General features: G+C 34.7%; 129 protein-coding genes and 2 tRNA genes (1 of these 131 running past the window's edge). 72 read left to right on the top strand and 59 right to left on the bottom strand.

Translation table 11 applies throughout. The features are described 5' to 3' along the window. The first annotated feature begins 10 nt into the window (after positions 1-10). From SIB75_RS10685 to SIB75_RS10665, 5 genes are all read left to right on the top strand, one after another. On the top strand, positions 11-136 hold the full coding sequence (locus SIB75_RS10685) for a hypothetical protein (RefSeq protein ID WP_413683307.1): 126 nt from the start codon (positions 11-13) through the stop codon (positions 134-136). A 152-nt stretch (positions 137-288) separates the two neighbouring features. After that, positions 289-447, top strand: a complete 159-nt coding sequence (locus tag SIB75_RS10680; protein WP_413389551.1) for a hypothetical protein — start codon at positions 289-291, stop codon at positions 445-447. Between the two features lie 176 nt (positions 448-623). Then, entirely contained in the window at positions 624-1136 is a 513-nt protein-coding gene (locus SIB75_RS10675; RefSeq protein WP_413683306.1) for a DUF4912 domain-containing protein, read from the top strand. Positions 1137-1256: 120 nt separating this feature from the next. Further along, entirely contained in the window at positions 1257-1673 is a 417-nt protein-coding gene (locus tag SIB75_RS10670) for a hypothetical protein (RefSeq protein ID WP_413683305.1), read from the top strand. A 118-nt stretch (positions 1674-1791) separates the two neighbouring features. Next, positions 1792-2457, top strand: coding sequence for an SDR family oxidoreductase (locus tag SIB75_RS10665; RefSeq protein WP_413683304.1), 666 nt, complete (start codon positions 1792-1794; stop codon positions 2455-2457). 74 nt (positions 2458-2531) lie between these two features. Here SIB75_RS10665 and SIB75_RS10660 read toward each other — a convergent pair whose 3' ends face one another. Beyond that, positions 2532-2801, bottom strand: coding sequence for a helix-hairpin-helix domain-containing protein (locus tag SIB75_RS10660; RefSeq protein WP_413683303.1), 270 nt, complete (start codon positions 2799-2801; stop codon positions 2532-2534). Between the two features lie 251 nt (positions 2802-3052). On the opposite strand from SIB75_RS10660, the gene SIB75_RS10655 reads away from it, so the two are divergent. Further along, positions 3053-3724: an AAA family ATPase gene (locus SIB75_RS10655; protein ID WP_413683302.1), complete on the top strand. Its 672-nt coding sequence runs from the start codon at positions 3053-3055 to the stop codon at positions 3722-3724. Further along, entirely contained in the window at positions 3658-3894 is a 237-nt protein-coding gene (locus tag SIB75_RS10650; protein WP_413683301.1) for a hypothetical protein, read from the top strand. Before SIB75_RS10655 ends, SIB75_RS10650 begins: the two co-directional genes overlap by 67 nt. 48 nt (positions 3895-3942) lie before the next feature. On the opposite strand, the gene SIB75_RS10645 is transcribed toward SIB75_RS10650, so the two are convergent. After that, the gene (locus SIB75_RS10645; RefSeq protein ID WP_413683300.1) at positions 3943-5778 is read right to left on the bottom strand and encodes an ABC transporter ATP-binding protein; all 1836 of its coding nucleotides are present in this window, start codon (positions 5776-5778) and stop codon (positions 3943-3945) included. Between the two features lie 748 nt (positions 5779-6526). On the opposite strand from SIB75_RS10645, the gene SIB75_RS10640 reads away from it, so the two are divergent. The 3 genes from SIB75_RS10640 (at position 6527) to SIB75_RS10630 (ending at position 8437) form a co-directional block, all read left to right on the top strand. After that, positions 6527-7591 (top strand): glycosyltransferase family 4 protein, encoded by a 1065-nt coding sequence (locus tag SIB75_RS10640; protein WP_413683299.1) that lies wholly within the window; start codon positions 6527-6529, stop codon positions 7589-7591. A gap of 187 nt (positions 7592-7778) precedes the next feature. Beyond that, complete coding sequence (locus tag SIB75_RS10635) at positions 7779-7949, top strand: hypothetical protein (protein ID WP_413683298.1); 171 nt, start codon at positions 7779-7781, stop codon at positions 7947-7949. Between the two features lie 170 nt (positions 7950-8119). After that, positions 8120-8437: a DUF3303 domain-containing protein gene (locus tag SIB75_RS10630; protein ID WP_413683297.1), complete on the top strand. Its 318-nt coding sequence runs from the start codon at positions 8120-8122 to the stop codon at positions 8435-8437. A 78-nt stretch (positions 8438-8515) separates the two neighbouring features. On the opposite strand, the gene SIB75_RS10625 is transcribed toward SIB75_RS10630, so the two are convergent. Further along, entirely contained in the window at positions 8516-8692 is a 177-nt protein-coding gene (locus SIB75_RS10625) for a hypothetical protein (protein ID WP_413683296.1), read from the bottom strand. Between the two features lie 395 nt (positions 8693-9087). On the opposite strand from SIB75_RS10625, the gene SIB75_RS10620 reads away from it, so the two are divergent. From SIB75_RS10620 to SIB75_RS10610, 3 genes are all read left to right on the top strand, one after another. After that, a complete protein-coding gene (locus SIB75_RS10620) occupies positions 9088-9336 on the top strand; it encodes a hypothetical protein (RefSeq protein ID WP_413683295.1) in 249 nt (82 codons plus the stop codon). A gap of 120 nt (positions 9337-9456) precedes the next feature. Next, positions 9457-9687 (top strand): hypothetical protein, encoded by a 231-nt coding sequence (locus tag SIB75_RS10615; RefSeq protein ID WP_413683294.1) that lies wholly within the window; start codon positions 9457-9459, stop codon positions 9685-9687. A gap of 587 nt (positions 9688-10274) precedes the next feature. Next, complete coding sequence (locus SIB75_RS10610; protein ID WP_413683293.1) at positions 10275-11399, top strand: THUMP domain-containing class I SAM-dependent RNA methyltransferase; 1125 nt, start codon at positions 10275-10277, stop codon at positions 11397-11399. Position 11400: 1 nt separating this feature from the next. On the opposite strand, the gene SIB75_RS10605 is transcribed toward SIB75_RS10610, so the two are convergent. Together SIB75_RS10605 and SIB75_RS10600 are read right to left on the bottom strand one after the other, a co-directional pair. Beyond that, a complete protein-coding gene (locus tag SIB75_RS10605) occupies positions 11401-11787 on the bottom strand; it encodes a phage holin family protein (RefSeq protein WP_413683292.1) in 387 nt (128 codons plus the stop codon). Next, positions 11787-12251 (bottom strand): DUF883 family protein, encoded by a 465-nt coding sequence (locus SIB75_RS10600; RefSeq protein ID WP_413683291.1) that lies wholly within the window; start codon positions 12249-12251, stop codon positions 11787-11789. The genes SIB75_RS10605 and SIB75_RS10600 overlap by 1 nt, the downstream gene beginning before the upstream one ends. A gap of 216 nt (positions 12252-12467) precedes the next feature. Between SIB75_RS10600 and SIB75_RS10595 the strand changes: the two genes are divergently transcribed. The 4 genes from SIB75_RS10595 to SIB75_RS10580 all read left to right on the top strand — a co-directional run bounded on the left by SIB75_RS10595 (position 12468) and on the right by SIB75_RS10580 (position 17868). After that, positions 12468-12605 (top strand): hypothetical protein, encoded by a 138-nt coding sequence (locus tag SIB75_RS10595; protein WP_413389568.1) that lies wholly within the window; start codon positions 12468-12470, stop codon positions 12603-12605. Positions 12606-12791: 186 nt separating this feature from the next. After that, positions 12792-13097: a hypothetical protein gene (locus SIB75_RS10590; protein WP_413683290.1), complete on the top strand. Its 306-nt coding sequence runs from the start codon at positions 12792-12794 to the stop codon at positions 13095-13097. Positions 13098-13214: 117 nt separating this feature from the next. Beyond that, positions 13215-16766, top strand: a complete 3552-nt coding sequence (gene smc, locus SIB75_RS10585) for a chromosome segregation protein SMC (RefSeq protein ID WP_413683289.1) — start codon at positions 13215-13217, stop codon at positions 16764-16766. A 58-nt stretch (positions 16767-16824) separates the two neighbouring features. Further along, positions 16825-17868 (top strand): PRC-barrel domain-containing protein, encoded by a 1044-nt coding sequence (locus SIB75_RS10580; protein WP_413683288.1) that lies wholly within the window; start codon positions 16825-16827, stop codon positions 17866-17868. Here SIB75_RS10580 and SIB75_RS10575 read toward each other — a convergent pair whose 3' ends face one another. Continuing rightward, positions 17869-19146 carry a glycosyl transferase gene (locus tag SIB75_RS10575; protein WP_413683287.1) on the bottom strand — a complete coding sequence of 426 codons (1278 nt, stop codon included), beginning with the start codon at positions 19144-19146 and terminating at the stop codon, positions 17869-17871. Between the two features lie 27 nt (positions 19147-19173). Continuing rightward, a tRNA-Leu gene (locus SIB75_RS10570) sits at positions 19174-19255 on the bottom strand. A 126-nt stretch (positions 19256-19381) separates the two neighbouring features. On the opposite strand from SIB75_RS10570, the gene accC reads away from it, so the two are divergent. Next, positions 19382-20725 (top strand): acetyl-CoA carboxylase biotin carboxylase subunit, encoded by a 1344-nt coding sequence (gene accC / locus SIB75_RS10565; protein ID WP_413683286.1) that lies wholly within the window; start codon positions 19382-19384, stop codon positions 20723-20725. Positions 20726-20738: 13 nt separating this feature from the next. On the opposite strand, the gene SIB75_RS10560 is transcribed toward accC, so the two are convergent. Then, on the bottom strand, positions 20739-21038 hold the full coding sequence (locus tag SIB75_RS10560; protein ID WP_413683285.1) for a YggT family protein: 300 nt from the start codon (positions 21036-21038) through the stop codon (positions 20739-20741). Between the two features lie 87 nt (positions 21039-21125). Between SIB75_RS10560 and psbX the strand changes: the two genes are divergently transcribed. After that, complete coding sequence (gene psbX, locus SIB75_RS10555) at positions 21126-21296, top strand: photosystem II reaction center protein PsbX (RefSeq protein WP_413389575.1); 171 nt, start codon at positions 21126-21128, stop codon at positions 21294-21296. Between the two features lie 83 nt (positions 21297-21379). Next, a complete protein-coding gene (locus SIB75_RS10550) occupies positions 21380-22354 on the top strand; it encodes a Ycf66 family protein (RefSeq protein ID WP_413683284.1) in 975 nt (324 codons plus the stop codon). 11 nt (positions 22355-22365) lie between these two features. Here SIB75_RS10550 and SIB75_RS10545 read toward each other — a convergent pair whose 3' ends face one another. The 5 genes from SIB75_RS10545 to def form a co-directional block, all read right to left on the bottom strand. After that, a complete protein-coding gene (locus SIB75_RS10545; RefSeq protein ID WP_413683283.1) occupies positions 22366-22605 on the bottom strand; it encodes a chlorophyll a/b-binding protein in 240 nt (79 codons plus the stop codon). 9 nt (positions 22606-22614) lie between these two features. Then, complete coding sequence (locus SIB75_RS10540) at positions 22615-24603, bottom strand: ABC transporter ATP-binding protein/permease (RefSeq protein WP_413683282.1); 1989 nt, start codon at positions 24601-24603, stop codon at positions 22615-22617. A 125-nt stretch (positions 24604-24728) separates the two neighbouring features. Next, positions 24729-25010: a hypothetical protein gene (locus SIB75_RS10535; protein ID WP_413683281.1), complete on the bottom strand. Its 282-nt coding sequence runs from the start codon at positions 25008-25010 to the stop codon at positions 24729-24731. 115 nt (positions 25011-25125) lie between these two features. Further along, positions 25126-25461, bottom strand: coding sequence for a histidine triad nucleotide-binding protein (locus tag SIB75_RS10530; protein WP_413683280.1), 336 nt, complete (start codon positions 25459-25461; stop codon positions 25126-25128). A 68-nt stretch (positions 25462-25529) separates the two neighbouring features. Further along, positions 25530-26138 (bottom strand): peptide deformylase, encoded by a 609-nt coding sequence (def, locus tag SIB75_RS10525; protein ID WP_413683279.1) that lies wholly within the window; start codon positions 26136-26138, stop codon positions 25530-25532. Positions 26139-26235: 97 nt separating this feature from the next. On the opposite strand from def, the gene SIB75_RS10520 reads away from it, so the two are divergent. After that, positions 26236-28155, top strand: coding sequence for a prolyl oligopeptidase family serine peptidase (locus SIB75_RS10520; RefSeq protein WP_413683278.1), 1920 nt, complete (start codon positions 26236-26238; stop codon positions 28153-28155). Here SIB75_RS10520 and SIB75_RS10515 read toward each other — a convergent pair. Genes SIB75_RS10515 through sufB form a run of 4 tightly spaced genes read right to left on the bottom strand, consistent with a single transcriptional unit; the run spans position 28152 to position 32927 of the window. Next, positions 28152-29399: an aminotransferase class V-fold PLP-dependent enzyme gene (locus SIB75_RS10515; RefSeq protein ID WP_413683277.1), complete on the bottom strand. Its 1248-nt coding sequence runs from the start codon at positions 29397-29399 to the stop codon at positions 28152-28154. The two genes, SIB75_RS10520 and SIB75_RS10515, sit on opposite strands and share 4 nt — an antisense overlap. Then, entirely contained in the window at positions 29396-30646 is a 1251-nt protein-coding gene (sufD, locus tag SIB75_RS10510) for a Fe-S cluster assembly protein SufD (RefSeq protein WP_413683276.1), read from the bottom strand. Before sufD ends, SIB75_RS10515 begins: the two co-directional genes overlap by 4 nt. Next, positions 30643-31434 carry a Fe-S cluster assembly ATPase SufC gene (gene sufC, locus SIB75_RS10505; RefSeq protein ID WP_413683275.1) on the bottom strand — a complete coding sequence of 264 codons (792 nt, stop codon included), beginning with the start codon at positions 31432-31434 and terminating at the stop codon, positions 30643-30645. Before sufC ends, sufD begins: the two co-directional genes overlap by 4 nt. Before the next feature lie 50 nt (positions 31435-31484). Next, positions 31485-32927, bottom strand: coding sequence for a Fe-S cluster assembly protein SufB (gene sufB / locus SIB75_RS10500; protein ID WP_413683274.1), 1443 nt, complete (start codon positions 32925-32927; stop codon positions 31485-31487). Between the two features lie 474 nt (positions 32928-33401). Here sufB and SIB75_RS10495 point away from each other — a divergent pair, with 474 nt between their 5' ends. From SIB75_RS10495 to SIB75_RS10475, 5 genes are all read left to right on the top strand, one after another. Continuing rightward, positions 33402-33764 carry a hypothetical protein gene (locus SIB75_RS10495; protein ID WP_413683273.1) on the top strand — a complete coding sequence of 121 codons (363 nt, stop codon included), beginning with the start codon at positions 33402-33404 and terminating at the stop codon, positions 33762-33764. A 306-nt stretch (positions 33765-34070) separates the two neighbouring features. Next, a complete protein-coding gene (locus SIB75_RS10490; protein ID WP_413684867.1) occupies positions 34071-35153 on the top strand; it encodes a DUF4912 domain-containing protein in 1083 nt (360 codons plus the stop codon). Positions 35154-35172: 19 nt separating this feature from the next. Next, positions 35173-35343, top strand: coding sequence for a hypothetical protein (locus tag SIB75_RS10485; RefSeq protein ID WP_413683272.1), 171 nt, complete (start codon positions 35173-35175; stop codon positions 35341-35343). A gap of 64 nt (positions 35344-35407) precedes the next feature. After that, positions 35408-37057, top strand: coding sequence for an alpha-D-glucose phosphate-specific phosphoglucomutase (locus SIB75_RS10480; protein WP_413683271.1), 1650 nt, complete (start codon positions 35408-35410; stop codon positions 37055-37057). An 88-nt stretch (positions 37058-37145) separates the two neighbouring features. Then, positions 37146-39353 carry an AAA family ATPase gene (locus SIB75_RS10475; protein ID WP_413683270.1) on the top strand — a complete coding sequence of 736 codons (2208 nt, stop codon included), beginning with the start codon at positions 37146-37148 and terminating at the stop codon, positions 39351-39353. Here SIB75_RS10475 and SIB75_RS10470 read toward each other — a convergent pair. After that, on the bottom strand, positions 39346-40002 hold the full coding sequence (locus SIB75_RS10470; RefSeq protein WP_413683269.1) for a 4'-phosphopantetheinyl transferase family protein: 657 nt from the start codon (positions 40000-40002) through the stop codon (positions 39346-39348). The two genes, SIB75_RS10475 and SIB75_RS10470, sit on opposite strands and share 8 nt — an antisense overlap. On the opposite strand from SIB75_RS10470, the gene bcp reads away from it, so the two are divergent. Continuing rightward, complete coding sequence (gene bcp / locus SIB75_RS10465; RefSeq protein WP_413683268.1) at positions 40001-40468, top strand: thioredoxin-dependent thiol peroxidase; 468 nt, start codon at positions 40001-40003, stop codon at positions 40466-40468. The two genes, SIB75_RS10470 and bcp, sit on opposite strands and share 2 nt — an antisense overlap. Here the strand turns inward: bcp and SIB75_RS10460 are convergent. Then, complete coding sequence (locus SIB75_RS10460; protein WP_413683267.1) at positions 40455-41156, bottom strand: type III pantothenate kinase; 702 nt, start codon at positions 41154-41156, stop codon at positions 40455-40457. The genes bcp and SIB75_RS10460 overlap by 14 nt on opposite strands. Before the next feature lie 3 nt (positions 41157-41159). Further along, positions 41160-41951 (bottom strand): phosphoadenylyl-sulfate reductase, encoded by a 792-nt coding sequence (locus SIB75_RS10455; RefSeq protein WP_413683266.1) that lies wholly within the window; start codon positions 41949-41951, stop codon positions 41160-41162. 71 nt (positions 41952-42022) lie between these two features. Here SIB75_RS10455 and SIB75_RS10450 point away from each other — a divergent pair, with 71 nt between their 5' ends. The 5 genes from SIB75_RS10450 to SIB75_RS10430 all read left to right on the top strand — a co-directional run bounded on the left by SIB75_RS10450 (position 42023) and on the right by SIB75_RS10430 (position 48462). After that, positions 42023-43228: an NAD(P)/FAD-dependent oxidoreductase gene (locus SIB75_RS10450; RefSeq protein ID WP_413683265.1), complete on the top strand. Its 1206-nt coding sequence runs from the start codon at positions 42023-42025 to the stop codon at positions 43226-43228. A 70-nt stretch (positions 43229-43298) separates the two neighbouring features. Further along, positions 43299-45116 carry an SLC13 family permease gene (locus tag SIB75_RS10445; RefSeq protein ID WP_413683264.1) on the top strand — a complete coding sequence of 606 codons (1818 nt, stop codon included), beginning with the start codon at positions 43299-43301 and terminating at the stop codon, positions 45114-45116. A 103-nt stretch (positions 45117-45219) separates the two neighbouring features. Further along, complete coding sequence (locus SIB75_RS10440; protein WP_413683263.1) at positions 45220-46605, top strand: TrkH family potassium uptake protein; 1386 nt, start codon at positions 45220-45222, stop codon at positions 46603-46605. A gap of 12 nt (positions 46606-46617) precedes the next feature. Next, positions 46618-47322 carry a potassium channel family protein gene (locus tag SIB75_RS10435; protein WP_413683262.1) on the top strand — a complete coding sequence of 235 codons (705 nt, stop codon included), beginning with the start codon at positions 46618-46620 and terminating at the stop codon, positions 47320-47322. Positions 47323-47325: 3 nt separating this feature from the next. Next, complete coding sequence (locus SIB75_RS10430; RefSeq protein WP_413683261.1) at positions 47326-48462, top strand: anhydro-N-acetylmuramic acid kinase; 1137 nt, start codon at positions 47326-47328, stop codon at positions 48460-48462. A gap of 17 nt (positions 48463-48479) precedes the next feature. Here the strand turns inward: SIB75_RS10430 and SIB75_RS10425 are convergent, their stop codons facing one another. Beyond that, the gene (locus SIB75_RS10425; protein WP_413683260.1) at positions 48480-48782 is read right to left on the bottom strand and encodes a ribbon-helix-helix domain-containing protein; all 303 of its coding nucleotides are present in this window, start codon (positions 48780-48782) and stop codon (positions 48480-48482) included. 138 nt (positions 48783-48920) lie between these two features. On the opposite strand from SIB75_RS10425, the gene SIB75_RS10420 reads away from it, so the two are divergent. Then, positions 48921-49277, top strand: coding sequence for a hypothetical protein (locus tag SIB75_RS10420; protein ID WP_413683259.1), 357 nt, complete (start codon positions 48921-48923; stop codon positions 49275-49277). A gap of 34 nt (positions 49278-49311) precedes the next feature. Further along, positions 49312-49542 carry a hypothetical protein gene (locus SIB75_RS10415; RefSeq protein WP_413683258.1) on the top strand — a complete coding sequence of 77 codons (231 nt, stop codon included), beginning with the start codon at positions 49312-49314 and terminating at the stop codon, positions 49540-49542. On the opposite strand, the gene SIB75_RS10410 is transcribed toward SIB75_RS10415, so the two are convergent. Further along, positions 49543-49707 carry a hypothetical protein gene (locus SIB75_RS10410; protein WP_413683257.1) on the bottom strand — a complete coding sequence of 55 codons (165 nt, stop codon included), beginning with the start codon at positions 49705-49707 and terminating at the stop codon, positions 49543-49545. 86 nt (positions 49708-49793) lie between these two features. On the opposite strand from SIB75_RS10410, the gene SIB75_RS10405 reads away from it, so the two are divergent. Next, entirely contained in the window at positions 49794-51509 is a 1716-nt protein-coding gene (locus tag SIB75_RS10405; RefSeq protein ID WP_413683256.1) for an ABC-F family ATP-binding cassette domain-containing protein, read from the top strand. A gap of 33 nt (positions 51510-51542) precedes the next feature. Here SIB75_RS10405 and SIB75_RS10400 read toward each other — a convergent pair whose 3' ends face one another. Next, positions 51543-52715, bottom strand: coding sequence for a trypsin-like peptidase domain-containing protein (locus SIB75_RS10400; protein ID WP_413684865.1), 1173 nt, complete (start codon positions 52713-52715; stop codon positions 51543-51545). 228 nt (positions 52716-52943) lie between these two features. Here SIB75_RS10400 and SIB75_RS10395 point away from each other — a divergent pair, with 228 nt between their 5' ends. The 5 genes from SIB75_RS10395 (at position 52944) to xseB (ending at position 55417) form a co-directional block, all read left to right on the top strand. After that, positions 52944-53219, top strand: a complete 276-nt coding sequence (locus tag SIB75_RS10395; RefSeq protein WP_413683255.1) for a DUF2973 domain-containing protein — start codon at positions 52944-52946, stop codon at positions 53217-53219. 54 nt (positions 53220-53273) lie between these two features. After that, the gene (locus SIB75_RS10390) at positions 53274-53657 is read left to right on the top strand and encodes a hypothetical protein (protein ID WP_011822953.1); all 384 of its coding nucleotides are present in this window, start codon (positions 53274-53276) and stop codon (positions 53655-53657) included. 101 nt (positions 53658-53758) lie between these two features. Then, on the top strand, positions 53759-53905 hold the full coding sequence (locus SIB75_RS10385) for a high light inducible protein (protein WP_413683254.1): 147 nt from the start codon (positions 53759-53761) through the stop codon (positions 53903-53905). 34 nt (positions 53906-53939) lie between these two features. Next, positions 53940-55100, top strand: a complete 1161-nt coding sequence (gene xseA, locus SIB75_RS10380) for an exodeoxyribonuclease VII large subunit (protein WP_413683253.1) — start codon at positions 53940-53942, stop codon at positions 55098-55100. A 26-nt stretch (positions 55101-55126) separates the two neighbouring features. After that, positions 55127-55417 (top strand): exodeoxyribonuclease VII small subunit, encoded by a 291-nt coding sequence (gene xseB / locus SIB75_RS10375; RefSeq protein ID WP_413683252.1) that lies wholly within the window; start codon positions 55127-55129, stop codon positions 55415-55417. A 2-nt stretch (positions 55418-55419) separates the two neighbouring features. Here the strand turns inward: xseB and SIB75_RS10370 are convergent, their stop codons facing one another. The 5 genes from SIB75_RS10370 to SIB75_RS10350 all read right to left on the bottom strand — a co-directional run bounded on the left by SIB75_RS10370 (position 55420) and on the right by SIB75_RS10350 (position 60668). Continuing rightward, positions 55420-55749 carry a hypothetical protein gene (locus tag SIB75_RS10370; RefSeq protein WP_413683251.1) on the bottom strand — a complete coding sequence of 110 codons (330 nt, stop codon included), beginning with the start codon at positions 55747-55749 and terminating at the stop codon, positions 55420-55422. Between the two features lie 62 nt (positions 55750-55811). Then, the gene (locus SIB75_RS10365) at positions 55812-56726 is read right to left on the bottom strand and encodes a YihY/virulence factor BrkB family protein (protein ID WP_413683250.1); all 915 of its coding nucleotides are present in this window, start codon (positions 56724-56726) and stop codon (positions 55812-55814) included. A 142-nt stretch (positions 56727-56868) separates the two neighbouring features. After that, entirely contained in the window at positions 56869-57687 is an 819-nt protein-coding gene (locus SIB75_RS10360) for an inositol monophosphatase family protein (protein WP_413683249.1), read from the bottom strand. Between the two features lie 16 nt (positions 57688-57703). After that, positions 57704-59281 carry a TolC family protein gene (locus SIB75_RS10355; RefSeq protein WP_413683248.1) on the bottom strand — a complete coding sequence of 526 codons (1578 nt, stop codon included), beginning with the start codon at positions 59279-59281 and terminating at the stop codon, positions 57704-57706. Positions 59282-59318: 37 nt separating this feature from the next. Next, positions 59319-60668, bottom strand: coding sequence for a TIGR03279 family radical SAM protein (locus tag SIB75_RS10350; RefSeq protein ID WP_413683247.1), 1350 nt, complete (start codon positions 60666-60668; stop codon positions 59319-59321). Between the two features lie 414 nt (positions 60669-61082). Here SIB75_RS10350 and SIB75_RS10345 point away from each other — a divergent pair, with 414 nt between their 5' ends. Then, positions 61083-61721 (top strand): DUF3120 domain-containing protein, encoded by a 639-nt coding sequence (locus SIB75_RS10345; protein ID WP_413683246.1) that lies wholly within the window; start codon positions 61083-61085, stop codon positions 61719-61721. 13 nt (positions 61722-61734) lie between these two features. Continuing rightward, positions 61735-63435, top strand: coding sequence for an L-aspartate oxidase (gene nadB / locus SIB75_RS10340; protein ID WP_413683245.1), 1701 nt, complete (start codon positions 61735-61737; stop codon positions 63433-63435). On the opposite strand, the gene SIB75_RS10335 is transcribed toward nadB, so the two are convergent. From SIB75_RS10335 to SIB75_RS10305, 7 genes are all read right to left on the bottom strand, one after another. Then, positions 63422-64363 carry a vitamin K epoxide reductase family protein gene (locus SIB75_RS10335; RefSeq protein WP_413683244.1) on the bottom strand — a complete coding sequence of 314 codons (942 nt, stop codon included), beginning with the start codon at positions 64361-64363 and terminating at the stop codon, positions 63422-63424. The two genes, nadB and SIB75_RS10335, sit on opposite strands and share 14 nt — an antisense overlap. 179 nt (positions 64364-64542) lie before the next feature. Further along, positions 64543-64635 carry a cytochrome b6-f complex subunit PetL gene (petL, locus tag SIB75_RS10330; protein ID WP_011294102.1) on the bottom strand — a complete coding sequence of 31 codons (93 nt, stop codon included), beginning with the start codon at positions 64633-64635 and terminating at the stop codon, positions 64543-64545. 62 nt (positions 64636-64697) lie between these two features. After that, positions 64698-65099 carry a DUF4346 domain-containing protein gene (locus tag SIB75_RS10325; protein WP_413683243.1) on the bottom strand — a complete coding sequence of 134 codons (402 nt, stop codon included), beginning with the start codon at positions 65097-65099 and terminating at the stop codon, positions 64698-64700. 83 nt (positions 65100-65182) lie between these two features. Then, the gene (locus tag SIB75_RS10320) at positions 65183-65449 is read right to left on the bottom strand and encodes a hypothetical protein (RefSeq protein ID WP_413683242.1); all 267 of its coding nucleotides are present in this window, start codon (positions 65447-65449) and stop codon (positions 65183-65185) included. 31 nt (positions 65450-65480) lie between these two features. Continuing rightward, a complete protein-coding gene (locus SIB75_RS10315) occupies positions 65481-66662 on the bottom strand; it encodes a GNAT family N-acetyltransferase (RefSeq protein WP_413684863.1) in 1182 nt (393 codons plus the stop codon). 22 nt (positions 66663-66684) lie between these two features. Continuing rightward, positions 66685-67362: a RibD family protein gene (locus SIB75_RS10310; RefSeq protein WP_413683241.1), complete on the bottom strand. Its 678-nt coding sequence runs from the start codon at positions 67360-67362 to the stop codon at positions 66685-66687. Further along, a complete protein-coding gene (locus SIB75_RS10305; protein ID WP_413683240.1) occupies positions 67363-68289 on the bottom strand; it encodes a 6-pyruvoyl trahydropterin synthase family protein in 927 nt (308 codons plus the stop codon). 52 nt (positions 68290-68341) lie between these two features. On the opposite strand from SIB75_RS10305, the gene SIB75_RS10300 reads away from it, so the two are divergent. Then, the gene (locus SIB75_RS10300) at positions 68342-68935 is read left to right on the top strand and encodes a shikimate kinase (RefSeq protein ID WP_413683239.1); all 594 of its coding nucleotides are present in this window, start codon (positions 68342-68344) and stop codon (positions 68933-68935) included. On the opposite strand, the gene SIB75_RS10295 is transcribed toward SIB75_RS10300, so the two are convergent. After that, entirely contained in the window at positions 68892-69155 is a 264-nt protein-coding gene (locus tag SIB75_RS10295) for a chlororespiratory reduction protein 7 (protein WP_413683238.1), read from the bottom strand. The two genes, SIB75_RS10300 and SIB75_RS10295, sit on opposite strands and share 44 nt — an antisense overlap. On the opposite strand from SIB75_RS10295, the gene SIB75_RS10290 reads away from it, so the two are divergent. Then, complete coding sequence (locus tag SIB75_RS10290; protein WP_413683237.1) at positions 69154-69885, top strand: DUF6816 family protein; 732 nt, start codon at positions 69154-69156, stop codon at positions 69883-69885. The two genes, SIB75_RS10295 and SIB75_RS10290, sit on opposite strands and share 2 nt — an antisense overlap. Here the strand turns inward: SIB75_RS10290 and SIB75_RS10285 are convergent. Further along, the gene (locus SIB75_RS10285) at positions 69872-70591 is read right to left on the bottom strand and encodes a glutathione S-transferase family protein (RefSeq protein ID WP_413683236.1); all 720 of its coding nucleotides are present in this window, start codon (positions 70589-70591) and stop codon (positions 69872-69874) included. The two genes, SIB75_RS10290 and SIB75_RS10285, sit on opposite strands and share 14 nt — an antisense overlap. A 60-nt stretch (positions 70592-70651) precedes the next feature. On the opposite strand from SIB75_RS10285, the gene SIB75_RS10280 reads away from it, so the two are divergent. From SIB75_RS10280 to SIB75_RS10265, 4 genes are all read left to right on the top strand, one after another. Beyond that, the gene (locus SIB75_RS10280) at positions 70652-70858 is read left to right on the top strand and encodes a DUF751 family protein (protein WP_413679027.1); all 207 of its coding nucleotides are present in this window, start codon (positions 70652-70654) and stop codon (positions 70856-70858) included. 2 nt (positions 70859-70860) lie between these two features. After that, complete coding sequence (rbfA, locus tag SIB75_RS10275; protein ID WP_413683235.1) at positions 70861-71232, top strand: 30S ribosome-binding factor RbfA; 372 nt, start codon at positions 70861-70863, stop codon at positions 71230-71232. Positions 71233-71249: 17 nt separating this feature from the next. Continuing rightward, complete coding sequence (locus tag SIB75_RS10270) at positions 71250-72884, top strand: glycoside hydrolase family 3 N-terminal domain-containing protein (protein ID WP_413683234.1); 1635 nt, start codon at positions 71250-71252, stop codon at positions 72882-72884. 100 nt (positions 72885-72984) lie between these two features. Then, on the top strand, positions 72985-73770 hold the full coding sequence (locus tag SIB75_RS10265; protein WP_413683233.1) for a uroporphyrinogen-III synthase: 786 nt from the start codon (positions 72985-72987) through the stop codon (positions 73768-73770). Positions 73771-73772: 2 nt separating this feature from the next. Here SIB75_RS10265 and SIB75_RS10260 read toward each other — a convergent pair whose 3' ends face one another. Then, positions 73773-74225 carry an SRPBCC family protein gene (locus SIB75_RS10260; protein WP_413683232.1) on the bottom strand — a complete coding sequence of 151 codons (453 nt, stop codon included), beginning with the start codon at positions 74223-74225 and terminating at the stop codon, positions 73773-73775. A 3-nt stretch (positions 74226-74228) separates the two neighbouring features. Continuing rightward, positions 74229-75689, bottom strand: coding sequence for a 9,9'-di-cis-zeta-carotene desaturase (gene zds / locus SIB75_RS10255; RefSeq protein WP_413683231.1), 1461 nt, complete (start codon positions 75687-75689; stop codon positions 74229-74231). 104 nt (positions 75690-75793) lie between these two features. On the opposite strand from zds, the gene SIB75_RS10250 reads away from it, so the two are divergent. Together SIB75_RS10250 and SIB75_RS10245 are read left to right on the top strand one after the other, a co-directional pair. After that, positions 75794-76183: a HesB/IscA family protein gene (locus SIB75_RS10250; protein ID WP_413683230.1), complete on the top strand. Its 390-nt coding sequence runs from the start codon at positions 75794-75796 to the stop codon at positions 76181-76183. 29 nt (positions 76184-76212) lie between these two features. After that, positions 76213-76632: a tetratricopeptide repeat protein gene (locus SIB75_RS10245; RefSeq protein ID WP_413683229.1), complete on the top strand. Its 420-nt coding sequence runs from the start codon at positions 76213-76215 to the stop codon at positions 76630-76632. A 26-nt stretch (positions 76633-76658) separates the two neighbouring features. Here the strand turns inward: SIB75_RS10245 and SIB75_RS10240 are convergent, their stop codons facing one another. Continuing rightward, positions 76659-77588 (bottom strand): TIGR01777 family oxidoreductase, encoded by a 930-nt coding sequence (locus SIB75_RS10240; protein WP_413683228.1) that lies wholly within the window; start codon positions 77586-77588, stop codon positions 76659-76661. A gap of 189 nt (positions 77589-77777) precedes the next feature. On the opposite strand from SIB75_RS10240, the gene SIB75_RS10235 reads away from it, so the two are divergent. Further along, the gene (locus tag SIB75_RS10235; RefSeq protein WP_413683227.1) at positions 77778-78041 is read left to right on the top strand and encodes an NAD(P)H-quinone oxidoreductase subunit O; all 264 of its coding nucleotides are present in this window, start codon (positions 77778-77780) and stop codon (positions 78039-78041) included. Between the two features lie 19 nt (positions 78042-78060). On the opposite strand, the gene SIB75_RS10230 is transcribed toward SIB75_RS10235, so the two are convergent. Beyond that, positions 78061-78714, bottom strand: coding sequence for a J domain-containing protein (locus tag SIB75_RS10230; RefSeq protein ID WP_413683226.1), 654 nt, complete (start codon positions 78712-78714; stop codon positions 78061-78063). 21 nt (positions 78715-78735) lie between these two features. Next, a complete protein-coding gene (gene cysK, locus SIB75_RS10225; RefSeq protein ID WP_413683225.1) occupies positions 78736-79704 on the bottom strand; it encodes a cysteine synthase A in 969 nt (322 codons plus the stop codon). A gap of 143 nt (positions 79705-79847) precedes the next feature. Between cysK and SIB75_RS10220 the strand changes: the two genes are divergently transcribed. The 5 genes from SIB75_RS10220 (at position 79848) to SIB75_RS10200 (ending at position 83722) form a co-directional block, all read left to right on the top strand. Continuing rightward, entirely contained in the window at positions 79848-81413 is a 1566-nt protein-coding gene (locus tag SIB75_RS10220; RefSeq protein ID WP_413683224.1) for an ArnT family glycosyltransferase, read from the top strand. 84 nt (positions 81414-81497) lie between these two features. Continuing rightward, positions 81498-81758 (top strand): hypothetical protein, encoded by a 261-nt coding sequence (locus tag SIB75_RS10215; protein WP_413683223.1) that lies wholly within the window; start codon positions 81498-81500, stop codon positions 81756-81758. 21 nt (positions 81759-81779) lie between these two features. Further along, positions 81780-82463 carry an ABC transporter ATP-binding protein gene (locus SIB75_RS10210; protein WP_413683222.1) on the top strand — a complete coding sequence of 228 codons (684 nt, stop codon included), beginning with the start codon at positions 81780-81782 and terminating at the stop codon, positions 82461-82463. Positions 82464-82492: 29 nt separating this feature from the next. Next, positions 82493-82564, top strand: a tRNA-Asn gene (locus SIB75_RS10205). 360 nt (positions 82565-82924) lie between these two features. Further along, a complete protein-coding gene (locus tag SIB75_RS10200; RefSeq protein ID WP_413683221.1) occupies positions 82925-83722 on the top strand; it encodes a response regulator transcription factor in 798 nt (265 codons plus the stop codon). Here SIB75_RS10200 and SIB75_RS10195 read toward each other — a convergent pair. Genes SIB75_RS10195 through SIB75_RS10185 form a run of 3 tightly spaced genes read right to left on the bottom strand, consistent with a single transcriptional unit; the run spans position 83719 to position 87642 of the window. Further along, complete coding sequence (locus tag SIB75_RS10195; RefSeq protein WP_413683220.1) at positions 83719-84627, bottom strand: DNA polymerase III subunit delta'; 909 nt, start codon at positions 84625-84627, stop codon at positions 83719-83721. The two genes, SIB75_RS10200 and SIB75_RS10195, sit on opposite strands and share 4 nt — an antisense overlap. Before the next feature lie 52 nt (positions 84628-84679). Further along, the gene (gene tmk / locus SIB75_RS10190; protein WP_413683219.1) at positions 84680-85315 is read right to left on the bottom strand and encodes a dTMP kinase; all 636 of its coding nucleotides are present in this window, start codon (positions 85313-85315) and stop codon (positions 84680-84682) included. Next, on the bottom strand, positions 85312-87642 hold the full coding sequence (locus SIB75_RS10185; protein ID WP_413683218.1) for a heavy metal translocating P-type ATPase: 2331 nt from the start codon (positions 87640-87642) through the stop codon (positions 85312-85314). The genes tmk and SIB75_RS10185 overlap by 4 nt, the downstream gene beginning before the upstream one ends. Positions 87643-87802: 160 nt before the next feature. On the opposite strand from SIB75_RS10185, the gene SIB75_RS10180 reads away from it, so the two are divergent. Further along, complete coding sequence (locus tag SIB75_RS10180; RefSeq protein WP_158465957.1) at positions 87803-88324, top strand: photosystem I assembly protein Ycf3; 522 nt, start codon at positions 87803-87805, stop codon at positions 88322-88324. A gap of 16 nt (positions 88325-88340) precedes the next feature. Here SIB75_RS10180 and radA read toward each other — a convergent pair whose 3' ends face one another. Further along, positions 88341-89720, bottom strand: coding sequence for a DNA repair protein RadA (gene radA / locus SIB75_RS10175; protein ID WP_413683217.1), 1380 nt, complete (start codon positions 89718-89720; stop codon positions 88341-88343). 107 nt (positions 89721-89827) lie between these two features. Between radA and rpaB the strand changes: the two genes are divergently transcribed. The 5 genes from rpaB to SIB75_RS10150 are packed head-to-tail and all read left to right on the top strand — an operon-like array spanning position 89828 to position 94578. Beyond that, positions 89828-90574, top strand: a complete 747-nt coding sequence (gene rpaB, locus SIB75_RS10170) for a response regulator transcription factor RpaB (RefSeq protein WP_413684861.1) — start codon at positions 89828-89830, stop codon at positions 90572-90574. Between the two features lie 4 nt (positions 90575-90578). After that, complete coding sequence (plsX, locus tag SIB75_RS10165; RefSeq protein ID WP_413683216.1) at positions 90579-91901, top strand: phosphate acyltransferase PlsX; 1323 nt, start codon at positions 90579-90581, stop codon at positions 91899-91901. A gap of 53 nt (positions 91902-91954) precedes the next feature. Then, on the top strand, positions 91955-92971 hold the full coding sequence (locus SIB75_RS10160) for a beta-ketoacyl-ACP synthase III (protein ID WP_413683215.1): 1017 nt from the start codon (positions 91955-91957) through the stop codon (positions 92969-92971). A 27-nt stretch (positions 92972-92998) separates the two neighbouring features. Further along, complete coding sequence (gene fabD / locus SIB75_RS10155; RefSeq protein WP_413683214.1) at positions 92999-93895, top strand: ACP S-malonyltransferase; 897 nt, start codon at positions 92999-93001, stop codon at positions 93893-93895. 2 nt (positions 93896-93897) lie between these two features. Continuing rightward, positions 93898-94578, top strand: coding sequence for a lysophospholipid acyltransferase family protein (locus SIB75_RS10150; protein ID WP_413683213.1), 681 nt, complete (start codon positions 93898-93900; stop codon positions 94576-94578). Between the two features lie 32 nt (positions 94579-94610). On the opposite strand, the gene tsaB is transcribed toward SIB75_RS10150, so the two are convergent. Continuing rightward, positions 94611-95339, bottom strand: coding sequence for a tRNA (adenosine(37)-N6)-threonylcarbamoyltransferase complex dimerization subunit type 1 TsaB (gene tsaB / locus SIB75_RS10145; RefSeq protein ID WP_413683212.1), 729 nt, complete (start codon positions 95337-95339; stop codon positions 94611-94613). After that, positions 95300-95551 (bottom strand): Ycf34 family protein, encoded by a 252-nt coding sequence (locus tag SIB75_RS10140; protein WP_413683211.1) that lies wholly within the window; start codon positions 95549-95551, stop codon positions 95300-95302. Before SIB75_RS10140 ends, tsaB begins: the two co-directional genes overlap by 40 nt. A 29-nt stretch (positions 95552-95580) precedes the next feature. Here SIB75_RS10140 and SIB75_RS10135 point away from each other — a divergent pair, with 29 nt between their 5' ends. Together SIB75_RS10135 and SIB75_RS10130 are read left to right on the top strand one after the other, a co-directional pair. Beyond that, positions 95581-96774 (top strand): CCA tRNA nucleotidyltransferase, encoded by a 1194-nt coding sequence (locus SIB75_RS10135; RefSeq protein ID WP_413683210.1) that lies wholly within the window; start codon positions 95581-95583, stop codon positions 96772-96774. Between the two features lie 66 nt (positions 96775-96840). Then, positions 96841-97272, top strand: a complete 432-nt coding sequence (locus SIB75_RS10130; protein ID WP_413683208.1) for an RNA recognition motif domain-containing protein — start codon at positions 96841-96843, stop codon at positions 97270-97272. 8 nt (positions 97273-97280) lie between these two features. Here the strand turns inward: SIB75_RS10130 and SIB75_RS10125 are convergent, their stop codons facing one another. Next, on the bottom strand, positions 97281-98216 hold the full coding sequence (locus SIB75_RS10125) for a phytoene synthase (protein ID WP_413683207.1): 936 nt from the start codon (positions 98214-98216) through the stop codon (positions 97281-97283). Positions 98217-98309: 93 nt separating this feature from the next. Further along, the gene (gene pds / locus SIB75_RS10120) at positions 98310-99686 is read right to left on the bottom strand and encodes a 15-cis-phytoene desaturase (protein ID WP_413683205.1); all 1377 of its coding nucleotides are present in this window, start codon (positions 99684-99686) and stop codon (positions 98310-98312) included. Positions 99687-99790: 104 nt separating this feature from the next. On the opposite strand from pds, the gene ndhM reads away from it, so the two are divergent. Together ndhM and SIB75_RS10110 are read left to right on the top strand one after the other, a co-directional pair. Further along, complete coding sequence (gene ndhM / locus SIB75_RS10115; RefSeq protein ID WP_413683203.1) at positions 99791-100138, top strand: NAD(P)H-quinone oxidoreductase subunit M; 348 nt, start codon at positions 99791-99793, stop codon at positions 100136-100138. Beyond that, positions 100135-100791, top strand: coding sequence for a DUF3172 domain-containing protein (locus tag SIB75_RS10110; protein WP_413683202.1), 657 nt, complete (start codon positions 100135-100137; stop codon positions 100789-100791). Before ndhM ends, SIB75_RS10110 begins: the two co-directional genes overlap by 4 nt. Here the strand turns inward: SIB75_RS10110 and SIB75_RS10105 are convergent. Next, positions 100788-101738, bottom strand: a complete 951-nt coding sequence (locus tag SIB75_RS10105) for a LysR family transcriptional regulator (RefSeq protein WP_413683201.1) — start codon at positions 101736-101738, stop codon at positions 100788-100790. The two genes, SIB75_RS10110 and SIB75_RS10105, sit on opposite strands and share 4 nt — an antisense overlap. 109 nt (positions 101739-101847) lie before the next feature. Between SIB75_RS10105 and SIB75_RS10100 the strand changes: the two genes are divergently transcribed. From SIB75_RS10100 to SIB75_RS10080, 5 genes are all read left to right on the top strand, one after another. Further along, a complete protein-coding gene (locus SIB75_RS10100) occupies positions 101848-102594 on the top strand; it encodes an NnrU family protein (protein WP_413683199.1) in 747 nt (248 codons plus the stop codon). A 25-nt stretch (positions 102595-102619) separates the two neighbouring features. Further along, entirely contained in the window at positions 102620-104626 is a 2007-nt protein-coding gene (locus SIB75_RS10095) for an NAD(P)H-quinone oxidoreductase subunit 5 (protein ID WP_413683197.1), read from the top strand. 138 nt (positions 104627-104764) lie between these two features. Continuing rightward, positions 104765-106381 carry an NAD(P)H-quinone oxidoreductase subunit 4 gene (locus SIB75_RS10090; protein WP_413684859.1) on the top strand — a complete coding sequence of 539 codons (1617 nt, stop codon included), beginning with the start codon at positions 104765-104767 and terminating at the stop codon, positions 106379-106381. 64 nt (positions 106382-106445) lie between these two features. Beyond that, positions 106446-107333, top strand: coding sequence for a segregation/condensation protein A (locus SIB75_RS10085; RefSeq protein WP_413683195.1), 888 nt, complete (start codon positions 106446-106448; stop codon positions 107331-107333). Between the two features lie 56 nt (positions 107334-107389). Next, entirely contained in the window at positions 107390-108568 is a 1179-nt protein-coding gene (locus SIB75_RS10080; RefSeq protein WP_413683193.1) for a sugar phosphate nucleotidyltransferase, read from the top strand. On the opposite strand, the gene SIB75_RS10075 is transcribed toward SIB75_RS10080, so the two are convergent. Continuing rightward, positions 108561-109442, bottom strand: a complete 882-nt coding sequence (locus tag SIB75_RS10075) for a methylenetetrahydrofolate reductase (protein ID WP_413683192.1) — start codon at positions 109440-109442, stop codon at positions 108561-108563. The two genes, SIB75_RS10080 and SIB75_RS10075, sit on opposite strands and share 8 nt — an antisense overlap. Before the next feature lie 84 nt (positions 109443-109526). Here SIB75_RS10075 and SIB75_RS10070 point away from each other — a divergent pair, with 84 nt between their 5' ends. Further along, on the top strand, positions 109527-109799 hold the full coding sequence (locus SIB75_RS10070) for a helix-turn-helix domain-containing protein (protein WP_269604263.1): 273 nt from the start codon (positions 109527-109529) through the stop codon (positions 109797-109799). Positions 109800-110042: 243 nt separating this feature from the next. Here the strand turns inward: SIB75_RS10070 and SIB75_RS10065 are convergent, their stop codons facing one another. The 7 genes from SIB75_RS10065 to SIB75_RS10035 all read right to left on the bottom strand — a co-directional run. Continuing rightward, positions 110043-110543 (bottom strand): CYTH domain-containing protein, encoded by a 501-nt coding sequence (locus tag SIB75_RS10065; RefSeq protein WP_413683191.1) that lies wholly within the window; start codon positions 110541-110543, stop codon positions 110043-110045. Positions 110544-110549: 6 nt separating this feature from the next. Then, complete coding sequence (locus SIB75_RS10060) at positions 110550-111455, bottom strand: NAD(+) kinase (RefSeq protein WP_413683190.1); 906 nt, start codon at positions 111453-111455, stop codon at positions 110550-110552. Positions 111456-111464: 9 nt separating this feature from the next. After that, positions 111465-111794, bottom strand: coding sequence for an NADH-quinone oxidoreductase subunit NuoK (gene nuoK / locus SIB75_RS10055; RefSeq protein WP_269604270.1), 330 nt, complete (start codon positions 111792-111794; stop codon positions 111465-111467). Between the two features lie 34 nt (positions 111795-111828). Further along, positions 111829-112431 carry an NADH-quinone oxidoreductase subunit J gene (locus tag SIB75_RS10050; protein ID WP_413683188.1) on the bottom strand — a complete coding sequence of 201 codons (603 nt, stop codon included), beginning with the start codon at positions 112429-112431 and terminating at the stop codon, positions 111829-111831. Further along, the gene (ndhI, locus tag SIB75_RS10045) at positions 112431-113084 is read right to left on the bottom strand and encodes an NAD(P)H-quinone oxidoreductase subunit I (RefSeq protein ID WP_413683186.1); all 654 of its coding nucleotides are present in this window, start codon (positions 113082-113084) and stop codon (positions 112431-112433) included. Before ndhI ends, SIB75_RS10050 begins: the two co-directional genes overlap by 1 nt. Before the next feature lie 109 nt (positions 113085-113193). Further along, positions 113194-114312 (bottom strand): NADH-quinone oxidoreductase subunit NuoH, encoded by a 1119-nt coding sequence (nuoH, locus tag SIB75_RS10040; protein ID WP_413683185.1) that lies wholly within the window; start codon positions 114310-114312, stop codon positions 113194-113196. Positions 114313-114387: 75 nt separating this feature from the next. Beyond that, positions 114388-114390 carry the 3' portion of a citrate synthase gene (locus SIB75_RS10035; protein ID WP_413683183.1) on the bottom strand. 1125 nt of this gene lie beyond the right edge of the window, so only the last 3 of its 1128 coding nucleotides appear in the window; its start codon lies beyond the right edge, outside the window; the stop codon is at positions 114388-114390.

Raw genomic sequence — 114390 nt, 5'->3', positions numbered from 1 at the left:
TTGTTTAACTATGTTTATTTACGGAGGTGATCCATTGTCGCATCTACCAATCGGACAAGAGTCAATGGAAATGAGAAGATCTTTTTGTTCTTTGGCTCCTGCCTTGAAGGGTTTTATTATTAATAGATTTATATAGTTGCCTTGGTCTATTAATTCTTTTGCCAGCTACTTTGTGGCTGGCTTTTTGTTGTTCAATTTTTTCACTTAAGATCTATCCTTATTTTTTATTATCTCTTGATATATATTTTAAAAAGGGTAGGATGAAAATAAAGATCAACTTTTATTTCTATGTCTAATACAGAAAAAATTGAAGTTGCAGAGCAAAGAATACTTGAGTTGAAAACTTTAATTAATCACTGGAAAACAAGTAATATTTCATCAAGAAGAGCTACGGCTGATTTTGTTGAGTCAATTATTTCTGAAAAGCAAGAGCCTCAAGCAGCCTAATTTTAGGAAACCTAGTTTTTAAAAACTTACTTTATTTATAGATAAATCATTTATAAATATATATAGTTAATATAATCAAAAAAAAATTTATAATAGAATCTATGGTAAAAAATTAAAATCTAATTATACTATTAAATATTGTTTGTTGGACGAATAAAATGAAAATTTCTCTCAATTTGAATTTAAAAGAGTATTTCTGGCATGCCTTAAATAAAGTAACTAATACTTTTAGCAATTTAACTGTCGATAATATTGGAAATGGTTATGTCAAATGTTTGTGGAAAATTAGTCCAATTGATAATTTTAGAATTGAATTTAGTAAAAGTTGTTTTTTTGCTATTAGATTATTTGATATAAGTAATAATAGAAATAAAGATAATTCAACTTGTATTATGAAAGAGATACAGGTAAGTAAATTTCAATCTTCTATTGCTTTTCCTATCCCTATAAACAAAGGTAGGTATTATTTTGAGTTTGGCTATCGTAAAAAAAATGGTGAGTGGAGAAAGCTTGCATATGATAATCTAAATTTGGGATATAGAATAAAAAAGATAATCAAATACTTTGATAATGATAATTGGTTTGATTCTAAAACTATAGTTGAAAATATAGATCAAAATTTTCATGAAAAGGCCTATAAACTCTCATTAAATAAACCCATTGGTGGTTCTGATAATATTTCTATATAAAGAGAAATGCTGAATTTTCACTTTTGATTTTATAAAAATAATTTTTGTATAAAATTTTTATAATAATATACTTTTTTAATTTATTGATTTAATATATATAGTAATTAATGTAGAGATGGGATGAAGAAGGATTTGCAAATTATAAATACTTTGAAATATCAAGGTTTTAGTAATATTGACATTGATCAGATTTTTAATTATTTAGAAACTTTAGATTATGACCTAAAGAATACTAAATATATTGGTAAGATCATGGCTAAAAATGAAAGACTAGCAAAATATTTTTTTTTAAGAGATAACTTTAAAATTGAAATCAATTCTTCAGATGATACTTTCCATATTAATGAAATTCTTGATCAATGTATAGATTGGAGTGAGTTTTGGCGGTTACTTGTAATTAAAAAAGGTTTTTGCTGTATTCATCTCGCAGGAGAGTTACGAGGCAAAGTAAGGTTTATTTTTTTATCTGGTCCAAATATCCTTTCAGGATCTTCTACAGACTTAGCAGAATCTATTTATGAAGATATAGATTATTGATAATACTTTTTTTAGATGATCAGGAATTTTTTATTTACCTTCTTTTTTCGTATCAATCAGAATGATTTTCGTTTTTTTTCGTTTTTTGCTTTAGTCTTGTTTTAGAGTAAAAATTATTTTGTCTATTTATCTAATTATAGGTGCCAATAGAGGTATTGGTTTAGAACTGGTTCGACAATTGAAAGAGAGAGGAGAAGATGTAATTGCTACTTGTAGATCTTCGTCTCCAGAATTAGATGCATTGTCAGTAAGAGTTGAATCAAATATAGATATCACTTCTGGAGATTCGGTTATTAAGCTTAGAGAGCAGTTAAAAGATACTAAAGTTGATGTTTTGATACATAACGCTGGAATTGCTCAATTTAACTCTCTTTCTAATTTAGATCCACAGAGTGTTCTTCATCAATTCGAGGTAAATGCCTTAAGTCCTCTTTGTTGTGTACAAACTATGCTTAGTCATCTCAGAAAATCTGCAAAAATAGCTTTAATAAGTAGTCGTATGGGTTCAATAGAAGATAATACTTCCGGTGGTTCCTATGGATATAGGATGTCAAAAGTTGCCTTATGTATGGCTGGTAAATCGTTAGCGGTTGATTTAAAGCCTAAAGGTATTTCTATAGCAATTTTACATCCAGGTTTAGTCAGTACTCGAATGACAGGATTTACTCCCAATGGTATTCAGCCTAAAGAATCAGTCAAAGGACTTATTCAAAGAATTGATGAACTTACACTTGAAAATACAGGAACTTTCTGGCATTCAAATGGTGAGATATTACCTTGGTAATAGACTTAATTATAGCTTTCGATTGACGCGATTATTTTAAATATTCTCTATAAAATATTATTTTTATCCTTAAATTATAGTCTACCTAATGTTGTCCTTAATTTTTTTACAAAGCTAATCCCCACTCCTGGAATTGTTAAGAGTTCTTCATCAGATGCTGAAATAATTGATTCTGGTGTCATATAACCAGCTTCATAAAAATTATTGCAATTTTTTGTTCCTATTCCTGGAATAGATGTTATGTTTTCGCACCTATCTGACAATTTCTCTCTTGGTTGATTTAAAATACTAAAAATTTTGGAAAATTTTCTTTTTGTATTTAATAAAATCTTTTCGATGATCATTTCTTTTTCTAATGCATATTAGTAAATATGCATTAGAAAAAACTTCTTGCAAGCATAAATATTTTCTCTTGATGATTAATTTATTAATTATAGCGTGAGAAGGTATTCAAAAATACCAAAAGAACTAATATCTATTTATTTTTCTTATGATTTTGAATACTTCACATTAGTATTGCTTGATTGATCTTTGTGTAGCTACTTGACTTTGTAATTACATCCTGCAAATTATTTTTAGATGTAAATCTCTTCCTTTGTTCATAACTGTATGTGGCCAAAAAGGTGGCGTAGCTAAAACTTGTACCTCAATCCATTTGGCAAGTGTTTGGACTTCTCAAGGGAAGACAGTTTGTCTAGTGGATGCTGATAGAAATCGATCGGCTCTAGCTTATGGATCAAGAGGAAATCTTAAATTTAATATTGTCCCTGTAGAGGCAGCTGCTAAAGCTACTAGATTCACAGAAATTGTTATAACTGATGGTCAAGCAAGTACTGATGAAGAAGAGTTGAAGCATTTAGCAGCTGGGTCTGATCTTGTACTTTTACCTACAGCACCAAAAGCCAGATCGGTTGAATTAACAGTTGAATTAGCATCTTTATTAAAACAATTAAATATTCCTCATGCAGTCTTATTAGTGAAGGTTGATTTTCGTCAAAAGCGAATTGCGAATGAAGCCAGAGAAGCGTTAGAAAAATTCGATTTAACGGTATTAGAGGGAGACATTCCTTTGTTGTCAGCTTTTGATAAAGCAGAAAATCAGGGAGCCGCCGTGATCGATGCAGTAGATGATAAAGGTCGATCCGACCCCAGGCGAATGTCGGGTTGGTCGGCCTATTGTTCCATTGCTAAACAAATTCAATGCCAGATTTCGAAGCACTTGTTAGACATCAACAAACCAGTAGAAGACCTGCCACTGAGCGCTTAAAAGTAGTTGAAAAACTGCCTATTTATAATCAGTCACCTACAACCGATGGGAAAGATTTGAGTACATTATTTTTTGGTTTTGTAGGAGGATTATCGGGATCGATAATTGGAACAGGCTTGATTCTTTATCTTACAAATAAAGAATTAATAGATTTCAAACTACTTTTTTAATGTTTAATTTCCCCCCTAATTTGTTTAATATCTTGGAGTGTATGTGATTTATATATTGGAGCTATGTGTTTTTTTGGCTATTTCTACCATATCAGAAAAAGTTTTTGATTTTTTCAGTAATTGTTGATAATTACCAAAGGCAATTATTTTTCCATCTTTAAATTCATATATACAATCTGATCTTTCAATTGTAGATAATCTATGAGCTATAGTTACTATTGTGCATCGTCTACCTATAATTTCAATCGCATCCATTACGTCTGCTTCTGTTCTGTTGTCTAAAGCGCTAGTTGCTTCATCTAAAACTAGTAATTTTGATTGCCTATAAAAAGCTCTTGCTATAGCTAATCTTTGTCTTTGTCCTCCAGATAATCTAATGCCATTATCGCCAACTGGTGTATTTAAACCCTTTGGCATTTCTGATACTAATTCTGCTAATTGAGCTGCCTTAAGTGCATCCCAGACTCTTTTCTTATCTATTAATTCTTTATCTAATCCATAAGCAATATTTTCAATAATGTTGCTGTTTAATAAAGTAATTGCTTGTGGAACGTAAGAGCAACAATCCTGCCAAGCAGGAACTTCTGTATCATTAAGTTCGATCCCATCTAATAAAAGTTTTCCATCTGTGGGTCTAAGAAGACATAGTAATTGATTGGCTGTAGTTGTTTTACCACTTCCAGTTTCCCCAATGAAAGCTATTCTTGATCCAATAGGGATAGTGAGATTTATATCTTTTAAAGTGTATTCCTCACTATTGGGATATTTATAACTCAGTTTTTCAAGTTTTATGTTGTTCCTTGGCTCAATACCTTTTTTTGTGGGAACACCTTTTGAGCTTTTAGTTAGTCGACTGGAAGGAAGTTCTATTAACTTTAGTATCTCTTCTAAATCAGGGATTGATGCACGCATACAAGTTAATGCCCTAAAGGAATCTTGTAATGGAGGCGTTAGTTTTAATGCAGCGACTGCAATTGTTGCTAAAAATGGAACTATCTCTATAAGAATTGAATTATTTTGAGCAGTTATATAAGGGAAAAGTCCAATAGTAAAAATTAATGTAATACCAAAGGGCTCTATTAATGACCTAGGGAATTCAGGTAAAACTTCAGCTTTCCAAATAAAAGGGAAAGAGGTTTTACCTGCTAATTTATATCTCTTTTCAAAGTATGATTCTGAGCCAGTAAGGTGTACATCTATAATTGTCCTCATTGATTCAGTTAAAATATTGTTTGTTTCTTTCTCTAATTTGATTCTTTGACGGGAAGAATATCTTATATAGGGTGTTACAAATAATGAAATAAAGATATAAAATATTAAGAGACTGATAATTAAATAAAGAGCTATTGATTTTGCTATAAAAAGAACAGCAATACATATAAAAGTAATCACACATAACCCACTAGAAATTTGAAGGATTGGCCTTACTAGAAATTCTGAGACTCTAGATATATTTATCAGAACTTTTGATGACAAATCAGATTTTTTCTTGTCCAAGAAGAATTCATATGGTTGAGATAGTAATTTTTTCTGTGCTAGTTCTGATAAGTCTCGCCAGATTGCCACTCGAAGTCTTTCTTGGGCTGCTTTAAGAAATAATTTAGAAAATGATGCCAGCCAATTCATTGCTATGTATACAACTACTAAACTGATGACTTTTGTCTTTGGGTCTTCTGGTATAAAAGTTTGAAATGGTAAGGGTGGTTGATTGGGTTGCCCTATGAAAACAGTAAATAATCTAGAGACAATGCCAACTACAATTACATCTACTAAACCAGTCAAGGCTGCGACAGGAATTAATTTCAATAGGGATCTTCTTCTTCTAACTGGTAGTGCCTTGAGTAGGCGCATTAATAGATGATATGTTTTGCTAGTGCCAATCATTTTATAAAATTACTTACTTTTGAGAAATTATTTCTCCTGATTCAGCCAGTTCCTTGGGTGTTTGGTTATGAGTTCTTTAGGTTTAAAGCTTTGAAAATCAAAAAAATTTTGAAAAAGTATTCTTTAGAGATTATTAATTACATTTTAATTTGAATATGATTTAAATTAAATTAATATTCAAATATGTATTAATATCTTTTATTTGAAATCCAATATGCTAAGAAGATTAATACAATAAGTGGTAGGAAATAAATCATAATCATAAAACCAGATAAAAAGATTAATAGACTTAAAAAGATAAAAAATCCTATTAATATAATTCTCAAAAATCTTTTAATTCGATTTAACCAAAATATACCTTGAAGTTTTTCTAGATTGATTTCTAATCCTTTACGCGTAAGATATAATTCTTGGAGTTCTTTTTGATGCCAATTGATTGAGTCCTCTAATTTGGTTTTGTATACATTCTTTCCTATTTGCTCTATAAAATTATTAGGTCTTGAGAATGTGGATCTAAATTTGATTATTTGTGCTTCAACTAAGGCTTTGTTATTCTCCGATATTCTTTGATCTATTTCTGTGATTTGAAAATTAATTTGCTCTTGAAAGGCAAATTTTTTATTTGAATTATCTTGTATAATTTTATTACTCTTTTTCTTTTTATTTTTAAATAATTTTAAAAAAAAGTTTGATCTCAACATTTTCCTGATTATTATCTAAGATAGATTTCCATGCAGATATTATAACCATGACTTCTATAATTTTTAATGGGAGCTACATAACAAAAAAAAATACAGGTATTGGAGTCGTTTCTAAGGATTTACTAAATTCTTTTTCACCCAATAAAATAACTACACTTATTCCAAAAGATATAGGAATAAAAGGGGATATTTCTATACCTAATAACTTATCTCCAGGTTCAGGCTTTAAAAGCCATTTTAGAAGATTGTGTTGGCTTCAAAATACTGTTCCAAAAATAATGAAGAATTTAAATACTGATTATTTTCTATCACCATTATTGGAAGCTCCATTATTTACCAATATTAAATCTATTGTTTTAGCTCACGATTTAATACCAATTAGGTACCCTTCGCTATCATTTTTAACTTTATATCATTTAATTTATATCCCTTTAGTTTTAAAACAATCGAAGATAATTTTATGCAATTCTATTTCTACTGCTAATGATTTGAATAGATTTTATAAGGTACCTAAACATAAATTATTTCCAATTAAGCTAGGATTTGATAATGAGAAGTTTTATCCAATAAAGAAAATTCGAAAAAATTTTTTTCTTATTATTGGTAGGCATAATCCACATAAAAATTTGGGTAGGCTTATCAAAGCATTTGCATATGCCAAAATCGATGATTATAAGCTTGTTTTTGTGGGACCTTTTGATAAAAGATATACCCCAAGTCTTTTAAAACTGATTGATGAATATAATCTTAGACATTTGTGTGTCTGGAAAGGTTGGGTTGATGATGAAGAAAAATTATCATTATTAAACGAATGTCATGCACTTATAATTCCTAGTCTTTGGGAAGGATTTGGCCTTCCAGCTCTTGAGGCAATGGCTTGTGGGACTCCCGTTATAGCTTCTGATAGAGGTGCGCTCCCAGAGGTCATGGGTGATTATGGATATTTGGTTAACCCATTCAATATTCAATCAATATCTTTTGCTATGAATGCAGTTATAAATGATAAAAAATGTTTTGAAAAAGCTCTTAAAAAAGGCCCTTCAAGAGCTGAGTCTTTTAATTGGCTTGATACTGCCAAAACAATAGAAAAAATTATTCAAGAAATCGATTAATCTTTCTTTTTTAAGATATTATTAAATAATATAAATAAGGTGAAATAAAACTTTAAATATGAAAAATTAAAAGTAATTCTAGTTTTATTATTTTTCATATTTATTGCCTTATTTAGAATGAATTTTACTGATATGAGATCAAACTTGTTTTATAATTGCTACTATGGCTTATAAGTCTATTTTAGATATGCCTAGCAAAAAATTGAAAAAAAAATCAACTTCTAAAATAACTGAAGCAAATGAGGAGAAAAAAACAACACCTAGAACCGCAAAAATTGTTCTTTTTGTATTTGGTTTAGGGCCTTTAATTCTTATGTCTTTATTTTTATTCTCAAATGGTTTCTTCAATTCTCCTTGACAATTTGATCATGTTTAGACGACGACTTATCATCATCTCTCGATTTAAAAATCAGTTCCGATTCGTTATTTATCTTTTGTCTTCTTTTTAAAACATCATTTGTTTATTGATCGATATATCAATCATTTATTTCTTTTTTTTCGCTAAAATTTGTTTTTATAGTTTGACCAATGCAACTCTATTTGGTTGATTGCCAGTTCCCTGATATTGATAATCAAATTGCGGCGTATAAGCAGTTTGTAGAATTTTGGGAAAATGGAGAGATGTCCAAGCAAGATAAATTTGATGGTTTTGAAATGCTTTTTCGCGTTCATGCTCCTGCAGAAGGTCGTGTCGTAATTCTCTGCAATGCAAAAAGTGACAAGGAACTTTTTCTACACTTTGCTCCATGGAGAGCTCAGTTCGGTATAGATATGGAAATTACCCCAGTAATAAGCTGTCAAAACGTTGTTGACTATCACAAGGATTTATTTGAAAAGATGTCTTAAATTTATTGAATAAATCCTTTTAATATTTAATATTTAATATTTTATTTTTATATAATCAAGATAAGTTTGAAAATATTTTTATCTGTTTGAGAGAGCGTTCCCGCCTGTCCATATATTTTTGAATTCGACTTTGTCCTTTAGTAATTGAATAGGAAGACTAATTAAAACTCCTAATGCTATTAAGGCATAAGAGTCTGTTGTAAATCTAGCAATGCCCCATTCTGATGAAGCTAAAGCCAAAATAGATAAATGCATGAAATTAATAATTTTAAAAATGTTATCAGACTTTTCATTATAAATTTAATTACTTATTAAAAATTATTGTATTTAAGAAATTGATAGGAATTTGTGAATTTATACTTTTATAAAAGAATACTTTCTGCTGTTTATAGTCTCTAAACACTAATTTTAAGTTTTTGCTTATTTAATAGATAGATAGCTCTTCTTCTTTTTTCTTTCATTGCTTTTAATTGTTTCTTTATATATGGGGGAGAATCTAAGTTTTGAAAAATTAACTTTCAGCTCCATTGCGTTGCAATTAAAACAGAGCCCTTCCAGGCTCCATGGATCAATTGGGTAATAAGTATCCTCTATTTTTTTGTTTGATTGAACTAGATCAGCTAGAAAGGGATTAACAGCTGAACAAGTAATTGGAATTTACAAAGCTTGAATTAGATACCCTTATTCGATCTAGACCAGATTTAGATTTAAAAAAAATTCCAGTACCTTCACTTGATGGAGCCATCGTTGAGTTCCTAGAAAAGTATGAGGTATTCGTAAAACCTGTAACTTCTCGGTCAAACAAAATAGGAGATGCTGCTATTGCTGGAGCAATAGGTGGAGCTTTTGGTGCTGATGTAGCTGGAGATGCTTTTATAGCTTCTGGACAAAATAAGTAAACACAAGTTCAAGAATGGAATCATTGGAAGCAATGGGCCTTAGATCACAAAGAATTTCCAGCTTTTAAAGAAGAAAAAATTGATAAAGCCCAAAGCCACAATGAAAAGATAGATGGACTCTTGAATTCACCTGAAATACAGAAAGAAGGAAAAAAAATTCGTCAAGAATTAATGGAAAAAGAAGCTAAGGACGCAAGAGATCAAGGAATTCTTGTCAGTTTTGGATGTTTAGGTAGCTTTGTTTTAGTTATCGTTTTAGGACTAGTATTCCTTACTGGTAAAAATACAGACGATACAAACTCTGAGGATCAAAGCACTATCATCTCATCAGAATTAGTCAGGAAAGTATAGGAGAATAAATAAGGTTGACAGCCGATTGCTATCGGAACCAAAAGGGCTGACTTAGTTCAGTCCTTTTTTATGTTTTGAGACGATTGAGAATTGCTTTTATAGAGAATTATTGAATTTTGCACTTAACTTTGCACTTAAATTTTTGTTCATTTTTATCTCATTATTTTGCACTTAGTTTTGCACTTAACTCTATTTTTAAAGTTTTTTGAGATTATGAGACTTATTCTGCTGGAATAAGAGTGAGGCCCTTGCAGGCCTCGTGGATCAATTGGGTAATAAGGCTGACCTGACCCCATCTCCTAAAAGATCAAGCAGCAACAGGGGCTGTTTGACGGGAGAAACTAACTATGTTGTTAGCAGTTATGGTTTTGCTCTTGCCGAGCAGGCTTCAGTCACTCTCCTGATACCCCGTCGAAGCCATTGCAGCCCCATTTATGGAGCTGAGCGGAATCGAACCGCTGTCCGAGATAGTGGTTTGAATCACCTAGTCCATTAGAAAATAGACACATCTATACTGACAGATCTTTTGTAATTAATCGATTAGTGTTTAAAGAACTTTTTTATCCATTTTTAATATCTTAAAAGCAATGAAACTTGTTGCATCTATTTCACAAGGTCTGGAAAAAGAGGGTGCAAAAGAGTTGATAGAACTTGGAGCTAAATCAGTTAAACCTTCCAGGAGACATATATTATTTGAAGCTGATATGGCTTGTTTATACAGAATACATTTAAGAGCTCGGTTGTCTTTTAGATTTTTAAGAGAGATTTCAAGATTTTCTTGCAATAGTCCACATGAACTGTATAGCGGTATTCAAAGATCAATTGATTGGGAAAATTGGCTTCAGCCTAAACAAAGTTTTCGAGTAGATGTCACTGGATTTGGAGAAGGATTATCACATACGCATTTCACTGCTTTGCAGGTGAAAAATGCAATTATTGATTTACAAAGAGAACGATTTGGTTTGCGCTCAAGTATTGATTTGAGTAATCCAGATATTTGTTTTCATTTGCACTTGGCAAACTCTACAGCTGTTTTTAGTGTTGATGGTTCTAATTCGAGTCTCCACAAAAGAGGATATAGACCAGCTGTTGGAATAGCTCCAATAAAGGAGACATTGGCTGCAGGGTTAATGCGAATGACTGAGTGGGATGGCACTAATAACTTAGTAGATCCATTATGCGGTTCTGGAACATTTTTGATTGAAGCAGTGAGCATGTTGCTCGGAATTGCATCTGGTATGGATAGACAATTTCTATTTAAAAATTGGCCTGATTTTGATAGTTCTTTTTGGGATCAAGAATTAAAAATGGCACAGAAGATGAAACCTTTAAATAATAAATTACCTAAAATAATTGGCTGTGAAGTTGATAAAATTATTGCCAACTCCGCTAGAAATAATGTTGTAAAAGCGGGCTTAGAAAATCATATAGAAATAATCAACTGTCCTTTTCAAGAATTTGAATTACCGCCTGGATTAGGACTTTTAATTTGTAATCCTCCTTATGGGAAAAGAATAGGTGAGGAAGATGAATTGCCTAATCTTTATAAACAATTAGGAAAATATTGCAAAAAACAAGCATCTGGCTGGGATCTTTGGTTACTTAATGGGAATCCAAAGCTAAGTAAATATTTAGGGATGAAAGCAAGTCGACGTTTTCAAGTAAATAATGGTTCACTGGACTGCAGATGGTTGAATTATAAAATTAAATAATTTAATTTTTTCCTAAAACAGCTTTTGTAGTTTTTGCAATTCCCTCCAATGTCTCTGGAAGGTAAGGACCTTTTGCTAGATATCCTCCAATTCTGAGACTCATCCCTGCTAATGCAAGATTTATCAAAACTAAAATTAAAATTGTTGATTTGTTATCTATTGCAAGCAAGTCTCTAAGCCAATAACCAAGAAATAATTCAGACCCAAGTAAGGCAAGTAACATCAATACCCCTCCAGTTGCTAGGAAAATCACACCACTTATTAGACGGCGTTTTTCTCTGTCCATTTCTTGCAGTGCAATGCGGACATGAAGATCCATCACTGAACTCGCCAATGCAGTAACTCTTGCTGCAGCTCCTATGCCTTTTTTGCGTTCTGAGTTGGTCATTAATTTCTTCTGCCTCCACCAAGCAGTATGCCAAATAAAACTCCAATTCCAGCAGCAATGCCTATGGCTAAGAGGGGCCTTTTTCTTACTGGCTTCTCAATTCTTGGTCTTAAAGTACTGTTTAACTCATCTAAAAGGTCTTCAAGCTGTTTTTCGAGAGGTTCCAAAGACTCTGCTAGCCCTCTAGTTGTGTCTGTTGCAGAATGAAAAATTTCTTCTAATTGTTCTTGCACTCCAAAACTGTTTTTTCCTGAATGTACAGATATGACATTGATTAAATCGTCGAGACTTCCTTTGGTTGCTTCTAATGTTTGTTTAGCTAAATCTGGCCAACGCTCTTGAATTTTTGGCAATAAATTATCAAATTGCTCATTGAACCATTGTTCTGGAGACTTTTCAGCAATATATTGTTCAGCCTCGACTGAATTTGATGATGAAGAGGGAGAGGAATTCACTGATTCCATAAACCTAAAGGTTTATCAAAGAATAGTGAGATATTGCCTTAATCGAAACCCCTTAGTGGAATTCAATTTTGAAAGCAGCCTCACAAGAATCCTTTTTTTGGAGTTTAAATGTTTGAAGTCCAAAATTTCGTAAGGATATTTCGTCGTCTTTGCTTACAAATATTGCTATTCGAATACTTATAGTGCTAAACGTCATTGGTATCTCCTTAACATCCTATGGGCGTCGGAATTTCATCAATCGTTTTTGCTTCTAATACAATCCCTACTGATTTTGGCCTAGTTTTAGCCTCAATAGCAGGTGCTGGAAGCCTTCTTTTAATTGCTTTAAGGTTTGTGCCTGAGGCGAAAAGCTAAAAGGTTTAGCCTTAAGAAATTATTATTATGGAGACTTGTCTCCTGAATTTTTTATTGAAAAATTTTTCTTTGGCTTTGAATTATTATTAAATTGAATACTACTATTAAAAAAAAAATTATAGGTGGGTTTTATTAAGACATATTGGTTCCCCTGATGATGAGAAAGGTATTCATTTCGATTTGCTTTTGGAAGATAAACAATTTTGTAGAACTTGGCGCTTAAGTGATATTCCATTATTGGACGGACCTTATGTTGATTCCGTTTCTATCCCGCCTCATGATCTTTACTGGCTTGATGTCGAAGAAAAGTTCGTTTCAGGTAATAGAGGAGTTGCAAAAAGAATCAAGCATGGTGTTCTTTTGCAATCTTTTCCATCAAACGAAAATACTTCTATAAAATTATCGGTGATATGGGACAAGCTTGAAGTGGATTTGGTATTAGATGAAACTGGTTGCAGAATTTTAAGCAAAAATAGTAATTATTTCTTCTGAGCTAGAAGGACTTGAGTTTCTCTGATATTTCGCTAATGTCATTCTTATTGTGGATACATTCTGTTGGTCCATATCAACCACGTAGATTTGTCTCATTTCAAGTCCTTCGGTGGATCGATGTCTATTCCACTTGAAGAAGGCTTCACTGTTGTAACAGGTCCAAATGGTTCAGGTAAAAGTAATATTCTTGATGGGGTTTTATTTTGTTTAGGCCTTGCAAATAGTCGAGGCATGAGAGCAGACAGATTGCCTGACTTAGTCAATAGTGGTGTATTAAAAGCTGGAAAATCTTCGGAAACTAAAGTAACTGTCAAATTTGATTTAACTGATTGGCAGCCCGATGATGCTGAAGAAGGGATAGAGCCTACTGAGGAAGGACCTTGGATTAAGCCTGATCAAAAAGAATGGACAGTCTCAAGAAGTTTAAAAGTTATGCCAGGAGGGTCATATGCTTCCACTTACAGCGCAGATGGTGAGACTTGCAACTTACAGCAATTGCAAACCCAATTAAGGCGTCTAAGGATCGATCCTGAAGGGAGCAATGTTGTTATGCAAGGAGATGTTACTCGAATTGTTTCTATGAGTAATAAAGATCGAAGAGGTCTAATAGATGAACTCGCTGGTGTCGCGCTATTTGATACTCGTATTGCTCAAACTCGTACAAAGTTGGATGATGTTTATGAAAGGCAGGAACGTTGTCGGATTGTTGAACAAGAATTGATTCTGTCTAAACAGCGTTTGCAAAAAGATTGTGAGAAAGCAAGTTTATATAAAGATCTAAAGAATCAATTATTCATTGGCAGACAGCAAGAATTAGTTTTATCTTATGAAAATGCAAAAAAGGGATTGGAAAAATTAGATATAGATCATCAAGAATTAATTAAAAAAGAAAAAATAGATGCAGAGAAGTTACTTAATAATGAAAATGATTTAAGTAAATGTATAGAAAAATTAGATATTTTACAAAAAAATGTTAAAGAACTTGGTGAAGATCAATTGCTTGAAGTTCAAGGCAAACTAGCAGGGATTGAATCTCAACATAGAGAGCTAGAAAGGCAAGGACTTAATCATAAAAATGAAGGAGAACAATTACAGGAATCTAGAAATAATCTTCTCCAGAAAAAGAAAGATTATCAAACTGATTTACAAAGTAAATTGAATGAGATCAACCCTAAAGATCTAGAAGAAGCTGACTTAAGATGTAAAGAGGCTGAAGCTTGGGTTGAATCTTCTAGAAGGAAGCTTTCAGATGTGGCAGGTCGTTCTGGCGCATGGATAGAAAAACATCAGAAAGCTAGAGATGATCTTAATAAAATTCGATTGGAATTAGATCCTAAAAGACTAGAGAAACAAAATATTGAAGAAAGCTTATTGCAATTAAATGTTATTTTAAAAGAATTAGAAACTGATCAAAAAGCTGATGAATCTTCCAATGATAAAGTACATATAGAAATTAATAATTTGAATAAAGAATGGGATAATATTTTAGATTTACTGTCTATTAAAAATGAAGAATTTCAATTATTAGCATCTGAGAAAGATATACAAGAGCGTACTAAATATAGATTAGAGAAAGAACAGTCAAAGCTTCAAAATGATATTGCTCGTTTAGAAAGTAGGAAAGAAATGATTTCTGAAAGCCGAGGGACAAATGCAATTACTTTGTTATTGGAATCTGGGATAGAAGGTATACATGGACCTGTTGCAAGTTTAGGCGAGGTTGAAGATCGTTATAGGATTGCACTTGAGGTAGCTGCTGGTGTAAGGCTTGCGCAAGTTGTTGTGGATAACGATCAAATTGCTGCAAAATCAATTGATCTTTTAAAACGAAAAAGAGCTGGAAGATTGACTTTTTTACCTCTAAATAAGATTTTAAAAAACTCTCAAAATAGGTCTGATGTATTTCAGCGATCTGTTCAGACTAATCTCAATAAAAATACTGGATTAATCGGAAAGGCTATTGACTTGGTTCGATTTGATTCAATATATAAAGAAGTTTTCTTGTATGTGTTTGGTGAGACAATTGTGTTTGGTGACTTGTCTTCAGCTCGTAATCAAATTGGTATCAAAAGGGCTGTTACTTTAGAAGGTGAATTGTTGGAAAAAAGTGGAGCAATGACTGGTGGAAGTTTAAATAATAGAGCATTGGGTTTGAGTTTTGGAAGAGTAAAAGATAACGATAATTGTGATCTTTTAAAGCATAGATTATTAGAAGTCGGTGAGACTCTAGCTAATTGTCAAAAAAACGAAAATCAACTCATTCATAAGCTAGATAATCTAAGAACTCAGCTAAATACATTAGAACAAAAGAAAGCAGCAATTGATGCTGAAAGAGTAACTTCTAAAAGATCAAATTCGCCTTTATTAGAACGCCAAAGTCATCGCTCAAAAAGGATTGATGATCTTCAAAAATCTAAAAAAGAAAAGCTATTTCAATTAGAATCTATTAATTCCAGTATTAAACCTTTAGAGGTCGTTTTATTAGAAATTGAGAAGGAAGAAAAAACAATAGATAAATCAAGTGACGCATCTGTTTGGTCTGAATTACAAAATGATCTAGAAGATGCTGATAAAAATCTTCTTGCTTTTAGAAATAAAAGAGATGAGATTGCAAATAAGCAATCACAGAACAAGCTTGCGATTGATCGATTAAATGATCAAGAGGCTTATTTAATCAACGAAGAAAAACGTTTAAAGGATTCCATAGATAATCTTGCTTCTGCTCATATGGCTTGGCGTGAGCAAAGCAAACTACTTAATACCAATCGTCAAGATTTGATCAATCAACAAAAAGATTTAGAAACCCGCTTTGGGGAGCAACGAAGAGAAAGGGATTGCGTAGAAGCTGATGTAGCTAAAAAACGATTGAACTTACAAGAAATGCAATGGAGTCTCCAACGTTTAAGGGAAGATCAAAAAAACATGAAAGAAGAAATGCGAATGGAAACTATTCGATGTACTGAATTAGAAAAGAATCTTCCGAACCCCATTCCCGACATCTCAGAAGAAATAAGAGATAATGGTTTAGATGCTTTACTGTCTCACTTGGACTCTTTGCAGAAAAGAATGGAAGCGCTGGAACCTGTAAACATGCTTGCATTGGAAGAATTGGCCAAATTAGAAGAGAGACTTAATGAACTAGAAAATAGACTGCAAGTTCTTACTGATGAAAGATCGGAGCTGCTAATGAGGATAGAGACTGTTTCAACCTTGCGTCAGGAGGCCTTTATGGAGGCTTTTCAGGCAGTAGATGTACATTTTCGTGAAATTTTTGCAAGGCTCTCTGAAGGAGATGGGCATTTGCAACTTGAGAATCTTGACCAACCTTTGGAAGGTGGTTTGACTTTGGTGGCCCATCCAAAAGGTAAGCCGGTAAGACGGCTTGCGGCTATGTCAGGTGGAGAAAAATCATTAACTGCTTTGAGTTTTCTTTTCGCGTTACAACGTTTTAGACCTTCTCCTTTTTATGCCCTTGACGAAGTAGATAGTTTCTTGGATGGAGTCAATGTTGAAAGGCTAGCTGCTTTGATTTCTCAGCAAGCTGAGCATGCACAATTTCTTGTCGTAAGTCATAGAAGACCTATGATTGGGGCCTCAATGAGGACTATTGGTGTAACTCAAGCAAGGGGGAACCATACTCAAGTTGTTGGGTTGCCAATCGCAGCTTGATTGAATTTACTAACATGGTCCAATATGGTTCTACCAATCTTATTTCTGCATATTTGAGTTGACCAATACTCAAGCCCCACAAGAATCAACATCTGCTGTCCCAACTGACAGATTATGGCTTCGCTCTGAGTTGATGGGGACTCAGGTTATTACTCGTGATACTGGGCGAAGGTTGGGTCTTGTCGGAGAGGTTGTTGTTGACATTGATCGTAGAGAAGTTGTTGCGTTGGGATTAAGAGATAATCCTCTCACACGTTTTTTACCAGGTTTACCTAGATGGCTTCCTCTTGATCAGATTCGTCAAGTAGGTGATGTCATTTTGGTAGATACAATAGATTCTTTGAGCGAAAACTTTGCTCCTGAAAGATTCAATAAAGTTATCAATTGCCAGGTTATTACTGAATCAGGAGATCAGTTGGGGAGAGTACTTGGATTTTCTTTTGATATTGAGACCGGAGAATTACTTACTTTAGTTATGGGAGCGCTAGGCGTTCCATTATTGGGTGAAGGAGTTTTAAGTACTTGGGAGATGCCTGTTGATGAAATTGTCAGTAGTGGACCAGACAGAATTATTGTTTATGAGGGAGCAGAAGAGAAATTAAAACAATTAAACAGCGGTTTTCTTGAAAAGCTTGGCGTGGGCAATTCGGGATGGGAAGAAAGCGAAAGAGAAAGGTACAGAGTTAATCTTGTCCCCGTTGAGAATCAATTGACTTCTGGTGAAAGTGCAAATGATGATCAAAGACTTATAGAACAATCTCAAGAGGAAATATTTGAAGAAGAAGAGATGGACTATGTAGAATTACAAGATTTAGAAAAAGAACAATATGATCAGGAATTAAGATATCTAGATGAACCTAATGAGTCTTCTATTTATTCAGAAATTGATGAAGATGAAGTAAATTATCCTGAATCAAAATTCAAAACTAGAACTGATAATTTTCAAAAAGAAATACCCTCAAAAAATATTAAGAATAGGTCAAAAACAATAAGAAAGGAAGAGCCTATGGATGTTGAGCCTTTAGAAAATTCATCTATAAAAAAACCTCAAGAGCCTCTGTCTAAAGTTGAAGAAAATTTAGATATTGAAGATCCATGGTGATCAACTTAAAAGTTTATTCTCTTCTAGAAGATTAATAATTTCTTGACAAAATTTTTTTGTTGCTCCTTTCTCACCTCTAAGTGCTTGAAGATCTTTCTTTTGACCAGCAAGCCTTGAAGGAGAACTTAGCCAATCAATAGTTTCTTCAGCAATTTGTGTGGTTGTTATGTGCCCGATTCTTTCAGGAACAATCATTCTTTTTGCAGATATATTTGGCCAAGCCATAAATCCTTTTTTTCTCAGTTTAACAAAGCTAATTAATAAACCTAGGCACCATTTTAAAATTGGTAATCTTGCTATTAAACCTAACAAACCATCCCATGCATCCATAACTATAATGTGTTGTGTAGGTACAACAACTATCATTGGAATATTTAATGATCCAAGTTCAGCAGTATTTGCTCCCACTGTTGTTAGTGCTATATCACATTGGCTGAGATCACTATATGCTGGATGCTCTTCTTGTACTAAAATTATTGTTGAATTATTGGTTATTAATATTCCTCTTGCTTCTTTATTCTTGGCTCTATTAATTGATTTTACCCCAGATTTATATTGTTTTGAAATGGGATTTTTTCCACTTCCAAAGTATTTTATTTCATCTATATTTGTTGTGGGAGCAAGAGGTATTAAAAACTTACAATTTGGCATTGATTTTGATATTTTATCAGCTACATCAAGAAAAAAAGGTATTCCAATCTTTAGTTTGGTGCTTTTTGAACCTGGCATGAGAGCAATCCACTTGCCAGAAGGGAGTGGATTATCAATTTTTGCAGTTTCAGTTAAGTCAGCTGTTAAATCTCCTATTACTGAACAACGATTTTGAATTTGTCTTGGTAGTTTCTTAACGATACTGTCCGACATCGCGACAATACGATCATTCCAAAAAGGCCATCTTGCGATCCATTCTGCATATGTCATATGTAAATATCCCAATCTTGCTGAAAGTAGTACGCTCCAAAATTGATCTCCTCCTAAAAAAATAACTAATCCTTTGGAGGGCCACGAACCAAATTTTTTAGGTTTGATAAGAAGCTCCCAGAAATTTTTTGCTTTAATTATATTTTCAAATTGAAACCACTTTTTGGCTACGAGATTTTCGTTGCCAGTTGCGTTCGGGCAAGGCACCAAGACAAGATTTAAGGATATTGAAGATGTCTTGACTTCGGGTCTTAGTGCAATTTGTTTATGAAGCTCTTTAGCAAGTGGCTTAACCCAAGTAGCTAGTTCACCTGGTCCATTTGAGACAAAGATAATTGCTAAAGGATCATTACTCATTTATTGATGAGCATTAGTTTTAAAAAATGCGGATGGCGAGACTTGAACTCGCAAGGCCGAAGCCACATGTTCCTTAGACATGCGCGTATACCAATTCCGCCACATCCGCAAGTTAACTCAGTTCAACACCAAGTAACTATGATCATAATGCTAAACCTATTAAGCTTCTACTTAATGCGTTTCTTTCTTGGGCACTAATACTGATACGATCCGGCTGAGGCCTTAATAAATTTGAATGCCCATAGGCAAATTGCTGATAGCTAATCGTGGCGAAATAGCCTTAAGAATTCTCCGTAGCTGCCGTGAGATGGGGATTGCAACAGTTGCTGTTTACAGCACTGTTGATAAAAATGCTTTACATGTTCAATTGGCTGATGAGGCTGTTTGCGTTGGAGATTCTCCTAGTAGTAAAAGTTATCTAAATATTCCGAACATACTAGCTGCAGCAACATCAAGAGGCGTTGATGCTATTCACCCTGGTTATGGCTTTTTAGCAGAGAATGATCGTTTTGCAGAGATGTGCGGAGATCACGGGCTGATTTTTGTAGGTCCATCGCCTCATGCAATACGTTCAATGGGTGATAAGTCAACAGCTAAATCAACTATGCAGAAGGTTGGAGTTCCAACTGTACCTGGAAGTGAGGGCTTGCTAGATAGCGTTTCAGATGCATCGCAGCTTGCCTCTGAAATGGGCTATCCGGTAATGATTAAAGCAACAGCAGGAGGTGGTGGAAGAGGTATGCGTTTAGTTGGACATGCTGATGAATTGGATAATCTTTTTAAAGCTGCTCAGGGGGAGGCTGAAGCTGCATTTGGTAATCCAGGTTTATATATGGAGAAATTTATTGATCGTCCAAGGCATGTAGAGGTTCAGATTCTTGCTGATCGTTTTGGAAATGTTGTGCACCTTGGCGAGAGAGATTGTTCTATTCAAAGACGCCATCAGAAATTATTAGAGGAATCACCAAGTCCAGCTTTAGATGATCACTTAAGGATAAAGATGGGAGAAGCAGCTGTTGCAGCTGCAAAAAGTATTAATTACGAAGGCGCTGGGACAGTGGAATTCTTATTGGATCGGCAAGAAAACTTTTACTTTATGGAAATGAATACTCGAATACAAGTGGAGCATCCAGTAACAGAACTAGTTACTGGTATGGATCTCATATCAGAACAATTACGTATTGCAGGAGGAGAAAAATTACACTTTAGTCAATCAGAGATCAAGCTTGAAGGACATGCAATTGAATGCAGAATTAATGCTGAAGATCCAAGTCATAATTTTAGGCCCTCACCAGGTAAAATAACAGGTTGGTTGCCTCCTGGGGGACCAGGTGTCAGGGTAGATAGCCATGTTTATACCGGTTACGACATACCTCCTTTTTATGATTCTCTAATAGGAAAATTAATCGTTTGGGGAAGAGATAGAGAAGCTGCACTTAAACGTATGGAAAGAGCTTTAAACGAATGTGCAGTTACAGGAATTACAACTACTATTGATTTTCATTTGACATTACTGAAGAGAAAAGAATTTATAAAAGGGGATGTTCATACAAAGTTTGTTGAGCAAGAAATGTTGTAAGAAATTCTAATTATCAAAATATAATTTGGGTTAGTAAACCTTGTTGACCAAGAAATAATTCGCGAAAAAGACTTAAGAGACCTACCCAAATAATCGGAGTAACATCTACACCTCCTATCGGAGCGACAATTTTTCGAGTAGCTACCAGTACAGGTTCAGTTGGCAAGAAGATAAGTGGCCAAAAACCAGTTCTTAAATCTATTTTTGGATACCAAGTCAAAATAATTCTGAGAAGGAATGCAAGGGTTAGGGAGCCTAGTAAAAAACCCATTAAAAAATGGAGGGCTGGAAGGCTTTTAATTAATAGAGGCATCACAAAGCTCAAAGCATTATTGAATAGATGGTATAAATCATCTTTTATTGCGTAAGATTACTCGGTATTGCATACGAATTAGCTTAAATGGCTTTTCATTTATTAAATTTGTTCCTTAGCGCTGGAGCCTCTAGTGAAGCTGCTACAAGTTCTGCTGTTGGGATGATAGGGAGTTTTCTTGGAGCTGGAGCTTTGGTAGTTGCTCCTGCTGCTGCTGCGTTGATTTGGGTTAGTCAAAAAGATGCATTGAGTAGATAGCCCTAGCAATCACCTATTTATGCCATAGACTGATGAAAATAAGGTTGTTTTCAACCTGAAAATGTTTATTTAAGAGGGCAAACTTGGTCAATGCCAGTCTAAATTGGGCCAGCATTGTTGGCATAGTTCTTGCTGTATGCGGAGCTGGCTTATATTTTCTCAGATCTTTTAAGCCAGCATTGGCAAGAGATTATGATGTTTTCTTTGCCGCCATTGGTTTGCTCTGTGGTGGAATACTTTTTTTTCAAGGTTGGAGATTAGATCCAATCCTTCAGTTTGGACAGTTTTTACTTGCTGGAACAACTGTTTTCTTTGCTTATGAAAGTGTTCGACTTAGAGGTATTGCAACTGATCAAGCACGAAGATCTTCATATTTTGATGATGAACCTGAGTTGCCAAGATCTCCTAGAGGAGGTTTGTCTGAGGCAGGCTTAGATAGGAATTATGATAGATTTGAGGATGTTCAACCCATTAATAGAAGATTTTCAAGTAGAGAAGATTATCAAGAAGAATATTCAGAGGATGAAAATTACGGAAGAGCTCCATCTAGGGCAGCAATTCCTGAGCAAGCTGTAAGCAGGAGGACAAGAAATATTAGTTCTTCAGAAATTAATGCTCGATCAACTGAAAGAAATAGGAGAATGGAACGATTTAATAATTCAGAATCCTCTTCAGATAGAGCCTCAAGCTTTGGAGATAGGCGAACTAGTCGACAAGAAACAAGGCGAGGGACTCGTCCTTCAGCCAATTCTCAAACATCAAGTCGAAGAAGAAATGGAACGCCTAATCCCTCTCAGGCATCTTCTTCAAGGCTAAATTCTGATAATGCATCTAGCCCCTCCCCTAGATCTAATAGGCCCTCTAAAACTAATAACAGTATTGAAGATGCTGCTTTTTCAAATACTGAAAAAGGGGTAAGACGAGTTAGTAGAAGACCTGCACAAAATCCTGGTGCAAACCCAAAACCTTCTAATGAAAGATCATCCTCTAAAAGTTCGTATTCATCATCAACAAGAAAGTCTAGACCAAGAGATAACAGTTCAAGATTTGATGATTAATTCAATAATGATTACTTACTAATTATTCCAGCCCATTCCAAAAAAGATATCTTGCTTAGTGCTTCTACAAGTAGAACTGCCATAAGACCAATCATTGCAAATCTTCCATTTATTCTCTCTGCATAGCCACTCCAACCAAATTCAGGAATATCATTTGTGGTTGCGCTAGGTGAAAGATTTTTATTTTCTGATTCAGTTTGTGCTGGCTCAGTTGATTGAATATCTTGGTTTGTTTCAGTATTTGAGTTCATAGAAATACACTAGTTCTCAGTAAATTGGTAACTTGAAGCGGGCAATAATCGCCAACCTTTGTTCTCAGTTATTTCAAGTACATTTTCATGATAGTTCTTCAAGGTTGGCCTATGACCAACGCTAATGCAAGCCATCTCGCGTTGGTTAAGAAGTTTATAAAGATGTTTTTCTGTATTTACGTCTAATGCACTTGTTGCTTCATCTAAAACGACATATTTAGGTGAATTTAGCAAAAGTCTTGCGAAAGCTAGCCTTTGTTGCTCTCCAAGAGATAGTAGCCTTTGCCAATCTTGTTTGATATCTAGGTCAGGATATCTTTGGATAATTTGAGGTAAATTAACTTCTTCTAAAACGGCTTTTAGATGCTCATCACTGAATCTATTTTTATCTAATGGGTAACAAAGCTGTTCTCTAAGAGAGCCAAGATTCATGTATGGTTTTTGTGGAATGAAAAGTAAATCTCCATTCGAGGGTGTCTCTATCTCACCAGATTGTATTGCCCATAGACCGCTAATTGCTCGAAGTAAAGACGTCTTGCCGCAACCAGAAGGTCCTACGACAAGTAAACTTTGACCTGTTTCAAGACTTAGATTTAAATTGTTAATTAGTAAATTATCGGTTCCAGGAGTTTTAATACTTACATTTTTCAAAATAATAGAATCATTAGTTTTAACTTCTGCTTTAAAGTCATCGAATTTGTTATCTCTGATTTCATTCATGTTTGATTGAAATCCTTCAAGTCTGCCTATTGAAGCTGAGAATCTAGCTAAAGCCTCTATTTTATAAATAATAAAAAATAATGATCCTTCAAGAAGGTTATAGTTTAAGTTGGCTTGTTGAAAACTTCCATAGTCCATTTGTCCGCTAAGAATTGGTCCTGCGAGAATAATGAATGGAATAAAAACACTTCCATAAATTCCTGAGCGTTGAAGTACTCTTAATAATGCTTCCCATATTATTAAAAGATTAAAGTTATCTACCACAGACTTAAGTCTTCTACTAACTTCTTTTTCTTCTTGATTTTCACCAGAATAAAAAGCAATTGACTCTGCGTTATTTCTTACATGGACAAGACCATAACGGAAATCAGCTTCAAATCGTAATTGATCATAATTTAATTTAAACAGTTTTCTACTCGCAAAAAGTAGTAAAGATGAAACTAATGTGGCGTAAACTATCAATGCAAACGTTAGCTCTTTGCTTATACTTAGTAAAATAAAAATGTTTAATGAAAATACTAATAAAGAATCAAAAATATTTAACGATAGATCAATTGTTTGTGCCGTAAAGTCTCTAGCATCTTCTGTAATTCTTTGATCGGGATTATCGACATTCGTTTCCGATTCATCGTTGGGATTTAATATGTAATAGGTCCTATCATCTAAATAGTCTGTAATGAGACTTTTGGATAACCACTCTCTCCATAAAAGCTGAAGTTTCGCTGAAAAATAAAATTGAAAGCTTCTTATGGGAAGAGCTGCAATAAAACAAATTCCAAGAATCCACAAATTTTTATAACTTTCATTTTCATCTTTTTGTATTAAGGCATTAGTTATATCTCTTACTAGAAAAGTAATTCCAGCGTTAATTCCATTGACAGACAATAACATCAATATAATTACTCCTAGCAAAAGCCAAGGAAGCCACCTCCTTTGCCTTAACTGACCACGAACAGTTATAAATGAAAAAATCCCTAAGGCAAACAAGCTTGAAATTATTATTCCCGAAGGACCATCCCAGATGACCCTTAAGGAATTTTGAACTCCTCCTAAAAATTGATTTGTTGTCTCTGGAGCTAAATTGGTTAACAGGCTCATTAAACCTGTTAGTAAAAATAGAACTGTTCCGCCTACACAAAATAATAAAGCTATTAATAAGTAGACAAATAGCCAGCCATTGTTCTTTGTATAAGGGAGAAAATATGGCTGAGTGAGCTTTCTTAATTTAATTAGTTGGCTTACTAGTCCTTTTTGAGCTTTAGAAAATGATGTGGCCATATTAATTTGATTATTTCAAAGTCAATAAATAATTTATTAGTGAAAAGGATAGCTTATTTTTTTTAAAGTTAAATTTGCCACTTTTTTAAGAGCAAAAACTCATAAAAGTCATTAATTTATTCATCTTAGCTGAAACCCAAATATGTTTTTATGATCATTGGTATTGGTAGTGAAGAAATAAGCTGCATATCAAAAGAGTGAACTGCAGGAATAGTTCGATCTAATACCCAAATAACCAAAAAAGGAGCATTCAGAATTATCTGCCATTGCCATTTGTAAGTTAAAATTGACCATACTTTTTTTAAAATAGATTGTTGGTTCTCACTAAGATTTGACCAAAAATCTTCTAAATTTGTGTTTATTTTGTTAAAAATGCTTTTTTTATCTGCAGAAGTTTGAGAATCCATTGGAAGCATTTTAATTTATTACTTTATAGCGCATTGATGGGGCAACCCGAGTCAGTAACTAAGCCAGTAGACCAATCGTGTGTATTAAAAAATCATGGAAATCCAAGAGTTACCCTTACCCGGGTGGCCAACTTAATTTCCTTCCTCCAATGATATGAATATGTAAGTGAAATACTGTTTGACCTGCTTCTTCTCCTGTATTAATTATGGTTCTCCAACTTTCTAAACCAGCAGCATTGGCAATTTCGGTCCCTTTTAGGAGTAAGTGACCTAGTAATTCTTGATCTTCTTTTTTTATATCTTTCAGACTTGGAATAGGTTTCCGGGGAATTATTAAAATGTGAGTGGGCGCTTGAGGGGTAATATCTTTGAAAGCCAGGCATTTGTCATCACTAAAAACCTCATCACAAGGAATTTCACCACTCAGAATTTTATCGAAAATTGTTGTCATTGAATTTGAGGTGAGAGCAATAATATGAATCTATGAGATTATTTATACTTTGAATTGAGATAATTCTTTCAATTCGTTTCTTTTCTTACATCGCTTTGATTGAAATTATTCTCATTTAATTGTTTTTTTAGCTCTTCTTCATCAGATACTTTATCAACAAATAAAACCCCATTGAGATGATCTATCTCATGTTGAATGCATCTTGCCATTAGACCCTCAGCATTCATTTTTTTTGGTCTACCCATTTCATCTCGATAACTTAATTTAATTGAAGAGGGCCTTACTACATTTAGATAAACGCCAGGAATACTTAGACAACCTTCTTCATAAGTATCTACGCTTGCACTAGATGAAATTATTTCAGGATTTATGAAAACATTAGGAGGGGATTCTGGCTCTTCAAAATTCAAATCAATAACAAGTATTCTCTTCTGTACACCAACTTGCGGAGCTGCTAAACCAATTCCTTTTGCTGAATACATAGTTATGAGCATATCTTTTGCAAGCTTTCTAATTGAATCGTCAACCTTTACTATTCGATTAGCAGGAGTCCTCAAGGTCTCTTGACCGAGCATGTAAATCTTTAAAGGAGGATTTTTTACAGCTTCTTTAGAAACTGCAATCAGAGGTTTCTTCTTCTCTGCATTTTTTGCAAGTTGAGCAAAACTTCCAGCCAAAGGAATATTAGGAGAACATCAATTGATACTTTACTTTGTTTTCACTGATATGAGCTAATTAATTATCGACTTCTCAACATCAACTAAGAATCAAACAATGAAAATCTTAGATGCTGAAAAAGTTTATGGGGAAGCCCCCATATTTAAGGAGCCTAGGATCATAGGTGATTGGGTTTTGTGGTTAGAACAAAGACCAAACGAAAAAGGAAGAACTACAGCTTTAATTAGACCTTGGAAGAATAAAGACTTATCACCTCAGGAGTTAACACCTTATCCAAGTGATTTAAGGACAAAAATTCATGGATATGGGGGTGCTCCTTTAACAGCCAACCTAAATGGATCAGATCTAATCTTGACTTGGGTAGATAATAAAGATAACTGCTTATGGATGAGAACTTGGTCTTATGAGGAAGAGAATGAAAAATCTTTTTCTTTTAAATTCATACCTAAAACACAATTAATTTGTCTGACAAAAAAACATAATTATTTTCTTGCAGGTGGCGTAATTGACCTTGAAAAAAATATTTGGATTGGATTGATGGAAGATGAAGAAGGAGATCATATAGTTTCCTATTCTTTAGAAAAAACTGATCAATATCCAAAATATATTTATTCATCTCATGGATTATTAGGTTATCTTGCTCTGAATTCTAAAGATAGAAAGTTGGCATGGGTTGAGTGGATAAATACTTCAATGCCTTGGGATTTAAATGAATTAAAGTTAGCTAAATTGGATGAGAATGTAAATATCATAAATATAGTAAATATTAATAATCAATATTTAAAATGCACAGGAAAAATATCATTTTTTAATCCTATTTGGTCCGATACAGGTGATCTCTTTGTCGCTGAAGATAGTAGTGGATGGTGGAATATCACAAAGATTAAGACTGACTCTAATAATAATTCAATTACTATTTCTCAGAATCAATGGGCTATTAAGGCTGAAATTGCTTTTCCTCAATGGGTACTTGGGATGTCGAGCTTTTCATGTGTGGGGGATGACATTGTTGGGGCTTTTGCTAAGGAAGGAATTTGGACTTTAGCTTTATTTCAAAAAAATGGATCTATCCAAATTATTGACCAACCTTTTATTGATTTTTCAGGTATTTATTCGGATCAAAATCGAGTTGTTGCTATTGCCAGTAGTTCAAAAATTAGTGAAGGTATTTTTGAAATAGATTTATCAGATAAAAGTTGGGACCATACTCCTGCCTCTTCATTTCGCTTGGATCCGACTCAAATAAGTATTGGTGAATCTTTTTGGTTTGTCGGATCAAATGGAGAGAATGTTCATGCTTGGTATTATCCACCTCTTGATAGAAAACTATTGTTGCCACCTTTATTGGTAAAAAGTCACAGTGGCCCTACTGGTATGGCTCGTTGTGGATTGGATTTAGAGGTGCAATTTTGGACATCAAGAGGTTGGGCGGTTGTCGATGTTAATTATGGAGGTTCTTCTGGTTTCGGTAGAAAATATAGAGATCGATTGAGAGGGAATTGGGGATTAGTCGATGTTTTGGATTGTACAAAGGCAGCTCAGTCTTTGATTGCATCTGGCAAGGTTGATGATGAGCGCATAGCAATTGTAGGGAGTAGTGCATCGGGTTTTACAGCTTTAGGTTGTTTAATATCCACTGATATTTTTAATATCGGAGCATGTAAGTATGCGGTAGCTGATTTGATAAGTATGGCTAATTCAACGCATAGATTTGAAGAATTTTATTTAGATTATTTAATAGGTAATATCAAAACTGAGTCTGAAAAATATCTTCAAAGGTCGCCAATTGAAAATGTCAATTTTATCAATACGCCATTGATTTTGTTTCATGGATTAAAAGATAAAGTTATACGATTTGAGCAATCTATTGCAATTAAAGATGAATTATTAAAACGTGAAATTCCTGTGGATATAAATATATTTGAGCACGAAGGCCATGGATTTAAGGATGGCAGAGTAAAAGTTGATGTATTAAAAAAAACAGAAGCTTTTTTTAGACAATATCTAAATAGTTAAGAATTTTTCTTTAAAAAAGAAATTACTGATTTTAGTTCTTCAGTAAGAGAATCAATTTCTGATGGAGTAGATATAAAGCTTAAGCTTGCTCTAGCTGTACTTTTTATTCCATAGAAGCGATGGAGTGGTTGACAGCAATGATGACCACTCCTGATGCAAATATTGCTGTTATCAAGTAACTCCGCAACATCATTGGAATGAATCCCTTTGATATAAAAGGTTGCTAATGGTCCTCTATCAGGCTGAATTAAAGGGTTAGGGCCAAGAATCTTTAAATCATCTACTCCCTCTAATTTTTCAAAAAGATATTTTGTTAATTCTTTTTCGTAATTATGGATTTCGTTTAAACCAATTGATTGCAAGTAATTTAGTGCAGTTCCCATTCCTATTGCTTCCCCTATTGCTGGTGTACCAGCTTCAAATTTATGTGGTAAGTCTGCCCAAGTGCTTTTATACTCAAAAACTTCATTAATCATTTCTCCTCCACCAAGAAAAGGAGGCATTTTTTCTAAAATTTCTTCTCTACCCCATAAAAAACCTATTCCAGTAGGACCGCACAGTTTGTGAGAAGATCCTGCCAGAAAATCAATACCTAGTTTTTTAATATCCACGGGCTTATGAGCAAGACTTTGGCAAGCATCTAAAAGAACTAAGCTACCTTTTTGATGGGCAAGGTCAGAAATCTCTTCGATAGGATTACAAGAACCTAGTGTATTGCTGACATGAACAAGACTTACTATTTTTGTTTTAGTACTCAATTTTCTTTTAAAATCAACAAGATCTAATTCTCCATTTTCATCAATATTGATATAAATTAGCTTGCACTTTTTTGCATTGGCTATTAATTGCCAAGGGACTATATTACTATGATGTTCCATTAAACTTATTAATATTTCGTCGTCTTCCTGAAGGTTATTATTTGCCCAACTATAAGCTACAAGGTTTATAGCTTCTGTAGCGTTTCTAGTGAAAACAATCTCTTTTTCATTATTACTATTAATAAAATTTGCTGTTAGCTTTCTTGAATTCTCAAATTTCTCTGTTGCTATTGCACTCAGTTGATGAGCGCCTCTATGAACATTAGCATTTTGAAAACTATAGTATTTTTTTAAAGAATCTATAACTTCTTGTGGTTTTTGACTTGTAGCTGCATGATCTAAATATATTAAATTATTATTATTTCCATTAAATAGTGGAAAATCATTTCTACTTTTTTCAGCAATCTTATTTACTAAATCCTTCACTTTTTTATATCTTGTATTAACTTTTCAATAAAATTCCATTTTTCAGCACTCTTCGGAAAGTTTGAAATCACTTCATCATAATATCCTTGTAACAACAAAGAATTAGCATGTTCATTATCAATACCTCTACTAAGTAAATAAAATAACTCCTCATCTTGAAGTTGGCTTACAGTTGCCCCATGAGTACACCTAACATCATCAGCAACTATCTCAAGCTCCGGTTTTGTATCTATTTTTGCGCGTTTAGAAAGTAATAAATTTCTACTGAGCTGAGCAGCTTCTGTTTTTTGTGCTTTTTGAGGAACTTCAATCGAACCATTAAAAATGCAATGTGAATATTCAGAAGCTACGGCCTTTTGTAATTGATCAAGTTTTCCATTTGGACCTTCAAATCTTATTAAAGAATGTGTGGCTATTTGCTCTTTTGATTTAGTGATTTGAAGCCCTTTGATAATTGTTGAAGCTTCTCCATCACTTTGAATTATTCTTGGTTCAAATCGGGCATAATCCCAACCATGATAAATTGAATTAAGAGAATATTTACTCTTCTCTGATTGTTCTACAGCTACAGTGCATATTGATGAGGATTCTTTCTCTTCGCCCAAAGACAGTAAACCATGAGTTAACTCTACTTTGGATTCTAGTTTGATTTCGATTAAATGATTTTGTGCAGAATTATGATTACCTAGAAAAATTTGTAGTAGATCTAATTTCGCCCCCTCTTCTACAAGCAGTAAGATTCTTGTTGAGATTGACTTTCCCTCGATTGATGGAATAACTATTTCTAATGATTGATTAGAATTACGTTTAATCTTTAAAGCTAAAAGCTGTAAGTTTGATGCCTGATTAAGACATACTGAAATGTCATTTTTTATATTAGTTGAACAAACTATTTTCCCGAGATTCTCTTCAATCTCTCTGTTATTCAGCTCTTCAATTCCCTCAGGTAAATTGATATTAAAAATTGGATTTTTACTAGGATTGATGATAATTCTTTCTCTATTTTGATCCTTTTCTGGAAAGATAGATTTAAATTTTGATTTAATATCTTCGCTACCAATAATTGTTGGTAATGTTAGAAACCTATCTAATCTATTGAAGTTGGATAATCGCCAAGCTTCATCTTTCTTAGAGGGCATCCCTTTTTCTGACAGAAATTCACGTCCTATTGATTGTTCGTTTTTTAAATATCCTTGAGTTGCTGGGAGAGAGTTAAGCCACTCTTTACAAATAGTTGATGATTTCATTTCGCCATCTCCTTGTCTTTGGCATTTTTGTTAATAAAGTCATAACCTGATCTCTCAAGGTCAATTGCTAGTTCTTTATTGCCAGTTTTTATTATTTTCCCATCAGCCATGATATGAACAAAGTCAGGAGTAATCTCATTGAGTAGCCTTTGATAATGGGTTATTAAAATTGTTGCCGTATTTGGTCGCGAGAGTCTATTTATTCCAGATGCAACAATTCTCAGAGCATCAATATCAAGTCCTGAGTCAGTTTCATCAAGTATTGATATGACTGGCTCAAGAAGAGCCATTTGAAGAATTTCGTTACGTTTTTTCTCTCCGCCAGAGAAGCCCTCATTTACGCTTCTTTCAAGAAAGGCTGGATCCATTTCAACTATTTTCAATCTTTCTTTTACTAGATCTTCAAATTCAAAAGTATCTAGTTCACTTGCAAGTAATTCTTTTCTTCTTGAATTGGTGGCAACTCTTAAGAACTCTAGATTGCTAACGCCAGGAATTTCTACTGGGTATTGAAAACCAAGGAAAATGCCAATTCTTGCTCTTTCCTCAGGTTCTAGCTCAAGAATATTCGTACCTTTAAATTGGATAGATCCAGATAGAACTTTGTAAGATGGATGACCAGCTATAACTTTTGAAAGTGTACTTTTTCCGCTTCCATTGCGACCCATTATTGCATGTATTTCTCCTTCTTTGACTAACAGATTAACTCCATGAAGTATCTCTTGATCTTCAACACTGGCATGAAGATCTTTAATAGATAATATTGTTTCTGAAGTAGATGTAATCACTAAATTAGAGAGAAATTTGTAGAGAGAAAAAGTATGTTTTTAATTTATTTTTATCCAACCGAACCCTCCAATTTTAAGGCTAAAAGTTTATCTGCCTCAGAGGCAAACTCCATAGGTAATTCATTGAAAACATCACTACAAAATCCACTAATTAGCATTGAAACAGATTCTTCGAAATCGATTCCTCTACTTTGTAAGTAAAAAAGTTGATCTTCTGAAATCCTACATGTACTAGCTTCATGTTCAATATTTGATTGAGGTTGTTTGGATTGAATATAGGGATATGTATTTGCGCTGGCTTTGTCTCCGATTAACATGGAGTCACATTGACTGTAATTTCTAGCGCCCTCAGCATTTGGGCTTATGGAGACAAGACCTCTATAGCTGTTTTTAGATTTTCCAGCACTAATACCTTTACTTACGATTTTTGATTTTGTATTTTTTCCTATGTGAATCATCTTTGTCCCAGTATCCGCTTCTTGAAAATTATTTGTTAATGCAATTGAATAAAACTCACCAATTGAATTGTCTCCTTGAAGTACGCAACTTGGGTATTTCCATGTGATGGCAGAACCTGTTTCGACTTGAGACCAGCTTATTTTGCTTCTTTGCCCTCTACATTCACCTCTTTTAGTGACGAAGTTAAATATTCCTCCAACACCTTCTTCATTCCCTGCATACCAGTTTTGCACTGTTGAATATTTAATAGAAGCATCATCAAGGGCGACAAGCTCAACAACAGCAGCATGAAGAGTATTGGTGTCGAACATGGGGGCTGTACAGCCTTCTAAATAACTAACTGAGGAGGATTCTTCTGCGATGATTAAAGTTCGTTCAAATTGCCCAGTGTCTCCAGAATTTATTCGAAAATAAGATGATAATTCCATTGGGCATTCGACACCTTTAGGTATATATACAAAGGAACCATCACTGAAAACTGCAGAATTTAAGGCTGCAAAAAAGTTATCATTTATGGGGACAACTGTTCCCATATATTTCTCAACTAAATCTGGATATTCACTAATTGCTTCACTAATAGAGCAGAAAATTACTCCATGCTCAGCGAGTTTTTCCTTGTATGTTGTTGCTATAGAAACACTGTCAAAAACAGCATCTACAGCCACATTAGATAATCTTTTTTGTTCACTAAGTGGTATTCCAAGCTTTTCAAAAGTTTCTAGTAATTTCGGGTCAACTTCATCTAAACTTTGTTTCTTAATATCTTTTTTAGGAGCTGCATAATAAACTAGATCTTGATAATTTACTTTCGAATAAGTTAAACCAGACCAATCAGGCTCTTCCATCTTTAACCATTGTTCATAAGCTCTTAAACGAAATCTCAATAGAAAATCTGGTTCATTCTTTTTTGCAGAAATCAATCTAATAATATCTTCACTCAATCCTTTGGGGATCTTTTCAGTTTCTATTTCAGTTATGAAACCATATTTATAAGGTTGGGAAACAATTTCTTCGACAGTATTAGTTTTGGTCATTTTATTTTGATTAAATCAAGTAGTAGTAGTTTTTTATTTATGAAAAGTTTGGCTTTGAGATCCACAATAATCTTCAATTATGACATTTGAAGCTCATCATTTGATCAGAGTGTTTTGATTGTTGGATCTCAAGCGTCATTCTAAGTCAAATCAAGGGGGGGAACCCAGTGTTACGAAAGAAATTTTTATGTCCTATCACTTTAAGCCAAAATCCTTACAATCGTTTCAAGTTCTAATTGAGCTGGGAAAAAAATTTTAATCTTTTTTGAATCCCTTGAAGATTTTTAATATATTCAAATAGCTATATAAATGCTTATTAATACTACTGATCTGATCTGCCAATTTTTTTTGACTTTCAATATTTAATGAATGAATACCTTTATTCTTTTTAGAAGTGAAAGAATCCAAGATAAAATCTATGAAAAGATAAATATTCTTTTAAACTTTAGTGGTAAGAGATGCTCCTCCTAGCAGATGACGGAACCTACTTTTGTCGATAATTCTGAAAATAGTCCGTTAAGTAAAGAGGATATCAATTTAATTTCATTGACTAACCTTTCAATCAGTGAAAAGCATCATCTCAGGATGCTTGCACATTGCTTGCAGTGTTTTAAATCCATGAGTAAGAAAAATCATGGAGGCTTGATTCCTGTGAAGGAGGAATGGCTGGAGTGGTGTTTGGAGAATCCCTTAATGCTGCAAGATGACGAGTTTGTGCAGGTGATGTTTGAGCAATTTGCTGGGGCAGCGAACCAGTTAGAAAGATTGTCAAATGATTTGAAAATTGCTCCATTGGATTTGACTTTGAGCAATTTAATTGAGGCATATAGGGCTTGAAATTTTTCTTGCTCATGCATGAAAAAATATTGGCTTGACGATGATGATCCCAAAGAAAAACAGTCGAAGAAATTTTAAAAATATCGATTCATAGTTTTTATTGAGCTGGAATTAATTTTGTTTGTTGGAAATTTGTTAAACGCAAACGAACTCCTTGTTTCTAGTTATTGCAACAGTTTTTACATGTAGATACCACTTTTTGGACTCTTCTTGGAGTCAGTAGATGCTGACCACATCAACGAGAAGAGCACATTTCATCACATACTTATCGCACTGATCCCAAACAAAAAATGGAGGTTTATGGGCGTGACTTTTGATCAAGAATCCCTGTCACGTTTAACACTTCGTCAGCTCCGTATTAAAGCGAGTGAATTAGGTATTCCTCTTTACAGTAGAAAATCAAAGGCTGATCTAGTTAAAAGTGTTTTGCTGTATGAAGAGCAGAAAGAAAGTGAAAAACAGTTAATAAACAATAAAGACGAATCTTCTAAAGAAATCACATATTCAAGTTCTTCACAGACCAAAGTCGTCTTTCTACCTCGAGATCCCGAATGGGCATATATATTTTGGGAGATATCAGATACTGATCGATCTAATGCACAAAATGAAGGTGCCAACAGGCTTTGTTTGCGCTTAGCTGATGTGACTAATAAAAATAATGGAGAAGCCAATCCTGGAACTCTTCAGGAAGTTGTTGTTGATAGTCACAGTACTGAGTGGTACTTACCTATTCCGTTAGGTGGTAGAGACTACAAAGTTGAACTGGGTTATCGCATTGGTCATAAGTGGATGTCACTTGCTTTTTCATCTTCAGCCAAAGTACCTTCTCTACACCCAAGTGATCAAATTCTTGATCAATTTGTTCCTTTTAGCTTGGAAGCGCCAGTTACCACATCTTCTGGATCTCTTGAAGAAACTGTTTCTACTGACCAACCCGATAGTGGTCTGCATGAGCGTTTATATCAATCTGCTACTACAAAGTTTAGGACTAGACGAGTTGGCTCAGAAGAATTTCAAGAGGGTGCACCAAATGATCAAAGTTTGAATAATGAATCTGGTAGTGGACTTTGGGCTAGTGGCTTAAATGAATCTGGTATTGGAGGAGTTCCTCAAGCACGATCTTTTTGGCTCGTTGCTGATGCTGAATTAATTGTCTATGGAGCTACTGATCCCTCGGCTAAATTATTTATTGAAGATCAAGAGGTGCCTTTAGCAAATGATGGAACCTTTAGATTGCAAGTTCCTTTTAGAGATGGTGTTCAAAACTATTCAATTAAAGCGATTGATAAAGATGGCGTGGATTCCAGGAACATAACAATGAAATTTGAAAGAGTTACTCCAGTAGACAATACTAATCCAAATTCAAAAGCTGAATCAGAATGGTTTTAAATCTACTCTCAATTAATTGATGGTTCGCTTAATTGTTGCATTTACTCCTTTAGTAGGTGCCATAGCTTTTCCTTTATTAATTCCTACTACGATTGAGCATCTTGGATTAGGCCCTGGTGTCTTAAGTGCTTTGATTTTAAGTACTATTTGGTTTGTCGCTATGCTTCGTACTTCTGAAATGCCTCACTGAATTAAAAGTGTTGTTATTTCATGTTCGATTCTTTTTTTATATTATTCACTAATTTATTTTCAAAGTGTTTTCTTCAGAATTTAGCCAACTTACAGTTAAGTTAAACTCACCTTTTACTGATCAGAAACCAGGCACTTCTGGATTAAGAAAAAGTACTTTACAGTTCGAAGAGGCTCATTACCTTGAGAGTTTTATTGAATCAATCTTGTGTTCCCTGCCTGGGGTGCAAGGAGGTGTTTTGGTTGTGGGAGGTGATGGTAGATATGGCAACAAAAGAGCGATTGATATTATTATTAGGATGGCAGCTGCACATGGAATTCAAAAAGTCATAACAACTGTAGATGGGATTTTGTCGACCCCTGCGGCTTCTAATTTGATTCGAATCAATAAAGCAATAGGTGGAATTATTTTATCTGCTAGTCACAATCCAGGTGGACTGGAAGGTGATTTTGGAGTCAAGCTAAATGGCTCAAATGGAGGACCTGCCTCGGAATCTTTAACTGATGAAATTTATAATTACTCCAAGAATCTTAAAGAATATAAGATCATAAAATGTCAATCAAATAATTCTTATTCACTTGGTAAATACAACTTAGCTTCAATGGTTGTAGAGATCATTGATGGAATAGACGATTACTTAGATTTAATGAAAAAAATATTTGATTTTGATTTGATTAGTTCCTATATCAATAAAGATTTTCCGATCGTTTTTGATGCATTAAATGCTGTTACAGGGCCATATGCAAAGCGTCTTTTTGTTGATCTTTTAGGAGCTAATCCAGAAACAGTAAGAAATGGAATACCTTTGGAAGATTTTGGAGGCCTTCATCCTGATCCAAATTTGACGTATGCAAAAGATCTGGCTGACTTGCTTTTAAAAGGCAATTTATTTTCCTTCGGAGCAGCATGTGATGGGGATGGGGATAGAAATATGATTTTAGGACGTGGTTGCTTCGTAAACCCTAGTGATAGCCTTGCAATTTTAGCTGCTAATTACGACTGTGTGCCAGGCTATGCTAAAGGTTTATCGGGTGTCGCTCGTTCCATGCCTACGAGTTCAGCTGTAGATGTTGTAGCAAAACATTTAGGGATTAATTGCTTTGAAACTCCTACTGGGTGGAAATTCTTTGGCAACCTTTTGGACGCTAATCAAATTACTCTTTGTGGAGAGGAGAGCTTTGGGACTGGAAGTGATCATGTAAGAGAGAAAGATGGATTGTGGGCTGTGCTCTTTTGGTTGCAGATACTTGCTTCAAAGAAAAAGTCTGTTTCTGAGATAATGAAAAATCATTGGCTATTTTTTGGTCGCCATTACTATTCTCGGCATGATTATGAATCTATTCCATCTGAAGTTGCAAATTCTTTGTATTCCAGATTGAGCAATATGCTTCCCACTTTAAAAGATCAATCTTTTGCGGGAAGGATAGTGAAAAATGCTGATGATTTTAGCTATACAGATCCAGTTGATGGTTCAATTACTCTTAATCAGGGTTTAAGAATTTTATTAGATGATGGTAGTCGAGTGTTAGTACGACTTTCTGGTACGGGTACCCAAGGAGCTACTTTGAGAGTTTACTTTGAAAGCTTTGTTCCAAGTGATGGTGATATCACTCAAGATCCGCAGTTAGCCTTGGACCCTTTCATTAAAAGTATTGATTCTCTAGCTGAGATTTCAAAACGAACAGGCATGTCCTCTCCGACAGTTATTACCTAGATCAAAAATCTTCTAATTTGAAATCATCAAAACAACTGTATAAGTATTTTTTTGCTTTTAGAGTTAAAAAAATATTTGTTTATCAGTTTTGGCCAAAGATCTGTTTGCTTTTAATGGTGAACAGCTAATTCAGAATAATGCTCCTTTAGCTGATCGCTTACGACCTAAAACACTTGATGAATTTGTGGGTCAAGATCACATTCTTGCTCAAGGACGTTTATTGAGACGCTCAATTGTTGCTGATAAAGTAGGCAATTTATTGCTTTATGGACCACCAGGAGTTGGTAAGACTACTTTGGCTAGGATTATCGCCTCAAATACCTTATCTCATTTTAGTGTCGTAAATGCTGCCCTGGCTGGGATCAAGGATTTGAGATCTGAGATTGAGTCTGCAATAGATAGATTAAATAAATATGGTAAACGCACGATTTTATTTATTGATGAGGTTCATAGATTTAATACGGCTCAACAAGATGCCTTATTACCTTGGGTTGAAAATGGAACTTTGACTCTTATTGGGGCAACTACGGAAAATCCATATTTTGAAGTTAATAAAGCTTTGGTCAGCAGATCTAGACTATTTCGTTTAAATAGTCTGAATTCAAAAGCTTTACATCAGTTGCTGCAAAGAGCCTTGAGCGATAAGGAAAGGGGGTATGGGTTGAAATTAATCAATTTATCTAGTGAAGCTGCGGATCATTTGGTTGATGTGTCTAATGGTGATGCAAGGGTTCTGCTTAATGCGCTTGAACTTGCTGTAGAAAGCACTATTGCAAATCAAGATAGTTCAATATGTATTGATCTCAAGATTGCTGAGGATTCAATTCAAGAACGAGCGATTTTATACGACAAACAAGGTGATGCTCATTTTGATACGATCAGCGCTTTTATTAAGTCATTACGAGGCTCGGATCCAGATGCTGCATTGTTTTGGCTGGCTAGAATGTTGGAGGCTGGAGAAAATCCACGCTTTATTTTTAGACGTATGCTCATCGCTGCTGGAGAGGATATTGGTCTAGCTGATCCCAGTGCAATTGTAATAGTTGAGTCATGCGCGGCGGCTTATGATCGAATAGGTTTGCCAGAGGGTATTTACCCACTAGCGCAGGCAACCTTGTACTTAGCCGCCACTGAAAAAAGCAATAGTGTGAAGGCTATTTTTAAGGCAGTTCAGAAAGTTAAAGATTCCCAAAAGCAGAATGTTCCGTCTCATCTTAAAGATGCAAACCGAGATCAAGAAGCATTTGGAGATGGCCTGGGTTACAGATATCCTCACTCATTTTCAAAAAATTGGGTACCTCAGCAATATTTACCAGATAGTTTGCTAAAAGAGAATTTTTGGGAGCCAACTGAACATGGATGGGAAGGGCAAAGACGATCTCTCTTGAATGAGAGACGATCTGAACAAATAGCTTCAGTAGTTGAAGTTGAGCAACAAAATCCTTTAATTATTACGTCTGGAAAAGTTGATAGTGACTTGGAGAAATGGTTATATCGCCAAGCTTTGCAAGAAGGGGAACGATTAAAAAACTTGATGATTAAATTATGGTCGGGTATTACTTGGAGGAAAAATCATAGAGTTTTAGTCTTAACACCTAGTTCTTTGCTTTGGTCTTTAAAGCCTTTAAGAGAGGCATCTGAAGGTGGAGTTGTTTTGGCTGTTGCAGAAGATAATCATCCAAGGTTATTAGCTGAATTAGAAGTTTTAGCTCCTATGGAGCGACCTGTTTTAATTGATTCAAAAGTTGAATCAATTAAAAAATTAGAACACAATCTCAAATTTGAGGTGATTGGAGGAAGGATTCCATGGAAAGTTTTTTCTGAAATAAATTTTTCGGAATTGTGGCCGATTCTTACTGAAAAATGTACAGAGAATGCAGAATTAAGTTTAATTATAAGTAACCCATCCTCTGGTCCTGCACTTTCGTTAAAGGAAAGCTTAGAAGCTTATAGCAAAAATAAAAATAATGATTTTTTATTATTAGACAATTTAATTTGCAAAGAAGAGGAGTGGTTGCACAATCAAGATTATAAAAAGAAATTTATTCTACAATTAGAAAAATTAGGCTGGAATATTTCTTTTGAGGAATGGACTGAGTTTGTATATCAAAAAGTTGATAGTTTTACAATTAAAAGATGGCTTAATGAAGGAAGTGAATATCGAGAAATCATTCTAAAAAATTGTAAGGAAGAAACATTAGATCGATTGCAGAAATTATTTAAAAGATTGGAAGGCCAGACTATAAAACAGAAACTTTTACATACTAAATATGTTGCCAAAAGAATAATTAATTAAGGCAAATTATTGGTTCTCTTCTTATGGAATCTTCATCTAATGCAATCGCATAAGTCCACTGATCATGAATTCGTTCGTAAATTTTTACTTTGTATCCAAGTTCTTTATGATATGCAAATAATGATTTATTTTTCCAAAGCCATTGATTTATATTAGTTGATATTTTTCCACTCTGCCATTTGATTGCGGCTTCTTTTACTACCCATCTTTTTAGTACTATTTCTTTAGCTTGACTTGCTGTTAAATATTCTATTTCGCTATTTTCATCGTGAGTGAAAAAGCGTTTGGACAATTTATGAGCGTGAAACTGTCTATCCTTTCTTTCTATGTCTACACCAATTTTTGTTGAAGACCATCCTATTAATAACGCATCAGAACAGTGGCTCATGCTGATATGCCCCAACCCATCCGCTAATAAAGGTGGCTTCCCAGGATCGGCTTTAAGAGGTATATCAAGAGGGTCTAAGCCTGTCATGTTAGACATGACTTGTCTAAGGCAGCCTCTAGAAAAGTGGTAATTTAATGCTCTCCTTGGGGTTAAATTGTTAACCCATTTTTTCTCTTCGCTGCTTATGGGTAAAAGTTTTGATGGCATCAAAAAAAGCCAAAGACCTAGTACGCTTTGATTGTTTATTTGAGTAGTAATCATGACTCTCTGTATAGGCGATTCTGCACCAGATTTCACTCTCCCTAATCAAGATGGTGTTGATACCAATCTCTCATCATTCAAAGGGTCGAGAGTTGTAATTTATTTTTATCCAAAAGATGATACTCCTGGTTGCACTAAGGAAGCTTGCAGCTTTAGAGATAATTGGGACCTTTTTGAATCAAACAATATTCAAGTTTTAGGTATTAGTAAGGATGCCTCGAAATCGCATATAAAATTCATTGATAAACATAAACTGCCATTTATACTTTTAACTGATATTGAGCCTTGTCCTGTCGCGGCATCATACGAAAGTTATGGCTTGAAGAAATTTATGGGTAGAGAGTATTATGGAATGATGAGACATACTTTCGTTATAGATAAAGATGGGAAAATAGAATTAATCTATTTAAAAGTAAAATCAGAAAATATGGCTAATCAAATTTTAAATGATCTTAAACTGAATTAATTTTTTGGTCTATATCAATCATTCCTTCTAGAACTAGATTCGGACAGTAATTTATATCAATATTTGTATTTTTAAGTTCATTTAATATCAGAGGAGCATCACCTCCGCACATCCATATTGGTAATTTTGTCTCCTCGAAAATTTTTAAGATTAATCCTAATAAGCCATTTATGGCACCTCTGACCATTGCATTTTTAGTTTCATGTTGAAATGTCTCTATTGGAATTGTCTTGATGATTGGATTTTCTAAATTGAATGAACCATTTGCCATCGAAGATAATTGAAGTCTTAATCCAGAAATTAATTGCCCTCCAGCGAATACACCTTTTTTTGTTATTTTTGTGACGCTCATGATTGTGCCTGCATCAATAACAATTAAGTCTTGCTCTTTGCTTTTGAAAGATGATTGCTTTTTATAAGCACTCCATGAAGCTAGAGCTCTATCAATCCCTAAATTAGATGGAAGATTGATGAGCGGAACATCATCTAAATGTATTTTTTTTGAAGGGCATAATGTAATGTTCTCAGGGACGGAACCAACTGAGGCCCAAGTTAATTGAGAATAATCTTTATCTTTAAATTCGATGGGATTTGGCGAGGTATGAAAATATTTCCAATCTTTTTTTCTCTTGCTTGCCCAATGCCATCTTGTATTCCCAATCATTAAGTAATTTTTTTCTGAAAACACCAGCTATATTCCTTCTCCTAAAAAATTATTTTCATCAACATGAATTCCACACTCTTCACTGACCCCTCCAAATCTTGTTGATCTTCCTTTGGAATTATTATTTTCAGCTACGCTTGAATGCCAATCTCCAACAGTTGAATAGCCTTTTTCAAATAAAGGGTGTTGAGGTAAATCATTATTTTCCATGTAATAGAAAATATCTTTCTTAGTCCATTTTAAGAGTGGTCGTAGAGTTAAACGGTCTCTGATGTAATCAATATGTGACATGGATTCTCTGTTTTTGGTTTGACCTTTACGTACTCCGCTAGCCCAACAAAGAGCGTCGAGTTCTGATAAGACATTTTCTAAAGGTTCAATTTTTCGTATTTGGTGATATTTGTTTAGATCTCTTAGTTCGCCAGTTTCCCAAAGTTTTCCATATATTGCTTCCATCCTGGCTGGTGAGATAGAGCTTTGGGCTACGATTAAATCTAATTCGAATAGTTTTGTTAGTTCTTCTGCATAGTTATAAGTTTCTTTAGGTAAATAACCAGTATCTATCCAAATCACCTTTGGTTTTTTTCTAGATTTTAAAGCCACTGTCATATGAAGTAAAACAGCAGATTGGATTCCAAAACTGGTTGTTAAAACAAATTTCTCATCAAATTTCTCATGGGCCCATTGGAGTTGATCTTGAGCAGCAAGTTTTTCAAGATATTTACTTGTTTCATCAATTGATTCCACCAGAAAAGATTGAGCAAAGTTAATTGATTCTCTCAAATCACCGGTATGATTGTCTTGGGATTCTTTCTGCATATTTGAGAATTGAATGCCGAATCGGTCAAAGTTTGTTTAGGGTCTTTAAAATCATCTTATATCTAGTCCCTATGGACTTGAACAATTTGAAATCTGACCCAATAGTTGTTGTTGGTGGTGGCTTTGGAGGCCTGGCTACTGTTCAAGCTTTGTTAGCCAAGTCAGATGGAACTTCAGTGATTTTGATTGATGAAGGCAATAGATTTCTTTTTAAGCCATTGCTTTATGAGTTATTAAGCGGTGAGCTCCAATTATGGGAGGTGGCACCTCAGTATTCTGATTTAGCTTCAGAATTAGGATTTATTTTTTTACAAGAATGTGTAGTTGAAATTGATGAAATAGCACAAAAGTTAATTACTTCATCTGAGATTGAAATAACTTATTCTCAACTTGTCATTAGCACAGGAGTGACAACTAATTATTCCTTGCTAGAAAATTTACAAGACTATGCTTGTGGCTTTTCTAATTTAAATGATTTTCAAATAATTAAAAAGTTAATAACTAAAATAAATAATTCTTCTGAATATACTAATCCTATAGTAATTGCTGGAGCCGGCCCAACCGGTGTTGAGCTTGCATGTAAAATTTCTGATTTAATAAAAGATCGGGTTGAAATATATTTAGTTGATAAAGGAGATAAAATTCTACCTACATGCAAATCATTTAATAGAGAAAAAGCAATCGAAGAAATAGGTAAGAGAAATATTAGAGTTTATTTAGATTATTTAATAAAATCTGTTGATAAAACTTTTTTAGAACTTTACAGTACTGATAATAAAAAAATTAATAATTACATTAAAATTGATTATTCTACTTTATTATGGACTGCAGGATTAAAATCGTCAAAATTAAAATTTTTATATCATTTTTTGAATGAAAATCAGAAGATTAAAGTAAATAAATTTATGCAAATGGATGAATATAAAAATATTTTTTTCGTTGGAGATATCACATTTTGTGAAAATGCCCCCTTCCCTTCTTCCGCTCAAGTTGCAATGCAGCAAGGTTCTTTAGTGGCTCAAAATATTATTTCTCTAAGGAAGGGAAATGAACTTAAACCATTCCAATTTGAAGATCTTGGAGAAATGTTGAGTCTTGGCATTGGTAATGCATCTATTACTGGCTATGGAATTACCTTGGCAGGACCCCTTGCTTTTGAAATTAGGCGTTTTGCATATTTAATGAGAATGCCAGGGTTTCTTCTATCGTTTAAATCCTCTGGTTCATGGCTATTTAGTAAAAAAATAATTAATCGTTTATTTTCCCAATCTCCTTAGCTCCTTTACGCAGTAGTCTTAAAATTAATACTTGGACAGAGTCAGTTGAAAAGGTTATTAATTAAATAATATGAATGAGATATTAACTGTTTTTGAAAATCCAAAAGCTGTCATAACTTTGGCAGTGTTGATTAGTGCAGTTTGTTTATTTGTAAGTAGTGCTCTAGCTCCTGAACTGACTGGACTTTTGAGTGTCTCACTATTAATGGCAACAGGAGTTCTTTCTCCTCAAAAAGCATTGGCTGGTTTTGGAAGTCCTGCTTTGATTACATTGATGGGCTTATTTGCAGTTTCTGCTGCACTTTTTAAAAGTGGAGCTCTTGATCGTTTAAGAGAGTTAATAGCTTCTGAAAGTATTCGAACTCCGCGTAGGTTAATAGCTTTGCTTGGATTGGTTGTTGCTCCTGTGTCAGGCGTTGTTCCTAATACTCCAGTGGTGGCTTCACTTTTACCAGTTATCGAGGCTTGGTGTGTAAAGCGAAAATTATCGCCTTCTCGTGTTTTGCTGCCACTATCTTTCGCTACGGTATTAGGTGGCACATTAACACTTTTGGGTAGTTCAGTAAATTTGTTAGTGAGTGATATTAGCGATCAACTTGGCTACGGTTCTTTTGATCTTTTTACTTTTACTGCAATAGGTATACCAATATGGTTGCTTGGGACAGCTTATATGTTGTTAGCTCCTCAATCTTTACTCCCTGATAGAGGAAGAATTAGCTCAGAGTATGGGGGTAGTTCGGATCAAACTGGTTATTTTACGGAGGTCACAATTCCTTCTGATTCTGAATTGGTTGGGAATTCCTTGAGGAATAGTCGCTTGCAAAGAAGATTTGATGTCGATGTTTTAGAAATACAGCGAGAGAATGAGAGACTTTTACCACCTTTGGCTGATCGAATAATTCAATCTGGAGATCGCTTGTTGATAAGAATTACACGCTCAGATCTTTTGCGATTAAAACAAGAACATACAGTTCAATTAACTAAAGATTTAAATACTGAAAAGAATTTTTTTCTATCCAATACTGATGAAGGTCAACAAACTGTAGAGGTCCTTTTGCCAGCTGGCTCAACCTTGGCTGGCGCGAGTTTGAGAGAATTACGATTTAGGCAAAGGCATAATGCAACTGTTTTAGCTTTAAGACGAGGGCAGCAAACTGTTCAAGAAAGATTGGGCCAAGCAATTTTACGAGAGGGGGATGTATTACTTCTTCAAGCACCCAGAGATTCAATTAGAGGATTGCAAGATAGTAATGATCTACTCGTTTTAGATCAATTTGATAATGATCTACCAACTGTCACAAGAAAACCTATAGCAATTGGTATCGCCATTGCTATGTTGATTCTTCCTTCACTTACTGAGTTACCTCTTGTTGCTTCGGTTTTATTGGCAGTAATTGGAATGGTTTGGGGTGGATGTTTAAGGCCCGCAGAGGTTCAAAGATCAATTCGACTTGATGTAATTCTTTTGCTTGGATCTCTCTCTAGTTTTAGTGTCGCAATGCAAAACACAGGCCTTGCAGATGCTTTTGCGAATATTTTAATTTTTATATTGAAAGACCTATCTACTTATTCCGCTTTACTAGTAATTTTTCTCTCGACTACAATATTCACTCAATTTGTCAGTAACGCCGCTTCAGTAGCTCTTTTGGCACCAATTGCTGTTCAACTGGCGCCAAGTATGGATCTACCTCCTTTGGCTTTATTGATAACAGTTCTTTTTGGCGCTAGTCAATCTTTTCTTACTCCTATGGGTTACCAGACAAACCTTATGGTATTTGGACCTGGGCGTTATCAGTTCTTAGATGTCACTAGATACGGAGCTGGGTTGACCATCTTGATGACGTTTCTTGTTCCTGGGTTGATTTTGCTAAAGTATGGCATTTCTTAAATATGATGGATGTGATTGTTAATTTAGAAAAAAATCCAAATTTTTCATTAGATTTTGATTATTTAATCTTTTCAGAATTAGTCTCCATTTATTGTCGAAAAAAGTGAGTATTAGGCAAGAAACTTATAGAAGGCTTACAGTTCCACAGTTTACAGTGGTAACTGGTTTGCTTGTGATTACTTTTGGAACATTATTATTAGCTACGCCTTTATGTTCTCATGCAAATGTAGGCTTGTGGGAGGCATTTTTTACGGCAACTTCTGCTGTCACCGTTACTGGATTATCTATTATTGATATAGGACTAGATTTGACATTTTTTGGGCAAATAATTTTAGCGATTATGTTATTAACTGGGGGCCTTGGTTTAATGGCTATTACGACGTTTCTACAGGGCTTTATTGTTAGTGGAACAGAATTAAAAACACGTCTTGATAGAGGAAAAACTCTTGATGAATTTGGAGTCGGTGGTGTGGGAAGAACTTTTAAAGGGATTGCGATTACAGCCTCTATTCTTATTTTTCTTGGTGCTATTACCTTGTATTTTTTTGGTTTCAATAATATAACTAGCTCAAGTGAGAGGATCTGGGCATCAATTTTTCATAGTATATCTGCTTATAATAATGCTGGATTTAGTTTATGGTCAAATAGTTTACAAGATTATAGAAGTAATTGGGTAGTGAATTTTGTTTTAATTACTTTAATTATATTAGGTGGTTTTGGATGGAGGGTAACTAATGATATATGGATAAATCGTAGATCTTTAAAATTAAGAAATTTAAGTCTTCATACACGTTTAGTAATTAGATCATCTTTTATATTAATTTCTCTGGGATTCTTCGGATTGCTTTTTACTGAATCGTTAGCTAGGGGTAGTTTCTTTTCGTTAATTACTTTCGATGATCGTATTTTAACCTCTCTATTTACTTCTGTTAGTGCGAGAACTGCAGGTTTTACTAATTTACCTATATCAATCGAGAGTGTCTCTGACTCTGGCCTTCTGTTGTTAATGTTTCTTATGTTTATTGGAGCAAGTCCAGGTGGCACTGGAGGCGGAATTAAGACAACAACTATTGCTGCATTAATGGCAGCTACAAGAGCAACTTTACGTGGTCAAAATGAAATTATTATTCGGAATCGGCAGATATCTGACAAAGTAATTCTGAAAGCTGTAGGTATTACTGTTGGTTCATTTTTATTTGTATTAATTATGGCTCTATTATTAAGTTTGAGTAATGGTTTTAATAGTGGAGAGAATTTTTCATTTTTAGAAATGCTTTTCACTTGTATTTCTGCTTTTGCAACTGTAGGTTTCGATCTTGGCGTTACCTCTAAGCTAGGACATGTAGGTCAATTAATTCTGATTATTGGAATGTTTGTTGGCAGACTGGGAATCCTTTTATTCTTGAGCGCTGTATGGCAAGCTCTTAATAAAAGCAAGCTTCAACATCGCAATCGAATTGGCTATCCGAGGGAGGATCTTTATGTTTAAGGAGGACAAATCATGAGTGATTGGTGGCAATGGTCTCCCATAAAAGCAAACCAGAAACTTGGTTTTGCTGTAGTTGGGATTGGTCGTTTTGGAAGTGCTGTCTGTAGAGAACTATTGAGAAATGGCGCTGATGTTTTGGCTGTTGATTTCTCAGAGAAGGCAATAGAGGAATTACGTCAACTCGAGCCAACAATTGAAGCTAGGGTGGTTGATTCAACGGATGAAGAGTCTATGAAAGAGGCAGGTGTCCTTGAAATGGGGACTGTAGTGGTCGGCATTAGTGAGCCAATTGAGGCAAGTATTACGACAACTCTTATTGCTAAAGATACAGAGGGAAGTTTTGTTAAGCAGGTTATTGCTAGAGCAACAAGTGATCTACATGAAAAAATGCTGAAAAGGGTTGGTGCTGATCGGGTGGTATTCCCTTCGAGAATGCAAGGAGAAAGATTGGGTTTGGAATTAGTTAGACCTAATTTGATTGAAAGATTAGAACTCGATGATAAAACCGGTATTGATGAGATTAAAGTTCCTGAGGTGTTTGTAGGCCGTTCTTTAAGAGATTTGAATCTTAGAAAAAATTATTTTGTTAACGTTTTAGCTGCTGGTCCTGCTCAATTACTGACGGTCAATCCTCCAGCTAAATATATTTTAGAAAAAGATCATGTACTCGTAGTTATGGGCTCAATGGAAGATCTTCAAAAGCTGCCTCAAACTTAATCTATGCGCGTATTGGGATTGATGAGTGGGACAAGTGCGGATGGAATAGATGCAGTTTTAGTTGAATTTAAAGGTGATCCTTCAAAACCAAAATGGAAAATTTTAAATACTCGTTCTTATGAATATCCTTCCTCAATTAGAGAAAAAATAATACAAGTGGGACAAGGATTAAAGATTAATAACAAAGAATGGCTTGAGTTAGCTGAGGAAATTACTGAGCTAAATGCTTTGGCTGCAAGGTCTTGTGATCCTGATTCAACCGCTGAAGTTGTTGGATGTCACGGCCAAACTTTATTTCATAGAAGTGTAAAAACAAATAAAAGAGGAGGCAGTCTTCAAATTCTTTTAGGACCTTTACTCGCAAATATTTTAGATCAAATTGTTGTTTATGATTTCAGATCAAAGGATATTGCTTCAGGTGGTCATGGTGCCCCTTTGGTAGCGTTAGTTGATGAAGCTTTAGTTGGAAGGCTTTATGGCTGGAGAGGAGTTCTCAACCTTGGTGGCATAGCTAATCTAACAATTATTCCACCTAAAACTGGAATTGAAAGAACCTCTGAGTGCTTAGGTTGGGATTGCGGACCGGCTAACTCCTTAATTGATTTAGCTATTAAAGAAAGTACTAATTCATCCTCAAAGTTTGATCTTAATGGAGCGATAGCATCTCGTGGGATACCTAAATTAAACATCATCGAAAAGTGGTTGAGGGAACCTTTCTTTCACCTCGGACCTCCACGATCTACAGGCAGAGAGCAATTTGGCATTCAAGATTTACAAAAAAGGAAAAAGGAATTGGGTGATTTATCAAAAGAAGATTTAGTATCAACATTAACCACATTTACTTCATCAATAATTTCTCAAGATTTAGATAATCTTTTTAGGTTTAGAAAAATTCGTTTAATTGAGCTTTTGGTTGCTGGAGGTGGAACTAGAAATTTATTTTTAATGAGACAACTACAGAAACAATGCTGCGGTGTTAATGTCCGTCCCATAAATGAAATTGGTATTCCATCTCAATTTAGAGAGGCTCTAGTTTTTGCAACTTTATCTTGGTGGAATTTCTTAGGTAAAAAAGTTAATCCGAAGTACATCACAGGAGCAAATAAACCTCTTATCTATGGAGTGAGAGTTGATCCCTGATGTTGTTGCTTTAAAAGTTAATTTCTTTTAAATTTTAATCTTTTTGGAATGCCTTTTAGTCTTTGTGTCTTTTGTCTCTCTAATGCATTTATAAAATTTTCTGTTTTACTTTTCTTTATTTCTAATTCTTTAGATACTGAACTTTCTTTCAATTCGTGTTGCTTAACACCTTCCTGAATTAAAACTTTGGCCATATTGCTGACAGTTCTAGATTCTTTTTCGGCTAATTCTGACAATCTTTCACATAAATCTTCTGGGAGGACAACTTGGATGCGAGGAGATTTTTGTTTCCCGTTCGATGAGTTTTGACGAGTAGCCATGCGTACAAAGAACTACCAAGTAGTAAATAGTGTACACTTGTATGCAAGGGTAGTATCCTTGTGTATGATACTTACCAATCTGGCCAGCTTTGTCTTGTCACTCTTTCCTTAAATTTTCTGATTGAAAAGGAGTATTTCATGTCTCAGCCATCTCTTCCACAAACATCTAAACCTCTTTCTTCGACTGTCGTTGTTGATAAAAGGGCTATAAAAACACAAAGAAGGAAGAGGCGTAGCAATGGTAAGAATGGAGATGTTCTAATTTCTGCTGTTGTGAGCTCTTATTTATTGACACATTTACACCATGTTTTGCAAAGAGCGGAATATGGAGCTAGTAAAGAAGGAAGATCTTCCCATGCTGCAAATTTTGCTCAACTTCGTAAAGTTCTTTGTATGGATGCCAGAAGCATGAAAGACGCTTCTGCATTAGGTCTGAAGGAAAGTGATTTAGATATGTGCAATCAATCTAATGATTGCCAGACAAAAGCTGCATAATTGAATATTGTGCTAATTAGTAAATGTTTTTCTTATGAGCGGCAATGCTGCAGAGCTTTATAAGCTAATAAATGCTGATTCTAATAAAAAACAAGATCTTTTTCGTCAAGCTCTTCAAGATCCTAAAGGCGCTATGAAGTCTATATGTGAATTTGGGATTGAAATGAATTTGCCAGTCACATCAAAAGAGGTAAAAGAATATTTGACTACCATTGAAGATTTAGATACAAAACAATGGCTCATTAAGGCTAGGGGGGGCTTGTGATTAGTTTTTGAAAGAAGATGGGTTTTTAAATGTATCTCGCCCATTTTCCCTTATTTCTCTGCGTTCATAGCCGCCTCCCCCTGCCATCGTCCAAAAGAACCAATAACTAGGAATTGCAAGAGCGGCTGCGAGCACTAAAGCAGTAATTTGTTCGAGTCTTAACATGGCCTAACTTACGTAATGTAATTTAAATCAGTTGGCATCTTTTAAAGCTAAATGATTGAAGGTAATTCACTTGAGGTTTTCTTGTAGTGTTGCGACTTGAGAAGATTAGTAAGATATATCCCACTGGCCAAGTCTTGAAAGATGTCAGTTGGGAAATAAGAAATGGAGAGCGAATCGGTTTGGTTGGAGTTAACGGAGCAGGTAAATCGACACAATTAAAAATTATTGCTGGTTTAGAAGAGGCAACTGATGGATCTTTGATTAGTGAAGGGGATCTATCTATCGCATATTTAAAACAGGAATTTGATGTTGATTTTACGAGAACTGTTAGAGAAGAATTGTTCGAGGCTTTTAAAGAAGCATCTGATTTACTTCACAATCAAAAATTAATTCAAGATAATATGGACTCTGAATTAGCCTCCAAAGATTCAGATTATCTCGACTCATTAATTAAAGAATTAAGTGTAATACAAAGCAAATTTGAATCAATAAATGGCTACGATTTAGAATCTAAAGTTGAAAAGCTATTACCTACCATTGGTTTTAATCAAAACGAGGGCGACAAATTAGTTGGAGACTTTTCGGGTGGGTGGCAGATGAGAATAGCTTTAGGAAAGATTCTCTTGCAAAGTCCTGATTTATTGTTATTAGATGAACCAACTAATCATTTAGATTTAGATACTATTGAATGGTTAGAAAACTATTTACTAAATCAGAAAGTAGCGATGGTAATTGTTAGCCATGATAGATCTTTTTTAGATAAGGTTTGTACAAGAATTGTTAATACAGAGCGAGGTCAATCTAAAAGTTACCTTGGAAACTATACATCGTATCTTCAACAGAGAGATTTTGAATTGGAATCAAAAAAAGTTGCATATGAGAAACAGCAGAAGGATATGCAAGTTCAAAAGGAATATATTGAAAGATTTCGAGCAAGTGCTACTAGAAGTACGCAAGCTAAAAGTAGAGAAAAGTTATTAGATAAAGTTGAAAAAATAGAAGCTCCTGAGAAGAAATTAAAAGGACCTACTTTTCAGTTTATGGAAGCACCTCGCTCTGGTAAGGATATATTAAGCATTAAGGATTTAACTCATAGTTATGATGAAAATATTTTATTTTTGGGAGCTTTTTTGGAGGTTCTACCAGGTGAAAGAATAGCATTTTTAGGTGCAAATGGTTCTGGAAAATCTACTTTGCTACGACTAATTATGGGTTTAGAGGAATCTGAAGAAGGATCTATTGTGATAGGAAAATATAATATTATTCCTAGTTATTTTGAACAAAATCAGGCCGAAGCTCTGGAATTAGAAAAAACAGTAATCGAAACAATTTCTCAATCAGTACCAAATTGGACCCAAACAGAGGTTAGATCATTGTTAGGTAGCTTTGGCTTAACTAATGATTCGGTTTTCAAGGAGGTTAGTCAAATAAGTGGAGGAGAGAAAGCAAGACTTGCTTTGGCTTTAATGATTATAAAGCCGTCAAATTTGCTTATTCTTGATGAACCTACAAATCATTTAGATATACCCTCAAAGCAAATGCTAGAGCAGGCATTATCTAATTATAATGGAAGTGCATTAATTGTTTCTCATGATCGATATTTTATATCACAAGTTGCAAACAAAATTGTTGAAATAAAAGATGGTCAATTAATTAAGTATGAAGGTGATTATAAATATTATAAAGAAAAAAAAATTGAGGAAGAAAAAGAAAAAGAAAAAGAATTAAAATTGGCAGAACGAGAAAGAAAAAGATTGGTTAATCGTGACAAGCAGAGAAAGAAGAAAAAAACTAGAAAATAATTATTATTATTAAAATACTTTTTAAGTTTATAGTTAAAGATCATATATATCAATAGGTTTGATGAATTTTATAGACTCTATATTTTTTCTAATTATTTTAATTTTCAAAGTCGATTCTAAATCAGCTTTATTGATTTTTTTTACAACATCTGCTGGACTTGAAATTTTTTCATTATTGATAGAAATTATTAAATCATTAATTTTTAATCCACCTTTTTTGGCAGGACCATTTGGTATCAAATATTTAATAATTGCTCCACTTTCTCTTTGAGAAAGAAAGTTATTTTTTTGTTTAATATTGCTTGAAAGTGTTACTCCGATCATCGGATGCTTGGCTCTGCCAGTAGTGATTAAATCGTTGGCGATTTTCATGGCTCTATTTATTGGTATTGCAAAACCTAATCCTGCTCCTGGCCCTGAGCGAACAAGAGTGTTAATACCAATTACTTCTCCGAAAGAATTTAATAACGGACCACCAGAGTTGCCAGGATTAATTGCGGCATCAGTTTGGATGAGATCTATTCTTTTATCGGATATTCCTAGCTCAGCAACATCTCTATTTAGATTGCTAATTATTCCAAGGGTTACAGTGTTTTCTAGTCCAAAAGGATTTCCAACTGCAATTGCCCAATCACCAACTTTTAGATTATCAGAATTACCTAATTGAGCAGTGGGCCAAGGACCTTTTGCTTTAAGTTTAATCACTGCAAGATCAGTTAAAGAATCTTCCCCAACAACATTGCCCACCACTCTTCGTCCATCAGATAAGCCGACTATAAGTTGGTCAGTTTTTTCTATGACATGAGCATTAGTCAAGACAAGACCTTCTTCAGAAAAAATCACTCCACTACCTTGTCCTTTTTCAATTCGAGATCTTGGAACTTCGAGTCCTCTCAGACCAAAGAAACGTTCAAAATATGGATCATTTAAAATTCCAGGCAGGAAGACTCCTTCACTGGAAGACAACACTTTACGCTCTGTTTCTATAGTGACAACAGCACTTCCACTGAGATGTAATGCTTTTGAGACGAAAGATTGTTTTTGTAGATTTTCTGGAGTAAGTAGTAAAGCTTCATTAGAATGAATTGGAGTATCAAATCGGAAATTAAAAATAAAAAGTACAATCAAAACTAAAAATTTAAAATATTTTTCTTTACGCAATTTCAGTGATCCTATTAAAAGTTTCGTTGTATCTAATCCATGCATGATCTTTCGGAAGGGATTAGTTTTCACCTGAAAGGCTAATGATAGCTAATTTAGAAATTGAAAGATCCACTAATTTGATTACCGTAGATTTTTACTAAAGAACTACTATTCAAACTTTATTTCCTTTAGAATCTTATTCTGATTTATTCTCTGAAGTTTATGAAACTAAAGCAAGTTCAAAACTTGATTTGAATAAGGCATTCAGTTTTTTGATTTCTCATTTCGCAAATGTTGAGCAATTTCTTACCTGTTCTTTATGGCCTTTCAGTTTTTATTTTGTTGATTGTAGCTGCAAGAGTAATGCTGAATGGGTTTTTCTCAGGTCAATCATTAAACAAAAAAAATTCATTTTCAAAGAAAAAAGACGATGATAGAACTGGGTTGGTTACTGTTCATCCTGAGCTTTTGAACGACAATGGCTGTATTACTGATGAAGATTTGCTCACAGTTCGTTTTTCAAAAGACACTGATCATCCACAATCATCTGAAAAGCCTTCTGAATAATTTTCATTAGATTTTTTGGTTTGACATTAAATAGTTCTCAAAGAGGTTTTTATTTTGGAACAACGAACCCGCATAGTCGCTGCAGTTTTGAAAAACATGAAGTTACCACCTCGGTTTCGTCTCAGATTATTAAAGGAAGATCCCGTCAGGCTAGAACTAAGTCTCACTCCAGCTTATGGAAAAGATCCTATTCAAGTTGGATTAGTAGAATCTCTTGATTTGGTTGCGAGACGAGACAGAGAAGGAAGAATGCCCAGAGATCTACAAGGAACATGGGATTGGACAGTTCGCCACGGGGAAGTTAGTACCGGTGGATGGAATCCTTATTTAAAAGAAGCTTTACAAACAATGTTTGAAACTGGATTACCAGCAATTATTTATGAGGAATTAACAGGAGAGGACTATCATCCAGTTGATGGAGCAAGACATGTTCGATAGGTTTTTAACTTTTAAAAAATAAATTAATTTCAATAGTTAAGTTATTTGTTTTCTCATTTGGAGCATTTCTTTAGTATTATTGATTGGATTTTGAATTACAAATGAAAGATAACTTCGAGCCTCGCTATGGGTTTGTCAATTTCGCTGAAATATGGAATGGCCGTTTGGCCATGTTGGGAATATTAATAGGTTTAACAACAGAGCTTTTAACAGGGCAGGGAATTTTAACTCAGATGGGAATTGGTTGAAAAAACTAATTTTTAGTTTTTTACTTTTCATGATTTGACTAATTTTAAAACTCACAAAGAAGCCCTAACTTCATATAGTGTTAAAGAATTAAATGAATCTATTGGTTTATTATTATCTAGAGGATTCGCACCGAAATTTATACTGAAGGCGACTGTTTCTAAATCTCAAATAAAAAAAGGTCATTTATGGTTGACTTTGACTGATGGGAAGGCAAGTGTGGATGGAGTTGCATGGTCATCAACAATCAAGTCCTTGAAATTCCTACCAAAGGCAGATGATGGCGTTGTTATTATTGGTAAATTAAATTTTTGGGAATCGCAAGCAAGAATATCTGTACAAGTTTTTGATATTCGAGCAAGTATTTCTACTGTTCTTAAGAAGTTCGAAATAGTTAAATTAAAGCTTTTTAAAGAAGGTTTGATAGATGATTCATTAAGAAGAAAATTGCCAAAATATCCTCATTCAATTGGTATTCTTACAAGTTCTCCAAGCTCTGCCTTGGCCGATATGCTTAGAACTGCTAAAGAAAGATGGCCTTTAACAAAACTGTATATAATTCCTATTCCAGTTCAGGGTAATAATGAAAGCGAATTAAAGACAATCTTAAGTAAATTGAGAAAAAATAAGCTAGGATTAGATTCGATAATTATTGCTAGAGGAGGAGGGAATAGAGAAGATTTAATGTTATTTGATAATGAAATCATTGCTAGAGAAATAGCAACATTTCCCATCCCTGTGATTACAGGTATAGGGCACGAAGACGATCTAACAGTTTCTGATCTTGTTTCAGACCATAGATCTGCTACGCCAACTGCTGCAATTGTCGATCTATTACCTTCAAGAGAAAATGAAAAAAATAATTTTTTGCAAAATAAGAAAATACTCAATGATTATTTTAGATTATTTGTTCAGAATAAAAAGAATTATTTAAATACAAAAAAATCTTTTTTTCAATCTCATTCACCCCGTCTATTAATAAAAAATCAAAGAACAAAATTAAATTATATATTTCAGCTTTTGGATGTACTTTCTCCTAATAAATGGTTGAAAAGAGGATTTGCTTTAATTACTGATGAATCAGGAAACTCGATTTATAGTATAAAAGATGTTAAGGAAAAAGATAAATTATTAGTTCAATTATTTGATGGGAAAATTACCACAGAGGTTGATAGTCTTAATTATGATAAAATATAAATTTATAAAATAAAATTTGATATACCATGTCATTTGAAGATAAAGGCAATAAAAACCATTTATATATGTCTAAAAAAGTTACTAGCAAAAAAAATATAGAAATTTTGAAAAATGATATTAATAAATTAAGTTATGAAGAATCTATATATCAATTAGAAACAATTTTAAAAAATGTACAAGATGAAAATATTTCACTAGATAAAATTCAGATTAATTATATTAAAGGCCATTTACTCCTTAAACATTGTGAGGAACTGTTACATTCTGTTGAACAAGAGGTTAATGAAATCAATCCAGAATTTCTAAAAATAGATTAACTTTATAAATTTATTTCTTCAGATTTTATATCAATCGTTGCTGCACTTGCTGGAATATTTTCTAGAATATCCTTAGTGTTTTTTATTGTTGCTCCACATACTGGACAAATCATCTCAGTATTGAGAAAGGTTGAGCCACAAGCTTCACAGGTTTGTACTTTTGATTGGATCCTTTTCCAGGCAAACCATCCAATTCCACCTAATATTAAGGGTATTATTGTAATGAAAAGGAATATTCCACCTGCTAAATCAATAATAAATTTTCCAGCCGGTGTTGGCCAAATAATAAGTAAAATAAACACCATCCAAGTAATTGAAGATGGCTTATTCATGAGTAATTAAGAGATTTATTTATATATTCTAATTTAAATTTTGTGGGTTGATTCATTGATTTTTAAACGTATCGATTCCGACGCATGCTTGCAATTACAACGCTCCAGCATTGGCCAAAATAAATAATCACTCCTACCATCCAAACCCAAAGGGTTAATACTAAGACTCCTCCAATGAATCCATAAGCTTGAAATCTTGAACCCAAAGAGAGGATACTTCTGCTAACTGCCAAATTTAGAATAGTTAGCAAAGTTCCAATCATGAAAGCACCAGGTATTAGTGGTTTCAAAGGCACTCTCCTACTGGGGAGTAAACCCTGTAAAAGTAGGGCCATAGTTGAAAAACCTATTAAAGGAAGCATAAATTGCCCTACTTGAAGAACGGGTATTTTTGACATCGCATTTGCAATCCAAGGTGTTGTATTTGCCAATTCTTCCAAAACGGCGCCAGGGATCATACGAATATTTGCACTGATTTGGTCTATGACCATTAAAAAACCAACTAATAGAACCACAAAAAAAGCTTCTATTCTGTTTCTGATAAATCTAAATGCTTGAATTTTAAGTGGATCAGGTTTTGATTTAACTGGTAGGACGTCCTCCCATAATCTATCTGCTCCTCTTTGTAAGGTTAGATAGGCATTCCCAGCAGTGATCATTAAAAACATTGCTCCAAGTATTCCAGCTCCAAATCCTTGATTAACTAATTTGATTAGAGTTGAATCGACGAGTCCAACAACTGAAGGAGGTAAAACTTGCGCAGCCAAAGCAATGATTTGTTGATCTAAGCCTTGCTGTTTTCCTAAAAACCATGATGCAACTGATAGAGATATAAGTAATATTGGAAAAAATGACTGAAGAGTGTAGTAAGCAAATGCTGCGCTTAAATCTACACAATCACATTTAGACCATCTTTCATAAGCTTTCCAGAGGCTACTAAAAAACCATCTTGCTTTTTGACTCCAGTTCAAGCCCACTTTGCTTTAAGAGTATTTACTATTAAGCTACCTCGCAGGGCGAAGATTTTTCTTGGTTGAATCGGTAGATTTAAAATCATAGATTTTCCCCGAGCTAATTTAATCATTTCTTTTTATTGAAAAACAAAAAGCACATATTCAATTAAGTATCTTCGATTAATGCTTTAGCCCAAGGAAGCATGTTGTTTAATTGATCTTTTGAGGATGCTGTTAGCAATGGGAAATTCACAGAAGTAAGATCTGTCCCAGAGATAATATCTTTTGGATTGGTTTCCAACCATTGGATCAGACAATGAAGCTCCTCAAGTATTAACCAAGCAGCTGCAATATCCCAGATTTTTGGTGTTGCTTCCAAAGCAGCAATTGTTTGACCTATAGCAACACTAGTCATATTTAAACTTGAAACCCCAAGTAATCTTATTTTTCCTGGGAAAGACTGCTCTGGCTTCATTTGTAAAACTTTAATGGACCGGCTACAAAGAGAAATGCAGTCACTATTTTTTTTAAAACGAGATTCAGGCTTCAGTGGCTTGTTGTTTAGCCAAACTCCTTTTCCTTTGATGGCAAAAATCCTTTTTTTCAGCGCTGGGATATCAAGAAAGGCTGTTTCAGGTTCCCCATTGGTGAAACGTGCTATTGATATTGCCCAGTATGGTATGCCTGCTGCAAAATTAGTTGTGCCATCAAGCGGATCAACTACCCAATATTCACTGGAGTTGGGAATTGACTTTTTGCCTTCTTCACTAAGAACGCCTTCTCCTGGAGCGATTTTTGCTAGACCTTGAACTATTGTTTTATCACTCCATCTATCACATTCTGTAATAAGTGTTCCATCAGGTTTTATATCAGTGTTGATTTGACCAAAATCTTGAAGTTGACGTCTTCCCACCTCATCAACTAGGTGATGAATTGAAATTAGTTGAGCGTTGCTCAGAGGGATAGATATTTGGTTTTGACTCATTTTTATTCAGTTAAGGCTATAGCTGACATAAAGGAATTAAATTCGATTCATAGAGATTTGATTTACCATCAAAGTCTCTCTGATTTTGTTGAGTTACTTTGATGTCACATGGTTTGATGTTATCTAAACCAGTTTGTCTACTTAAATCAGCTAATAAGGTGTTATAGCTAGTAACAGAAACAATATAACGAACCTCTGAATCAGTTAAATCTCGTTGATTGTTTACAACTTCTCGTTGTGTCGTTATACCTGATTTATATCTAAGTTTGGCAAGCCTGAGAGACTCTCTGGCAGATAAAACTTCTATATAAGAAGCAGAAATATTTAGTTTGGCGGATTCTAATTTGAAGAACACCTCTTCAACTTCTTTTCTGATTTGAGCTCTTCTTAACGCAAAATTTAGCTTTGCTTCTTTTGCTTTACTTTTGTTGTATTTATACAAAGATTTTGAATTGCCTCCATCAAAAATGAACCATGATGCATTCAGCCCAATGGTATTAGAAAAATTTGAAGATGTATTGCTGGTGTTAGGAGAGATTTGATTTAATTCACCTTTTGCAAATGAAGAAGAAGATGTATTTACTAAGCTTAATTTTGGTTGGCCAGAAGCAAGTGCAGCGTTAGCATTGCTATTATTAATTGAAATATCTAAGAGGATACTATCAAGTTCTTCTCGTGCATCATAGGCTGCAATAATACTATCCTCTAATGATAAATCCCATATACCTAAAACTTTAGTTTTCGACCCAATTAATGGTGTTACATCTTCTGGAAAATTAAGTATTTCAGCAAGAGATCTTTGCCCAATTTTTTGTTCTCCTGATTTAATATTCAATAACTGCTGATCTCTAGCTAATTGTGTTTTGGCTTCTAGAACTTCTAATTTTGTACCAATACCTGATTCAAATCTAATTTCTGCATCTCTTAAACCAAGTCTCGAGGATTCAATAGATTTATTTGCTACTTCTATTTCTTCATTTGCCTTTTGCAAATTGAAGTATCGCTTTTTAGCCTCTAATTTTAAATCTCTTAAAATTATTGAGTAAGTGTATTTTGACTTTTCAAAACTATCTCTAGAAGATGCTATTTCAGGAACTCTTGCAGGATTAATAATATCCCATTTGATTTGTGCATTAATAGAGGAGCTCCATTGTTTACTAGAAGTGTCTTGTATTAAACTTGACTCATTGTAGTTATTAGATGAGAAATATTGAGGAATCCCATTAGCATTTAGGTTTAATGTCGGATACCAGGAGGATAACGAACTTTTTAATATCGATTTAGCTTGATCAACTTTTTCTGCGTAAATTTTGATAGTTCGATTGTTATTTATAAGAATTTCTTCTAATTGATCGAGATTAATATTTTTATAGGTTTTTACTGATACTTCTCGGGACCTAGAGGGTCGAAAAAGATCTTCAGGTGAATTTAATTCATATAAGAATCCTTGTTCTTTTTGACTTTGGGTTTTACTTAATTCTTCTTTAAACTTGATTTTAGAAATGATTTTCTGCGAACTTGTAGCCCATAGAGGATTTATCCCAGATATAAATAATCCAGCAAAGATTAGGAATTTTCTCTTCACTCTCCTCATAGTTAGAAGAAAAACTGAGATGGATTCAATAAAGCAATTATGCTTTACAAAGTGCTTTGTTCACGATGTCGTCTGCATCATGGACAATTCTTATAGATACATTAAGTGACGAAGAGAGCTCTTTAAGAGTCATGTCATCAAGAAAGATTTTTTCACCTTGTCTAAGCATGATCGATGGGAGAAGCAACTCATCGCCTAACTCCTTTCCTTGCAGTCCTTTTATCAGATCTTGACCTGTGAGCAGACCTGTCACTATTTGTTCTTGGCCCCAATAGGGACTTGGAATCCCATAAAGATGCATTGTGAAATTATTTATTTTATTTAGTCGACTGCAAGGTTTCTGTAATTCATTTTCAACAAGTTTGCCAACAACCCAACTGCAGCTTCTCTTTTGATTGATTTTGATAGGCAGATTTCTTGTTGCTTCATCCATCGCCTTGAGAAAACTGCGAATACTTCCTACTCCGTTCTCTTTTTGAGGTAAATCCTCATAAGAATTTAGTGCAGGTAATGGCTTTTTCGCTATTAGATACCATTCGTCAGATAACCATGCGAAACGGGAACCTGTTGATTTATAAAAGATTTGCTGCATTGGCTCAACTTGATTGATTACTTTTGTGGCACAAGTAGAGTCCACAGGCATCAACCCATCATCACTAGGTCGAAACCTTGTCAAACCAACTGGTACTATTGCGGCTGAAAGGACGACTGGAAAATCTCCTTGTGCAAAGATAAATAGATCATTAATGGTTCTTTCTAAAGCTTTTCCATCATTTATTCCAGGGCAAACAACAATTTGAGCATGAATTTGTATTCTTTTTTGTGAGAACCAAACCAACTGATTTAAAAGGTCAATAGCTTTAGGGTTCCTTAATAATTTCGACCTTAAATGAGGTTCTGTTGCATGTACTGATACAAATAAAGGAGTAAGTCTTTGTTGATCTATTCTTTGCCAGTCTTGTTCGGAAAGGTTTGTTAGTGTTAAGTAAGAACCATATAAAAAACTTAGCCTGTAGTCGTCATCTTTTAAATATAAGCTTTTCCTTTTCCCTGAAGGCTGTTGGTCAATAAAGCAAAATGGACATTTATTATTGCATTGTTTTAATCCATCAAATAAAGCTTCAGTAAAAGCAATTCCTAATTCGTCGTCATATTCTTTTTCGATGTTAATTCTATGTATTTTTCCTTTTTCATCTAATACCTTTAGTTGGATATTTTCTTCAGCAATAAGAAATTTGTAATCAATAAGATCTCTTGGCTTTACACCATTAATACTAATTAATTGATCTCCAATTTCAAATCCAAGTTCCTCGCCTATTGAACCTTCTTCGATAGAGGCGACCACAGCAGGTTTTACTTTGTTTTTAATTATCTTTACTGTGCTCATTTATGCTCCTAAACAAAAAAAATAAATTTTTTATAATTTTTGGGTGATTTAAAAAAATTAAATTGATCTTTTATATTCAATGTTTTTTCAATATAAGTAAAATTTCAAAAAAAAGTACTTTAGAAGCTTTTTTGAATCATCTTTTTTTTCTAATGATTCAGAAACTGTATCTTGAAAAGCATTGCAATACTTGTAATTAAAAAGTTTTTAAGGATTTTTCTTTTAACTTTATTATTTGTATTCTGAACACATTTTGGTTTAGGTATCGACTTGAATGTAAATTCATAGAAGGTTGAGCTGAAAACCAACTCAGTTTTATTAATTCTGATTAACTCAAGCAATCCCACAAAGCCCATAAATAAACAAACGTCCTATCTGTCAAAGCCAAGGACATTACAATTTTGGGCTAGCACAATGGTTGTCCTGCCGGTTTTTGTTCAGGCTCCATGGGTTCATGTGTTTCCTTTTTCAGCTTTATTATTTAGTTTCATAATATTTTTTCTTGGATTTTATTTATTAAAATTTTGTAGTGATAGATGGACCTCTGTGGGTTCACTATTGATTGGTGTGAGTTGGAGCTGGTTAGGAGGGTGTCTTTTTTGGGGATGGTTAAGAGCTCATCCTGTGTGGCATTTGCCTGTTGAGTCAATAGCCTTGCCAATAGCAGTAAGCCTTTTAAATACTAGATGGGGAATTGGAGCCAGTTTCTATTTGGCATCTTTATTAGGAACTGCTTTTACTGATGTAATGATCGTTTTAACAGGGGTAATGAAGGCTTGGCCTCAAGTTGTTGAGGCGTCTTTTTCAGAAGCCTCAAAAATTTTGAGTTTCACTGCGGCACAATTATTAGAACCCTTTGCTTTATTAGCAATTTTTATTGCGGCACTTTTAATAATTTTGATAGCAAATTGGATGAATAAAAAATCAAAAATTGATTCTTTATCTTCTGATGCTTGGCTTGTGTCAAGTTCAGCATTGACAACAACCTTATGGGTTGATGGATTGTTTTTTGCGACCACATTGATTCAGCCTCAATTAAGTGGATTGATCTGAAAACTAATATTTTATGGACTTAAATACTGGATTTAATAAAAATGATATTTACTCAACTAATTGGGATGTAATTGTTATTGGAGCAGGAGCTGCGGGTTTAATGTCCTCTCTCGAATTGCCATCAAGTCTCAAGATATTACTGCTGAATCGCAATACTAGCAAGCGTTCTTCTAGTAGATGGGCACAAGGAGGAATGGCTGCTGTTACGCGAATTGAAGATAGTGAGGATACACATGCTCAGGACACGATTAAAGCTGGGGCAGGGCTTTGTGATTATGAAGCAGTTCAGATGTTTGTTAAGAGTGCTCCAAGATTGGTAGATAGGCTTTTGAAACTAGGAATGGAATTTGATAGAACCTCAGGAAAATTATCGACAACTCTTGAGGCTGCTCACACTCACAGAAGAGTACTTCACGTAAAGGATAGAACTGGAAAGGCATTGGTTGATGTTCTTAATGAGCAAGTTGATCAAAGAGATAATGTTCTCCATCAAAGAGGAATAAGAGTCACTCAGATTTGGGTTGAACGGGGAAGATGTTCAGGGGTACAAGTTTTAGATGGACCAGCTTTGCGTTGGATAAAAGCAAAGGCAGTTGTTTTAGCTACCGGTGGTGGTGGTCATTTGTTTGCTAACACCACAAATCCAACTCAAGCAGCAGGTGAGGGAATTGCTCTAGCCTGGAGGGCTGGAGCTGTCGTAGAAGATCTTGAATTTTTTCAGTTTCATCCAACTGCTTTGCAATTGGATGATGCACCTTCGTTTTTGATTTCTGAAGCTTTAAGAGGAGAGGGTGCCATTTTATTGGATTCCCTCGGAGAGAGCCCAGTAGATCATCTGGAAGGGAAAGATTTGGCATCAAGAGATCAAGTCAGTAGAGCATTGTTTAAAGCTATGCAAAAGCAAAATATTGATCATATTGGTCTTGATGTTAAATCCATTGCTGTTGAGGATGTAGAAGCACGTTTCCCGTCAATTTTTCAAAGGTGTAGAGAGCTTGGTTTAGAACCTATGAAAGAAGTAATTCCCGTAGCTCCGTCTGCCCATTATTGGATGGGTGGCGTCGCTACAAACTTGAAGGCACAAACCAATGTCAAAGGACTTTTTGCGATAGGTGAGGTTGCATGTACTGGACTTCATGGTGCAAATAGACTTGCAAGTAATTCATTAATGGAATGCTTGGTTTTTGCAAATCAAATGCAAAATATTGAATTAAATGATCTTCAAACCTCTTATATATCAGGAGAGAGTTTAAGTTTTAACAAATCAAATCTTCGCTTTTCTAAGGATCAAGGAACTAAGTACTTAAAAAAAGAAATTGAAAAACTTAGACAATTATGCTGGCGTGAAGCTGGAGTTGATCGATCACAAAAAGGAATGAGTTATGCTCTTACAAAAGTTAAACGAGATTATCAAAATCTTCTAAACGAGCCTTTATTAGATTTGGTTTTTTCTCAGTCAAAACATGCAATTAATCAATTCGATGAAATTGCAAGGAGAGATCTTAATTTGCTGCTTGATTTGAGCAATCGACAAATGTCAAGTTTGCTTATGTTGGAGGCTTGTTTGTTTCGCAAAGAGAGTAGAGGAGGCCACTTTCGAGATGATTTTCCTACTTCAGTTCCTTTTTGGCAATGTCATACTCTTCAAACAAGAGGTAAGAATATTCATACAAGACCCGTTGTTAATGAAGCTGAGTTTCCTAGAAATCTGTAGAGTCTTTGTAATTGCTAAGTTCAGCTAATTCTTCTAGGCTTTTCACTCCTGAATCAATTGAGCCATTGATTTCCCAAGAAGGGAAACCTGTTATACCTTTAGCTTCGCAAAGTTCTCTTTTGTTATTAAACCCATCTTTTGCGCATTCAACTAAATTTAGTTTTTTTGCAGCTTCTTTTCCGAACATTTCTTTTTGATCATGACAATGTGGGCACCAATAAGCGTTATACATTACAGCTCCTTCTTTTGTTAGATGTTCAGCTAGTTTTATTTTTTCCGGAGAACTTATCGCGATTACCGCAGGTGGCATACCTTGGATATTATTTGAAACTTCCTTGTTAGATGGATCAACTGATGATGACCATATAAGTCCTGCTAAAAGAACTGCTACTGACATAATAAAACCTCTGAAAAATAACTTCCCATAATCTTCCCATCCGCCTCCAAACACATTTAATAGTAGAATTGAAAGTGATATAAGACAAGAAAGAAGGCAGAAAAAACAGAAAGCTTTAATTTTAAATATCATAATTGAGATTAAAATTAAGCTAAAAGTAAAAGTTGATATAGATATATAAAAAGATCCCCACCATGAAACTTTTGATATATTATTTTTTTGGCTTTTGATGATAGGTATTAATGGGAATATTGCTATTAACAATATTAAAAAATAACTGATTAAACCTATTAAAGATAATGGAATAGAATAATTATTTGTTTGAATTAAGTTCCCCCAAGGGCTATTTAAAACTTTATCGCAACCCCCTAGTCCACCAGGACAGTTTAAATTTCCTATTAATCCCCACTTGTTCAATGTTATTGATCCTGTATCAATAACTCCAACTGTTGATAATATAGCTATTGCAACTCTCGCCCATTTAGAACCTAGATCTTGGCGACGTCTACTTTTTAGTCTTGAAGATCCCATGCAAGTGAATTCTGAATAAATGAATTTATTTATAATTCTAATGAATAATTCAATTAGAGACTGAAAAAACCAAACCAATTTGAATGTTCTTTATATTTAAGAACAATTTTAATACTTGACTTGGTATTAAATATAAACCACTTGAACTAATCTAGAACTAATAAGAGTGATTTATTTTTTCAGATTAATTTAATAGCTTTCAGGGCTTTTTGAATCAGGAATGCCGCAGAAAGGCCTGCTCCAACAAAAACTAAGTAAAAAAGAATTCCCATTGGCTGTAAATTTCTCAACTAATAATAGATCATCAGCGCTTTAGCTTTGGAATTTATTAATTTTAATCTTGAATATATTGTTTACCAGTGGTCAGACATTGCTCCGCTCTCTGTAATTCACGACCAATGTAAATGGCATGATCTAAATGACTTATGGGGAATGGGCCATGACCCTCGGAAATTTGAATACCTAATTGCTTCGCACTCTTTCCTCTATAAATATTGCTTGGTTGATTTTTACTTTTTGTTTTACAACCAATTGGTTCTCCGGAATCTGGATCAATAGCGCGACCTTTTTGATCAATATCATTTAAATAATGTTCAAGTATTAACTCATTCGTTGAAGGTTCAATTCTTATTAAGAAATATCCTTTTGGGTCAAGTTCTATTTGACGCTTGGACAATTTATCATCTAAAAGTTTTATTGAGTTAATTAAGTCTTTTTGAAGATCTAGATTTTTCATTTCTTTAATTTACAAATTAAAAAGAAGATAAACAAGTCAACTGTATTGTAGTTATTTCATTATTATATTTTTTCTTCAAAAAATTATCCTGAAATAAAGCTTTTTAAGATTAAAAATATAAGTAGGTTTACAAAAATAAAAGATAAATAAACAATACCTGGATTTTTCAGGCCTGCTGGTGCTGTTAGTTCATAGCCAAAAAGAGTTACAACACCCTGAGTCCCTTTATCTTTATAACTAAAAATCCCTTGTGCAAAGAAAGGTTTTTCTTCATTCGAATCAACTTTATCTTCCTCGGTGGAAATTGATTTATTTGTCTCAGGAGAATCTAGTAAATTTTTGTCTGTCATTTAGATTAAGTCTTTAATTTTTCTGAAGTTACTATGTATTTGATAGTTTTGGCTCTTCAAACTTGAAAGGTACTTCATTATTTGTAGCGTTTATTTGATCAAGCATTAACTTATTTGCTTTTGGTAGCCATTCTCTTATTAATGAGTCCATGTGTAAGTTGTACCATCTATGAAGACTTGCATTGGGTTTAGCAATAAAACCTCTTCGTTTTTTGTGACTCCCGCCCGCTCCAGGATCAAAATATTTTATTTTATTTGCTATTGCCCATTCAATCGGGGAGTAATAACAAGCTTCAAAATGTAAATTATCTATATTTTTTTCTGAACCCCAATATCTTCCCCAAAGCATATTTTCGTTTTTTACGCAAAATGACATTCCTATTGTTTTGTCAATTTCTTCTTCTTTTGCATCAAATAAAACAATATTCTCTTTCAGTTCTGTTGATGCAAGTTCAGTGAAAAATGATTCGGTGAGGTATTTACTTCCCCATACGCCCCATCTTGAACAATGAAGCTCATAAAAATAATGCATTTTTTTTAAATTCATTACATTTATTTGAGACCCACTAAGAGGTTCAACTTTTACGCCACAATTTTTTATGCTTTCTCTCTCTCTTTTGATGTTTCTACGTTGATTGGAATTAAATTTTTTTAAAAAATCAGAAAAACTTTTTTCTTCATTTAATTTCAATAAACTTTGTTGGTTGACCCATTTAGCGCAATTTAGAGATTCAGCTATTTTCATCCATTTAGGATCTACATATAAAAAATTACAACTTAGAATTCCATTTTGTTTAGCAAAACTATCAATTTCAGAGATTAATATTTGTGTGAGATCTATATTATTAGCTCCATCTGCGTAAAGAAAGCGATAACCTTCTATTGGACTTAATGGACTCATGCCTATTAGTTTTGGATAATATTGAAGCCCCATATCTTGAGCTAGTTGGACAAATGCATTATCAAAAATAAATTCTCCATAACTATGAGATTTAAGATAGAGAGGTGCACATGCAATTAAATCATTTTCACTCCACGCAGAGAGAAATAATGGTTGCCATCCATATTTTTTACTAACACTTTTTGATTTTTCTAATGCATTTAACCAATCCCACTTATAAAAAGGAGTTGAATTTTCTTTTAAGAAATTATTCCAAATAATTTTAGGAATTTCTTGGATTGATGTATGCCATTTTATTTTGATATTGCTCATTTCTTTTGCACTAAATCTATATTCAGGATAAATTATTTCTAAAATATCTGATAAGTAATTCATTATTACCGAGCTTTTTACTTTCTTTTAGGACCCAGTTATTTTTTTTATTCATGATTGTATTTAAGTTGCTTAATTCAGATGAAACCCAGCAATAATTTCCCCCTAATAGATGAGGCGTCATGGTGATTTGTAATTCATCTATTAGATCCTCTAACAGAAAAGCTGAAATTAGATTTGCGCCTCCTAGTAATACGATTCTTGCAATACCTTTCTGATATAAATCATCAAGAGAATCACGCCAAGTGATTTTTAAATTTATTTTTTTATCGAATCCATTAGGAAGCATAATCTCCTTTTTCTTATCTTGCTTTTGGATTAACCATTTTTGAATAGGTTGTTTAAAGAAAATCCAATTGACTGGAAAATCTATTTGATTACTGGCTATAAGAGCAATTGGCTGTTTACTCTTTCCTTCTAAAGTTCTTTGTTTTAATAATTTTTTATTTTTAATTACACAAATTGATTGATGATCTCTCAGCGTTTGCCCTCCCATTAAAATCCCATCTGACCAAGCGAGTGATTTTTCTAAAACCAAACGATCACCAGATTGACCTAATTGAGTTTTTCCTCCTTCTGGATATGCGATACGTCCATCAATACTAGAAGCTAAAACTAATTTAACCCATTTTTTTTTCAATTATCTCAGTAAACCAACCTGATTCTTGGAGTCTTTATTATCGATCTTTGATTCAGGTACGTTTGCATAAACTTCAGCTGCATTATTTGGACTCTCCTGTAGTTTAATCTTATATAAATTCGCCCCAATCGCATTGATAGGATTAGTTAATTTATCTGAAATATGTAATGCAATATTTTCAGCTGTAGGTACACAGTTTGCAAAATAAGGAATATCTTTATTTAAAAAGGTATGATCAAAAGGCTCTACAACTAAATCATTAATTAAACTATTTAATGCAGATAAATCACATATCATTCCAGTTCTAGGATTAATCTTTCCTTTGACAGTTATATCTACTAAGTAATTATGACCATGCCCATTAGGTCGAGCACATTTTCCGAATATTTTTTCATTTTCGGTTTGCGGTAGGTCTTCTCTAGCTAAGCGATGAGCAGCTGAAAAGTGTGTTTGAACTGTTAAATAAGCATCCATAGCATTTCCTTGATAGTCAGCCCAGAGTTTTGGGTTTTCGTAAAGACGTAGAGATTTTAGGGGTAAGTGAGATTTAAGGCGCTTCCATATAATACGAACTAAACTTTCAGTTGTTGGGAGGCAACCTTCGGGTTTAGAAAGGTTAAACTCTGGCCATGTTTCATTTAAAAAACGAAAGTCAAGCTGACTTGTTACTGCGTTTTTTATGGCATGTTTTACATCTGAAAGGTTTAAGACCATGCCATATTTATTAAGTTCTCCTTCCATGGTTACGATTAACTCGTAATTATGACCGTGACCAGGAGCTATTGAGCATGGGCCAAACAAAGCTGAATTATCATCATCAGATAATTCAGGAAGCCGATAAAGGTGGCTTGAGCTAAAGCAGGCACGCCTTGTAATTACACAGCTTCTTCCCTCTCCGTGGGGGAAATTAGATGTGATTGCTTCCATAAATTTTTCACATCAATTCACATCTTAATAACTTTTAGTTACTTCTGTCTTTATGGCCGTCCAATCAACCCCTAAAACTCTTAAAGAAAAGTTAGGTGGTCGAAATCTATTTTTAATAGGAATGATGGGTTCTGGCAAAAGTCAAACGGGACCAGTTCTAGCCAAAATGATCAATTATGCTTTTGTTGATACTGATGATGTTATAGAAAAAGCTTCTAAGCAATCTATTTCATCTATTTTTGAAAAAGATGGAGAAAAAGTTTTTAGGGATGTTGAAAAAAAAGTTTTAAAAGAAATTAGTCAACATCATTCTCTTGTAATTGCTACTGGAGGTGGTTTAGTTACCTTGCCTGAAAACTGGGGCATTCTTCATCAAGGAATAGTTATTTGGTTAGATCTTGATTTGAAACGTTCAATTAAACGATTAGAAAGTGATAAAAAGAAACGCCCTTTACTAATTGGGGATGATTTGGCTGGGAATTTTAGTCAGATTTTGGAAAATAGAAAACCAATATATTTAGAGTCAGATTTGAGAATAGAAATTGAGGATCAATCTCCATATGAGGTTGCAACTATTATTGCTAAACGTTTGCCAAGCATCCTTATTGACCCGGAGACTCAAGCCGAACGGCATACCACTGAATAGTAAAACCTGTTTTGATTTCTAGGTGGCATGCTGTATCAAGCAAATGTTGAGCAGCTTCTTTTATTGAAGACTTACATGCAAGATCTAATGGTAATGAATCGAATTTATTTAACCAAGATTGAAGCCATAAAAGAGTTTGTTCTTTATCCAGGAATTGTTCACTTTCACCAGGAATCAAAACAACATAATTATCCATTTCTCTAATTAGCGGATCAGACATGAGACAGAAATTTCTCTTTTCTTTGATTTCTATTTTAATTATTTTTACTTACAATGGTCCTGTGCTTGCTGAAACTATTCTTGAAATAAATAATTTTCAACCATCTAAGCTTTATGAACGCAAATTAATTTGGCCTGATTGGCACTTACCTTCTTCTATTAAGCGCCCAGGATTAAAAGATGATTTAATTTACCCTGATTGGTTTGAAGGTGTATGGGATGTCACTAGCAAGATAGAAAGTGATCAGAATAACGAACCTATTATTCACTCAGCTAAATTTATTCACAATACCTCTGGTAATTTAATTGCTGACCGTGAATATAACACTCAGTCTTATGCTTTGAGCACAAAGACTGGTGGTTTTTTATCAGTAAAGAATGACCCTAAATCTCCTAATCGTCAGTTTGCTAAATTAACTAAAGATAGGTATTTAGAGACAAAAATCATAGGAAGACTTCAAGAAAAAATTGATAATAATATTTTTATTACTGATGAATTAATTTTACAAATTTTGCATACACCAGAATTAAGTAGGGTTAGCCAGGTCGAAACATTAACTGAGTTTAAAAAATGTGGATCTAATCCAAATAATGAAATAAATATGAGTGATTTTAATATCTGTGCCGAACAATTTCAGGCGATTTATAATCAACCTGGGCAAAATCTCTTTTCTTTGCCGATTAAAACAGAGAAATCTAAATTAATACTTAGAAAGGCTAATTATGATTAGTTTTTGTTACCTGACCTTCAATTAAGTCTCTCCATTTAAAAAGATTTTGAAGACTTGGATCATTTATATATAAAGGACACCCTTTGCCTGTTAGATTTTCTCCAGATGAATTTGGGAATTTGAGTAGTGATAATTGTGATGCTACGGATATATCAGCAATAGAAAGCTTGTCTCCAATAAGAAAGTTTTCTTGATCAATTAAATTTGATAGATATTCTAGATTTTGTTTTAGAGATTCTTTCTCTTTCTGGTTTATTAATCCAGAAATCTGACTAGCAATTTTTGTAGGAATATTAAGAAGAAGTTTTTGCATAGAATCAGAAATTTCGTTGTCGAATAAAGAGGAAATCAAGATTGGATTCTTCGTAAGCTCTTCCAAAAAGACAATTTTTATAGATTTTGCCAAAGTTGTATCTGCCCAATTTTCAAGTATTTGGGCCTGAGAAGCTTCCTTTAGACCCTCTGGAATTAATTTTGGTTCTATTTCAATTTTCTCTAAGTGTCGTATTATTGAACTTGATTCATGGAGTGTTGTTTCCTTATCAAAAAGCACGGGTAATTTTTTTTGTCCTGTTTTTTGAAAGATATCTATTTGGCCTATGGCTGGAGTTATCTCAACGGTTCGATATTCAAGCTTTTTTGCAGCCAAAGCCATTCTTACTTTCAAGCAATAAGGTGAGTGCCTAAATTGATGAAGTTCCAACATTTTATTTTCCTTCAAATGGTTAGCAGAGTAGCTATTAATTCAGTCTTTTGTTGGTGAAAAATGGGTGAGTTCTTTTCTAATGTTTCTAGATATCCCAAATATCTCATCACAATAGTTTTGGGGGTTTTCACTGCTGCAATTTCTCCATTAATTAAACGAGGTAGTAATCCGATCACAGCGATTGCTCTTGTTGGGGCTTTGTTAAGTGGACTTCTGACAATAATTTTTTTATTAAAGGCTATGGCTTTTCCTGTACCAATTACTTAGATATGGCTAATTCAAGAAGAGTAGAAAAATTAGCAGCTTTACTCAAAAGAGAAATTAGTGAACTTTTAGTTAATCGGGTTAGAGATGAAAGAATGCATCAAGCCATGATTACCATTACCTCTGTTGAGGTCTCAGGTGACTTACAGCATGCAAAAATTTTTGTAAGTCTTTTTGGCGAAGAGAAAAAAAAAGCTGAAGTTCTAGTTGGTTTAGAGGAAGCGAAGGGATTTATTCGTGCTGAGCTTGCTCGAAGGCTTCAAATGAGACGATCGCCTGAGCTTGTTTTTAAGATTGATAAAGGTATGACAAAAGGTCCTGCAGTTTTAGATCTTCTCAATTCATTAGAACTTGAACGTAAAAGTAAAGACTTATAGATTAATCAATATTTTTGATGAATAAATCTGATCTTAGAAGACAAGTTGCTGAATTATTTATAGTTAGAGCAAGTGGATTCAACCTTGATTCGCAACGTTTATATCCTAACTTAGAAGAATCTAATTCCAATCTTAAGAGACTTTTAGAAGAAGGTGTTGGTGGAGTTATTCTTTTAGGAGGAACTGTAAAAGAATTAGAAATTCGTTGCAATGTCTTAAAAAAATGGTCTGATAAACCTCTTCTCTTATGTGCTGACATTGAGGAAGGAGTTGGTCAAAGATTTTATGGAGGAACAAAGTTTATTCCTCCAATGGGTATCGCTCAAATTTATAAAAAAGATCATAATTTAGCAATTTCTATTGCTGAGAAAATCGGATATTTTACTGGTAAAGAAGCAAAAAATATTGGTTTAAATTGGCTATTGGCACCAGTCTGTGATATCAATAACAATTCAAATAACCCGGTTATAAATCTAAGAGCTTGGGGAGAAGAACCTGAAACAGTAAAAAGTTTAACTTGTGCTTTTCATAGGGGTGTTTCAAGATCAAAAATGCTGACTTGTGCGAAACATTTTCCTGGTCATGGAAATTCCGAAGTTGACTCTCACTTGGATTTGCCGGAAATACAGAATGACTTATCTAAATTAGATAAATTTGAGTTGATTCCATTTAAATCTTTAATCAATCAAGGAGTAAGTAGTGTCATGATTGGACATTTACTTTTTTCAAAGATCGATCCAATTTATCCTGCAACACTTTCAAAAAGACTGGTTACTGATTTATTACGTATCAAATTAAAATATGATGGTTTAGTCGTCAGTGATGCGTTAGTTATGAATGCAATATCTAATAAATATAGTAGTGGTATTTCTGCAGTCATGGCATTTGATGCAGGAATTGATTTGATTATGATGCCAAAAGATATCGATGAGGCAATTGATTCACTTACTGATGCTTTTTATTCAGGAAAATTTTCTTTAGAAAGATTACATGTATCTAGAGATAGAAGAAAAAAACAACTTGATTTAATTAGTAATGAAAATGATTTAGAAAAAGAAGACTTGAAGGATAAAGATATTAAGAATAAATTTTCATTGGATGCCTATAGATTTAGTAATTCTATAATAGAAAATTCAATTTTTATAAGAGAAGAAAGTACTATAAAAGCTGAATTTAATGATATTAATCTTATAAAAATTGATAATTTTGATCAAGTATCTAACAAATATCTTCCTGCATTATATTTACCTAAGGCAGCAGGTTTCAAAAATTTAATTATACATCCACTTGGTCTCAGTCCATGGAAAAAAACTAATAAAAGAGTTTTAGAATTGGGGCAATTTGGTAATAGTAAAATCCTTGTTCAGCTTTTTGTAAGAGGTAAGCCATTTATTGGATTAGATTATCATAATGATCATTGGGCAGACGCTATAAAGAATTTAGAAATTGAGGAAAGATTATCAGGAGTTATTGTATATGGATGTCCATATTTATATGATAAAATAAAGAAAACTATTCATGAATCTATCCCTTTGGCTTATAGTCCTAGTCAAATAGAGGAAGCACAAAATCATATTTTAAGTCGTATTTTGCAATCAAAAAGAGTTAACAAGGAAATTGATAAAAAAATAATTAAAGAATTTACTGATTGAAAATTGTTCAATAGAGAATTTAGTATTCAAGAAAAACCTTGTTATTGTTTAAATAACTGCATAGTTATTCTTTAGACTTCCTAGAAAGAAGCATACAGAAATGACTTTAACCGACAAGAAGATAATTATTACTCGTGCCCAAGGACAGACTTCAGAGGCTCGTGAGATTTTTCGAAAAAATGGAGCTGAGGTATTCGATCTTCCTTCATTAGTTATTGGACCTCCAGATGACTGGTCTCCTTTAGATGATGCCTTAAAGGAAATAACTACCTTTGACTGGATCATCTTTTCTAGCGCAAATGGTGTGAAAAATGTTGCAGATAGAATGAACGAAATGGGCTTATCTTTATCCAAAATTTCTAAGACTGTTCAAATTGCTGCTGTTGGAAGAAAGACAGCTTCTTTGTTATTAGCTTTGGATGCAAAGATTAGTTTTGTTCCTCCTAGTTTTGTCGCAGATAGCTTGGTTGAATATTTCCCTCAGAATCAAAAAGGTTTAAAATTATTTATCCCCAGAGTACAAACTGGAGGCAGATCAATATTATCTGACTCTTTCAAATTGAAAGGAGCAGAGGTTACTGAAGTAGCTGCTTATGAATCGTCGTGTCCTAAAGATATACCTCAAAAGACTATTGAGGCTTTGAATAGTGGAAAAATAGATATTATTGCTTTTACTAGTGGTAAAACAGTAATAAATACTGTCAGCTTATTGAAAAAATACTTTGGCGAAAATTGGTTGAAATTAATAGAAAAGATTAAACTTGTTTCGATTGGACCTCAAACAACTATTAGTTGTAAAAAACTTATTAGGAAACCGGATAATGAAGCTTCCCCGCATGATCTGGAAGGATTATTACAAGCTTGCTTGGAACTAAATTTTAATTAAATTTATGCTGATTTTTCTACGAGTTTTTTAAATTCATCAAGATTTTTTTGTAATTCTTTCGTGACCATTCCTCCAAGAATATTTGCTTTCATTAGATTTGCTAAAACTTGAGGTAATTCATAAGATATTTTTAATTTAACCACAGTTTTAGCGCTCTCTTCATTATAAAAACGTACTGAACCTTTAGTAGGTAAACCACTAACTGATTTCCATTCCAATTTCTCTGCTTCTACTCTTTCAGTGATTTGAGCTTTCCATTTAAAACGAAAGCCATTAGCTGAAAGTGTCCACTCAGTTAAATCAGGCAGTGTCGAGGTTTTTTCATCGACTGTCTTAACCGACTCAATCCAAGTCATCCACAAAGGCATCGAATCTAAATCACTCCAAAACTTCCAGACAAGTTCAACTGGAGCATGAATTTCACTTATCACTGTGTGATCAAGCCACTTTCCCATTTCTTAAGCAACCGAAGAATTTTTTGCTAATGAAACAGACTTTGAGAGCATTGCTGAAGCAGCAAGATGACCGCTCATTGTTGCCCCTTCCATAGAGTCAATGTAATCCTGTTTTGTGTAACTGCCTGCTAGGAAGAAATTACTAAAAGAGGTTTTTTGATCTGGTCTATATGGCTCCATCCCAGGCGCCTCCCTGTACAGAGAATGAGAAACTTTGACCACATTGCTCCATAAAAGCTTCAAGCCTCTTGAAGAAGGGAAAAGTGTCCTGACCTGTAGATCAGTATGTTTGACAATTTCATCTGAGGACTTGGTAATCCAAGGATCTCCTGGGGTTAACACGCATTGAAGTAGTGAGCCCTGACCATCTTTTTTATAGTCTTCTGGGCTTGATAAAGCTAAATCTGCAAAACAACTAAAATCAGCATCGGCAGTGTATAACAAATTGTCTAAACCAGATGGACTTTGTAGGTTTGTTTGAGCTTGTTCATTGTTTATCTCGGTTACCCAGCCATCGTATCTAAGTTGTACTGTGGCGACCGGTACAGCATCAAGCTTGAAAAGTGAGTCAAACTCTTTAAAACGTCTCCATGATCTAGGGATTATTCTTTTAATACCAGACACATCACAAGCAGCTAAATATTTGTCTGCTTGAATTTTTTGTTCGCCCTCTGGTGTTTGAAGAGTCAATCCAGTTACAGATGGTTGGTCGGAATCCTCTGAATGAATCTCTTTAACAATATTCTCTAAGTGAAGTCTTCCGCCTCTTTGTTCAATGTAATCGAGTATTGGCTTGGTGAGCCATTTGTGGGGTGAGCCCTTCAATAGGTTGAGCTTGGATGCCTCTGTTTTTGAAGCGAACATCATAAAAATGGTAAGCATGCATCTTGCTGAAATGGCTTCGCAATCAATGAATCCCAAAGCATATGCAATAGGATTCCACATCCTTTCGATACTATTGAGGCTTCCTCCATGGTTAAGAAACCATTGTTGAAAGCTTATAGAATCTAATGATCGTATTGTTTTCATCGCACCCTCGTAGTCAATAAGCCCTCTTACAATTGGACTTGTTCCAAGAGCAAGAGCATTCCTTAGTTTGTCAATCCAATTTAATTGAGGTGTAGTGAAGAAGGCTTTTAAGCCGTTAAAAGGAGCTCCTGCAAAAAATCGAAAATCAAGTGATTTAATATCGCCGCCCTTGTTAACAAAAAGGTGAGTGTGGTCTTTTGGTAAAAGATTTTCAAATGCCCCTACTTTTCTCATTAAGGCAAACAGATTGGCATAGTTGAAAAAGAACACATGCAAGCCCATCTCTATATGATTGCCATCGGAATCTTCCCAGCTTCCAACTTTACCTCCCATAAATGGTTTTGCTTCATATAGGTCGACCTCATGTCCTTCATCAACAAGGTCAACTGCAGCAGTTAATCCTGCTAAACCTGCACCTATTATTGCGATTTTCACTCGTTTAATTAAATGGATACACTAACTCTATGAATAAAAACTCTTTTTTGGCACTTTTAAAATCGAATATAATTAATAGAGTGTTATTAAAGTTCAGAAAAACAATGAGTGAATCAAACGCACCGCCAAAAACTCATAAAGCTCAAGATGGCAAAGGAGTACTTATTACCACTCCAGCCTTGGATCAGTTGTCTAAACTTTGCAAAGAACAAGGTTCAGGGAAATTATTGAGAGTAGGAGTACGTTCAGGAGGATGTAGTGGTATGAGTTACACAATGGACTTCGTGTCTGCTGATGATATTCAAAAAGATGATGAAGTGTATGAATATTCAGTAGATAGCAGTTCTTTTAAAGTGATTTGTGATCCAAAGAGTCTTTTATATATATATGGTATGCAGTTAGATTTCAGTACAGATTTAATTGGTGGAGGCTTTAACTTTACTAATCCCAATGCATCACAAACTTGTGGCTGTGGAAGTTCCTTTGCAGTTTAACTTTAACTAAAAGAATTTTTAAATTAACAATGGATCAATCAGAGGAAAGTCTTTTTGAAGAAGCCCTAAATCGCTATAAAGCTGGTTCACCAGCAGATGAATTGATTGAAGATTTTCAGAAAATAACTTCTAATACTCCAAATAATGCTGCTGCATGGACATGCTTGTCTTGGTTGCAATTGTTATGCGATTTGCCTCAGGAAGCCTTGCGCTCTGCACGATATGCAGTGAAACTTAACGGTCAAGATCCTCAGTCAAGGATAAATTTGAGTCTTGCATTGTTAGAGACTAATTCTAAAGGAGTTAGAGATCATATTGATTATGTTAAAAGAGCTATGTTCGTTCTTCCTGAATTAGAAAAAGAATTAAAAGAATCATTTGAAGATGGTCTTTCACGGAAACCTAATTGGAAAACATTACTTAAAATAAAAAATTGGTTAGACCTTTGATTCCTAATTAAATTACATTAAAAATTTTAAGTTAATATTGCTTTAAAAGCGACATTGATTTTGGGGAAACTGAATTTAAATTTGAGTTTATTCAATCTTTGAGGTTGTACATTTTGTCCCTCTAAAACTACACGAGCTCCATCTCCTAAAATTAATTTCAATATTGGCCCAGGGACTGAGAGAAGACTTGGCCTACCAAGTGCTTGACCAAGGGAATTAGAGAACTCATTCATTCGTACAGGATTTGGCGCGACCCCATTGACGACACCTGACCAAGCAGAATTTTTCACACTTTCGTTAATAAGATTACAAAGATCTGTTCTGTGTATCCAGCTCATCCATTGCTTTCCATCTCCAATGGGACCTCCTAGGCCAGCTCTAAAAATGGGCAGCATTTTCCCAAGTGCTCCGCCATCTTTGGCTAATACGATTCCAATTCTTACAATTAAAAGGCGAGTCGCTCTTGGTTTGTTTTTTGCAATAGATTCCCATTCTTTACAGAGATTTGCTAGGAAATCTTCGCCCTGAGTATCTTCTTCTTTGAATTCAGTTTGAGGATGTGAGCCATAAAAACCAATTGCCGATGCATTAATAAGAACTTTGGGAGGTTTTCTTAAATTACGTATGTTTTTAATCAGATTCTTTGTTGTCTCTATGCGACTATTAGTAATTTCTTTACAGTGATCGTCAGTCCATCTTTTTTCAGCAATAGGTTCGCCAGCGAGATTGATAATTCCTTCGCAGTTTTTGAGAGAATCTTGAATTTCTTCTTTATCCCAAGACGAAGACTTGGCTGAATTCATTTGTATGACATTGATGCTTGGATCATTAGCTACGGCTTTTAGTTTCCCTTTGGATTGTCTAGATATGACTGTGAGGCTGTGCCCTTCTTTGATTAGCAAAGGAATTAATTCTCTTCCGATAAAACCAGTGCATCCAGTAAGTAGTAATTTCATGATTTCTCTAATTAGATTTGATTAGCTTAGAGGGATTTTGATTAACTTAAGGTGTTGATCGATAAAGAATATTTGTGTTATGGAATTTGCAATTAATTAATGAGATGATTTTTACCATTTTGTTTTAACTGCTATTCTTCAGTTGGATATTTGAATTGAGTCATTAGTCTTTTTTATTAATTATTTAAAATGTCTGAACAAACTGAAAAAGTAGATGATGCACAATCACCTCCAAAGATAAAAAAGAAATTCAGAAAAGGAGATCTTGTAAAAGTTGATCGTGAAAAATATTCTAATAGCTTAGAATCTAAAGCAAGCGATTCTAATTTGCCTGAATATATTTTTCAAGGGCCTGGAGAAGTATTATTGCTTAAGGGTGATTATTGTCAAATTAGGTGGAGAAGACCAGTCCCTGATGTTTGGATAAATATTGATCATATAGTCTCTTTTTAATAATAAATAAAGATTTAAATTATAAAATAATCCATTCTTTTTTATTGCTTTGTAAAAATTTTCTTTTTCTCTTGGCAATAGCAATCATTGCCTTCCCATCATGGAGGTAATTGTCTACGTAGCCCATTGTGTAGCGTTCTAATTCATTAATACCATCCTCAACATGTGATAAGCAATGATAGAGATCTAAGCTAAAATCTCTTATAATTGACGGACTTCCAAACGATGTATAAATTTTTTTAATTTTGGTTATTTTGTTTTTACTTTCCTCAAGATATAGGCAGAAAGAATCCATTAATATTTGATCATAAGGATCAGCTGATAAATCTCTTATTTTTGAACCTAAAGGATTAATTATTTGTCCTAATAATTTATCAATAGGTAGATATATAATCTGAAACCATTTCTTTATATCTTCAGGCTCAGAGTAATTATTAGTTTCTCTTTTGTATTCATTCTGTTTATAAACTTTAGAATTATTAACTTTATTTAAATTAATATCTTTATGTTTTTTCTTTAATGTTTCCCATGCTGAGTTTACTTCGAGCATTACGGCGGAATCTCCTCCTTTGTCAGGATGATGTATTTTTACAAGTTTTCTATATGCTTTTTTAATCTCTTCTAGTTTTGCGCTGGGATGAACTTTTAATATTTGATATGGGTCTTTTCGCATTGTTGACTGATTCTTTCTTTTTTAGAGGTACTCATTCCCTTTTACTGGGTTCGCTGGGATGGAAGTGAACATAGTTGTTGAGAGATATCTTTCACCAAAACTAGGAAGAATAACAACCAGGCGCTTATTAGCAAACTCGGGCTGATTTCCTACTTTTAAAGCAGCTGCGACTGCAGCGCCACTGCTGACACCACTTAGCAATCCTTCTTCTTTGGCAAGTCTTCTTCCTATGTCCATTGCTTCATTATCACTGATTCTTATGACTTTATCAATTTGATTAATATCTAATACATTAGGGATGAAACCAGCACCAATGCCTTGTATCGCATGAGATCCAGCATCCCCGCCTGAAAGAACAGGGCTCAATGAAGGTTCTACTGCAAAAACCTTGATATTTGGATTTTTTTGTTTTAAAAATCTTGCACAACCTGTGATTGTTCCTCCTGTTCCTACTCCAGCAATTAATGCATCAAGTTTGCCTTCGCAATCTTTCCAAATTTCTTCAGCGGTAGTTTTTTCATGAATTTCAGGATTAGATAAATTATCGAATTGCTGAAGCAAATATGCATTAGGTATAGATGCTACCAATTCCTTTGCTAGCTCAATAGCGCCTTGGATTCCCTCCTTGCCAGGAGTTAGTTGAAGCTCTGCTCCAAATGCTCTTAACATTGAGCGACGTTCAGTGCTCATTGTGTCAGGCATTGTAAGTATGAGCCGATAACCTTTTGCTGCAGCAACCATGGCTAATGCAATTCCTGTATTTCCACTTGTTGGTTCAATAAGAACAGTCTGTCCAGGTTTTATGGTGCCCTCTCTTTCCGCTGATTTCACCATTGCGCCTGCTATGCGGTCTTTTACGGATGCTGTGGGGTTAAAACTTTCTAATTTGGCTATAATTTCGGCTCTACAATTGAATTCATTGGGTAATCTATTCAGTTTGACCAAAGGTGTTTGGCCAACTAAAGAAGTTATGTCATTAGCAATTGGCATGATCTTATTTTAAAAACTTGAATCAGTTTCTAGGAAAAAATTATTTAATAATTCAATTCTTTTTTAATAATGCTTGAAAATTTGTTTTTCAAAAGCTTTATTGACCTTTTAGAGATATAAATAGATGGAATAATTTTTTCATATTGACAGAGAGCATTTCCCACAACTATAGGCCTCCAATTTTATGGATTTTTCTTTTTTGGACCATAGCTTGTGGAATTGCATTTGTCTCTCTGGGAAATTTGCCTTTAAGAGATTTTGACGAAGCAACTGTCGCACGAGTTGCATTGGAATTAAACCAAAAAAGTGGATTAGAACGATTGCTTCCTTCTATCTGGGATAGTCCCTATTTGAATAAACCCCCTGGATTGCATTGGATAATATCTTTTGCTATTGGAATTAGTCGAAATTTCCATAATAGTTTTGATTCTTTGCCCTCTGAGTTTTGTATACGATTTTTCCCAGCACTTTTTTCTTCTTTTGTTGTTCCATTGGGTGGCCTGATTCAGTGGAATTTGCGCCCTAAAGATCGAATAGCGTGTATTACTACATCAGCAATATTGTTGACTTTATTGCCAATTATTAGATATGGCAGGATGGCAATGTTGGATGGAACGCAGCTTAGTGCCATTGCACTTTTATGGCTTTGCTTATCATCAATAAAAAAAAATAGGTCTACTAAATTTAATTTTTTAGGAGCTGGATTTGCTTGTAGTTTTTTGCTTTTACTTAAAGCGCCTATAATTATTCCTGCACTATTTGCATCTTTATTACCTTTAATCTGGGAATATAAATCAAAAAAATATTCTAATAATCTTTCATGGTCTTGGTTCTTTTATGGAGTATTTCCAGGTTTTGCATGGCATGTATGGAATATTGTTTCATATGGCAAAGGAGCTTTTTGGTTATGGTGGGGAGATGGAGCTGGAAGAGTTTTATTTGAAAAAGGTTCAGGTAGTGAGCTAGGAGTTTTAGTACCAATAATTGAAATATTTGAAGGTGGGTGGCCTTGGATTCTTGTATGGCCAATAGGTTTTTTTTGTGCATGCCTGCGTCTTAACACTCGTTGGGGCGTTTGGGCTTTTAGTACTCAGATAATTATTGCGGGAAGTATTTTACCTCTAAAAATGCAACTTCCCTGGTACATACATCCATTTTGGTTGCCTTTTGCTTTAGTATGTGGTCCTCCAATATCTTGGTTAATTCAAAGAAAAGATAATAATTGTATTTTTGCTAGAAAAATATTAAGAAAAATTCCTTATCTATTATCTTTCATTGGATTATGCTTATTTGCGTTTTCTTTATTAGTTAAATTAAATATTATCAACTTTGAAAAAGGTTACTTTGGTACAATCTTTTCTATTAGCTTGGCTTGGCTTATTGGGGGATTACTCTTATCTGATTCAAGAGAGAAGGTTAGAAAAATTGGTTTTATTGGAATAATTTTTGGAAGCATAATTGGTTTATTCTTTTTTGTGAACTCTAAATTTTGGTTATGGGAAATAAATGAGAATTGGGATGTAAGGCCTGTTGCTGAATTTATATCTTACTTCCCTGATCAACAAATTTATATTAAAAATAGTTTTGAGCGACCAAGTTTAAATTGGTATTCAGGAAAACGAATCAAAACTTTTGACGAAGAAAATCAAACTAAATGCAACGCAATTAAGAAAACTAATGCTTGGGATCTTTATACATGCAATGATTAAATAAAATATTATTATTAACATATTTTTCACTTCTTCAGCTTTTATTTGTAAGAATTATCTAGTTACAAGGGTTTTCTAAAAAAAGTGTATTGTATCGAGCTTACTATTAAATTAAGTCCTATACCTTTGGTAGTGCAGAGAAAAGAGCATGGAGATGCTCAAAGGCTTTACTCCGAAGTTGTAGATGCTATTAAAAAAGGTAATCAAAGGCTTTTAGAGTTGACTTGTGAAAAAGTCGAAGATAAAAAAATTACTGTTCTTGTTAGTGAAATTACAGCTGTTCAGATTTATGAAAAAACAAGTACCGGTACTAGTAAAAGGCCTGGATTCTCACTTCAAGATTAAGTTAAAAAGGAGTATTTGATTTTGGAACCAACTGGGTCTGGCTATTTGGAATTCGAGAAAGTTTCTTTTTCGTGGCCCAATGGAGTCAATGTTATTGATCAATTTTCTTTTTCAATTAAAAAACCTGGTTTGTGGATGTTAGTGGGAGAAAATGGAAGTGGTAAAAGCACCTTGTTTCGCTTAATAAGCGGAGTAATTCGCCCTAAAAGTGGAAAAATTTTCTGTTCTCTTAGACCATCAATGGTTTATCAAAATCCAGACCATCAATTGCTTATGCCAACATGTAAAAGTGAATTAATGCTTAGCGTTCCTCAAACCATTCCTAACAATAAGTTATTTAATTTGATTCAATCCGCTCTTGAGAAAGTGGATTTAGGAGAAATGTTGGACAGACCTATTCATACTTTAAGCGGTGGTCAAAAGCAGCGTTTAGCTCTTGCTGGAGCAATTGTCAGCAATTCAAATTTACTTTTACTGGATGAGCCGACAGCTCTATTGGATCCTCAAAGTCAAAATTCAGTTTTGAAAGTTGTGAAGAAATTGACAACTTCCTCCAATGACCCAATAACTGCAATATGGGTTACTCATCGTTTGGAAGAATTATTTTTTTGTGATGGGGCGGCAATAGTTAAAAATGGAGCTATAAGTAATTGGAATTCTGGTGCAAAAGTGTTCCAAGAATTAAAATCACTTGCCCTTAGGTAGCTGGCAAGGGTAAGTTCTTAGTGTTGTAATCCTCGGTAGCTCAGCGGTAGAGCGATCGGCTGTTAACCGATTGGTCGCAGGTTCGAATCCCGCCCGGGGAGTTTTCTAAGCAAATGCGAATTTGTTTTACCTTGTAAAATAATTTTTTTAGATATTTGACTTTAAAATTTTCTTGATTTGTAAGATAAAAATAAATCCCCAAGTATTTATTTTTAATGTTTTTTCTGAAAGCTTTGAGAATTCCTTAACAATAGCGCCCTAGAATCGGAAGACTTTCTAAAGACAGTTCAAGTTTTTTTCTCCTTTTCAAGCCTGAAAAACAAGTGATAGCATATTGTTTGAACGATTGTTGCATAGAAAAACGAATTTTTCGAATTCTGCAATAAAAACAAAATTTTGAGAGAATCATATGAATCTTTAGTAATCGCTGTCGCGGGTACTTTTAACTTCGTCATTTATTAATGAAGCCTTGCATTTTACTTATTGAAGACGACCAAGACATGAGAGATCTGGTTGCAGGGCATCTTGAGCACACTGGTTTTGATGTCCAAAAAGCTGAGGATGGTATAAAAGGTCAAGCTCTTGCTTTGCAATATGCTCCTGATCTAATTCTTCTTGATTTAATGCTTCCCAAAGTTGATGGATTAACTCTATGTCAACGTTTAAGAAGAGATGAGAGAACAGCTGGTATTCCTATTCTTATGATCACTGCTTTAGGTGGTTTAAAAGACAAAGTCACAGGGTTTAATTCTGGAGCAGATGATTACATCACAAAACCATTTGACCTAGAAGAATTACAAGTCAGGATTAAGGCTTTATTAAGAAGAACTAATCGTGCTCCATTAGGAAGTAATAATCAGCAAGAAATACTCAATTATGGCCCTCTCACACTTGTTCCCGAAAGATTTGAAGCTATATGGTTCGAATCTCCAGTTCGTTTGACTCATTTAGAATTTGAATTGCTCCATTGTTTGATGCAAAGACATGGGCAGACTGTTGCACCTTCATTAATCCTCAAAGAAGTTTGGGGTTATGAACCTGATGATGATATTGAAACAATACGTGTTCATGTAAGACATTTAAGAACAAAGCTTGAACCTGATCCTCGCAAACCAAGATTTATTAAAACTGTTTATGGTGCTGGATATTGCCTGGAATTACCAACTGGGGAAAAAATAAAAGAAGTTCAGCCATTAATAATTCAAGCGAGAGAAGCAAGTTCTGTTAAAGAGAATACTGATGAAAAAGTGATTGCTTAAGTAATCAAGTTTATCTCTAATAAAGTTACTTCCCAAGCAAGTCTAGGTTGTACATAATTCAATAATTGTTTTCTCAAGTCTTCAAGTTTTTTTACTATAGTTGAGTTATTTTTTTTTATCCAAACTCTATTTTGTTCGAAATCAATCAACCATAATTGTTGCTCTATGTTGAGTTCATCAGTGATTTCCTTGGCTAATTTTAGTAATTCAATTTGATTGTTGAATTTGATTTCTAGTTTTTGTCTTAACGAACTTGAGATTCCTAGCCAAAATTGAAGATTTATTAGATAACGTCCAGGAGATCCATGTGAAAAATCTATTAGTTCTTTAATTTTTTCATTAGTAATCTCATCTATTTCTTCAGTAACTTCTAATTTTTGAATAATTTTATTAACGTAATGATCATTTAAACGTATAAATGGTACAACCTGACATCTTGATCTAATAGTTGATAATAATTTCTCTGGTCTTTGAGTTATCAGAATAAATAATCCTGTATTTGTGTCTTCAAGAGTTTTTAATAATGCATTGGATGCAGACTCATTTATTCTCTCAATATCTTCAATTATAACGATGCTTCTTTCTGATTCAAATGGCTTTTTACTTAGGAATTCTATTATCTCTTTTATTTGATTTAGCCTGATTTGTGGTGGCGATTTCATGCTTACACTTTCTGACTTTGCTTTTTTCTGTGAAATGCTTTTACCTTGCACTATATAAGAAGGTTCTATCCATAATAAGTCAGGGTGATTATTACTTTCTATTTTTCTTTTTGTACTTTCCTTGTCAAAATTTTTATCAAGAATAGCATTAATAAAAACTTTTGCAGTTTTTCTTTTCCCAACTCCCTCTGGCCCAGAGAATAAATAAGCTGGAGCAATATGTTGTTTAGAGATGGAAGACATTAAGATTTCAATTGCTAAATCTTGCCCATATATATTTTTAAAACCTTTCATCCTATTTGATTCTTGTTAAGTTCTTTATCGCAGATTGAATCTCGGATAGGATTTCTTCCTTGGTGCTCATAGCAGATATTTTTTTCCATTTATTTTCTTTAGATAAAGCTTTAAAACCGAGAGATACATTTGATAAAAACTCTTTACCTTCTTTTTCAATTCGATCGTCTTTTCTATTAATTCTTCTTTTGATACTTTCTTCAACAGGTATATCTAATAGAAATGTAATATCTGGAGAAACACCCTGAGTGGAAATGGTTTCGAGATTTTTAATTAACTTTATATCTAGCTTTCTTCCATAACCCTGATAAGCAAGTGTGGATCCGCAAAATCTATCACTTATTACCCAATCCCCTTTATTTATAGATGGACGAATAATTTCGTTGACATGTTGTGCTCTATCGGCGGCATATAGTAAAAGCTCTGTAATTGAATCAGGGCTGTTTTCTTTAGAAGTATCTAATAAAAGTGATCTTATGGATTTTCCTAATTGAGTTCCTCCTGGTTCTCTAGTGATCACTAATTGATTATTTTCAGGAATCAGGTCGGTGCCACTAAGCCATTGTGATAATTGATTGATTTGAGTAGTTTTCCCAGAGCCATCAATACCCTCAATAACAATAAATTTTCCTTTCATTTTGACTTTAATGATAGAGCGTTAAAGACCACACTGATTGAGCTCAATGCCATTAGTAACGCCGCCAGGGGAGGTGATAGTAATAAGCCAGAGGATGGTAAAAGTAATCCTGCTGCGATTGGTAAAGCAATTAAGTTGTATCCAAATGCCCATGCAAGATTTTGTTTAATCTTGAGCATTGCTTCTCTTGATAGTTGTAAAGCATTAGGAAGTGCTTCCAAGTTTTCTCCGAGTAAAACAAGATCTGCAGAATCCTGCGCTATTTGAGTTCCTGTTCCTATTGCCACTCCTAAGTCTGCAGAAGCAAGAGCAGGAGCATCATTTATCCCATCACCTACCATCGCAACTAAGCCATTCTTCTTTAAGGCATTTAACTTATTAAGCTTGCCTGAAGGTAACATTTGCCATTCAATTTGTTTTGAGCTAAATCCTAATTTTTTTCCTAAAGATAAAACTGCTGAATCTCTATCACCACTAAACAAACTCAAAGAAAAACCTCTTGAGCGTAATTTGTTGATTGAAAGTAAAGCATCTTTTCTTAATTGATCATCTATTAAGAAAAAACCTAATAATTTGTTCTCTAAAGCAACTGCAACAACTGACTGAGATTTTCTTTTTGAAAGCATCAAATTTTGTTCAATTATCTCATTCCAGTTAACTCCTTCACTCTTTATCCATTCTGGAGTTCCGACTCTAATACATCCTTCTACATTATTAATTTTTCCTGCTAATCCTTTTCCTGCAAATGTAGTTGAAGAATCCACTTTCTCCAATTTAATTTCTTTTTTATTTGCTTCTTGAATAATTGCTTGTGCAAGAGGATGCCGACTCTCTTGTTCTATGCTTGCTGCCAATCTGAGCATCTCATTCCTTTGTGAATCCTTGTGTTCCCAGAAACCAACAATTAAAGGTCTTCCAATGGTCAGTGTCCCTGTTTTATCAAACACTATATGGCTAATCTTGGATGCCATTTCTATGACATCCCCTCCTTTGAAAAGCCAACCCCTTTTTGCCGCTTCCCCTGAGGCAACAGTTATTACTGTTGGGGTGGCAAGACCAAGAGCACATGGACAGGCAACAACTAAAACGGCTATTGATAATTGAAATGAAAGTCCTATTGGTGTTTGAGTTGTGTTTATTAAATGATCATGCAAATGATGGCTTTGCATAAAACCTGTGTTAGATACCTCTAAAACTTTTGGCCAAATTTTTGTACCTATCTTCCACCAAAAAAGAAAAGTAACAAAGGCAAGAGTTGTCACTCCATAGCAGAAAATCCCTGCCACCTTGTCTGCCAAGCCTTGAATTGGAGCTTTTCTTGCTTGGGCTTCTTCAACTAAACTTATGATTTTAGCTATTGCAGTTTCAGATCCTATTTTCTGTACTTCTAAAATTATTGTTGACTCTAAATTTAAGCTACCAGAAGGCAGCTCGATGCCTGGTGATGCCTCCAATGGTAATGATTCACCAGTCAAGCTTGAAATATCTATTGCCGAATTACCCTTTACAACTAATCCATCAACAGGGATTCTGTCTCCTGCTAATAATTGAATTTTTTCTCCTGGCCTTAGCGCACCTATTCTAATTTCACGAATTTCATTGTTTTCTAAAATTAGATTGGCTGTATCTGGTTGCAATTTGGCTAATTCTTTTAATGCTGTTCCTGTGTTTACTCGAGCGCGTTCTTCTAAAAAACGCCCTAATAAAACAAATCCAAGTAGCATTACTGGCTCATTGAAAAAACATGGCCAACCAACTTTTGGCCAAATTAAAGAAGTTATACTTGCTAAGTAGGCACTCGTTACGCCAAGACTTACTAATGTATCCATAGTTGGCGAGAAAACAATCGCTGACTTCAGACCTGCTTTTAGGATTGACCTTCCTGGGCCTAGCAAAGCAAATGTTGCTAGTGCTGCATGAAAAGGTAATGAACCAATAAGGGGTATAGATATTTGTTGCCCCTCAACTAAATGTCCCAAGCCAGACAGGATTAGTAGTGAAGTAGCGATTATTAGTTGACGCCATTTATTCCATAAATTTTGATTTTCGTTTTTTTCTAATTCAATATTATTTGAAATCGTTTGGTAATCTCTTTCCTTTGAAGGAAAACCTTTAGATGAAAGAGTTTGTATTACATCAGTTAAGGAATTATTAAGTTCCTTAAGTTCTATAAAAGCTGTTTTTGTAACTAAATTAACGCTTGCATTATTAATGTTTGGGTGTTTATTCAGTATTTTTTCAACTGCCTGTACACAACTTCCGCATTTCATTCCATCTACATCAAGCAGAATTGTATTTTTGCTTTGGGCAATCTTTTTGTTGCTCAAGGGAATATAAATATTTGATACTTATCTTAAATTTAATAAATAAAAAGCATCTTGCATTCATTTAATAATTTATTAATACATAAAAATTAGTTTCATTATTTCTATTCAATTTTTTCTTTTTCCTTCACGATAGAATATATCTATTAATATTTGTTCAATCGTGCCTCGAAGTCAAAACAAAGACAATTTTCTTGATAAGGCCTTCACGAAGATGGCTGAGGGAATAGTAAAAGTGATGCCAATCGCCTCTAAAGAAAAAGAAGCCTATCTTTATTACAGAAAAGGTTTAGCAGCGCAAAACGATGGAGATTACTCAGAGGCTCTTGAGTATTACGAAGAGAGCTTAAAACTTGAGGATAACCAAGTTGATAGGGGAGAGACTTTGAAAAATATGGCAATAATTTACATGAGTAATGGAGATGAGGAGAGAGCGCTAAATACATATAAAAAAGCTTTGGGACAAAACCCAAAGCAACCATCTTGCTTGAAAAATATGGGATTAATTTATGAAAAAAGAGGCAGAATGGCTCAAAGGAATGGAAATCAGGATGAAGGGGATATCTGGTTTGATCAGGCAGCTGAAGTTTGGAGTAAAGCTGTTCGTTTATACCCAGGTGGCTATTTAGATATAGAGAATTGGCTAAAGACAACAGGAAGAGGAAATGTTGATGTTTATTTATAACTAATAAAATCGTCAATTAAATATTATTCAATGCATAGATTAAAGCTTGATTTATATTAGAGGCTTTTAATATTTTAAATTTTTCATTTGTTTCAAACTCAGTTGTATCTATCCCTTCTGGGATTATTAATGTTTTATATCCAAGTCTTATAACTTCGTTAATTCGTTGTTGCATTTGTCTGACCAATCTTAATTGACCAGCTAAACCTATTTCACCTATAAAAACCACACTCTCTTCAAGTTCAATATCCTTAAAGCTCGAAACTATTGCTGCCGCTATTCCAAGATCAGCGCCGGGCTCTTCCACTTCTAATCCTCCAGCTACTGCTAGATAACAGTCATATCTTGAGAGTGAAAGATTCATATTTTTTTCTAGAACTGCCAAGATTTGATGAAGCCTATTTATCTCAACACCAGTTGTAGTCCTTCGAGGACTTGCATAACTAGTGGGATTTAAAAGTGCTTGTATATCTATAGCTAGTGGTCTTGTTCCCTCGCAAGTAACAATTGTTGAGATTCCAGGCGCAGAAGTTTTGCTTAGAAAGAGTTCGCTTGGATTAGAGACTTCCGATAATCCATCTGCTTGCATTTCAAAGACACCAAGCTCACAAGTTGCACCAAAGCGATTTTTTACCCCTCTGAGAAGTCTGTGAGAGGCAAATCTATCGCCCTCAAAAGTAAGAACTGCATCAACAAGATGCTCAAGAACTTTTGGTCCGGCTAGCATTCCATCCTTAGTAACGTGCCCGATGATCAAAAGAGATATATTTTCTCGTTTAGCAATTTGCTGTAAAGCTGCTGAACATTCTCTAACTTGAGCAACTGAACCAGGTGAGCTTGATAAATTTTGATCATTCAAAGCTTGAATGCTATCAATAACTGCTACTTCAGGTTTTAGATAATCAAGCTCTTTTATTACTAACTCTAGGTCTGTTTCTGCAAGTAAGTGAAGATTGGACTCAGAATTTTCAATTCGATTCCATCTGAGTTTCACTTGTTGAGCAGACTCTTCAGCAGCTACATAAAGGACTGATCTTTGATGAGCAATTTTAGTGGCACTTTGCAAAATGAGAGTGCTTTTCCCAATACCTGGGTCTCCACCAATTAAAACTAGTGATCCAGGTACTAATCCGCCTCCAAGTACCCTGTCTAATTCTTCATATCCACTTGAAATGCGATCAATGATTTGATCTTTTGTCCGACTTATTAGCTCTGAACGATAGGGAGATTTCTCTTTAGGAGAATTAATCTTTGTGTAAATAGATTTATCTGATTTTTGATTAATTTTTTCTTCTATTATTGAATTCCATTCTCCACAATTGTTGCAGCGGCCAAAGAATTGTCTAGTTTGGGCACCGCAACTTTGACAGACATAAATAGAGACAGAACGAGACACTTAGTTGTAAAAAGGAAGTTGGCTGTAGTTGAATGAAGATAGTGATCTTTAATTGTTGGTGAACCTTCACTTAAGATCTTGTGACAGCCGCCAAAGCTAAGGAAGAAATGACGGCCACAAGTCCCTCAAAGGAAACCATCCTCGTAGCTGATGATGAGGCAAGTATTAGGAGGATCCTAGAAACTCGCCTATCTATGATTGGCTATCAAGTTGTTACTGCTTGTGATGGGAATGAGGCACTGGATCTTTTCAGAAATTGTGAGCCTGATTTGGTGGTGCTTGATGTCATGATGCCTAAATTGGATGGATATGGAGTTTGCCAGGAACTAAGAAAAGAATCAGATGTCCCAATTGTCATGCTGACAGCCTTAGGAGATGTTGCAGATAGAATTACTGGCTTAGAGCTTGGTGCTGATGATTATGTTGTTAAACCCTTTAGCCCAAAAGAATTAGAAGCTAGGATTAGATGTGTCTTAAGACGAGTTGAAAAGGAACAAATAGCAGGACTGCCTAATTCAGGTGTGATTGCTGTTATGAATTTAAAGATCGATACAAATAAACGTCAGGTTTATAGAAATGATGAACGAATTAGATTAACAGGCATGGAATTTAGCCTTTTGGAACTTTTGGTTAGTAGATCAGGAGAACCTTTTAGTCGAGGTGAGATTCTTAAAGAAGTTTGGGGATATACCCCTGAAAGACATGTTGATACGAGAGTAGTAGATGTCCATATTTCCAGACTTAGATCAAAACTTGAAGATGATCCTGCTAACCCGGAACTAATTCTTACTGCAAGAGGAACAGGTTACCTTTTTCAAAGAATTGTTGATTCTATGATTCCGGAAGGAACATAAATTAGTGGAAAAAAATCACCAAACTAATAAATCAAATCGTTCTAAGGCAATTAGACGATTAGTAATTTGGTATCGTCGAAACTCAGCTGTTACTAGTCTTGTTGACACAGCAACAAGTTCAGCTACAGCAGCTAGTAATGTTGCTGGAACAGTAGTTTCTAATGCTGGTTCTGTTGTTACAAGTGCTGGATCAATAGCCAGGAGTACATTAGAACCATTTGTATTTGATCCTCTTAGGAGACTGCAAGTTGGAGATAATACAGATGATAAAAATGGAATTCAAGATTCCGAAAGGATTTGGGTGGCTGTAGATGGGATGGGAGGAGATCTTGCACCTGGAGCGATTCTTGATGGTTGTTTGAAATCTTTGTCATTGCTTCCATTAAAAATTAAATTTGTAGGTGAAATTGAGAAAGTAGAGAAAGCAGCAATTGAATTTGGCTTAGAAGAAGCTCTAGAGAAAGCTATGGAAAATGGAAATTTCGAATTAATTCCCAGTGGTCTTTCAGTTGGTATGGATGAAGAGGCCACGGCAGTGCGAAAAAAAAAGGATGCGAGCATAAATATTGCAATGAAATTGGTTAAAGAAGGAAAAGCTAAGGGTGTTTATTCAGCTGGAAACTCTGGAGCAATGATGGCATCAGCGATTTTCAAGTTGGGACGTTTAAAAGGTATTGATCGTCCAGCAATCGGAGCATTATTTCCAACGAAGGATCCTGGTCAACCAGTATTGGTTTTAGATGTTGGAGCAAATATGGATTGTAAACCAACTTATTTGCATCAATTTGCTCTTCTAGGAAATATCTATTGTCGAGATGTATTGCAGGTGAAAAAGCCAAGAATAGGATTATTAAATATTGGCGAAGAATCTTGTAAGGGGAATGATCTTTCTCTAGCAACTTACAAGCTTTTAAATGATGAAGAACGTTTTTGCTTTTCTGGTAATTGTGAAGGAAGAGATGTTTTATCAGGTGATTTTGATGTTGTGGTTTGTGATGGATTTACGGGAAACGTTTTGCTGAAATTTTTAGAGTCAGTAGGCAGTGTTCTTTTGGGAGTTTTGCGGGCTGAGTTGCCAAGAGGAAGAAGAGGCAAAGTTGGTTCTGCTTTTTTAAGAAATAATTTGAAACGTATAAAGAAACGTTTAGATCATGCTGAACATGGTGGGGCTTTACTTCTAGGAATTAATGGAATTTGTGTTATTGGTCATGGTGGAAGTAAAGCTTTATCTGTATTAAGTGCTTTAAGAGTTGTTCATTCTGCTGCAAGTCATGGAGTAATGGATGATTTAGCGGATCTAAACAAACCAGATGTCTTACAGGTCTGATTGGAACTGTCCTACCATGTGATTGACTTATGAAATGAAGTTTTTTTTTAGATTTGATTAGCAATTCTCAATGTGACTCTGGAATATCTTTTGTGGGGTGCGGTAGCGCTACTCCTCAAAAGATAATTAATAATGATCAACTTGGTCAGAGGGTAGATACTAATAATGAATGGATTCAAAGTAGAACTGGAATTAGCGAAAGAAGGGTTATTGGAGATAATGAATCTTTGATTGATTTGGCAACAGATGCAGCTCTGAATGCTGTAAAAATGGCTAATTGGGATGTGAAAACCATTGATTTAATAATTCTTGCAACATCTACTCCAGAAGATTTATTTGGCTCTGCGCCTAAAATCCAATCAAACTTGGAAGCTTCAAATGCAGTAGCTTTTGATTTGACTGCAGCTTGTAGTGGTTTTTTATTTGCTTTGGTAACTGCATCACAATATTTAATTTCTGGTTCTATGAAAAGAGCTGTTGTGATTGGGGCAGATCAATTATCAAAATGGGTTGATTGGGATGATAGAAAGACTTGTGTTTTATTTGGTGACGGAGCAGGAGCAGTAGCTATTGAGACTAGTGGTGAAAAAAATGGTTTAATTGGATACGATATGAAGTCTGATGGCAGTAGAGGAGAATGCTTAAATCTCACTCAGGCAAATACTTTTTTAGATTTAGTTCAAGGAGCAACCCATCAAAAAGGGGAATATCTGCCAATCAAAATGGAGGGGAAGGAGGTTTATAAGTTTGCAGTTAAAGAAGTTCCAATCATTCTTGGAGAACTTTTAGATAAATATAAAATTGACTCTGAAAGTATAGATTGGCTCCTATTACATCAGGCTAATCAAAGAATTCTTGATGCTGTAGCTTCAAGATTTTCAATACCATCAGAAAAAGTGCTTTCAAATTTGAAACACTATGGAAATACCTCTGCAGCAACAATCCCATTAATGCTTGATGAAGCAGTTAGAGGTCAAAGAATCAAATCAGGAGATTTAGTAGCCTGTAGTGGATTTGGTGCTGGCTTGAGTTGGGGAGCCGCTTTGTTTTATTGGCATGGTCCCTATTAGGCTGTTAAACAATTAATTAATAAAATCATGTCTATTGCCTGGGTCTTTCCTGGACAAGGTTCTCAAAAAATAGGGATGGCAAATTCGTTGTTAGATTTGCCTGGATCGAGAGAAAGATTTGAATTGGCTTCTCAGATTCTTGGAAGAGATCTGTGGAAAATCTGTTGTGGCGAAGATATTCCTAACGAAGAAATATGTGATTTAAACGATACTAGAAACACTCAACCTGCACTGTTTGTGGTTGAGTCACTATTGGTTGATGATTTAAAGAGACAAGAAAGGGAGACCCAAATCATTGCAGGACATAGTCTCGGAGAAATAGTTGGTCTTTATTCAGCAAATGTTGTAGATGCTAAGACAGCGTTGTTGCTATTAAAGAAAAGATCTGAATTAATGGCAGCTGCTGGAGGAGGAGCAATGATTGCAGTTTTGGGCTTTAATCGAAATGAATTAGATGCGTTGATTAGACAAACTGAGGGAGCTGCAATAGCCAATGACAATAGTGAATCTCAAGTTGTTTTATCTGGTTCACCTGATGCAGTTAGGAAAGTGGCTGATAATTTAAAATGTAAAAGGGCAATTCCTTTACAAGTTTCAGGGGCTTTTCACTCCATATTTATGACTGAAGCATCTAAAAGCTTTGCTGAAGAACTTGATCAATTAATTTTTAAAGATGCTCAAGTTCCAATCCTTAGCAATGTTGATCCAACTCCAACTGTAAATGGTGAAATATTGAAGGAGCGCTTAAAAAAACAAATGACTACTGGGGTTAGATGGAGAGAAACTATGAATGTCATGCAAAATGAAGGAATAACAACAATGGTTGAGATTGGTCCTGGAAATGTACTTAGCGGTCTTGCTAAACGATCAATGAAAGGGGTTCTGATTAGTCAAATCTCAAACGCAAGTGATTTAGGTTATTGATTTTGGAACAATTAAGAGTTAATGAGGGAGTTGAAGCAATCAATACAGATAGGCCTCGACAGAGTTTTGTTTATGGCTGCGTCAGTTATCTATTTGTGTTCCCAATTTTTCGTTTCTTGTTTAGAGGCCAAACAATAGGCATTTCGAATTTACCCAAGACTGGTGGAGTTGTAGTTGTCTCTAATCATGGTTCTCATCTGGATCCTCCGATTTTGGGTCATGCTTTGGGCAGACCAGTAGCTTTTATGGCAAAGTCTGAACTTTTCAGGGTCCCTATCTTGGCATCTATAATTTCTGCCTGCGGTGCCTATCCAGTTAAGAGGGGAGCTGGAGATCGAGAGGCGTTAAGAACTGCCTCTAATCGATTAAATGAAGGATGGGCGACCGGCGTATTTTTGGATGGAACCAGACAAGAAAATGGAAGAGTTAATGATCCCAAAGCAGGTGCTGCTCTCCTGGCAGGAAGGACAGGTTGCCCTATCCTTCCTGTGGCAATAGTTAACAGTCACAGAGCTTTTCCAAAAGGATCTATTCTTCCTCGATTTGTATCTATTCATTTGAGAGTTGGTGAATTAATTCAACCCCCTAAAACACGTAAAAGAGAAGATTTAACGTCAACAACTAAAGAAATTCAAATATCTATAAATTCAATGCTTGATAAAGGGCAAATCAAGAACATCTGAAATCAAGCTCTCTCAAATTAGAATATTGGAAATTATAAATTTTTATTTTTATTATCTATTGGTGATGTTGGATAAATTGGCAATGTTTTTCCCCAATGAGAACTAAAGTTTGAATTTTGACAATATTGAGAAAAATGTAAAAGTGAAATAATATCTTTTTCTATATTATTAGAAGCCTTTATTGAAGGATTTATTTCTTCTTCATTGCTTATTAATTTTGGGGAAATGATCTCACTAAATTCATGGAAATTAGATTCTTTGTGAATTTTAATTAGTTGATATTTACCAGCTATAAATCCTCGACGCGGCAAAAAATCTTTTATCCAAAATGGATTTAGTATTTGATTTTGGTCAAGATTTTTGTAAAGTCTTGGAGCCATCAAATGAAAGGAACTAATCGAATCTAATGAACAATTAATTTGCTGAGAAATTGTTCTAGCCATTGAGATGGTTAATCTTGTGCTTGTAAAACTTCCAGGACCTTTTGCTACTGAGATTCGAATTATTTGCTTCCAAAATTTCCTAGGTAGAATTTTTTCTATACAAATAAATAATTTGTTGGATAATGAGCGGCCGATATTAAATACTTCGCTTTTTATTATTTTGTCTGGATGTTCAATATCTTTAATAGCAATTCCGAAGGATTCTGAACAGCTGTGTAAGGCTAATAAATATTTTGATTTTGAGTTATGGAAATTTTGCAATGAATTGATTATAGTTTTTACTTTGGAATTTCTTCTCCAGGACGAAGCCTGCTCCATTTACCTTTATCTAGTTGAAAACTATCACAACCTCTTACATCCCATTCTATACCTGTCTCCCCCTCAGCTATATCGGAAATGTTGATATGTATTTTTGGATTAATACCTTGAAAATCTGGATTTTTGGACAAGTGCTTCACGCCGTGATTTTCTTCAACTGTGAAGTAGGTCTTGCATCTATCTACCCAAGTACAATCAACACAGATGCACATAACTATTCAAGTGAAATCTAGGTGTCATTTTGATAAGTAAGAACACATTACTATCAAATGATCTTTTTGGAGATTTAAATCCAAAAGATTGGCCAATATCTTTGGCTGATTTACCTCCTGGGAGTGCTTTAGTCGGGGGTTCTGTAAGAGATGGATTGTTGAACAAGTTGGGTCAAAAACCTGATTTAGATTTTGTAATACCAATAGAAGCTATTAAATTCAGCAAAAACTTATCTAAAAAAATTAATGCCACTTTTATAAAGCTTGATGAAAAGAGAGATATTGCTCGATTAGTTATTAATGGATGGACTCTTGATTTTGCTCGACAAGTTGGCAAGAATCTTAAAGATGATTTATTAAGACGTGATTTTAGAATTAATGCAATTGCTTTAAAGCTTAGTGAAAAGCCAGAGATCTTTGATCCAATTGGAGGAATGGATGATTTGAAAAATAAGAAAATTGTTGCAATAAGTGAAAAGAACTTAATTGATGACCCTTTGAGAATTCTTAGAGGTTTTCGATTAATGTGTGAATTAGGCTTTGAATTAGAGAAAAAAACTAAAATATTTCTAAAAAATAATGTCGATAAATTAAGTAATGTTGCACCTGAAAGGATAAAGATGGAGATTTTAAAAATAGCCCATTCAAGCTGGACTTCTTCAGTTTGGCAAACTTATTTAGAACTTCAATTATTGAAAAAATGGAATGAAGATAATCTTCCTAATCTTGAACTCAAAAGAAAAGATATTATTTCCAGAAATTTAATAGCTGGAGGCTTTTTAGCAAAGTTAATATGTTTGCTTAGTGATGAGGGTTTGACAAGTTTGACGTTTAGTAAAAATGAAATTAAAAGATGTAAGAACTTGAGATTTTGGGTTCATAAAATTAATAAGTTAGGTTTAGATAATTTTTCGGAGGATGAAAGGTTCCAACTCCACGTTGATTTGGAAGAGGATTTGCCATCTTTAATCCTTTTTTTGAAAGATAGATATGTAAACGTTTGGTTGAAGCGCTGGGAAGACCCTTCTGATCCCCTCTTTCACCCTTCTTCCCCCTTGAGCGGCCATTCGCTTCAAAAAGCCTTGAAAATCCACCCTGGCCCCTTCTTGGGGGAGCTTATGAGACATTTGTCTAAGGAAAAAGCTTATAGAAGATTCTTCACAAACCACGAAGCTTTGGAGGTCGCTCGTAAATGGACCCTAGAGAATTCACCCTTTTTGTGATTAACTACACACAAATCAAATTAATCTCGGCCGTATGCCGTCTTCTACTTATCCCCTTTTTTCTAAATGAGTGTTCGCCTTTACATCGGTAATTTGCCGCAGAATGTCAATGTTAAAGAACTTGAAGCCCTTCTAACATCTATAGGAGATGGCATCAAATTTAAAGCTGTTTTCGATAGAGATACCAGGGCTTGTAGGGGATTTGGTTTCGCTAATATCAAAGATGAGAATATTGCTAATGAACTTATTGAAAAATTAAATGGTCATGAATTCAATGGAAATAAGCTGAGGGTTGAACGTTCTGAGCGTAAAGATTCAAATTCTGGTAACTCTAGAAGAGGAGCAAATTCAAACAATGGGAATAAAGGCTCTAATCGTAAAGATGTTAAGAAAGTTGTACATAGTGATGCCCCAATTAAAGAAGCTCCAGATCCAAGATGGGCTGGAGAACTATCAAAATTGAAGGATCTTCTAGCTAATCAAAAAACTCCTGTTTAAACATTCAATTAAATAAGTGTTCCAAGTTTATATTTTTCATCGTTGATAGTTATCAGATAAGAGATGGGTAGGTTCACAGCTTTAACCCATCCTTTTACATAAGCACGATTATTGAAGACGTCATAATCTAATTCTTCAATCGATTTTAGTATTCCGCTATACAACCTTAATGATGTCCATATTGGCCATCTTGCATCTATCGAGAGCCATTTTATTCCTTCTTCAGATTTTTTGAACCAATCTCTTGCTCTGGTTAATTGAAAAGCCATTAAGGCTTTCCAGTTCTCATTGATTTTTCCCAGCATTAGATCTTCTTCGGAGTAATTGAATTTTTTTAGATCCTCTAAAGGTAAATAAATGCGTCCTCTCCCTCTATCTTCGCCAACGTCTCTAAGAATATTTGTTAATTGATTCGCAATTCCAAGAGCAATAGCAGCTTTTGAAGTATCAGGAGATGGCTTTTTTGGATTAGACGTATAGGCAGCATCAATTCCTATTACACCTTGAGTCATCAATCCAACTGTTCCAGCGACTCGGTAACAATAGAGTTCCAGTTCTTCAAATGTTTTATATCTGGCTGTATCTAAATCCATTCTCTGACCTTCAATCATATCGATATAGGGCTTAATAGACTGAGGAAATTTTTGAAGAGTATCCGCTAAGACTGCATCAAGGTCATCTTCAGTATTACCAGCAAAAACTTTTTTTGTTTTGTCTTCCCATTTATTTAGTCGATCTGATAACTCATTTCTAGATTTTTGTTGAGCTTCAGTGCTATCCATAAGCTCATCTGTTCTACGGCACCAAACATAAATAGCCCAGATTGCCCTGCGTTTAGCAGGGGGAAGCAACATGGTACCAAGGTAGAAGGTCTTGGCCCATTTTGCAGTTTCTTTTCTGCAAGCCTCGTAGGCATCTTCTAGATTTAAAGAAGGCTGCGCCAAAATTAAAAGTTTGTAAGTTTTTTAGTTTGCATTAATCTGTTGAATTGCAATTTAAAAAAAATTGCTGTTTATACATTAAGACTAATAAGAACCCTATGTCAGTTGAGATTGAATCTTTTCTGCACATAGCTTTCCACTTAACACCGCACCTTCCATGGAAGCGAGATATTTTTGCATTGTGTAATCACCCGTTAAGAAAAAGTTGCTTATTGGGGTCTTTTGATCAGGCCTTAAATCTTGGCATCCAGGAACAGCTTTATATACCGATTGTGGGGTTTTTATTACTTTGTATTTTCTCAATTTAGCTTGATTTTCCCCTGAAAAATGAATAGGGAAAAGTTTAGCCAATTCTTTCATGGTTGCATCAATGATCTCCTCATCTTTTCGACTGATCCAGTCTTTTGCAGGAGCAAAAACCAATTCAAGCATTGAACGATTTGGATCTTCATATTCTTTACAAGTTATGCTCATGTCTGCATAGACACTTAGGAGTGGAGATCTACTAAATAAAAGGTGGTCAATATTTGTAAGTTTTCGATCGAACCAGAGATGAATATTGATAACTGGAACTCCTTTAAGACCTTCAAGTTTTCTGAAAATATCTTTAGAGGCCCATTCGTTAGGCAAAATTGTTTTGAAAATATCCACGGGCATTGCGCTGACGTAAGCGTCAGCTTCAATTTCTTTCCCATGAGATTCTTTAGCGCTACCTATTAAGAAATTTTCAACACAGCCATCTTCTTTTAAATTGATTTTCTTAAGGGGGCTATTCAAAAATACGTCACCTCCTGAAGCTCTTATATGATCAACAATTGGTTGACAAAGTCTTTCTGGTGGTGCGCCATCAAGGAATGCCATTTTTGATCCGTTTTTTTCTTGTAAGAAGCGATTCAATGCAGTTAACAATACTGTTGAGGATATTTCATCAGGACCTATGAAGTTAAGGGCCTTGCTCATTGCGATAAAAACTTCATCATTTACTCTTTCAGGAATATTTTGTTTTTTCAGCCATTCGGTCCAAGAGTACTTATCACAATCTTCTACATAATTTTGGCCGCGCAACATAGCAGGTATTAGCCCTAGTCCAAATGAAATTTTTTCTGGCCAGCTGAGCATGTCATTGTTGCTTAAAATTGCGGCAACTCCATTTATTGGAGCAGGTAAATCAGGAAAATCGAAACGGCTATATGTTCCAGGTTCTTCGGGTTGGTTGAAAATCATTGAATGACTTTTCCATTGCAGACGATCTTCAATGTCTAATTCTTTGAAAAGCTGAAGCATATTTGGATATGCCCCAAAAAATATATGTAATCCAGTTTCATACCAATCTCCATCCTCATCTTTCCAAGCAGCTACTTTCCCACCAAGTACGTTTCTTGCCTCATAAACGAATGGAGTATGACCTGCATCCGCTAAGTATTTTGCACATGAGAGTCCTGCTAATCCGGCTCCAGCAATTGCTACCCGCATACTTAAATAAAAGAGTATTTAACAACTTTAGTGAGTAAGACCACCCAACAAGAGGTAAGGTCGTTAAATTTGCAGTATAAATTTCGGTTTGTTGTTTTAAATTCATGAGCGACACTATTCTCAAATGCACAACACGCCACGTTCGTATATTTACTGCAGTAGTAAAAAATAAAGATTTAATTTTAGATAATGATCATTTGACTTTAGATATTGATCCTGATAATGAATTTCTTTGGGATAATGATTCTATAAGAAAGGTACAAGATTATTTTCGTGAATTAGTTGATTCTCAAGAAGATAATGAATTGAACGACTATAGCTTGAGGAAAATAGGATCTTTGCTTGAAGACTTTATTAGAAAGTTGCTTAAAGACGGAGAACTCAGTTATAACCCAAACAGTAGGGTGATGAATTACTCCATGGGATTACCTAGAACTCAAGAATTATTATGAATCAAGGTCCCTATAATCGACGTTCATCATCTCGTAGAAGATCAGATCTTGCCAGAAGACAAGAAGGAAATAAATTTAACCCTAGAAAAGATTCAAATGTTAGAAGCCAATATGAACCAAGGGGTAGCCGATTTAATTCTTCCTCCCCTTCAGATGGCGGAGGGGGAATAAAAATTAATTCGAACTCAATCGCTATTTTAGCTGGAGTTTTGGTGATTGGTGTTGGTATTGGAAGCCTTATTACAAGTACAACTTCAGGTGGTCAGGGAAATATTGCTAGTCAACAACAGTTGGATATGGCAGTTCCAGATCCAGACTTTTGTAGGCAATACGGTGCAAGTGCTTTTGTTATTGATGTTGAAATGTATACAACCCTAAATCCCTCTACTAGTTTTGTCACTCAACCCGCTCTTCAACCTGGTTGTGTGATCAGAAGAGAAAATTGGACTGTGTTGCAAAAGCAAGGAGCAATAAACAATGAAGATGTTAGAGAGTGTAAACAGCGAATGAATACATTTGCTTATATTGGTTCAATTAGGGACCAGCCAATTGTTCGATGCGTCTATCAAGCAGACGTTAACGAAAATAAATTCATAATTAAGGGCGCTGAAGAAGATGCTGTTGGTATCAATAAAGAAGCAATACAGTTCTAATTTTCAGAATGAAATAGTGGAGAAAATGAACTAGCAAATAAAGGTAATATATCTTGTGTGAATGCTTCTGCAGCTCTTGATGAATATCTTCCAGGATTAGTAATTACTTTAAGTTCTCTTTTTACTTCTAGATCTGCAACAATTGCTCTGTGAATACTTCCTCCTGAAAGCTCTCTTTCAATTGAAACAACTGGAAGAAAGGCAGCTCCTAGATCAGATTGAACAGCATTTTTTATAGCTTCAAGAGAATTTAATTCCATTTCAATATGTAATCTTTGCACATCTAATCCAGAAGATGACAGTAATTGATCTACGACTTTACGGGTCGTTGATTGATTGTCTAGAGTGATAAACCTTAAACTATATAAATCTTCTTTTGTGAGTTCTTTTGACTTTGCTAGTGGATGGTTAGTAGGTAAAACAAGAGCTAATTCATCAGTAGCAAAAGGAATTACTTGTAATGATTCGTTTAACTCTAATGGAAGTTGGCCTCCAATAATAGCTATATCAATTTGGCCATTAGCAACACTCCATCCTGTCCTTCTAGTGCTATGAATTTGCAGTTGAACTGAAACTTCTGGATATTTTTGTCTGAAATGGCCAATCATTCTTGGCATCAAATAAGTACCAGTTGTTTGGCTTGCTCCAATTGTCAGAGAACCACCTTTCAGGTTATTTAAATCTTCAATTGCTTTGCAAGTCTCTTGGCACTCTCCTAAAATTTTTTCGCAATAATTTAGAAGAATTTTTCCCGCTTCAGTTAATTGGGCTTTTCTTCCCCCTCTATCAAATATTGCAATTTCTAGTTGTTTTTCAAGATTTTGCACTTGTAAGCTGACAGCTGGTTGAGTGACAAACAAACTATCTGCAGCTTTTTTAAAGCTTCCCTCATCAACAATTGCTTTGAGGATTCTTAGTTGATCAAGAGTGAATGGAATCTCGGCCATGGTGGCAGGCCTTCATGGCAGTTATTAAAATAAAATGTAGGGAAAAACATCACCAACTGTTGATCCGGTATGGATCTAATAATTTATTGATAGGCTTTTAAAAGGACGAATGGCATTTTTAGATACACATGGTTCGAGTTTTGCGATGATATTACTTTTGTTTTGTTTTGCCATTATTCATAGTGGTGGAGCCGCTTTAAGGGTGAGGGCGGAAGGTTTAATTGGTGCAAGAGCATGGAGATTGGTTTTTGCTTTTGCAAGTATTCCTTCCGCAGTTATTTTGGTTGGTTATTTTATTGCTCATCGTTACGACGGAGTTAGATTTTGGAACTTGCAAGGGGTTAGCGAACTAATTCCATTGATTTGGATTTTGAGTGCAATTAGTTTTCTTTTTCTATATCCAGCTACATATAACCTTTTAGAAATTCCTGCTGTTCTGAAACCCAAAGTTAGAATATATGCTACGGGGATTATTAGAGTTACACGCCATCCGCAGGCAATAGGTCAAATTATTTGGTGTTTTGCTCATTTACTTTGGATAGGCACAAGTTTTACTCTTGTGACTTGTTTGGGATTAATTGCTCATCATTTATTTGCTATTTGGCATGGTGATAGAAGACTTAGCCTGAAATTCGGAAAAGAATTTGAAGATGTGAAGAAAAAAACATCAGTCGTTCCATTCATGGCTGTGTTGGATGGACGACAAAAATTAGAAATTAAAGAATTTCTTAGGCCCTCTCAGATGGGTATTCTCATTGCAGTTTTCTTTTTCTGGTGGTCCCATAAATTTATTTCAGTTGGCGCTCAGAAATTTCTCTCTTTTGATTTAACTGAATTACTAGCAAGAATTGCCTAAAATAATTTCAATATGATTTAGCTGGATGCATTCGGCTGCAGATTTTGCTTGGTTAATTCCTCTCCTTCCTCTTTGTGGGGCAGTTTTGATTGGTTTGGGATTAATTAGTTTTAATGATCTTTTTAACCGTTCACGAAAACCTGTTGCAATAACTCTCTTAACTTCTGTAGGTGCCTCGGCATTTATGAGCTATGCAGTTTTAGCTGAGCAACTTTCAGGTAAGCCACCGGTTGAACACTTGTTTGTTTGGGCAAGTGCTGGTTCTTTTGAATTGCCAATGGGATATGTGATTGATCCTTTGGCGGCAGTAATGCTTGCTCTTGTTACGACAATTGCTTTCTTGGTAATGATTTATTCCCATGGTTACATGGCACATGATCCTGGGTATGTTCGTTTTTTTACTTATTTAGCCTTATTTAGTAGTTCTATGCTTGGTCTAATAGTTAGTCCAAATTTGCTTGAGATATACGTTTTTTGGGAATTGGTTGGGATGTGTTCATATTTACTAGTTGGTTTTTGGTACGACAGAGATGGTGCTGCGCATGCAGCTCAAAAGGCTTTTATCGTTAACAGAGTCGGAGACTTTGGGTTATTGCTTGGCATCTTGGGTCTTTTTTGGGCAACTGGAAGTTTTGATTTTCATGGAATTGCTGATGGTTTATCCGATTCAGTCAGTTCGGGGACAGTGCCAATATGGTCGGCTTTGACTCTTTGTATTCTTGTTTTTATGGGGCCAATGGCAAAGTCTGCACAATTCCCTCTACATGTTTGGTTGCCTGACGCAATGGAAGGTCCAACTCCTATATCTGCCTTAATTCATGCAGCAACAATGGTAGCAGCGGGAGTTTTTTTAGTAGCAAGACTTGACCCTTTGTTTAGCCAGTTTCCTTTTATTGGATTTTTTATAGCAATTGTTGGAACTATTACTTGTTTTTTAGGCGCATCAATTGCTTTGACACAAATGGATTTGAAAAAAGGATTGGCTTACAGCACAGTTTCTCAACTTGGATACATGATGCTTGCCATGGGATGCGGAGCACCAGTTGCAGGAATGTTCCATTTAGTTACCCATGCATGCTTTAAGGCAATGTTATTCCTTGGTTCAGGTTCTGTTATTCATGCAATGGAGGAGGTTGTTGGTCATGAACCAGTTCTTGCTCAAGATATGAGATTAATGGGTGGTTTACGTAAAAAAATGCCTATTACTGCAATAACTTTTTTCATTGGCTGTATTGCTATTAGTGGTATTCCTCCTCTTGCAGGTTTTTGGAGTAAAGATGAAATTCTTGGTCAAGCTTTTAATAGTTTTCCAATACTTTGGTTTATTGGTTTTTTAACGGCAGGAATGACAGCTTTTTATATGTTTCGTCTATATTTTCTGACTTTTGAAGGAGATTTTCGAGGGGAAAACAAAGAGATGCAGATTTCCTTGCTTACTTTAGCAGGCAAAGAAAAAGATGATGAGCATGGAGATCATGAAATTGGCAAGATACATGAATCTGCATGGCCTATGACGTTCCCCTTGGCAGTTTTGGCAATTCCTTCTTGTCTAATTGGTTTTATAGGAGTTCCATGGAATAGCATTTTTGCAAACTTGTTAGATCCCCGTGAGGCTATTGAAGCTGCAGAAAAGTTTAGTTGGGGAGAATTTCTCCCACTTGCTACTGCCTCTGTAGCTATCTCATCTGCAGGGATACTATTGGCGGTTTTAACCTACTATTCAAAACGACTTGATCTTGGTGTTTCTTTGTCTAATAAGTATCCTAAAATAAATTCATTTCTTCAGAACAAATGGTACCTAGATGATATTAATGAGAAAATCTTTGTAAAAGGTAGTAGAAAGCTTGCAAGAGAAGTACTTGAAGTAGATGCAAAAGTAGTTGATGGAGTAGTTAATCTAACTGGATTATTGACTCTTGGTAGTGGAGAAGGACTCAAATATTTTGAGACAGGAAGAGCTCAGTTTTACGCATTGATTGTTTTTGGAGGAGTGATTGCTCTGGTCGCACTTTTTGGAGTTATAGGGGCATAATTTACATAATTTTTTTAGGTGTGTGTTTCATCCCCTATTTAGAGGGTGCCAATAATCTCATAATTTCTAAACTCAAAAAGTGATGATTAATTTCGAGCCTTGGAATTCGCTCTCAATGCAACTTTGAACCTTGGAACAATGCTAATTCCTGAGCCAATACAAGCCGACTTCCCTTGGTTAAGTTTATCCATATTTTTTCCAATTATTGGATCATTAATTGTTCCATTTATTCCAGATAAAGGCGAAGGAAAAGAAGTTCGCTGGTATGCCCTAATAATTGCTTTAATTACTTTTCTAATTACTGTTGCTGCTTACTTCAAAGGTTTTGATCCAAGTCAAGAAGGCTTGCAGTTATATGAAAAAGTTAGTTGGCTCCCAGAACTTGGATTGACTTGGTCAGTTGGTGCAGATGGCTTGTCAATGCCATTGATCTTGCTTACAAGTTTCATAACTTCTCTAGCTGTTTTAGCAGCATGGCCAGTTAGCTATAAACCAAAATTATTTTTCTTTTTAATCCTTGCTATGGACGGTGGCCAGATAGCAGTATTTGCTGTTCAAGATATGTTGCTTTTCTTTCTTGCATGGGAATTGGAGTTGTTTCCGGTTTATTTATTCCTTGCAATCTGGGGCGGAAAGAAAAGGCAATATGCAGCCACGAAATTTATTATCTACACCGCAGGCAGTTCGTTATTTATTCTCCTTGCTGGTCTTGCAATGGGTTTCTTTCAAGCGGGAGGAATACCAGATTTCGGTTATACCCATTTAGCTCAGCAAGATTTTGGTAAGGGGTTTCAACTGCTTTGTTATTCAGGATTGCTTATAGCTTTTGGGGTCAAACTTCCTATTGTTCCTCTTCACACTTGGTTGCCAGACGCGCATGGAGAGGCCACTGCTCCTGTACATATGCTCTTGGCAGGAATATTGTTGAAAATGGGTGGATATGCTCTTCTTAGATTTAACGCACAATTACTTCCTGATGCTCATGCTCAATTTGCACCATTATTGATTGTTCTTGGAGTAGTCAATATTATCTATGCAGCTTTAACTTCTTTTGCTCAAAGAAATTTAAAAAGGAAAATTGCTTATAGCTCAATAAGTCATATGGGTTTTGTTTTGATAGGTATTGGAAGCTTTAGTTCTCTAGGCACTAGTGGTGCGATGTTGCAAATGGTGAGCCACGGTTTAATAGGAGCAAGTTTGTTTTTCCTTGTTGGTGCAACTTACGATAGAACGCACACTCTCCAATTGGATGAAATGGGTGGTATTGGTCAAAACATGAGGATTATGTTTGCTTTATGGACTGCATGCGCTTTTGCTTCTCTTGCTTTACCTGGAATGAGCGGATTTATCTCAGAATTAATGGTCTTTGTTGGTTTTGTAACTGATGAAGTTTATACACTCCCATTTAGAATTGTTGTTGCTTCATTAGCAGCAATTGGAGTCATTTTGACACCTATATATTTGTTATCGATGCTTAGAGAAATTTTCTTTGGGAAAGCAAACGCCAAGTTAATATCCAAAGCAAAGTTGGTAGATGCAGAACCTAGAGAAATCTATATTATTGCTTGTTTATTAGTTCCTATTATTGGAATTGGCTTGTATCCAAAAATCATGACTGATACTTATATTTCATCAATTGATGGATTGGTTAGAAGAGATTTGTTAGCCGTTGAGAGAATTAGAAGTGATCAACCAACAATTATTAGTAGACCTAATGTATCAATTGGGACTATTGAAGCTCCTCTTTTAGATTGAATGTAATTTGAACTGGCATAACTTTCATCAAAGAGATAACTTTCTTTTAGAGTCTTAGGCCTTATTGCCAGTTAATCTTTTAAGTCAAACTGCAGATTCTGGAGCGAGACTTGCAATTCGTCTATTGCAAGATGCTGCTGAAAGAGGTGATATTGATCCATGGGATGTGGACGTCATCCCAGTTGTTGATGGCTTTCTGGACCAACTTAAACAAAGAATTGAAATTCCAAAAAAGATTTCAAAACATTTAAGCCAAAATGGCGGAAGTTATGAAGTTGACCTTGCTCAGAGCAGTGAAGCCTTTTTAGCTGCTTCTGTATTAGTTGGCTTAAAGGCTGAGGTCCTAGAGGCTGAAATGTTTTCTGTAGATGTTGAAGATGATTCAGACTTTGATTTTGGAGAGCAAGGTTGGCTAGATGAAAGTTTTCAATTACCTCTTCGTCCAGAGAGACATCTATTAAGAAGACCCGTTGCCCCTCCTCCATTTAGAAGACCAGTTACTCTTGGAGAATTAATAAACCAGCTAGAAACAATTGCAGAATCTTTGAAAAATGATGAGTTGCACAATCGCAGAAAATTACGACAAAAAAAATTAACTGACAGGGAAGTTATTGCTCAAGTTTCAGCTCTTGCTCATCGTGAAAAATTACCTGAAACGACTGCAGCTTTGGCAATTTTTATTAACAATTGGGAACAAGCTTTGCACTGGGTTGATTTTGAATTATTAGTTGAGAGATGGAGAGAAAATTCAGTCTCAGATGATTTAGACACAGATAGAGTTGGAGTTTTTTGGGCTTTATTGTTTTTATGTTCTCAAGGCAAGGTTGAGATTGATCAAAAAGATTCTTTGTTTTCGCCTATAAGTCTAAAGAGGCTTTTAGAACCAGGAATGGTTGCTCAGCTTCCTCTTGCATCTTTGGACGTGACAGATGGCTCGCCGGCTGCTGCCTAGCTCTTTGTGGAGGCAGCATTCTATGTTGGCCTTGTATCGCTTAAGTTAAAGCACCTATGAAAGCGATGATCCTGGCGGCTGGGAAAGGAACCCGAGTTCAGCCGATCACGCATGTGATTCCAAAACCAATGATTCCTATCCTACAGAAACCTGTAATGGAGTTTCTGTTGGAACTTCTTAAGGAGCATGGTTTTACTGAGGTTATGGTTAACGTTTCCCACTTAGCAGAAGAAATAGAAAATTATTTTCGAGATGGACAAAGATTTGGAGTTGAAATTGCATACAGCTTCGAAGGCCGTATTGAAGATGGAGAATTAATAGGTGATGCACTTGGGTCAGCGGGCGGGCTGAAAAAAATTCAAGATTTTCAAAAGTTTTTTGATGATACTTTTGTCGTTTTATGTGGAGATGCGCTAATTGATTTAGATTTATCTGAAGCTGTAAAAAGACATAAAGAAAAAGGAGCACTAGCTAGTTTGATCACCAAACGTGTTTCAAAAGATCAAGTAAGTAGTTATGGCGTTGTAGTAACAGATGAAGAGGATCGTGTTAAAGCTTTTCAAGAAAAACCTTCTATTGATAATGCACTAGGCGATACGATTAACACTGGAATTTATTTATTTGAACCTCAAATTTTTAATTATATTCCATCTGGAAAACCCTTTGATATTGGCTCGGATTTGTTTCCTAAATTAGTAGAAGAAGGGGCACCTTTTTATGCTTTGCCTATGGATTTTGAGTGGGTAGATATTGGTAAAGTTCCAGATTATTGGAGAGCGATAAGGAATGTTCTTAAAGGTGATGTTAGACAGGTTGAAATACCAGGCAAGCAGGTTAGACCTGGTATTTACACCGGTTTAAATGTTGCAGCTAATTGGGATAAGATAAATGTTAAAGGACCTATATATGTTGGAGGAATGACAAGGATAGAAGATGGTGTAACTATTATTGGTCCTTCTATGATTGGTCCGAGTTGTTGTATCTGTGAAGGTGCAACAATTGATAATTCAATAATATTTGATTATTCACTAATTGGTCCTGGAGTCCAGCTTGTAGAGAAGTTGGTTTTTGGTAGATACTGTGTAGGAAAAGAAGGAGATCATTTTGATCTACAGGAAGCTGCATTAGATTGGTTAATAACTGATGCTCGTAGGCAAGACTTAGGAGAACCGTCACCTCAACAAAAAGCAATGGCTGAATTATTAGGAACTGACCTAATTGGTTCTTCTAACTAATATTTGCTTTATCTAAAATCATCGGTATTTGTTCCTCTGCTTTAACAGCCATAATATGAACTCCTTGAGCAATTTCTAGATAACTTTTTACTTGCTCAGCAGCAATTGAGATACCTTCATCAATAGGGTTTGATGAACTCTCAAGTCTGGAAATAATTGATTCCGGTATGCATGCTCCTGGTACTACACGATTGATGAATTGAGCATTTTTGGCAGATTTTAGTAGAAAAACTCCAGCTAAAACTGGAATTTTCATAGGCTCTGTTATTTCCTCGCAAAATCTTTCAAGTATTTTGGGGTCCATAACCATTTGAGTTTGAAGGAATTTTGCACCCGCTTTTTTTTTCATTTCTATTCTTCTTTTTAAACCATCAAATCCTCTGCAATTTGGATCAGCTGCGGCTCCAGCAAACAAATTAGTTGGGCCATCAGGTAAAAAGTCTGATACGGGATCTATTCCTTTGTTAAGTGATGTGACTTGATTAATAAGTTCTATTGAGTTGAAGTCTTGAACTGATTTGGCCTGAAATTGGTCTCCTACTCGTACAGGATCGCCAGTTAAACAGAGGATGTTTCTTATTCCTAAGGCATGCGCACCAAGTAATTCAGCTTGTAATGCGATTCGATTCCTATCCCTACAGGATAATTGCAGGACTGGCTCAAGATTTGCCTCTAAAAGCAGCTTGCATAAGGCTAGGCTGCTCATTCTCATAATCGCCCTGCTGCCATCTGTAACATTAAAACTATGCACAAGGTCTTTTAATTTGAAGGCTTTTGAAAGCGCTAAAGCTGTACTCCCCCCTCTGGGAGGCATTATTTCAGCAGTAATAGCTGATAAGCCAGATTCAAGACGATTTTGAAGTTTAGATTTCACATGTATTTTTTACTAGATAATTACTATCGGTGATTAAAGGCCCTAATCTAAGTAGTATTAATTAATGAGTTGTGAGTGAGGGGAATGTTTACAGGAGAGATTGCTAATTCGTCCCATATGGGACTCTCTGCTAGGGAAATGGAGATTATTGGATTAGTGGCGGATGGCCTTACTAATCAAGAGATTGCTGAAAAACTGACAATTAGCAAAAGAACTGTAGACAACCATGTGAGCAATATGTTTACAAAAACAGGTTCAAAAAACAGAGTGGCTTTGTTGAACTGGGCAATGGATCATGGAAAGATATGCCGGGATGGGTTCAATTGTTGTTCATTGCCAGATGAAACAGCTTCTTAGAAGATCTAATTATTGTCGGCATCATTGATATCAGATAAGGGCATTAGCGAAAATTCGATTGAAGACAGCTCAAATAACTTTGCATATGCGATGCAAGCTTCCTTGTCAGTACAAGTGAATCGAAGGATACCTTCTGTGTCATAAAGACCATACAAGTTATACCTCTTGCAAAGGATCCATAGGTCGCTGGCAATTACCAGTGATGATTATAAAGATAATCTAAAGGACGAGTTGCCTTTTTGCTTAGGATTCTTTGAATTGCATTCGATGTTTTAAGGACAATTTAGAAATAGGTGTTTTCGCAAGAGAAGCATTGCTTAATGATTTCATCCCAGTGATCTCTTGACCACACCATGATGGGACTTCAATTTCTTCGGATTCAGAATTCAATTCAATTTCAGCAATTTTCAAAGGAGAATTCGAACCATAAAAAAGATCAACTACCCAATCTTTTTTATTTATTTTTAGCTGATAACGAGTTTTAGTGATTTTATATTTTGATAAGTTTATTAATTCAATAGCATCTTTTGTAGGAATTGAATATTCAAATTCATAGTTTATTAGTCTACTTAGAGAGGACTTTAATGTTATGTATGCTTTTTTATTGTCTATTACCCTTACTCGAGTCGCCCATTCATCTATGCTTGAATTTAAGTAGGCTTGACTAAAATCTTCACTTAATACTATCTGAGTTTTCCAATCTTCATTTTTAACTAAGAACCTTCTTTCGATTTCTATCCCCATAATTTATTATTTATTACTCTCATTTAGGCTGCTGGCCCAATGAAGTTTTTGAGTGATAGTCTTATAATAAGAAAGATTTTCATCTAAAATTATTATTGAGGTTGAATGATTGGATTTCTTTATTAAGCATGTATCATTAGCTTCAATTAGACATCCACTCGAACCATCTAACCATAACTTTACTTTTTGCTTTTTTTCTCTTATTGGTTTTATTACTAATTGAGACTTAGGAGGAACCACAATTGGTCTACTCGCTAGGCTCATAGGACAAATGGCGCTAACGATTATCGCATCTAAGGAAGGGTGGATTATCGGCCCTCCTGCTGCCATAGAGTAAGCAGTAGAACCTGTTGGGGTCGAAAATATAAGTCCATCCCCCTTGTATTTGTCTACTGCTTCGCCATCTATTTCAAGCTCAAGACTACAAGTTGGTGCGATTTCGTCTGTACAAGATCTTAAATAAAAATCATTTAGAGCAAAAAATGATCTTGTAATTGTGTTTTTATGATTGTTCTCTGCTTTAAATACAGTTGCTTCGAGCATCATTCTTTTTTGTATATTAAAGCTATTATTTGAAACTCTTTCCCAAAAATTGGCTTGCTTTAAGATATGACGATCGTGTGTCAAAAAGCCTAGATTCCCTCCAACATTGAAACTTAAAATAGGTATGTTTTTTTGGGATAAAAATCTGGCGGCCCTTAAAACTGTTCCATCACCTCCTAAAACAAGAGCAATTTCCGGTAAATTCTTAGATACTGAAAATAATTGATTTATATTATTGGTTTCATTACTTATTTCTGAAAATAAAACTTTTTTTCCATAACCTTCAATTATTTTTTTACAATTTAAGGTTTCGTTATATGCAGTATCGCTATCTGATCTATATAAGATCCAGATCAGATTTGTTGTCATAGATAGTAACTACCATTTAAGTAGATTAAAACTTTCCATATCAATAGTAACTCTATTTCTATACAATGAAAGTAGTATCGCTAGTCCAACAGCCGCCTCGGCTGCTGCTACTGTGATCACGAAAATTGAAAATACTTGTCCTCTAATTATTGATCCGTCAATATAGGATGAAAAACTCATAAGATTTATATTAACTGCGTTTAACATTAATTCAATACTCATTAAAACTCGTACAGCATTTCGACTATTTATTAATCCCCAGACACCTGTGCAGAAGAGAAATGCCGCAACTATAAGATAAGCCTGAAGAGGTACTGGCCCAATAGAATTTTCTAACATATTTAGTAAGTAAATTTTATATATATAATTAAATTCATTTTAAACTATTTTCGGAAAGAAGAGGAATTTTCTTATTAATTAAGGACTTTTTATTCTTGAAATCATTGATATCATCTTTTGGAATTGATATATCTCTTCTCGCTAATACAATAGCTCCGATCATAGCCATTAATAATAAAATCGAAGCAAGTTCAAAAGGTAATAAATAATCAGTAAATAGATGTTCACCAATTCTCTCAGTTGCTTCTTCCCCAATAGAGGTTGGTCCAGGTAAGTTCCATTTTGTGGTAATACTAACCCGTAATAATAAAATTAATAATCCACCACAAACTACACCAGATATCAATTTTCTAATTTTAAGACCTTTGATCGGTTTTAACTTTTCTTTTTTATTAACCAACATAATTGCAAATAATATCAAAACATTTACAGCACCTACATATACAAGAATCTGAGCTGCAGCAACAAAACTAGCATTTAGTAAAAGATATAAACCTGCTACAGCCATAAATACTCCGCCTAATAAAAATGCTGAGTAAACAATATTTTCTAACAAAACAACAGCCAAACTTCCAGAAACTATGACAGAACTAAGAATTAAAAAGCAAATTAATTCTGTTGAATAAGCGATATTCATTAATTAGTAGAATTTAATTTATTTGCAACATTATTAGACGAATTATTATTATCTTCTTCTTGAGACTTATCTGCTTGTAGTTCTTTTATGATCTGAGCTGGTAGTTTGCCTGCTCTTTTTTGGTTTGCAGGTAATTCATGAGGGTCCATTATGCGTTCGGGCAAATATGCTAATTCTCTGAGAGGCCTAACAGATGGATCTGAAGTTACACTTGTTGGTAGTCTTCCAAGAGCAACATTATCGTAATTAAGGCTATGTCTATCAAATGAAGCCAGTTCATATTCTTCTGTCATTGATAAACAATTTGTAGGGCAATACTCAACGCAATTTCCACAAAAAATACATGCACCAAAGTCAATAGAATAATTTCTCAATTCTTTTTTCTTAGTTTCTTTATTCATTACCCAATCAACAACTGGGAGATTGATTGGGCAGACCCTTACACAAACCTCACAAGCAATACACTTGTCAAATTCATAATGAATCCTTCCTCTATAACGCTCAGATGGAATTAGTTTTTCGTAAGGATATTGAACTGTTACAGGCCTTCGACGCATGTGGTCGAATGTAACGCCAAGTCCATCAATTAAATATTTCGCTGCACTAACGGCTTCTTTAGTGTAGTCGGCAACTTTTTCAAGGAAACCAAGCATATTAAATTTGCTGCCGGCGGCCTCTAATTACAATACTCACTATACAGTTTTTTTCAAGTAAATGTAGGTACTTTTACTTAAAAAAACTAGTGATTGTGTTGCTTTTCTTTTATCCGCCAAAAGTCATGGGAAATGCCAATTTAAGTGAAGCAGTTACAAGTAAGTTGACCAATGAAATAGGTAAAAGAAACTTCCATCCTAAATCAAGTAGTTGATCAATTCGAACTCTTGGAGTAGTCCATCTCAATAAAATTGCTAAAAAAACCAGTAAATAAGCCTTCAGAATTGTCATAACAATTCCTAGAGATGCAGCAATAATTTGAACTAATGGATTATCAATTGAAAGACCTATCAAAGATGAAAACCAATCAATTGAGATGGGAAATCCCCACCCTCCTAGGTAGAGAACGGAAACAAGTAAAGCAGATAAAACAAGATTTATGTATCCAGCCAAGTAAAACAGAGCAAATTTCATACCTGCATATTCAGTCTGATAACCAGCTACAAGTTCTTCTTCTGCCTCAGGTAAATCAAAAGGTAGTCTCTCGCATTCAGCTAATGCACAGATCCAAAAAATTATAAAACCTACAGGTTGTCTCCAAATGTTCCAGCTAAGAAAACCCGCAGTATTTTGTTGTTCAACTATATCGACAGTACTCAATGAATTGCTCATCATAACTATTGCTAAAACCGCTAGTGCTAGTGGAATTTCATAACTAATTGATTGAGCGGCAGCTCTAAGTCCACCTAGCAAAGAATATTTATTATTTGAAGAGTAGCCACTCATTAGTAGACCAATAGGTTGAATGCTACTTAGAGCAATCCATAAAAAGATGCCTATGCCTACATTGCTTATTAAAAGATTTTGACCAAAAGGAACAATTAACCAAGATAGAATTACAGGTACTAATACTAATATTGGACCAACTGTAAAAAGAACGTTGTCTGCCCTTGCGGGAATAATGTCTTCTTTTACTAAAAGTTTCAAACCGTCAGCCATTGGCTGAAGAATTCCAAGTGCACCTGCATATTCAGGACCAATTCTTTGTTGAGCTGCTGCAGAAATTTTTCGTTCAAGCCAAACTGTTACTAATACACCAATTACAGCTGAAACCAATACTAAAAGCATTGGAAGAGGGATCCATAAGAGATGTGCTAATTCATTAGATAAACCAAGGTTTTGAACACCTTGGGTAAAACTCATCTCAAGATCTATACCTGAATTCACTTCTAATATTTAATCTAATAATAAGGTTAGTGTAATTTTGAATTAATTTTAAATTCAAAAAGAATAAATTTCAAATTA

The organism is Prochlorococcus sp. MIT 1011 (assembly GCF_047305235.1).
GTDB lineage: Bacteria > Cyanobacteriota > Cyanobacteriia > PCC-6307 > Cyanobiaceae > Prochlorococcus_B.
This window is presented reverse-complemented; position numbering and strand designations above follow the sequence as displayed.

Coding starts and splice junctions, on each gene's coding strand:
- SIB75_RS10110 (WP_413683202.1), top strand. CDS start 100,135: ATGAATCAAGGTCCCTATAATCGACGTTCATCATCTCGTAGAAGATCA.
- SIB75_RS10385 (WP_413683254.1), top strand. CDS start 53,759: ATGAAAGATAACTTCGAGCCTCGCTATGGGTTTGTCAATTTCGCTGAA.
- SIB75_RS10575 (WP_413683287.1), bottom strand. CDS start 19,146: ATGAGTAATGATCCTTTAGCAATTATCTTTGTCTCAAATGGACCAGGT.
- SIB75_RS10625 (WP_413683296.1), bottom strand. CDS start 8,692: ATGCATTTATCTATTTTGGCTTTAGCTTCATCAGAATGGGGCATTGCT.
- ndhM (WP_413683203.1), top strand. CDS start 99,791: ATGAGCGACACTATTCTCAAATGCACAACACGCCACGTTCGTATATTT.
- nadB (WP_413683245.1), top strand. CDS start 61,735: ATGGACTTAAATACTGGATTTAATAAAAATGATATTTACTCAACTAAT.
- psbX (WP_413389575.1), top strand. CDS start 21,126: ATGGCTTTTCATTTATTAAATTTGTTCCTTAGCGCTGGAGCCTCTAGT.
- SIB75_RS10300 (WP_413683239.1), top strand. CDS start 68,342: ATGGCCGTCCAATCAACCCCTAAAACTCTTAAAGAAAAGTTAGGTGGT.
- SIB75_RS10420 (WP_413683259.1), top strand. CDS start 48,921: ATGTCTCAGCCATCTCTTCCACAAACATCTAAACCTCTTTCTTCGACT.
- SIB75_RS10325 (WP_413683243.1), bottom strand. CDS start 65,099: ATGAAAAATCTAGATCTTCAAAAAGACTTAATTAACTCAATAAAACTT.
- SIB75_RS10630 (WP_413683297.1), top strand. CDS start 8,120: ATGCAACTCTATTTGGTTGATTGCCAGTTCCCTGATATTGATAATCAA.
- SIB75_RS10250 (WP_413683230.1), top strand. CDS start 75,794: ATGAGTGAATCAAACGCACCGCCAAAAACTCATAAAGCTCAAGATGGC.
- SIB75_RS10685 (WP_413683307.1), top strand. CDS start 11: ATGTTTATTTACGGAGGTGATCCATTGTCGCATCTACCAATCGGACAA.
- SIB75_RS10635 (WP_413683298.1), top strand. CDS start 7,779: ATGCCTAGCAAAAAATTGAAAAAAAAATCAACTTCTAAAATAACTGAA.
- SIB75_RS10070 (WP_269604263.1), top strand. CDS start 109,527: ATGTTTACAGGAGAGATTGCTAATTCGTCCCATATGGGACTCTCTGCT.
- SIB75_RS10105 (WP_413683201.1), bottom strand. CDS start 101,738: ATGGCCGAGATTCCATTCACTCTTGATCAACTAAGAATCCTCAAAGCA.
- smc (WP_413683289.1), top strand. CDS start 13,215: ATGTCTATTCCACTTGAAGAAGGCTTCACTGTTGTAACAGGTCCAAAT.
- accC (WP_413683286.1), top strand. CDS start 19,382: ATGCCCATAGGCAAATTGCTGATAGCTAATCGTGGCGAAATAGCCTTA.
- SIB75_RS10355 (WP_413683248.1), bottom strand. CDS start 59,281: ATGAGGAGAGTGAAGAGAAAATTCCTAATCTTTGCTGGATTATTTATA.
- SIB75_RS10370 (WP_413683251.1), bottom strand. CDS start 55,749: ATGAATAAGCCATCTTCAATTACTTGGATGGTGTTTATTTTACTTATT.
- SIB75_RS10130 (WP_413683208.1), top strand. CDS start 96,841: ATGAGTGTTCGCCTTTACATCGGTAATTTGCCGCAGAATGTCAATGTT.
- SIB75_RS10230 (WP_413683226.1), bottom strand. CDS start 78,714: ATGCGAAAAGACCCATATCAAATATTAAAAGTTCATCCCAGCGCAAAA.
- cysK (WP_413683225.1), bottom strand. CDS start 79,704: ATGCCAATTGCTAATGACATAACTTCTTTAGTTGGCCAAACACCTTTG.
- rpaB (WP_413684861.1), top strand. CDS start 89,828: ATGACGGCCACAAGTCCCTCAAAGGAAACCATCCTCGTAGCTGATGAT.
- SIB75_RS10065 (WP_413683191.1), bottom strand. CDS start 110,543: ATGGGGATAGAAATCGAAAGAAGGTTCTTAGTTAAAAATGAAGATTGG.
- SIB75_RS10350 (WP_413683247.1), bottom strand. CDS start 60,668: ATGAGCACAGTAAAGATAATTAAAAACAAAGTAAAACCTGCTGTGGTC.
- SIB75_RS10245 (WP_413683229.1), top strand. CDS start 76,213: ATGGATCAATCAGAGGAAAGTCTTTTTGAAGAAGCCCTAAATCGCTAT.
- rbfA (WP_413683235.1), top strand. CDS start 70,861: ATGGCTAATTCAAGAAGAGTAGAAAAATTAGCAGCTTTACTCAAAAGA.
- SIB75_RS10140 (WP_413683211.1), bottom strand. CDS start 95,551: ATGTGCATCTGTGTTGATTGTACTTGGGTAGATAGATGCAAGACCTAC.
- SIB75_RS10495 (WP_413683273.1), top strand. CDS start 33,402: ATGACGGAACCTACTTTTGTCGATAATTCTGAAAATAGTCCGTTAAGT.
- fabD (WP_413683214.1), top strand. CDS start 92,999: ATGTCTATTGCCTGGGTCTTTCCTGGACAAGGTTCTCAAAAAATAGGG.
- SIB75_RS10400 (WP_413684865.1), bottom strand. CDS start 52,715: ATGCATGGATTAGATACAACGAAACTTTTAATAGGATCACTGAAATTG.
- SIB75_RS10640 (WP_413683299.1), top strand. CDS start 6,527: ATGACTTCTATAATTTTTAATGGGAGCTACATAACAAAAAAAAATACA.
- sufD (WP_413683276.1), bottom strand. CDS start 30,646: ATGAAATCATCAACTATTTGTAAAGAGTGGCTTAACTCTCTCCCAGCA.
- SIB75_RS10235 (WP_413683227.1), top strand. CDS start 77,778: ATGTCTGAACAAACTGAAAAAGTAGATGATGCACAATCACCTCCAAAG.
- SIB75_RS10200 (WP_413683221.1), top strand. CDS start 82,925: ATGAAGCCTTGCATTTTACTTATTGAAGACGACCAAGACATGAGAGAT.
- ndhI (WP_413683186.1), bottom strand. CDS start 113,084: ATGCTTGGTTTCCTTGAAAAAGTTGCCGACTACACTAAAGAAGCCGTT.
- SIB75_RS10445 (WP_413683264.1), top strand. CDS start 43,299: ATGAATGAGATATTAACTGTTTTTGAAAATCCAAAAGCTGTCATAACT.
- SIB75_RS10080 (WP_413683193.1), top strand. CDS start 107,390: ATGAAAGCGATGATCCTGGCGGCTGGGAAAGGAACCCGAGTTCAGCCG.
- SIB75_RS10360 (WP_413683249.1), bottom strand. CDS start 57,687: ATGAGTCAAAACCAAATATCTATCCCTCTGAGCAACGCTCAACTAATT.
- SIB75_RS10485 (WP_413683272.1), top strand. CDS start 35,173: ATGGTTCGCTTAATTGTTGCATTTACTCCTTTAGTAGGTGCCATAGCT.
- pds (WP_413683205.1), bottom strand. CDS start 99,686: ATGCGGGTAGCAATTGCTGGAGCCGGATTAGCAGGACTCTCATGTGCA.
- SIB75_RS10610 (WP_413683293.1), top strand. CDS start 10,275: ATGAAACTTGTTGCATCTATTTCACAAGGTCTGGAAAAAGAGGGTGCA.
- SIB75_RS10600 (WP_413683291.1), bottom strand. CDS start 12,251: ATGGAATCAGTGAATTCCTCTCCCTCTTCATCATCAAATTCAGTCGAG.
- sufB (WP_413683274.1), bottom strand. CDS start 32,927: ATGACCAAAACTAATACTGTCGAAGAAATTGTTTCCCAACCTTATAAA.
- SIB75_RS10660 (WP_413683303.1), bottom strand. CDS start 2,801: ATGATCATCGAAAAGATTTTATTAAATACAAAAAGAAAATTTTCCAAA.
- SIB75_RS10470 (WP_413683269.1), bottom strand. CDS start 40,002: ATGATTACTACTCAAATAAACAATCAAAGCGTACTAGGTCTTTGGCTT.
- SIB75_RS10095 (WP_413683197.1), top strand. CDS start 102,620: ATGCATTCGGCTGCAGATTTTGCTTGGTTAATTCCTCTCCTTCCTCTT.
- SIB75_RS10545 (WP_413683283.1), bottom strand. CDS start 22,605: ATGAACTCAAATACTGAAACAAACCAAGATATTCAATCAACTGAGCCA.
- SIB75_RS10060 (WP_413683190.1), bottom strand. CDS start 111,455: ATGACAACAAATCTGATCTGGATCTTATATAGATCAGATAGCGATACT.
- SIB75_RS10265 (WP_413683233.1), top strand. CDS start 72,985: ATGACTTTAACCGACAAGAAGATAATTATTACTCGTGCCCAAGGACAG.
- bcp (WP_413683268.1), top strand. CDS start 40,001: ATGACTCTCTGTATAGGCGATTCTGCACCAGATTTCACTCTCCCTAAT.
- SIB75_RS10535 (WP_413683281.1), bottom strand. CDS start 25,010: ATGGATTCTCAAACTTCTGCAGATAAAAAAAGCATTTTTAACAAAATA.
- SIB75_RS10560 (WP_413683285.1), bottom strand. CDS start 21,038: ATGCCTCTATTAATTAAAAGCCTTCCAGCCCTCCATTTTTTAATGGGT.
- tmk (WP_413683219.1), bottom strand. CDS start 85,315: ATGAAAGGAAAATTTATTGTTATTGAGGGTATTGATGGCTCTGGGAAA.
- SIB75_RS10530 (WP_413683280.1), bottom strand. CDS start 25,461: ATGACAACAATTTTCGATAAAATTCTGAGTGGTGAAATTCCTTGTGAT.
- SIB75_RS10410 (WP_413683257.1), bottom strand. CDS start 49,707: ATGTTAAGACTCGAACAAATTACTGCTTTAGTGCTCGCAGCCGCTCTT.
- SIB75_RS10650 (WP_413683301.1), top strand. CDS start 3,658: ATGCCAGATTTCGAAGCACTTGTTAGACATCAACAAACCAGTAGAAGA.
- SIB75_RS10090 (WP_413684859.1), top strand. CDS start 104,765: ATGCTAATTCCTGAGCCAATACAAGCCGACTTCCCTTGGTTAAGTTTA.
- SIB75_RS10345 (WP_413683246.1), top strand. CDS start 61,083: ATGGTTGTCCTGCCGGTTTTTGTTCAGGCTCCATGGGTTCATGTGTTT.
- SIB75_RS10540 (WP_413683282.1), bottom strand. CDS start 24,603: ATGGCCACATCATTTTCTAAAGCTCAAAAAGGACTAGTAAGCCAACTA.
- xseB (WP_413683252.1), top strand. CDS start 55,127: ATGTCATTTGAAGATAAAGGCAATAAAAACCATTTATATATGTCTAAA.
- SIB75_RS10680 (WP_413389551.1), top strand. CDS start 289: ATGTCTAATACAGAAAAAATTGAAGTTGCAGAGCAAAGAATACTTGAG.
- SIB75_RS10415 (WP_413683258.1), top strand. CDS start 49,312: ATGAGCGGCAATGCTGCAGAGCTTTATAAGCTAATAAATGCTGATTCT.
- SIB75_RS10295 (WP_413683238.1), bottom strand. CDS start 69,155: ATGTCTGATCCGCTAATTAGAGAAATGGATAATTATGTTGTTTTGATT.
- SIB75_RS10455 (WP_413683266.1), bottom strand. CDS start 41,951: ATGCAGAAAGAATCCCAAGACAATCATACCGGTGATTTGAGAGAATCA.
- SIB75_RS10645 (WP_413683300.1), bottom strand. CDS start 5,778: ATGATTGGCACTAGCAAAACATATCATCTATTAATGCGCCTACTCAAG.
- tsaB (WP_413683212.1), bottom strand. CDS start 95,339: ATGGAGCAGGCTTCGTCCTGGAGAAGAAATTCCAAAGTAAAAACTATA.
- SIB75_RS10320 (WP_413683242.1), bottom strand. CDS start 65,449: ATGACAGACAAAAATTTACTAGATTCTCCTGAGACAAATAAATCAATT.
- SIB75_RS10670 (WP_413683305.1), top strand. CDS start 1,257: ATGAAGAAGGATTTGCAAATTATAAATACTTTGAAATATCAAGGTTTT.
- SIB75_RS10605 (WP_413683292.1), bottom strand. CDS start 11,787: ATGACCAACTCAGAACGCAAAAAAGGCATAGGAGCTGCAGCAAGAGTT.
- SIB75_RS10285 (WP_413683236.1), bottom strand. CDS start 70,591: ATGTTGGAACTTCATCAATTTAGGCACTCACCTTATTGCTTGAAAGTA.
- SIB75_RS10520 (WP_413683278.1), top strand. CDS start 26,236: ATGAAAATCTTAGATGCTGAAAAAGTTTATGGGGAAGCCCCCATATTT.
- SIB75_RS10595 (WP_413389568.1), top strand. CDS start 12,468: ATGGGCGTCGGAATTTCATCAATCGTTTTTGCTTCTAATACAATCCCT.
- SIB75_RS10305 (WP_413683240.1), bottom strand. CDS start 68,289: ATGGAAGCAATCACATCTAATTTCCCCCACGGAGAGGGAAGAAGCTGT.
- SIB75_RS10270 (WP_413683234.1), top strand. CDS start 71,250: ATGAATAAATCTGATCTTAGAAGACAAGTTGCTGAATTATTTATAGTT.
- SIB75_RS10260 (WP_413683232.1), bottom strand. CDS start 74,225: ATGGGAAAGTGGCTTGATCACACAGTGATAAGTGAAATTCATGCTCCA.
- SIB75_RS10195 (WP_413683220.1), bottom strand. CDS start 84,627: ATGTCTTCCATCTCTAAACAACATATTGCTCCAGCTTATTTATTCTCT.
- SIB75_RS10290 (WP_413683237.1), top strand. CDS start 69,154: ATGAGACAGAAATTTCTCTTTTCTTTGATTTCTATTTTAATTATTTTT.
- SIB75_RS10450 (WP_413683265.1), top strand. CDS start 42,023: ATGGACTTGAACAATTTGAAATCTGACCCAATAGTTGTTGTTGGTGGT.
- nuoK (WP_269604270.1), bottom strand. CDS start 111,794: ATGTTAGAAAATTCTATTGGGCCAGTACCTCTTCAGGCTTATCTTATA.
- SIB75_RS10050 (WP_413683188.1), bottom strand. CDS start 112,431: ATGAATATCGCTTATTCAACAGAATTAATTTGCTTTTTAATTCTTAGT.
- SIB75_RS10240 (WP_413683228.1), bottom strand. CDS start 77,588: ATGAAATTACTACTTACTGGATGCACTGGTTTTATCGGAAGAGAATTA.
- SIB75_RS10315 (WP_413684863.1), bottom strand. CDS start 66,662: ATGAGCAATATCAAAATAAAATGGCATACATCAATCCAAGAAATTCCT.
- SIB75_RS10430 (WP_413683261.1), top strand. CDS start 47,326: ATGCGCGTATTGGGATTGATGAGTGGGACAAGTGCGGATGGAATAGAT.
- SIB75_RS10425 (WP_413683260.1), bottom strand. CDS start 48,782: ATGGCTACTCGTCAAAACTCATCGAACGGGAAACAAAAATCTCCTCGC.
- petL (WP_011294102.1), bottom strand. CDS start 64,635: ATGGGAATTCTTTTTTACTTAGTTTTTGTTGGAGCAGGCCTTTCTGCG.
- SIB75_RS10395 (WP_413683255.1), top strand. CDS start 52,944: ATGTTGAGCAATTTCTTACCTGTTCTTTATGGCCTTTCAGTTTTTATT.
- SIB75_RS10335 (WP_413683244.1), bottom strand. CDS start 64,363: ATGGGATCTTCAAGACTAAAAAGTAGACGTCGCCAAGATCTAGGTTCT.
- SIB75_RS10280 (WP_413679027.1), top strand. CDS start 70,652: ATGGGTGAGTTCTTTTCTAATGTTTCTAGATATCCCAAATATCTCATC.
- SIB75_RS10100 (WP_413683199.1), top strand. CDS start 101,848: ATGGCATTTTTAGATACACATGGTTCGAGTTTTGCGATGATATTACTT.
- SIB75_RS10435 (WP_413683262.1), top strand. CDS start 46,618: ATGAGTGATTGGTGGCAATGGTCTCCCATAAAAGCAAACCAGAAACTT.